This is a genomic window from Bacillus sp. SD127, from assembly GCF_058566445.1.
On the sequence record NZ_CP191226.1, the window covers coordinates 2,756,508 to 2,871,850 of the forward strand.

At 42.0% G+C, this 115,343-nt stretch carries 116 protein-coding genes, 5 pseudogenes and 3 riboswitches (2 of these 124 cut by a window edge); of the genes and pseudogenes, 32 read left to right on the plus strand and 89 right to left on the minus strand.

The genetic code is table 11. The annotated features are described in order from the left end of the window. The 3 genes from ACQVGS_RS14305 to abhA all read right to left on the minus strand — a co-directional run. Window positions 1–558 carry the 5' portion of a gamma-glutamylcyclotransferase family protein gene (locus tag ACQVGS_RS14305; RefSeq protein WP_106020369.1) on the minus strand. It extends 273 nt beyond the left edge of the window, so 558 of the gene's 831 nt are visible here — the first part of the coding sequence; its start codon is at window positions 556–558; its stop codon lies beyond the left edge, outside the window. Window positions 559–573: 15 nt separating this feature from the next. Continuing rightward, the gene (gene kinC, locus ACQVGS_RS14310; RefSeq protein WP_024121254.1) at window positions 574–1,860 is read right to left on the minus strand and encodes a two-component sensor histidine kinase KinC; all 1,287 of its coding nucleotides are present in this window, start codon (window positions 1,858–1,860) and stop codon (window positions 574–576) included. A gap of 190 nt (window positions 1,861–2,050) precedes the next feature. Further along, on the minus strand, window positions 2,051–2,329 hold the full coding sequence (abhA, locus tag ACQVGS_RS14315; protein ID WP_095714714.1) for a transcriptional regulator AbhA: 279 nt from the start codon (window positions 2,327–2,329) through the stop codon (window positions 2,051–2,053). 281 nt (window positions 2,330–2,610) lie between these two features. Between abhA and mreBH the strand changes: the two genes are divergently transcribed. The 3 genes from mreBH to ACQVGS_RS14330 all read left to right on the plus strand — a co-directional run bounded on the left by mreBH (window position 2,611) and on the right by ACQVGS_RS14330 (window position 5,198). Further along, complete coding sequence (mreBH, locus tag ACQVGS_RS14320; RefSeq protein ID WP_024121252.1) at window positions 2,611–3,618, plus strand: cell shape-determining protein MreBH; 1,008 nt, start codon at window positions 2,611–2,613, stop codon at window positions 3,616–3,618. Window positions 3,619–3,720: 102 nt separating this feature from the next. Then, on the plus strand, window positions 3,721–3,852 hold the full coding sequence (locus tag ACQVGS_RS14325; protein ID WP_024121251.1) for a protein YkpC: 132 nt from the start codon (window positions 3,721–3,723) through the stop codon (window positions 3,850–3,852). Window positions 3,853–3,965: 113 nt separating this feature from the next. Next, window positions 3,966–5,198 (plus strand): aminopeptidase, encoded by a 1,233-nt coding sequence (locus ACQVGS_RS14330; protein WP_106020639.1) that lies wholly within the window; start codon window positions 3,966–3,968, stop codon window positions 5,196–5,198. 27 nt (window positions 5,199–5,225) lie between these two features. On the opposite strand, the gene ACQVGS_RS14335 is transcribed toward ACQVGS_RS14330, so the two are convergent. Beyond that, the gene (locus tag ACQVGS_RS14335) at window positions 5,226–6,137 is read right to left on the minus strand and encodes a ketopantoate reductase family protein (protein ID WP_101865186.1); all 912 of its coding nucleotides are present in this window, start codon (window positions 6,135–6,137) and stop codon (window positions 5,226–5,228) included. Between the two features lie 59 nt (window positions 6,138–6,196). Continuing rightward, entirely contained in the window at window positions 6,197–7,816 is a 1,620-nt protein-coding gene (locus ACQVGS_RS14340) for an ABC-F family ATP-binding cassette domain-containing protein (protein ID WP_103671631.1), read from the minus strand. Between the two features lie 184 nt (window positions 7,817–8,000). On the opposite strand from ACQVGS_RS14340, the gene ACQVGS_RS14345 reads away from it, so the two are divergent. Further along, window positions 8,001–8,270 (plus strand): hypothetical protein, encoded by a 270-nt coding sequence (locus ACQVGS_RS14345; protein ID WP_017696821.1) that lies wholly within the window; start codon window positions 8,001–8,003, stop codon window positions 8,268–8,270. A gap of 34 nt (window positions 8,271–8,304) precedes the next feature. Here ACQVGS_RS14345 and sipT read toward each other — a convergent pair whose 3' ends face one another. The 16 genes from sipT to ACQVGS_RS14425 form a co-directional block, all read right to left on the minus strand. After that, a complete protein-coding gene (gene sipT / locus ACQVGS_RS14350) occupies window positions 8,305–8,886 on the minus strand; it encodes a signal peptidase I sipT (RefSeq protein WP_024121247.1) in 582 nt (193 codons plus the stop codon). 142 nt (window positions 8,887–9,028) lie between these two features. After that, window positions 9,029–10,930, minus strand: a complete 1,902-nt coding sequence (locus ACQVGS_RS14355; RefSeq protein WP_400152303.1) for a PTS fructose transporter subunit IIABC — start codon at window positions 10,928–10,930, stop codon at window positions 9,029–9,031. A 14-nt stretch (window positions 10,931–10,944) separates the two neighbouring features. Continuing rightward, window positions 10,945–11,856 (minus strand): 1-phosphofructokinase, encoded by a 912-nt coding sequence (gene pfkB, locus ACQVGS_RS14360; protein WP_101860676.1) that lies wholly within the window; start codon window positions 11,854–11,856, stop codon window positions 10,945–10,947. Further along, window positions 11,853–12,608, minus strand: coding sequence for a DeoR/GlpR family DNA-binding transcription regulator (locus ACQVGS_RS14365; protein ID WP_024121244.1), 756 nt, complete (start codon window positions 12,606–12,608; stop codon window positions 11,853–11,855). The genes pfkB and ACQVGS_RS14365 overlap by 4 nt, the downstream gene beginning before the upstream one ends. A gap of 278 nt (window positions 12,609–12,886) precedes the next feature. Beyond that, window positions 12,887–14,080 (minus strand): sporulation-delaying-protein transporter subunit SkiZ, encoded by a 1,194-nt coding sequence (gene skiZ, locus ACQVGS_RS14370; protein WP_095714711.1) that lies wholly within the window; start codon window positions 14,078–14,080, stop codon window positions 12,887–12,889. Continuing rightward, window positions 14,077–14,769, minus strand: coding sequence for an ABC transporter ATP-binding protein (locus tag ACQVGS_RS14375; protein ID WP_188323706.1), 693 nt, complete (start codon window positions 14,767–14,769; stop codon window positions 14,077–14,079). The genes skiZ and ACQVGS_RS14375 overlap by 4 nt, the downstream gene beginning before the upstream one ends. Next, the gene (locus ACQVGS_RS14380; RefSeq protein ID WP_101860674.1) at window positions 14,770–15,906 is read right to left on the minus strand and encodes an efflux RND transporter periplasmic adaptor subunit; all 1,137 of its coding nucleotides are present in this window, start codon (window positions 15,904–15,906) and stop codon (window positions 14,770–14,772) included. A gap of 4 nt (window positions 15,907–15,910) precedes the next feature. After that, complete coding sequence (yknW, locus tag ACQVGS_RS14385; RefSeq protein ID WP_024121240.1) at window positions 15,911–16,606, minus strand: YknW family membrane protein; 696 nt, start codon at window positions 16,604–16,606, stop codon at window positions 15,911–15,913. A 121-nt stretch (window positions 16,607–16,727) separates the two neighbouring features. After that, complete coding sequence (locus ACQVGS_RS14390; protein WP_106020375.1) at window positions 16,728–18,542, minus strand: ABC transporter ATP-binding protein; 1,815 nt, start codon at window positions 18,540–18,542, stop codon at window positions 16,728–16,730. Window positions 18,543–18,552: 10 nt separating this feature from the next. After that, window positions 18,553–20,310, minus strand: a complete 1,758-nt coding sequence (locus ACQVGS_RS14395) for an ABC transporter ATP-binding protein (protein ID WP_151174988.1) — start codon at window positions 20,308–20,310, stop codon at window positions 18,553–18,555. A 237-nt stretch (window positions 20,311–20,547) separates the two neighbouring features. Then, a complete protein-coding gene (moaD, locus tag ACQVGS_RS14400) occupies window positions 20,548–20,781 on the minus strand; it encodes a molybdopterin converting factor subunit 1 (RefSeq protein ID WP_044156050.1) in 234 nt (77 codons plus the stop codon). After that, window positions 20,774–21,247 (minus strand): molybdenum cofactor biosynthesis protein MoaE, encoded by a 474-nt coding sequence (locus ACQVGS_RS14405; RefSeq protein WP_024121236.1) that lies wholly within the window; start codon window positions 21,245–21,247, stop codon window positions 20,774–20,776. Before ACQVGS_RS14405 ends, moaD begins: the two co-directional genes overlap by 8 nt. Beyond that, window positions 21,247–21,768 (minus strand): molybdopterin-guanine dinucleotide biosynthesis protein B, encoded by a 522-nt coding sequence (gene mobB / locus ACQVGS_RS14410; RefSeq protein ID WP_491830294.1) that lies wholly within the window; start codon window positions 21,766–21,768, stop codon window positions 21,247–21,249. The genes ACQVGS_RS14405 and mobB overlap by 1 nt, the downstream gene beginning before the upstream one ends. Further along, window positions 21,729–23,021: a molybdopterin molybdotransferase MoeA gene (locus ACQVGS_RS14415; protein WP_024121234.1), complete on the minus strand. Its 1,293-nt coding sequence runs from the start codon at window positions 23,019–23,021 to the stop codon at window positions 21,729–21,731. The genes mobB and ACQVGS_RS14415 overlap by 40 nt, the downstream gene beginning before the upstream one ends. 17 nt (window positions 23,022–23,038) lie before the next feature. Beyond that, the gene (locus ACQVGS_RS14420; protein ID WP_103671626.1) at window positions 23,039–24,058 is read right to left on the minus strand and encodes a MoeB/ThiF family adenylyltransferase; all 1,020 of its coding nucleotides are present in this window, start codon (window positions 24,056–24,058) and stop codon (window positions 23,039–23,041) included. A 51-nt stretch (window positions 24,059–24,109) separates the two neighbouring features. Then, window positions 24,110–24,709 (minus strand): molybdenum cofactor guanylyltransferase, encoded by a 600-nt coding sequence (locus tag ACQVGS_RS14425; RefSeq protein WP_263463629.1) that lies wholly within the window; start codon window positions 24,707–24,709, stop codon window positions 24,110–24,112. A gap of 132 nt (window positions 24,710–24,841) precedes the next feature. Here ACQVGS_RS14425 and ACQVGS_RS14430 point away from each other — a divergent pair, with 132 nt between their 5' ends. Beyond that, window positions 24,842–25,807, plus strand: coding sequence for a coiled-coil domain-containing protein (locus ACQVGS_RS14430; protein WP_024121231.1), 966 nt, complete (start codon window positions 24,842–24,844; stop codon window positions 25,805–25,807). 41 nt (window positions 25,808–25,848) lie between these two features. Here ACQVGS_RS14430 and rok read toward each other — a convergent pair whose 3' ends face one another. The 3 genes from rok to ahpA form a co-directional block, all read right to left on the minus strand. Next, window positions 25,849–26,424, minus strand: a complete 576-nt coding sequence (gene rok / locus ACQVGS_RS14435) for a transcriptional regulator Rok (RefSeq protein WP_024121230.1) — start codon at window positions 26,422–26,424, stop codon at window positions 25,849–25,851. A 451-nt stretch (window positions 26,425–26,875) separates the two neighbouring features. Next, on the minus strand, window positions 26,876–27,334 hold the full coding sequence (gene ykuV, locus ACQVGS_RS14440; protein ID WP_103671624.1) for a thiol-disulfide oxidoreductase YkuV: 459 nt from the start codon (window positions 27,332–27,334) through the stop codon (window positions 26,876–26,878). Between the two features lie 81 nt (window positions 27,335–27,415). Beyond that, window positions 27,416–27,958, minus strand: coding sequence for a biofilm-specific peroxidase AhpA (gene ahpA / locus ACQVGS_RS14445; RefSeq protein ID WP_010334066.1), 543 nt, complete (start codon window positions 27,956–27,958; stop codon window positions 27,416–27,418). A gap of 244 nt (window positions 27,959–28,202) precedes the next feature. On the opposite strand from ahpA, the gene ACQVGS_RS14450 reads away from it, so the two are divergent. Beyond that, on the plus strand, window positions 28,203–29,006 hold the full coding sequence (locus ACQVGS_RS14450; RefSeq protein WP_024121228.1) for a mechanosensitive ion channel family protein: 804 nt from the start codon (window positions 28,203–28,205) through the stop codon (window positions 29,004–29,006). Window positions 29,007–29,040: 34 nt separating this feature from the next. Here ACQVGS_RS14450 and ACQVGS_RS14455 read toward each other — a convergent pair whose 3' ends face one another. The 16 genes from ACQVGS_RS14455 to fadH all read right to left on the minus strand — a co-directional run bounded on the left by ACQVGS_RS14455 (window position 29,041) and on the right by fadH (window position 42,870). After that, window positions 29,041–29,286, minus strand: a complete 246-nt coding sequence (locus ACQVGS_RS14455) for a YkuS family protein (RefSeq protein WP_010334064.1) — start codon at window positions 29,284–29,286, stop codon at window positions 29,041–29,043. A gap of 60 nt (window positions 29,287–29,346) precedes the next feature. Beyond that, window positions 29,347–30,471 (minus strand): N-acetyldiaminopimelate deacetylase, encoded by a 1,125-nt coding sequence (locus tag ACQVGS_RS14460; RefSeq protein ID WP_106020381.1) that lies wholly within the window; start codon window positions 30,469–30,471, stop codon window positions 29,347–29,349. 70 nt (window positions 30,472–30,541) lie between these two features. Then, window positions 30,542–31,252 (minus strand): 2,3,4,5-tetrahydropyridine-2,6-dicarboxylate N-acetyltransferase, encoded by a 711-nt coding sequence (gene dapD / locus ACQVGS_RS14465; RefSeq protein ID WP_024121226.1) that lies wholly within the window; start codon window positions 31,250–31,252, stop codon window positions 30,542–30,544. Between the two features lie 105 nt (window positions 31,253–31,357). Further along, the gene (locus tag ACQVGS_RS14470; RefSeq protein ID WP_024121225.1) at window positions 31,358–31,813 is read right to left on the minus strand and encodes a flavodoxin; all 456 of its coding nucleotides are present in this window, start codon (window positions 31,811–31,813) and stop codon (window positions 31,358–31,360) included. Between the two features lie 15 nt (window positions 31,814–31,828). Next, window positions 31,829–32,722, minus strand: a complete 894-nt coding sequence (locus ACQVGS_RS14475; protein ID WP_127695333.1) for a WD40/YVTN/BNR-like repeat-containing protein — start codon at window positions 32,720–32,722, stop codon at window positions 31,829–31,831. Beyond that, window positions 32,712–33,188 (minus strand): flavodoxin, encoded by a 477-nt coding sequence (locus ACQVGS_RS14480; protein WP_127695335.1) that lies wholly within the window; start codon window positions 33,186–33,188, stop codon window positions 32,712–32,714. Before ACQVGS_RS14480 ends, ACQVGS_RS14475 begins: the two co-directional genes overlap by 11 nt. 115 nt (window positions 33,189–33,303) lie before the next feature. After that, entirely contained in the window at window positions 33,304–34,185 is an 882-nt protein-coding gene (ccpC, locus tag ACQVGS_RS14485; protein ID WP_044156069.1) for a transcriptional regulator CcpC, read from the minus strand. Window positions 34,186–34,331: 146 nt separating this feature from the next. Next, entirely contained in the window at window positions 34,332–34,775 is a 444-nt protein-coding gene (gene cbpB, locus ACQVGS_RS14490) for a cyclic-di-AMP-binding protein CbpB (RefSeq protein WP_024121221.1), read from the minus strand. A gap of 138 nt (window positions 34,776–34,913) precedes the next feature. Continuing rightward, entirely contained in the window at window positions 34,914–35,105 is a 192-nt protein-coding gene (gene abbA, locus ACQVGS_RS14495) for an AbrB antirepressor AbbA (RefSeq protein WP_003218673.1), read from the minus strand. A gap of 139 nt (window positions 35,106–35,244) precedes the next feature. Further along, window positions 35,245–35,763, minus strand: a complete 519-nt coding sequence (locus ACQVGS_RS14500; RefSeq protein WP_103671622.1) for a ribonuclease H-like YkuK family protein — start codon at window positions 35,761–35,763, stop codon at window positions 35,245–35,247. Window positions 35,764–35,872: 109 nt separating this feature from the next. Then, complete coding sequence (locus ACQVGS_RS14505) at window positions 35,873–36,112, minus strand: YkuJ family protein (protein WP_003218671.1); 240 nt, start codon at window positions 36,110–36,112, stop codon at window positions 35,873–35,875. 190 nt (window positions 36,113–36,302) lie between these two features. Continuing rightward, window positions 36,303–37,211, minus strand: coding sequence for a manganese catalase family protein (locus ACQVGS_RS14510; RefSeq protein WP_103671621.1), 909 nt, complete (start codon window positions 37,209–37,211; stop codon window positions 36,303–36,305). Window positions 37,212–37,458: 247 nt separating this feature from the next. After that, the gene (locus ACQVGS_RS14515; protein WP_024121218.1) at window positions 37,459–38,682 is read right to left on the minus strand and encodes an EAL domain-containing protein; all 1,224 of its coding nucleotides are present in this window, start codon (window positions 38,680–38,682) and stop codon (window positions 37,459–37,461) included. 152 nt (window positions 38,683–38,834) lie between these two features. Beyond that, the gene (locus ACQVGS_RS14520; RefSeq protein ID WP_024121217.1) at window positions 38,835–39,383 is read right to left on the minus strand and encodes a hypothetical protein; all 549 of its coding nucleotides are present in this window, start codon (window positions 39,381–39,383) and stop codon (window positions 38,835–38,837) included. Window positions 39,384–39,478: 95 nt separating this feature from the next. Beyond that, window positions 39,479–41,794 carry a glycoside hydrolase domain-containing protein gene (locus ACQVGS_RS14525; RefSeq protein WP_151174985.1) on the minus strand — a complete coding sequence of 772 codons (2,316 nt, stop codon included), beginning with the start codon at window positions 41,792–41,794 and terminating at the stop codon, window positions 39,479–39,481. Window positions 41,795–42,105: 311 nt separating this feature from the next. Next, a complete protein-coding gene (gene fadH / locus ACQVGS_RS14530) occupies window positions 42,106–42,870 on the minus strand; it encodes a 2,4-dienoyl-CoA reductase (RefSeq protein WP_151174984.1) in 765 nt (254 codons plus the stop codon). A gap of 144 nt (window positions 42,871–43,014) precedes the next feature. Between fadH and ACQVGS_RS14535 the strand changes: the two genes are divergently transcribed. The 4 genes from ACQVGS_RS14535 to ACQVGS_RS14550 all read left to right on the plus strand — a co-directional run bounded on the left by ACQVGS_RS14535 (window position 43,015) and on the right by ACQVGS_RS14550 (window position 46,385). Continuing rightward, window positions 43,015–43,875 carry a metallophosphoesterase gene (locus ACQVGS_RS14535; protein WP_400152323.1) on the plus strand — a complete coding sequence of 287 codons (861 nt, stop codon included), beginning with the start codon at window positions 43,015–43,017 and terminating at the stop codon, window positions 43,873–43,875. 57 nt (window positions 43,876–43,932) lie between these two features. Then, a complete protein-coding gene (locus ACQVGS_RS14540; protein WP_081638296.1) occupies window positions 43,933–44,427 on the plus strand; it encodes a L,D-transpeptidase family protein in 495 nt (164 codons plus the stop codon). A 75-nt stretch (window positions 44,428–44,502) separates the two neighbouring features. Further along, window positions 44,503–45,795, plus strand: a complete 1,293-nt coding sequence (locus ACQVGS_RS14545) for an MFS transporter (RefSeq protein ID WP_127695343.1) — start codon at window positions 44,503–44,505, stop codon at window positions 45,793–45,795. 125 nt (window positions 45,796–45,920) lie between these two features. Next, the gene (locus tag ACQVGS_RS14550) at window positions 45,921–46,385 is read left to right on the plus strand and encodes a YkyB family protein (RefSeq protein ID WP_044156084.1); all 465 of its coding nucleotides are present in this window, start codon (window positions 45,921–45,923) and stop codon (window positions 46,383–46,385) included. 41 nt (window positions 46,386–46,426) lie between these two features. Here ACQVGS_RS14550 and cheV read toward each other — a convergent pair whose 3' ends face one another. Continuing rightward, window positions 46,427–47,338, minus strand: a complete 912-nt coding sequence (gene cheV, locus ACQVGS_RS14555) for a chemotaxis protein CheV (RefSeq protein WP_024121210.1) — start codon at window positions 47,336–47,338, stop codon at window positions 46,427–46,429. Window positions 47,339–47,545: 207 nt separating this feature from the next. On the opposite strand from cheV, the gene ACQVGS_RS14560 reads away from it, so the two are divergent. Next, window positions 47,546–47,707 (plus strand): hypothetical protein, encoded by a 162-nt coding sequence (locus ACQVGS_RS14560; protein WP_003238943.1) that lies wholly within the window; start codon window positions 47,546–47,548, stop codon window positions 47,705–47,707. 201 nt (window positions 47,708–47,908) lie between these two features. Further along, window positions 47,909–49,092, plus strand: a pseudogene (locus ACQVGS_RS14565) (aminotransferase A). Here the strand turns inward: ACQVGS_RS14565 and kinA are convergent. Together kinA and ACQVGS_RS14575 are read right to left on the minus strand one after the other, a co-directional pair. Beyond that, on the minus strand, window positions 49,089–50,921 hold the full coding sequence (gene kinA, locus ACQVGS_RS14570; RefSeq protein WP_095714840.1) for a sporulation histidine kinase KinA: 1,833 nt from the start codon (window positions 50,919–50,921) through the stop codon (window positions 49,089–49,091). The pseudogene ACQVGS_RS14565 and the gene kinA overlap by 4 nt on opposite strands. Before the next feature lie 162 nt (window positions 50,922–51,083). After that, the gene (locus ACQVGS_RS14575; RefSeq protein WP_400152327.1) at window positions 51,084–53,201 is read right to left on the minus strand and encodes a peptidoglycan D,D-transpeptidase FtsI family protein; all 2,118 of its coding nucleotides are present in this window, start codon (window positions 53,199–53,201) and stop codon (window positions 51,084–51,086) included. Between the two features lie 338 nt (window positions 53,202–53,539). Here ACQVGS_RS14575 and ACQVGS_RS14580 point away from each other — a divergent pair, with 338 nt between their 5' ends. From ACQVGS_RS14580 to ACQVGS_RS14590, 3 genes and pseudogenes are all read left to right on the plus strand, one after another. Next, window positions 53,540–54,316: a CAP domain-containing protein gene (locus tag ACQVGS_RS14580; protein WP_400152329.1), complete on the plus strand. Its 777-nt coding sequence runs from the start codon at window positions 53,540–53,542 to the stop codon at window positions 54,314–54,316. Window positions 54,317–54,521: 205 nt separating this feature from the next. Further along, a pseudogene (locus ACQVGS_RS14585) lies at window positions 54,522–55,106 on the plus strand (transposase); the annotation flags it as partial. Between the two features lie 188 nt (window positions 55,107–55,294). Further along, window positions 55,295–55,690 (plus strand): hypothetical protein, encoded by a 396-nt coding sequence (locus tag ACQVGS_RS14590; protein ID WP_101865211.1) that lies wholly within the window; start codon window positions 55,295–55,297, stop codon window positions 55,688–55,690. Window positions 55,691–56,134: 444 nt separating this feature from the next. Here the strand turns inward: ACQVGS_RS14590 and ACQVGS_RS14595 are convergent. Both ACQVGS_RS14595 and ACQVGS_RS14600 read right to left on the minus strand, forming a co-directional pair. Further along, window positions 56,135–56,697, minus strand: a pseudogene (locus ACQVGS_RS14595) (ATP-dependent Clp protease proteolytic subunit). A gap of 477 nt (window positions 56,698–57,174) precedes the next feature. Continuing rightward, a pseudogene (locus ACQVGS_RS14600) lies at window positions 57,175–58,007 on the minus strand (transposase); the annotation flags it as partial. A 13-nt stretch (window positions 58,008–58,020) separates the two neighbouring features. Between ACQVGS_RS14600 and ACQVGS_RS14605 the strand changes: the two are divergent. Then, window positions 58,021–58,125 carry a hypothetical protein gene (locus ACQVGS_RS14605; RefSeq protein WP_445817418.1) on the plus strand — a complete coding sequence of 35 codons (105 nt, stop codon included), beginning with the start codon at window positions 58,021–58,023 and terminating at the stop codon, window positions 58,123–58,125. 8 nt (window positions 58,126–58,133) lie between these two features. On the opposite strand, the gene ACQVGS_RS14610 is transcribed toward ACQVGS_RS14605, so the two are convergent. From ACQVGS_RS14610 to ACQVGS_RS14620, 3 genes are all read right to left on the minus strand, one after another. Beyond that, window positions 58,134–58,310: a transposase gene (locus ACQVGS_RS14610; RefSeq protein WP_396022359.1), complete on the minus strand. Its 177-nt coding sequence runs from the start codon at window positions 58,308–58,310 to the stop codon at window positions 58,134–58,136. Between the two features lie 205 nt (window positions 58,311–58,515). Continuing rightward, window positions 58,516–59,382, minus strand: coding sequence for an NAD(P)-dependent oxidoreductase (locus tag ACQVGS_RS14615; RefSeq protein ID WP_400152331.1), 867 nt, complete (start codon window positions 59,380–59,382; stop codon window positions 58,516–58,518). A gap of 137 nt (window positions 59,383–59,519) precedes the next feature. Then, window positions 59,520–61,487 carry a methyl-accepting chemotaxis protein gene (locus ACQVGS_RS14620; protein WP_400152333.1) on the minus strand — a complete coding sequence of 656 codons (1,968 nt, stop codon included), beginning with the start codon at window positions 61,485–61,487 and terminating at the stop codon, window positions 59,520–59,522. 157 nt (window positions 61,488–61,644) lie between these two features. On the opposite strand from ACQVGS_RS14620, the pseudogene ACQVGS_RS14625 reads away from it, so the two are divergent. Then, window positions 61,645–62,347 (plus strand): annotated as a pseudogene (locus ACQVGS_RS14625) (GNAT family N-acetyltransferase). On the opposite strand, the gene splB reads toward ACQVGS_RS14625, so the two are convergent. From splB to ACQVGS_RS14660, 7 genes are all read right to left on the minus strand, one after another. Beyond that, window positions 62,340–63,368: a spore photoproduct lyase gene (splB, locus tag ACQVGS_RS14630; protein WP_024121198.1), complete on the minus strand. Its 1,029-nt coding sequence runs from the start codon at window positions 63,366–63,368 to the stop codon at window positions 62,340–62,342. The pseudogene ACQVGS_RS14625 and the gene splB overlap by 8 nt on opposite strands. 77 nt (window positions 63,369–63,445) lie before the next feature. After that, complete coding sequence (splA, locus tag ACQVGS_RS14635) at window positions 63,446–63,685, minus strand: splAB operon transcriptional regulator SplA (protein ID WP_010334035.1); 240 nt, start codon at window positions 63,683–63,685, stop codon at window positions 63,446–63,448. A 90-nt stretch (window positions 63,686–63,775) separates the two neighbouring features. Beyond that, window positions 63,776–65,488, minus strand: coding sequence for a phosphoenolpyruvate--protein phosphotransferase (ptsP, locus tag ACQVGS_RS14640; protein WP_059292877.1), 1,713 nt, complete (start codon window positions 65,486–65,488; stop codon window positions 63,776–63,778). Next, a complete protein-coding gene (locus tag ACQVGS_RS14645; RefSeq protein ID WP_010334034.1) occupies window positions 65,488–65,754 on the minus strand; it encodes a phosphocarrier protein HPr in 267 nt (88 codons plus the stop codon). Before ACQVGS_RS14645 ends, ptsP begins: the two co-directional genes overlap by 1 nt. A 98-nt stretch (window positions 65,755–65,852) precedes the next feature. Then, on the minus strand, window positions 65,853–67,952 hold the full coding sequence (gene ptsG, locus ACQVGS_RS14650; RefSeq protein WP_400152337.1) for a PTS glucose transporter subunit IIABC: 2,100 nt from the start codon (window positions 67,950–67,952) through the stop codon (window positions 65,853–65,855). Between the two features lie 231 nt (window positions 67,953–68,183). Further along, the gene (glcT, locus tag ACQVGS_RS14655) at window positions 68,184–69,029 is read right to left on the minus strand and encodes a glucose PTS transporter transcription antiterminator GlcT (protein ID WP_024121194.1); all 846 of its coding nucleotides are present in this window, start codon (window positions 69,027–69,029) and stop codon (window positions 68,184–68,186) included. 82 nt (window positions 69,030–69,111) lie between these two features. Then, the gene (locus tag ACQVGS_RS14660) at window positions 69,112–70,077 is read right to left on the minus strand and encodes a LacI family DNA-binding transcriptional regulator (protein WP_095714836.1); all 966 of its coding nucleotides are present in this window, start codon (window positions 70,075–70,077) and stop codon (window positions 69,112–69,114) included. 106 nt (window positions 70,078–70,183) lie between these two features. On the opposite strand from ACQVGS_RS14660, the gene ACQVGS_RS14665 reads away from it, so the two are divergent. Beyond that, window positions 70,184–70,309, plus strand: a complete 126-nt coding sequence (locus ACQVGS_RS14665; protein WP_010334030.1) for a hypothetical protein — start codon at window positions 70,184–70,186, stop codon at window positions 70,307–70,309. Window positions 70,310–70,362: 53 nt separating this feature from the next. Here ACQVGS_RS14665 and ACQVGS_RS14670 read toward each other — a convergent pair whose 3' ends face one another. After that, window positions 70,363–71,457 carry a M24 family metallopeptidase gene (locus ACQVGS_RS14670; protein WP_024121192.1) on the minus strand — a complete coding sequence of 365 codons (1,095 nt, stop codon included), beginning with the start codon at window positions 71,455–71,457 and terminating at the stop codon, window positions 70,363–70,365. 163 nt (window positions 71,458–71,620) lie between these two features. On the opposite strand from ACQVGS_RS14670, the gene ACQVGS_RS14675 reads away from it, so the two are divergent. Continuing rightward, a complete protein-coding gene (locus tag ACQVGS_RS14675; RefSeq protein ID WP_263463633.1) occupies window positions 71,621–71,836 on the plus strand; it encodes a hypothetical protein in 216 nt (71 codons plus the stop codon). Between the two features lie 31 nt (window positions 71,837–71,867). Here ACQVGS_RS14675 and ACQVGS_RS14680 read toward each other — a convergent pair whose 3' ends face one another. The 5 genes from ACQVGS_RS14680 to ykzS all read right to left on the minus strand — a co-directional run bounded on the left by ACQVGS_RS14680 (window position 71,868) and on the right by ykzS (window position 77,145). Further along, entirely contained in the window at window positions 71,868–73,781 is a 1,914-nt protein-coding gene (locus ACQVGS_RS14680; protein ID WP_255004345.1) for a heavy metal translocating P-type ATPase, read from the minus strand. Window positions 73,782–74,019: 238 nt separating this feature from the next. Beyond that, complete coding sequence (gene stoA / locus ACQVGS_RS14685; protein ID WP_151174980.1) at window positions 74,020–74,520, minus strand: endospore biogenesis thiol-disulfide oxidoreductase StoA; 501 nt, start codon at window positions 74,518–74,520, stop codon at window positions 74,020–74,022. 49 nt (window positions 74,521–74,569) lie between these two features. After that, window positions 74,570–75,907 (minus strand): sporulation protein YkvU, encoded by a 1,338-nt coding sequence (gene ykvU / locus ACQVGS_RS14690; RefSeq protein ID WP_024121188.1) that lies wholly within the window; start codon window positions 75,905–75,907, stop codon window positions 74,570–74,572. 116 nt (window positions 75,908–76,023) lie between these two features. Then, on the minus strand, window positions 76,024–76,653 hold the full coding sequence (locus tag ACQVGS_RS14695) for a cell wall hydrolase (RefSeq protein ID WP_095713425.1): 630 nt from the start codon (window positions 76,651–76,653) through the stop codon (window positions 76,024–76,026). Window positions 76,654–76,950: 297 nt separating this feature from the next. After that, window positions 76,951–77,145, minus strand: coding sequence for a protein YkzS (gene ykzS, locus ACQVGS_RS14700; RefSeq protein ID WP_010334023.1), 195 nt, complete (start codon window positions 77,143–77,145; stop codon window positions 76,951–76,953). Window positions 77,146–77,309: 164 nt separating this feature from the next. On the opposite strand from ykzS, the gene ACQVGS_RS14705 reads away from it, so the two are divergent. Next, a complete protein-coding gene (locus tag ACQVGS_RS14705; RefSeq protein ID WP_003232446.1) occupies window positions 77,310–77,495 on the plus strand; it encodes a YkvS family protein in 186 nt (61 codons plus the stop codon). A 120-nt stretch (window positions 77,496–77,615) separates the two neighbouring features. On the opposite strand, the gene ACQVGS_RS14710 is transcribed toward ACQVGS_RS14705, so the two are convergent. The 9 genes from ACQVGS_RS14710 to ACQVGS_RS14750 form a co-directional block, all read right to left on the minus strand. Beyond that, window positions 77,616–77,906: a DUF3219 family protein gene (locus tag ACQVGS_RS14710; protein ID WP_127695351.1), complete on the minus strand. Its 291-nt coding sequence runs from the start codon at window positions 77,904–77,906 to the stop codon at window positions 77,616–77,618. A 283-nt stretch (window positions 77,907–78,189) separates the two neighbouring features. Continuing rightward, window positions 78,190–79,125 carry a glycosyl hydrolase family 18 protein gene (locus tag ACQVGS_RS14715; protein ID WP_106020392.1) on the minus strand — a complete coding sequence of 312 codons (936 nt, stop codon included), beginning with the start codon at window positions 79,123–79,125 and terminating at the stop codon, window positions 78,190–78,192. Between the two features lie 85 nt (window positions 79,126–79,210). After that, window positions 79,211–79,426, minus strand: coding sequence for a LysM peptidoglycan-binding domain-containing protein (locus ACQVGS_RS14720; protein WP_106020393.1), 216 nt, complete (start codon window positions 79,424–79,426; stop codon window positions 79,211–79,213). A gap of 11 nt (window positions 79,427–79,437) precedes the next feature. Then, window positions 79,438–80,637 carry a DUF3880 domain-containing protein gene (locus ACQVGS_RS14725; RefSeq protein ID WP_105955534.1) on the minus strand — a complete coding sequence of 400 codons (1,200 nt, stop codon included), beginning with the start codon at window positions 80,635–80,637 and terminating at the stop codon, window positions 79,438–79,440. Between the two features lie 487 nt (window positions 80,638–81,124). Then, window positions 81,125–81,622 (minus strand): preQ(1) synthase, encoded by a 498-nt coding sequence (gene queF / locus ACQVGS_RS14730; RefSeq protein WP_003218613.1) that lies wholly within the window; start codon window positions 81,620–81,622, stop codon window positions 81,125–81,127. A gap of 17 nt (window positions 81,623–81,639) precedes the next feature. Further along, window positions 81,640–82,371, minus strand: coding sequence for a 7-carboxy-7-deazaguanine synthase QueE (queE, locus tag ACQVGS_RS14735; protein WP_106020395.1), 732 nt, complete (start codon window positions 82,369–82,371; stop codon window positions 81,640–81,642). Then, window positions 82,364–82,804, minus strand: coding sequence for a 6-carboxytetrahydropterin synthase QueD (gene queD, locus ACQVGS_RS14740; protein ID WP_400152345.1), 441 nt, complete (start codon window positions 82,802–82,804; stop codon window positions 82,364–82,366). The genes queE and queD overlap by 8 nt, the downstream gene beginning before the upstream one ends. A 1-nt stretch (window position 82,805) precedes the next feature. After that, a complete protein-coding gene (queC, locus tag ACQVGS_RS14745) occupies window positions 82,806–83,465 on the minus strand; it encodes a 7-cyano-7-deazaguanine synthase QueC (RefSeq protein ID WP_106020396.1) in 660 nt (219 codons plus the stop codon). Window positions 83,466–83,593: 128 nt separating this feature from the next. Further along, window positions 83,594–83,638, minus strand: a riboswitch (PreQ1 riboswitch). Window positions 83,639–83,850: 212 nt separating this feature from the next. Further along, a complete protein-coding gene (locus tag ACQVGS_RS14750) occupies window positions 83,851–84,891 on the minus strand; it encodes a YkvI family membrane protein (protein WP_101860648.1) in 1,041 nt (346 codons plus the stop codon). 364 nt (window positions 84,892–85,255) lie between these two features. Between ACQVGS_RS14750 and clpE the strand changes: the two genes are divergently transcribed. The 3 genes from clpE to motB all read left to right on the plus strand — a co-directional run bounded on the left by clpE (window position 85,256) and on the right by motB (window position 89,289). Then, window positions 85,256–87,355 (plus strand): ATP-dependent protease ATP-binding subunit ClpE, encoded by a 2,100-nt coding sequence (clpE, locus tag ACQVGS_RS14755; RefSeq protein WP_400152347.1) that lies wholly within the window; start codon window positions 85,256–85,258, stop codon window positions 87,353–87,355. A gap of 361 nt (window positions 87,356–87,716) precedes the next feature. Beyond that, window positions 87,717–88,532 (plus strand): flagellar motor stator protein MotA, encoded by an 816-nt coding sequence (gene motA / locus ACQVGS_RS14760; protein ID WP_024121174.1) that lies wholly within the window; start codon window positions 87,717–87,719, stop codon window positions 88,530–88,532. Beyond that, the gene (motB, locus tag ACQVGS_RS14765; RefSeq protein ID WP_024121173.1) at window positions 88,504–89,289 is read left to right on the plus strand and encodes a flagellar motor protein MotB; all 786 of its coding nucleotides are present in this window, start codon (window positions 88,504–88,506) and stop codon (window positions 89,287–89,289) included. Before motA ends, motB begins: the two co-directional genes overlap by 29 nt. A 39-nt stretch (window positions 89,290–89,328) precedes the next feature. On the opposite strand, the gene mhqR is transcribed toward motB, so the two are convergent. After that, window positions 89,329–89,766, minus strand: coding sequence for a MarR family transcriptional regulator MhqR (gene mhqR / locus ACQVGS_RS14770; protein ID WP_024121172.1), 438 nt, complete (start codon window positions 89,764–89,766; stop codon window positions 89,329–89,331). 193 nt (window positions 89,767–89,959) lie between these two features. On the opposite strand from mhqR, the gene kinD reads away from it, so the two are divergent. Continuing rightward, complete coding sequence (gene kinD / locus ACQVGS_RS14775) at window positions 89,960–91,480, plus strand: sporulation kinase KinD (protein ID WP_081638293.1); 1,521 nt, start codon at window positions 89,960–89,962, stop codon at window positions 91,478–91,480. Between the two features lie 27 nt (window positions 91,481–91,507). On the opposite strand, the gene ACQVGS_RS14780 is transcribed toward kinD, so the two are convergent. Then, the gene (locus tag ACQVGS_RS14780) at window positions 91,508–91,939 is read right to left on the minus strand and encodes a hypothetical protein (protein ID WP_400152350.1); all 432 of its coding nucleotides are present in this window, start codon (window positions 91,937–91,939) and stop codon (window positions 91,508–91,510) included. 86 nt (window positions 91,940–92,025) lie between these two features. Beyond that, window positions 92,026–92,283 carry an aspartyl-phosphate phosphatase Spo0E gene (spo0E, locus tag ACQVGS_RS14785; RefSeq protein WP_024121169.1) on the minus strand — a complete coding sequence of 86 codons (258 nt, stop codon included), beginning with the start codon at window positions 92,281–92,283 and terminating at the stop codon, window positions 92,026–92,028. A gap of 202 nt (window positions 92,284–92,485) precedes the next feature. Here spo0E and ACQVGS_RS14790 point away from each other — a divergent pair, with 202 nt between their 5' ends. Beyond that, window positions 92,486–92,806, plus strand: a complete 321-nt coding sequence (locus tag ACQVGS_RS14790) for a YkvA family protein (protein ID WP_095713434.1) — start codon at window positions 92,486–92,488, stop codon at window positions 92,804–92,806. A gap of 40 nt (window positions 92,807–92,846) precedes the next feature. On the opposite strand, the gene ACQVGS_RS14795 is transcribed toward ACQVGS_RS14790, so the two are convergent. The 5 genes from ACQVGS_RS14795 to ACQVGS_RS14815 form a co-directional block, all read right to left on the minus strand. Next, window positions 92,847–93,383: a 1,2-dihydroxy-3-keto-5-methylthiopentene dioxygenase gene (locus ACQVGS_RS14795; protein WP_101860644.1), complete on the minus strand. Its 537-nt coding sequence runs from the start codon at window positions 93,381–93,383 to the stop codon at window positions 92,847–92,849. 15 nt (window positions 93,384–93,398) lie between these two features. Beyond that, window positions 93,399–94,028, minus strand: coding sequence for a methylthioribulose 1-phosphate dehydratase (locus tag ACQVGS_RS14800; RefSeq protein ID WP_024121166.1), 630 nt, complete (start codon window positions 94,026–94,028; stop codon window positions 93,399–93,401). After that, entirely contained in the window at window positions 93,986–94,693 is a 708-nt protein-coding gene (mtnX, locus tag ACQVGS_RS14805; protein WP_400152354.1) for a 2-hydroxy-3-keto-5-methylthiopentenyl-1-phosphate phosphatase, read from the minus strand. Before mtnX ends, ACQVGS_RS14800 begins: the two co-directional genes overlap by 43 nt. Further along, a complete protein-coding gene (mtnW, locus tag ACQVGS_RS14810) occupies window positions 94,690–95,907 on the minus strand; it encodes a 2,3-diketo-5-methylthiopentyl-1-phosphate enolase (RefSeq protein ID WP_400152356.1) in 1,218 nt (405 codons plus the stop codon). The genes mtnX and mtnW overlap by 4 nt, the downstream gene beginning before the upstream one ends. 84 nt (window positions 95,908–95,991) lie before the next feature. Then, window positions 95,992–96,092: riboswitch (SAM riboswitch) on the minus strand. 38 nt (window positions 96,093–96,130) lie between these two features. Beyond that, window positions 96,131–97,327: a pyridoxal phosphate-dependent aminotransferase gene (locus ACQVGS_RS14815; protein ID WP_106020404.1), complete on the minus strand. Its 1,197-nt coding sequence runs from the start codon at window positions 97,325–97,327 to the stop codon at window positions 96,131–96,133. 93 nt (window positions 97,328–97,420) lie between these two features. Between ACQVGS_RS14815 and ACQVGS_RS14820 the strand changes: the two genes are divergently transcribed. The 3 genes from ACQVGS_RS14820 to mtnA all read left to right on the plus strand — a co-directional run bounded on the left by ACQVGS_RS14820 (window position 97,421) and on the right by mtnA (window position 100,805). After that, complete coding sequence (locus ACQVGS_RS14820) at window positions 97,421–98,200, plus strand: carbon-nitrogen family hydrolase (RefSeq protein WP_095713439.1); 780 nt, start codon at window positions 97,421–97,423, stop codon at window positions 98,198–98,200. 83 nt (window positions 98,201–98,283) lie between these two features. Continuing rightward, window positions 98,284–98,438: riboswitch (SAM riboswitch) on the plus strand. A gap of 104 nt (window positions 98,439–98,542) precedes the next feature. Continuing rightward, window positions 98,543–99,736, plus strand: a complete 1,194-nt coding sequence (mtnK, locus tag ACQVGS_RS14825; RefSeq protein WP_142396193.1) for an S-methyl-5-thioribose kinase — start codon at window positions 98,543–98,545, stop codon at window positions 99,734–99,736. Window positions 99,737–99,743: 7 nt separating this feature from the next. Continuing rightward, window positions 99,744–100,805 carry an S-methyl-5-thioribose-1-phosphate isomerase gene (mtnA, locus tag ACQVGS_RS14830; RefSeq protein WP_103671600.1) on the plus strand — a complete coding sequence of 354 codons (1,062 nt, stop codon included), beginning with the start codon at window positions 99,744–99,746 and terminating at the stop codon, window positions 100,803–100,805. 35 nt (window positions 100,806–100,840) lie between these two features. On the opposite strand, the gene ACQVGS_RS14835 is transcribed toward mtnA, so the two are convergent. The 3 genes from ACQVGS_RS14835 to ACQVGS_RS14845 all read right to left on the minus strand — a co-directional run bounded on the left by ACQVGS_RS14835 (window position 100,841) and on the right by ACQVGS_RS14845 (window position 103,766). Then, window positions 100,841–100,966 (minus strand): hypothetical protein, encoded by a 126-nt coding sequence (locus tag ACQVGS_RS14835; protein ID WP_024121158.1) that lies wholly within the window; start codon window positions 100,964–100,966, stop codon window positions 100,841–100,843. Window positions 100,967–101,055: 89 nt separating this feature from the next. Continuing rightward, window positions 101,056–101,553 carry a methylated-DNA--[protein]-cysteine S-methyltransferase gene (locus tag ACQVGS_RS14840; protein WP_024121157.1) on the minus strand — a complete coding sequence of 166 codons (498 nt, stop codon included), beginning with the start codon at window positions 101,551–101,553 and terminating at the stop codon, window positions 101,056–101,058. Further along, window positions 101,550–103,766, minus strand: coding sequence for a PAS domain-containing sensor histidine kinase (locus ACQVGS_RS14845; RefSeq protein ID WP_024121156.1), 2,217 nt, complete (start codon window positions 103,764–103,766; stop codon window positions 101,550–101,552). Before ACQVGS_RS14845 ends, ACQVGS_RS14840 begins: the two co-directional genes overlap by 4 nt. A 253-nt stretch (window positions 103,767–104,019) precedes the next feature. Here ACQVGS_RS14845 and ACQVGS_RS14850 point away from each other — a divergent pair, with 253 nt between their 5' ends. Beyond that, window positions 104,020–105,042, plus strand: coding sequence for an acyltransferase family protein (locus ACQVGS_RS14850; protein ID WP_059292898.1), 1,023 nt, complete (start codon window positions 104,020–104,022; stop codon window positions 105,040–105,042). A 41-nt stretch (window positions 105,043–105,083) separates the two neighbouring features. On the opposite strand, the gene ACQVGS_RS14855 is transcribed toward ACQVGS_RS14850, so the two are convergent. The 4 genes from ACQVGS_RS14855 to htpX all read right to left on the minus strand — a co-directional run bounded on the left by ACQVGS_RS14855 (window position 105,084) and on the right by htpX (window position 107,987). After that, window positions 105,084–105,254 carry a protein YkzE gene (locus ACQVGS_RS14855; protein ID WP_024121154.1) on the minus strand — a complete coding sequence of 57 codons (171 nt, stop codon included), beginning with the start codon at window positions 105,252–105,254 and terminating at the stop codon, window positions 105,084–105,086. A gap of 2 nt (window positions 105,255–105,256) precedes the next feature. Then, window positions 105,257–105,412, minus strand: coding sequence for a protein YkzP (gene ykzP / locus ACQVGS_RS14860; protein ID WP_024121153.1), 156 nt, complete (start codon window positions 105,410–105,412; stop codon window positions 105,257–105,259). Window positions 105,413–105,567: 155 nt separating this feature from the next. Next, entirely contained in the window at window positions 105,568–106,917 is a 1,350-nt protein-coding gene (ktrD, locus tag ACQVGS_RS14865) for a Ktr system potassium transporter KtrD (RefSeq protein WP_106020407.1), read from the minus strand. A 173-nt stretch (window positions 106,918–107,090) separates the two neighbouring features. Further along, complete coding sequence (htpX, locus tag ACQVGS_RS14870; protein ID WP_095713445.1) at window positions 107,091–107,987, minus strand: protease HtpX; 897 nt, start codon at window positions 107,985–107,987, stop codon at window positions 107,091–107,093. Window positions 107,988–108,158: 171 nt separating this feature from the next. On the opposite strand from htpX, the gene htpK reads away from it, so the two are divergent. Further along, complete coding sequence (gene htpK, locus ACQVGS_RS14875; RefSeq protein ID WP_024121150.1) at window positions 108,159–108,860, plus strand: transcriptional regulator HtpK; 702 nt, start codon at window positions 108,159–108,161, stop codon at window positions 108,858–108,860. Between the two features lie 133 nt (window positions 108,861–108,993). Beyond that, entirely contained in the window at window positions 108,994–109,188 is a 195-nt protein-coding gene (gene sspD, locus ACQVGS_RS14880) for an acid-soluble spore protein SspD (protein WP_010333988.1), read from the plus strand. A 10-nt stretch (window positions 109,189–109,198) separates the two neighbouring features. On the opposite strand, the gene ACQVGS_RS14885 is transcribed toward sspD, so the two are convergent. The 4 genes from ACQVGS_RS14885 to ACQVGS_RS14900 form a co-directional block, all read right to left on the minus strand. Beyond that, entirely contained in the window at window positions 109,199–110,344 is a 1,146-nt protein-coding gene (locus ACQVGS_RS14885; protein WP_106020410.1) for an anti-sigma-I factor RsgI family protein, read from the minus strand. Beyond that, the gene (gene sigI, locus ACQVGS_RS14890) at window positions 110,341–111,096 is read right to left on the minus strand and encodes an RNA polymerase sigma factor SigI (protein ID WP_044156149.1); all 756 of its coding nucleotides are present in this window, start codon (window positions 111,094–111,096) and stop codon (window positions 110,341–110,343) included. Before sigI ends, ACQVGS_RS14885 begins: the two co-directional genes overlap by 4 nt. Window positions 111,097–111,359: 263 nt before the next feature. Continuing rightward, window positions 111,360–112,154 (minus strand): TerC family protein, encoded by a 795-nt coding sequence (locus ACQVGS_RS14895; RefSeq protein ID WP_101860637.1) that lies wholly within the window; start codon window positions 112,152–112,154, stop codon window positions 111,360–111,362. A gap of 256 nt (window positions 112,155–112,410) precedes the next feature. Then, window positions 112,411–113,079: a DedA family protein gene (locus ACQVGS_RS14900; RefSeq protein WP_049809924.1), complete on the minus strand. Its 669-nt coding sequence runs from the start codon at window positions 113,077–113,079 to the stop codon at window positions 112,411–112,413. Window positions 113,080–113,268: 189 nt separating this feature from the next. On the opposite strand from ACQVGS_RS14900, the gene ACQVGS_RS14905 reads away from it, so the two are divergent. Further along, window positions 113,269–115,343: the 5' portion of a bifunctional diguanylate cyclase/phosphodiesterase gene (locus tag ACQVGS_RS14905; protein ID WP_188323700.1), read on the plus strand. The gene runs 328 nt beyond the window's last position; the window shows 2,075 of its 2,403 coding nt (coding positions 1–2,075); the start codon lies at window positions 113,269–113,271; the stop codon falls past the right edge of the window.

Consider the following 115,343-nt stretch of genomic DNA (forward strand, 5'->3'; position numbering starts at 1 on the left):
TTCTGTCGTGCCTCCGTCTTCAGTGATATCCGCTCTTGAGCCGTCTGGCCTTTTTAACGTAAAGCGGGTTGTATACCCTTTTAAAACAGCTCCTCCCACTGGATCTTGAAAATAATGATCAACCCCTGCTTTTTGAAAACGGGCATTGTCCATACAAGATCCATAGGCAAAATAGTACACGGGATCTTTAGATTTGCTGATCATCTGATGTTCTTTCCAGTCACCGCTGCCTATTTTCACAAAGTCAGCACAATCATCTTTTTCCATATAATATACAAGTGCTTCCTTGATTCCAGCATCAGTTTCGACATGTACAGATTTCTTGTGGTAGCCTTGATAAAAAAGATCAAGCTTATGTATACACGATTCATCTGCTTCATATATCTCACCGCAAATATAGCCATCAGCCCCAAACACGGCCGCGGGTTCCTCGGCTGCCGTATTAAAAAGACTTCCCTTTGTCCGCGCCTGCTCACTGATACAAGCCGACTGTGATAACAAATGATGATTTTTTTCATGCTTCCTTAAGGTCCCATATACAAACAGAAGCGAGTTCATCTTGTTTTTCCCCTCTCAGCTGTCAGATTTCAAAGGCAAAACAACTTGAAAGATGCTGCCTTTTCCAGCTTCACTTTCAATCTTCAATTCCCCGTTATGTTCCTTTAATATTCTCAAACAAATGGCGAGCCCCAGCCCTGTGCCTTTCTCCTTTGTTGAATAAAAAGGTTTTCCGATTTGCTCAAGCTTTTCCTGTGACATGCCGTTCCCTTCATCTTTTACGCTTATTACGGCGTGTGAAGCTGTTTTAGCAGTGGAAATCGTTACGACACCGCCCTTTGGCATTGCTTCAATTCCATTTTTAATAATATTGATAAAAACCTGCTTCAGCTGGTTTTCGTCCCCTTTAATCATACAGGCTTCCGTCTCACCAAAATTCTTTTCAATAGCAATATTGGACAATATGGCATTCGTATCAAGCAATGTCGTGACTTGTTTCAAAATTTCATTGATTGGGTGCGTTTTAAATGTAATTTCCTGCGGCTTCGCCAGCAGCAGCAGCTCGCCGAGCACCAGATCAATTCTTTTAATCTCTGAAAAGATGATATCAAAATAATCTTTTCTATCCGGATATGATGTTTTCATAATTTGAAGGAATCCGCTGACGGACGTTAAAGGATTTCTGACCTCATGTGCAATGCCGGCAGCCAGTTCACTCGTGATTGACAGTTTCTGCGACTCCCTCGCAAGCCGTTCATTAATTTCCAGAAGCTCATCTTCAGCCTCTTTTCGCTCAGTGATGTCTGACATTGTACCCAGGCTTCCGGTAAATTGCTCATCTCGGTCATAGTAAAGTTTATAGTGAACCTCGCCCCAAAAAATCGTCCCGTTCTTTGTCACATATTTTGCCGTAAACATCCCCGAGGACGCTTTGTTTTTGATTTGAGTATTAATGTGATCAGCTACATGCTTTTCTTTTATGAAGTAATCATTATACATTGTCCCCATACATTCACTGATCGAAAAACCTGTGATGGCTGCCCACGCTTGATTTAAGTATGTAATTTCGCCTTTTGCGTTTGTTTGAAAAACGATCTCCTGTAAATTATCCATGATGCGGTTCTTCTCATCAGAAAGCTGTTTATACTTCCATTCATTATCTTTCATTTTCTTGACCAGCTGTTTTTTCTCATCGACATAATACGCCAGCATCCAGACACTGAAAATCGTTACTGCTGTATACACAATGTCAACAGGCCAATTAATCGGGTTTTTGCCTATAAAATAAAATAAATAATCCCAAAACATAATAAAAATCATTGCCAAAATAATGGAAATGATACGTGCTTGATATTTTCTCATATGACCACCTGCCGCTTGTGTTTCTCTGTTTATTGTACCATTCTTCGACAAATAATTGAGTAAAATATGTAAAGTATCCCAAATCATTCATTACCTTTTGTTCATGATGTCATATCTTAGGCGGCGGTAATCAGAAATCGGCACGCAAAAAAAGGCGGAGATTACACCATTCCGCCTTTTTCAACATATATTATTCTTTTAAAGCGGCTTGAATTTCTTCGAGAAGCAGCTGTGCGCCTTCAGGGCTTAACGTAATTTTACCGTTGCCGTACTCTTTATTTTCTGAAGTGATTTCCCCAGTCATTAAACAAACGCCATGAGGTTTGTACTTTTTCAAAATAATTTTATCGCCCTCGACAAAAAACTCAATGCTGTCTTTGATAGCAATATCCAGTGCCCGTCTTAACTCTATCGGCATAACAATACGGCCTAATTCATCTACTTTTCTTACAACACCTATTGATTTCATAAAAACCCTTCTTCCTTAAATGTTTCTTTTTTCATGTAATATTCAAGGTTGTCCCTCAATATATCGTAGACGTACGAAACTTAGAAAAAGTTTCCCGCTTTCTTGAAGAATCGCAAGATATTTTTTCCATAAAACCGAAAAATGTATTACTTCTGTTACACCCTTCCGCAGTTTTTTACAAAAACATTTCTTTCCCGACGCACACCCCCAAAAATCACTTCTTTTCTTAGAAACTTTAAATGTAGAATCATATAAAATCAGGATAAAGATTGGGTGAAAACATGTTTCAATCAACTGAAATTGGAATTGACTTAGGAACAGCTAATATACTTGTTTACAGCAAAAATAAAGGAATCATCTTAAATGAACCTTCTGTTGTCGCAGTAGATACAACGACTAAAGCAGTGCTTGCGATCGGGACTGACGCGAAAAATATGATCGGTAAAACACCGGGAAAAATTGTCGCTGTCAGACCGATGAAGGACGGCGTTATCGCTGACTACGACATGACAACTGATTTGTTAAAGCACATCATGAAAAAAGCCGGAAAGAGCATCGGCATGTCGTTCAGAAAGCCGAATGTCGTTGTGTGCACACCATCAGGCTCAACTGCAGTGGAACGCCGCGCCATCAGTGACGCGGTGAAAAATTGCGGAGCGAAAAACGTCCATTTAATTGAAGAACCGGTGGCAGCTGCAATCGGAGCGGATTTGCCGGTTGACGAGCCGGTTGCTAACGTGGTGGTAGATATCGGCGGAGGGACGACGGAAGTCGCGATTATTTCCTTTGGAGGCGTTGTCTCCTGCCATTCAATCAGAATCGGCGGAGACCAGCTTGATGAGGATATCGTTGCTTTTGTGCGGAAAAAGTACAATTTGCTGATCGGTGAACGTACAGCTGAGCAGGTTAAAATGGAAATTGGCCATGCATTGATTGAGCATGTGCCGGATGCAATGGAAATTCGCGGACGTGACCTTGTGACGGGGCTACCGAAAACCATTATGCTTCAATCAAATGAAATTCAAAACGCGATGCGTGAATCTCTCCTTCATATTCTTGAAGCGATTAGAGCCACACTTGAGGACTGTCCTCCTGAATTAAGCGGAGACATTGTCGATCGCGGCGTTATTTTAACAGGCGGCGGGGCGCTTCTTAACGGGATCAAAGAATGGCTGTCAGAAGAAATCGTTGTACCTGTACACGTGGCGCCAAACCCGCTTGAATCCGTGGCAATCGGCACCGGCCGTTCTTTAGAGGTGATTGATAAGCTCCAAAAAGCGGTTAAATAATCCTTTTCTCGCAAAATCTCAGAAAGTAATTGAAATTCCTGCTTCTTTTTTCCTCTCTCGCTTCATATTGTGGGAAATGGAGAAACGATAAGGAGGAAACAGATGCTTAGAGATTTAGGAAGACGGGTAGCGATTGCAGCCATTTTGAGCGGAATCATTCTTGGAGGCATGAGCATTTCACTGGCAAACATGCCTCATGCGCCTGAAGGTACTGTAAAAATGAATCATCCATAAGTGTTGAAAAGCCCAAAACCATTTTGTTTTGGGTTTTTCTCTTTGCACTCCTTTCTTTTCTTTATAGGAGATTATTTGATATGATGAGAAAAAAGCACGAGGAGGAAAGATTGATGGATACATTTTCAGAGAAACTAAATACATATGCCCAGCTGGCGGTTGAGGTCGGCGTTAATGTCCAAAAAGGCCAGTATGTGGTGGTAAATGCTTCGACGGAGGTACGCGATTTCGTCCGTCTGATTGTAAAACATGCATATGAAAAAGGCGCAAAAAATGTAACAGTGAATTGGCAGGATGACGAATTGGCCAAATTAAAATATGAACTGGCGCCGTTTGAAGCCTTTGAAGAGTATCCTGAATGGGAAGCGAAAGGCAGAGAAGAGCTTGCCAAGAAAGGAGCTGCTTTTATTTCAGTCGTATCCTCAAACCCAGATTTACTGCAAGGTGTAGATTCCAAACGGATTGCCGCCTTCCAAAAAGCTGCAGGCAAAGCGTTACATACATACAGACAATACATTCAATCTGATAAAGTGAGCTGGACTGTCGTCGGTGCTGCATCAGCAGGTTGGGCTCAGAAAGTATTCCCTGGCAAATCAGAAGAGGAAGCGACACAGCTCCTGTGGGAAGAAATTTTTAAAGCCACACGCGTAAACGAAGAAAATCCGGTTCAAGCGTGGATCAATCATGATCAAAACCTTCATGAAAAAGTTGATCACTTGAACCAAAAACATTATGCCGCTTTACATTACCAAGCAGAAGGAACTGATTTAACAATCAAGCTGCCGAAAAAACACGTTTGGGCAGGTGCCGGAAGCGTAAATGAAAGCGGACATGAATTTATGGCCAATATGCCGACAGAAGAAGTATTCACACTGCCGCAAAAAGACGGGGTTGACGGGTTTGTATCGAGCACAAAACCGCTAAGCTACGGCGGGAACATTATCGAAAACTTCACGCTCACATTCAAAAACGGCCGTATTGTTGACATTAAAGCCGAAAAAGGAGAAGACATTTTAAAAGAATTGGTCGAAACAGATGAAGGCTCTCACTATCTTGGTGAGGTAGCTCTTGTCCCGTACGATTCGGCTATTTCACAGTCAAATATTCTTTTTTACAACACTTTATTTGATGAAAATGCGTCAAATCATCTGGCGATCGGCAGTGCCTATGCTTTTAATATTGAGGGCGGAAAACAGATGTCTCGCGAAGAGCTTGTCAAAGAAGGCTTAAATGAAAGCATTACCCACGTAGACTTTATGGTTGGTTCTAAGGATATGAACATTGATGGAATTACTGAAGACGGAAAAAGAGAGCCTATCTTTAGAAATGGAAATTGGGCTTTTTAAATAAAGAAGGAGGCTTTCGCCTCCTTCTTATTTTTTTGCTTCATACATTTGCAGATTGGCATAAACTGTTTCTAATATTGGTGTTGAAAGAGACAAACGCTTTGCTTTATCAAGCAAAAAGCCGTGCAGATGATCTCCTTCAGTCGTTTGGCCATTTTCCATATCACGGAGCATGGATGATTTCATATGATAAGACATGCTTGTCATTGTGCGGAAGCTGTCTTCTTCAAGCTCTGGATCAGCCGGAACTCCTTCCTTGCGCAAGATCATACCGATTTCCCCAATGAGTGTTCGCGCAGTGTGCCGTCCGCTCTCTGTTTCAAGGATTGGTCCAAGCGGTCTTTGAAATAAGGTTGTCATTCCTGCTTGTGCTGCAATAAACAGATATTTTTTCCAGATGTCTTTCTCAATATGCCCGCTAATGATGACCTCTGCCTTCACTCCTGCAAATGCTTCCTCAAGCTCTTTTATCCGTTCCGTGCGCTCACCGTTCCATTCACCGAACACAAAACGATGCGACGCACTTGTATGGTTGATTTCTCCCAGATTGTTTAAAGCACTTTCTATGAAGCACAGCCCGCCCAGCACCTGATCTTTCGAAAATGCCGTAAACAGCTGCTCGTAGTGACGATAACCGTTTAAGAAAGGAATAATGACTGATTCGCTATGGACAAAAGGTTTGACATCGCTAATCACCTGACCGAGTGAATATGCTTTAGAAGCGATGATGATCACATCAAACTGTTCTTTTTCTCCTGCAGTGATAACTGCGGGCTGAAAGGACACGTCACCCTTTTCACTATGAATAACTAGTCCCGTTTGTTTTAACTGTTCAGCTCTTTTTTGGCGGACAAGAAACGTCACCGCATTCCCTTTCTCTGCAAGCCGTCCGCCAATATAACCGCCTACTCCACCTGCTCCGACAATTAAAAATTTCAAGTTAATGTCCCCTTTCTTTTCTATGTACAAAAAAAGCAGAGAATTCTCTGCTTTTTTTATTACGCGTATAGTTCAGCCAGTTTTTTCTGCACATCAGCATTTTCAAGGAACTCGTCATAGCTCATTTGCTTGTCAACAATGCCATTAGGTGTAATCTCTATGATTCTGTTGGCAATCGTCTGTACAAACTGGTGGTCATGTGATGTAAACAGCATAGCGCCTTTAAAGCTGATTAAGCCATTATTGAGCGCTGTAATAGATTCTAGGTCTAAGTGGTTGGTCGGTTCATCCAAAATTAAAATATTGGCGCCAGAAAGCATTGCTTTCGAAAGCATGCAGCGAACCTTTTCTCCCCCGGATAAAACATTTGCTTTTTTGTGTACTTCTTCACCGGAAAACAGCATGCGTCCTAAGAAGCCGCGTAAAAAGCTCTCACTTTGATCATGAGGAGAATATTGGCGAAGCCAGTCTACAAGATTTAAATCACTGCCTTCAAAATATTCGCTGTTGTCTTTAGGGAAGTACGCTTGAGATGTCGTCACGCCCCATTTAAATGTTCCGCTGTCAGCTTCCATCTCCCCGGAAATGATTTTGAACAAAGTAGTAACAGCCAATTCATTACGTCCTGTAAAAGCAATTTTATCTTCTCTATTCATAATAAAGCTGACATTGTCGAGAACTTTTACACCGTCAATTGTTTTCGTTAATCCTTCTACCCGGAGAACATCATTACCGATTTCTCGTTCCGGTGTGAAGTTGACGTAAGGATAACGGCGTGAAGACGGTTTAATATCATCAAGAGAAATTTTATCAAGAAGTTTCTTTCTTGAAGTCGCCTGTTTTGATTTAGACGCATTTGCGCTGAATCTGGCCACAAACTCTTGTAGCTGTTTAATTTGCTCTTCTTTTTTCTTGTTCGCTTCTTGAGAAAGCTTCAAAGCAAGCTGGCTTGATTCATACCAGAAATCATAGTTTCCGACGTAGATTTGGATTTTGTTAAAATCAAGGTCAGCAATATGTGTACACACTTTATTTAAAAAGTGACGGTCATGGGATACAACAATCACAGTGTTTTCAAAGTTAATCAGAAACTCTTCCAGCCACTGAATTGCCTGAAGGTCCAAGTGGTTCGTCGGCTCATCAAGAAGCAGAACATCGGGCTTGCCGAATAATGCCTGAGCCAAGAGAACTTTCACTTTTTCGGAACCGCCAAGGTCTTCCATCTTCTTCGTGTGAAGATCTTCTGAGATGCCGAGACCTTTTAGAAGGATCGCAGCTTCACTTTCTGCTTCCCATCCGTTCAGCTCTGCAAATTCACCTTCGAGCTCTGCCGCACGAATTCCGTCTTCATCCGAGAAATCAGGCTTCATGTAAATTGCGTCTTTCTCCTGCATGACCTCGTATAAACGCTTATGTCCCATAATTACAACTTTTAGCACTTCATACTGTTCGTACTCAAAGTGGTTCTGTTTCAGGATGGCAAGACGCTCGCCAGGACTCATATGAACATCGCCTGTCTGAGGCTCAATTTCTCCTGATAACACTTTCAGAAACGTTGATTTACCAGCACCATTGGCACCAATTAACCCGTAGCAGTTGCCTGGGGTAAATTTAATATTTACATCTTCAAATAACTTGCGATCCGCAAAGCGCAAGCTCACATTATTTACAGCAATCATTTAATATCCTCCATCATGTCTATCATCATTAAAAGTATACCATGAATGGAAGACAAGAGAAATGCTTCCCTGATAAAAGCAGGCAGAAACACTTCTACACTAAAAGGGCGAAGCTGTGATACAATTGAAGGCAAAGAGGATGCATCCAGATGGAAAATCATACATTCTTACTCGGAGGAACACATTGAGGCTTTTAACACTGACTGAATATTGCTTATTGATCTTTTTTACAGGCTTTTACCTTGCCGTAACTGGCTTTACCGCCAAAGATATCGGCTTATATATCGGGATCGCCCTGATTTATATCTTCTCACATATCTTCTCTAAACGGTTATTAGAAAAACGCGGCAAAGAGAACAAGCAAGTGCATCTTTTCTTCAGTGTGCTGGCCATTATCGGTTCAGTATTTGTCACTGTATTATGCATTGCATTAGTCGCTTCTTTTTCCAAATAAAAACGCCTGCTGTCCAAAGGCCAGCAAGGCGTTTTTATTTGGTTTGGCGCATTTCATTAAACGGGAAAAATACAAACTTCGACGTACCCACAATCCGATCTTCCGCAATCAGTCCGAGGCCATTTCTGCTGTCCATGGAGTTTAGCCGGTTATCCCCCATGACGAAATATTTGCCTTTCGGTACTTTAACCGGGCCAAAGTCGCCTGTAAGACTGACACCAAGCTTTTCTGCCTCTTTTTTGTTTTTAGACAAATAAGGCTCGGCAACTTTTTTTCCGTTTATATAAAGCGTGTCATCCTTCATTTCCACGGTTTCTCCAGGCTTACCGATCAATCGTTTGACGTAATGGATTTTTGAAGTCTCACCATTGATAATGACGATATCTCCCCGCTCCAGCTCACCGATATAGTGTACCGTTTTATTGACAAACAGTCTTTCGCCGTCATGTAAAGTGGGGTACATAGATGAACCTTCGACTAAATACGGTTCAAATAGGAAGTGGCGGATAATGAGTGCCAGCAGGACAGCAATGACAATTGCTTTTCCCCATTCCCAATACGTATTGGTTTTTTTCTTCCCCGCTTTTTCAGTTTTTGTTTGATTTTCTTCGGTCAAAGTGTTTCCTCCTAGACGATTGCTATGTCAGTTGTTTCCCTTCTTTTACTTTATCATAATTTATTATAAAATACATAACTTAACCGCGCTGCCGCGAGAAGATAGAGAAAAAGCGTCCTTTAGTAACAGGACGCTTTTTTCCTTATTTTTCAGTTACAGGTTTTTTCACGATACCTAGGATCATCGCCATAACCACAGCACCAATTACAATACTTAATAAGTAAAGGAGCGGATGGTTTGTAATAAAGGCTACGAATATGCCCCCGTGAGGTGCAGGAAGGGTTACACGGAAGAATTCAGTTAATCCGCCGGCAACCGCTGCACCGACCACAGCCGCTGGAATGACGCGAAGCGGATCAGCCGCAGCAAACGGGATTGCGCCTTCTGTTACGAAAGCCGCACCCATGAAGTAGCATGTAATACCTGCTTCACGGTCACGCTGAGAGAACTTGTTTCTGAAAATTGTTGTTGCAAGTGCGATACCTAGCGGAGGAACCATACCGCCGGCCATGATCGCTGCATGAGGCGCATAGTTGCCTGCATCAATCATCGCGATACCGAACGTGAAGGCTGCTTTATTAAGCGGACCGCCCATGTCGATCGCCATCATACCGCCTAAAATAATACCCATTAACACCAAGTTTCCAGTACCAAGGCTTTGAAGCCAGTCTGTTAAGAAATTCATGAATGCTGCTACAGGTGTATTGATTACAAATTGCATTAATACGCCAGTGATAAAAATACCAAACAGCGGATAAATCAATACAGGCTTCAATCCATCAAGTGACTGAGGGATAAACACAAATACTTTTTTCAATAAAATCACGACATAACCAGCAAGGAATCCGGCAATCAAACCGCCTAAGAATCCAGCATTCGCTTGAGTGGCCATAAACCCGCCGACCATACCAGGAGCAAATCCCGGACGATCTGCAATACTCATCGCGATAAAGCCGGCCAGAACTGCAACAATCAGTTTTAATGCATTGTCGCCGCCGATAAAGTTCAATGCTGCAGCAAACGTATTGTAGCTAGGATCATTCGGATCTGAAGAATGGATACCCCAGAAGAATGAAATTGCAACGAGTATACCGCCGCCCACTACGAATGGAAGCATGTTGCTGACACCGCTCATAAGGTGCTTATAAAACGCGTTTCCAATGCCGCCAGATTTGGCTTTTGGTTCATTTTCATCACTTTGAGCAGAAGAACCGCTGCCGCTGCCTTGATAAATCGGTGCGTCTTGATTCACCGCTTTTTCGATAAGCTCTTGCGGACGTCTGATACCTGCCGTTACTGGAACCTGAAGCACGCGTTTGCCTTTAAAGCGCTCCATTTCAACCTGCTTGTCCGCTGCGACAATGATTACAGGTGCATCTTCAATTTCTTGAGCAGTTAACTTGTGCTTAATACCGCTTGAACCATTTGTTTCAACCTTAATCTCAACACCAAGCTCTTTCGCTTTTTCTTTAAGGGCATCCGCTGCCATGAAAGTATGGGCAATACCTGTCGGACAAGCTGTAACCGCTAGGATTTTACCTTTTCCGGCTGGTGCTGGTGCCGTTTCTTCTTCTTCCTCTTCGTCATCATCTTTATCATGCTGATTGATAATGTCAATAATCGCGTCTTCTGATTCAGCTTCAAGCAGCTGTTTGCGAATTTCTTCACGCATTAACAGCGTAGACAGTCTTGACAGTGCTTCAAGGTGAGTGTTGTTTGCACCTTCAGTCGCTGCAATCATGAAGACCAAGTGTGCCGGCTGGCCGTCTAGTGATTCATAATCGACACCGTCTTTTGAACGCCCAAACGCAATCGCCGGGTTGATAACGCTTGCCGTTTTCGCATGCGGAATAGCGATTCCTTCACCGATACCCGTTGAACTTTGGCTTTCACGATTTAAAATGGCTTCTTTGTAGGCTTGTCTGTCATTTAATTTTCCAGCCTTATCAAGAACTGTGACCATTTCGTCAATAACGTTTTCTTTTTCTTTGCTTTCAATATTAAGCTTTATCGTATGCTTCGTTAAAAGCTCAGTTATTTTCACTTTTGTTTCCTCCTCTATAGACGTGTGACCTTAACTTCAGGAAGAAGCTGCTGGACAAATTCTTCTGTACCAAGTTCCTCAGAAAACGCGGTAGCGCTGCCTGATGTAACTCCTAAGCGGAATGCCTCTTCAAGCGGCAGCTGCTTGGAAACACCGGCAAGAAAACCTGCAACGACAGAATCTCCTGCTCCGACTGAGTTTACCAATTTCCCCTTTGGTACGTTTGCAAAGTAAACGGCATCCTTCGTAAACAGAAGCGCTCCGTCACCGGCCATGGATACGATTACATGCTCAGCGCCTTGTTCTACAAGCTTTTTCCCATAAGGAACAGCTTCTTCAACAGATGAAATCGTCGTTCCGAACATTTCACCAAGCTCGTGATGGTTTGGCTTCATCAAAAACGGTTTCATTTCTGTTGCTTTCATAAGCGCTTCGCCAGAGATATCTAACACAACACGCGCGTTCTGCTGTTTGCAAGCCTCTGCGATTTTTTCATAGGTATCTTGAGGCAGTGAAGATGGAATGCTTCCAGCAAGAACGACAATATCCCCCTCTTGCAAAGATGTAAACTGTTCTAAAAAGGCATTGAAATCTTCGTCTGAAATCGTTGGTCCCTGACCGTTAATTTCCGTTTCATCACCAGTTTTCAATTTCACATTGATGCGGGTATCTTCTTTTACTTCAGAAAAAGCTGTTTCCAGGTTTTCTTCGCGCAAAAATGTTTTGATATATTCTCCGGTAAATCCGCCGATAAATCCGAGCGCTTTTGACTGAACATGATGTCTTTTCAGCAGTCTCGATACGTTGATGCCTTTTCCCCCTGGATACTTTGTATCGTATGCGGAACGGTTCAGGCCTCCTACAGTAAAATCTTCAACGTGAACAATATAATCGACAGATGGATTAAGTGTTACAGTATAAATCATGGTTTCACTACCTTTACGACAGTTTTTTCTTGGTAATTATCGAATGTAAGCTCTTCAGCGTCAGTCGTAATGATTGTTGCGTCGCCTATGCCGGCAAATGCCGAAAATGAAATTTCTCCAAATTTCGAAGGGTCCGCTAAGACGTAAGCGTGTTTTGCCTGTTTGACAGCCTTCGTTTTCAAAAGGGCTTCATCAGGGTCAGGCGTTGTGAAGCCGGCCTCTGTATGCACACCGTTTGCCCCCAGAAAACTCTTATCGAATCTGTACTGATCCATGGCAATCAGTGAAGCGCCTCCGATAACCGCACCCGTTCTGTGCTTTACATATCCTCCAAGCAGATAAAAAGATATTTCTTTCCTTATCAATGCGTCGATGTGCATAACCCCGTTCGTGACCACAACAATATCTTTGCTTTTATCCATAAAATCAATCATGTGCAAAGTCGTCGTGCCCGCATCGAGATAAATGCAATCCCCTTCCTCCAAAAGTGAAGCGGCTTTTTCAGCAATCTTCAATTTGTCTTGAAGGTTTTTGGATGATTTTTCAAGCATATCAGGTTCAAGTCTGATATCGGAAAGCTTGGCAGCTCCCCCGTGAACACGCTTTAAAAAACCGCGTTCTTCAAGCGTCGATAAATCTCTTCTGATTGTAGATTCAGAAGCATTTGTAAGATTTATGAGCTCTTGAATCTTTACCACATCACGCTTTTCTATTTGATCAATAATCAACTGATATCTTTCAGGAGTTAGCATGCTTCACCTCCTAATGAAAACGTATTCATTTTGAATACAATTTCATTGTAAACGCTTTTTTTACAATAGGCAACTAAAATCATTCAAATTCATTCAATAACTATCAAAATCTTTCACGTTTCTCCATATTAACGTATGTATATAGGGTTTGTAAACTGTAAATTCGACAAAAATAAGGACAATTGTATGACTTTTTCTTCTTATCTTAATGTAAAAAGTCTTTTATATTCATAGTAAAAAGCACCAAACATAAAAAAACCTCATGCATATGCATGAGGTTACTCGTAACGCAGCGCTTCAATCGGATCGAGCTTGGCAGCTTTATTTGCAGGAAGCATTCCAAAGACAACGCCAATAAGCATACTGAACAGCACGCCTCCGCATACGACCTGCCAGGATACTAATGACGGCCAGCCGGCAATGGCAGAAACCAGCGCGGCCCCTCCGTATCCGATCCCGATCCCAATCAGTCCGCCGATAAGCGTTAATACGACTGATTCGATTAAAAACTGGGTCAGAATTTGTCCTCTCGTCGCTCCGAGAGACTTCCGAATCCCAATTTCCCGCGTTCGTTCTGTCACTGACACGAGCATAATATTCATGACACCGATTCCGCCGACTACAAGCGAAATGCCTGCAATTGAGCCGATAATCGTGGTCATGATTGTTGTGATCTTTCCAATTCCTGCTGCAATCTCTTCCATGTTCATTACTTGATATGAATCCTCAGTGCCATGATGGTCATTCACCAGCTGTGCCGCTTCTTTTCCGATAGATTTTATATCATCAGCCGATTCGACCTGCAATGACACATTACTGAAGTCACTTGTACCGAAAGACGATTTCATCATATTAAACGGCACATACATTTCACTTAGTCCGAAAGACAGCAAACCTGTTTCCTTCTTCAGCACACCGATAATTTCCACAGGCTGTCCGTTTACCCAGACAACTTCACCGAGAGGAGAGGATTTATCAAACAGCTCTTCTGCCATTTTTTGCGATATAATGCCCGCCCTTTTTCCCGCAAGAAAGTCATTATCAGTAAAGGTTCTCCCGCTTTCTATTTCTAAGGAATTGACATTCATATATCCGTCGTTGATTCCGTTAATGGTTACATCGGTTTCTTCCTCATGATAACGCGCCTTCATGCTTTCAGAAGTCGATGCAACCACTTGTTTTATCCCTTCTATATCTTTTAATCCGCTAATATCGTTTTCTGTGAAAGTTGACTCCGTTACGGCGTTCGGATTACTTGCAAGCTCTTCGTCACTCGGCATGTAGTAAAGTTCCACCGTATTCCCCGGACCGCTGATGGACTGCTTAAGCATTTGCTCGCCGCCCTGCCCTACAGCAACGACGACAATAACAGAGCCAACACCAATTATGATTCCGAGCATCGTTAAAATGGAACGCATTTTATGTGCAAGAACAGAGCTCAAAGCCATTCTGACGTTTTCTAACAGACTCATTCCCCCACGCTCCTTTGTCCGGAGCCGGGAGGAACAATTTCTCCGTCTCGCACCATAATGACCCGGTTCGTGCAATCTGCAACTTCCGGCTCGTGGGTGACAAGTACAATCGTTGTTCCCTCGTCGTTTAACGCTGTAAATTGGTCCATAATCGCTGCACTTGTTTTCGTATCCAACGCGCCAGTCGGTTCATCCGCCAAAATTAATTTTGGTTCATTGACGATTGCCCTCGCAATGGCCACACGCTGCTTCTGACCGCCGGATAACTCATTCGGCATATGAAGCATCCGATCGCCTAATCCGACCTTTTCTAAGGCTCTTTCGGCTCTCTCTTGGCGTTCTTTTTTTCCAATGCCGGAATAAATCATCGGCAGCTCGACATTTTTTTTAGCGTTCAGCCGCGGGAGAAGCTGGAATTGCTGAAAGACAAAACCGATGGATTTGTTGCGGACTGCGGCCAGTTCTCTGTCTTTATAAGAAGAGATGTCTTCGCCGTCCAGCTTATATATACCGGAAGTCGGACGGTCTAGACAGCCGATAATATTCATAATCGTTGATTTTCCCGATCCTGACGGCCCCATGATCGAAACGTATTCCCCTTGATTGATGTTCAAATCAATCGAATGAAGAACATCAAACGTTTCTCTGCCGATCTGGTAGCTTTTTCGCACATTTGAAAGCTGAATCATTTATGCTTTCACTTCCGTTCCGTCAGCCAAATCATCAGCAGGATTTAAAATGACCTGATCATCCTTAGAAATTCCTTCTTTTATTTCCGTTACATCATCTGTTACTTCCCCGATTTTGACGTCGACTCGCTTGGCTTTACCGTCCTTTACTGTATACACATAATATTGATCGTCTTCTTTTTTAACTGCCTTAGAAGGAAGCGTATTGGTTTTCCGCTTATCCGTTTCTATATTCATAATGAATTTAAAACCTGGCTTTCCTTCAGGAAGATCACCTTTTATTTTGACTTGAAGCGGGTATTGTACCGCCTGATCTGTGCCAGCTGCTGCCGCGGCGTTATCCTGCTGATCCGGCACTAGTCCGACAGCTGAAACTGTACCTTTCCATGTTTTATCCTGAATGACATCTGAAGTGAGTGTGACCTTTTGGCCTTTTTTGACTTTAAGTGTATCGTATTCAGACAATTTTCCTGCAACGACAAGATCTTTAGGATTGCCGATATGTATAACGGGCTCTTGAATATCTGACTTTTTTGATGCCGCTTCCTGGTTGACAGAAATCACAGTGCCTTCGATCTCGCTTTTCACTTGAAGATCTGACACTTGATTGGCAAGCGACTGCCGCTGAAGCTCAGTTTGCTTTAATTCAATTTGAGCTGTTTTTTCCTGCATTTCAAGCTCTGTGCGCTCAGAGTCAACTTGTTTTTCTGCTTCTTTCTTTCCAAGCTGTTTTGTCAGTTCTTTTTCTTTACTGTCCAACGCTTGTAGCTTTTCTTGAATTTGATCGATTTGCAGCCGGTTCGATTCAGAGGTCAATTGATTCTGTTCTTTTTCCAGACTAAGCTGCTCGTTCGTATAAGTGACTAACGGCGTACCCTTTTTAACTTTGTCGCCTTCCTTCACTTTAATGTCGTTCAAAGTTCCTTTATCGGCTTCATAAAACACATATTGTTCATTTGAAAATTTAAGTGTGCCTGGAACCATAACCGTTGACGATATCTTTTTTTCTTCTAGACTGCCCGTCTCCACCTTCTGGCCGGCGCTGCCGCTTGTCGGAGCGGCAGACCGGTAAATATTAATTCCTATAAAAAGAGCGACTAATGCTGCAATCCCAATTCCAATCCAGACTTTTTTCATCTATTTATGCACCTGCCACAGAGTTTATCGCCCCTGAAACAAACGAAAATGCGACCAAAAGGACGAAAAGAATAATAACGGATATCCACCCTGCTTTTTTGGAGATGCCTCCCGTTTTGTGAAGACCGATCGCTAATAATACATAGCTCCAAATGCTGAAGATTTCAAATGTATTTAATACATTGGCTAAAGGCATGTCTGAAGGAATAATTCCCGCAAGTGACGTCATGCTGTAAAGTGAACTTGTGTCAGTTGTAAAAGCAACAATTCCGTTGATCAATAATCCTAAGCTGCTGATTAAGGAGACAAACAGACCGAGAGAAAGCATTTTCTTATACGTCGTTACGCCTCCTGATATTTTCACACAGAGCCAATAAATGAGAGGTGCAATAAATAAAGCTGCAATTCCGCCGAGAATCGAACCTGCCATTGCTCCAAACTTGGTAATAGTGGCGACAGTTGAAATCTGCTCAGGCGATAAACCTTCAGTATCCGTCGCTTTAAGAAGCTCGCTATAATCCGTTCCGAGACCCTGCAATACAGCACCAACTATGATGATTGCCGCAACAATCAAGAGCGGGCCCCATACAACCGGCCTTTCTCTTATTCTCTCAAATTGAGTTCCAGGACTTGTGATCACTCCAAAAAGGGATGGCTTTTCAGTTGACACTCCGCCGTTTTTTTCTACATTTGCTTCCATATATAAAACCTCCTTGAACATATCTAGCTGATAATACGAAAGGATCTAAAAAAAGTTTCATATTTTTTTAAAAAATATCCAAATCATTCAATAGGCCTTCAGACTTTCAAACTGCAGGCTTTTATTCGGCAGCTATGCTGTATTGCGCTTTCACCAGTCCTGCATAAATACCTCCTTTCGCAAGCAGCTGTTCGTGGCTGCCCTCTTCCATTTTCCTGCCGTGATCAAGAACGATGATATGGTCGGCGTCGCGGATCGTGGACAATCTATGGGCAATCATGACGGCTGTACGGCCTTTCAGCAAAGTTTTTAAAGCCTGCTGGATTTTGACTTCTGTCTCTGTATCAATGCTTGCCGTGGCTTCGTCAAGAATGATAATAGCAGGATCTGCGAGCAGCGCTCTTGCGAAGGAAATGAGCTGGCGCTGACCGGCGGATAGTACGCTGCCCCTTTCTTCCACTTCTGTTTCGTATCCTTCTGCTAAACCAGATATAAACTCATCCGCTCCGACTGCTTGAGCAGCTTTTATCACTTCTTCGTCTGACGCATCCGGCCTTCCGAAACGAATATTTTCCATAATCGTTCCCGAGAAAATAAACGTATCTTGAAGCACAATGCTGATTTGAGAGCGTAAACTGGCAATGGCCAGGTCTTTTATCGGAGTGCCGTCTATTTTAATGGTTCCTCCTGTTGCATCATAAAATCGGCTGATTAAATTGGCAATCGTTGTTTTCCCGCTCCCCGTGTGTCCGACTAGTGCAAGTGTCGAGCCTGCAGGAATAGAAAAGGAAACGGCATGAAGTGCCTTTCGTTTTTCATCATAAGAAAATTCAACCTCTTCAAAGCTGATATGGCCTTTAATATTTTTCTTGTGAATGGCATCCCGCTTTTCCTTGACGTTCGGCTGTTCGTCTAAAAACTCGAAAATCCGCTCTGACGAGGCCATCCCCATTAACAATTGGTTATAAACCTGGCCTAATCTTGAAATAGGCTCCCAAAACATGCCTAAATAGAAGGCGAAAGATACGAAGACACCTATTGTAATAGTTTGGTTCATGATGAGTGTGGCGCCATACCATATTAATACAGCCGTTCCTATCGCATTTGTCATTTCTACCAGCGGACGGAACACAGCATTTTTTCTTGTTGCTTCCCGCCATGATTGATAGTTCTCCTGATTGACTCCGTCAAAATACGCCATGTTTTCTTGTTCCTGCGTGAAAGCCTGCGTTACGCGGATACCTTGTATGCTTTCATTTAAATGGGAGTTCAGCTTTGATTGCTTCAGACGCACCGTTTGCCATGAACGGCGGATTTTTTTTCTGAGACTTGTTGAAATAAAAAACATAATCGGCAGAGTCACCATGATGGCTATGGTCAGTTCAGGACTCAGCGTGAATAAAATGATGACGACTCCCGCCAAAAGCAATAAATCTGTTAATAAGTTAATCACGCCGCTTGTGAAAAGCTCCTGAAGGGAGTTAATGTCATTCATAATTCTGACGAGAATAGACCCTGCCGATCTCTGATCAAAAAATCGGTGGGACAAGCGCTGCACATGGGTAAATAAATGCTGGCGCAAATCGTAAATGACATGCTGGCCAAGCTGGTTCATCCATCTGATCCTTAGCATATTGGCTGCATAATTAACAGCGTATAAAACGCTGATCAAAATAATCAGCTGCATCAGCAATTCCGAATTCTTTGCTGTAATGGCTTGATCGAGAACATAAACACCGATCAGAATAGGAATGACAAGCTTCACAGCAGTCCCAATCAAAACGGTGAGAAAAGAAAGCGGCAGAATTGTTTTTCCGTATGGTTTGACATAGCTTAACAGCCGCCACATTTGAGCCCAGTTAAACGGTTTTTCAATGATTTCATCTGAAGAATAATAGAAACGCTCCAAAATCCCCTGTTTTTTTGCTTGTTTCATATGTTCCTCCCTATCCGACCTGATGCGGCTCATTTATCATATTGACGTCCCGGTATTGCAAATCGTATATCTTTTTGTAATAGCCGTTCTTGGCAAGAAGCTCGTGATGATTGCCTCTTTCACGAATGCTACCTTTATCGAAGACAAGAATTTCATCTGCGTGTTTCAGTGAAGAAATGCGGTGAGCGATGATAAAGGTTGTGCGGTTTTTCATGACTTCTTTTAACGCAAGCTGTATGCTGTGCTCAGTTTGCATATCTACTGCACTTGTGGCGTCATCTAATATTAAAATGCTCGGGTTTAAACAGATGGCTCTGGCAATAGCAATGCGCTGCTTCTGACCTCCAGAAAGCCCCAGCCCCCTTTCTCCAAGCATGGTGTCATATCCGTCAGGCAGTTCCATAATAAAATCGTGGGCCTGAGCTCTTTTTGCCGCATTTATAATGTCGTCCATCGAAGCATCCGGCTTCCCGTATGAAATATTTGATCGAATAGTAGATGAAAATAGGAATGATTCTTGAAGTACAACTCCAATATTTGAGCGAAGGGTTTTTAATGAATAATCTGTGATAGGTTTATGATCAATGGTGATGATTCCGCCTGCAGGACTGTAAAATCTAGTGAGGAGCTGTGTGACTGAGCTTTTTCCAGATCCTGTAGGACCCAAAAGTCCGATCATCTTTCCGCTTTTTGCTTCAAAGCTTACATCGGAAAGCGCGTTCGTTTGTTCATTTCTGTATGTGAGAGTTACATCTTTGAATGAGACATCTCCGGTTAACTTTGGCTGATGTAAAGCATGAACGTGGTCTTTGATGTCTTCCTCTTCATCAAGAATGTCTAACAGACGCTCTCCTGAGGCTTTTGCCTGAGAAAACATATTAATCACAAAACCTAAGTTCATAATCGGCCACATCATATAATTGACAAGACTGAAGAAAGCGACAAGCTCACCCGGATTCAGCTGATTTTGCATGACCAAATAGCCGCCGTATGAAAGAAGAGCCACAATACAAATATTGCCGATAAACTCCATCAGCGGAAAATACGCAGACCAGATGGATGACGTTTGTAAATATTTTGTTCTGTAGGCCGCATTTGCCTTATTAAAGGCGCTGATTTGAAAATCTTCTCTTGATAGTGACTTAACTGTGTTGATGCCGCTGATATTTTCCTGCACCTTTGTATTGAGCTTTGCAAACGATTTTCTGATGCCTCGGAATGCGGGGTGTACTCTTTTGTCAAACTGATATACCGCGACCGCCAGAAAAGGCAAAGCAGCGATTGTTACCAGCGTAAGCGGAACCGAATAGTAAAACATGACCGATAAGCTGATTGCAACCAGCAAGCCGAATCGAATAAACTCAGCAAGCCCGTAGGATAAAAAAAACCTGAGCCCTTCAACATCGGCTGTCAGCCTGGACATCAAATCACCTGTTTTTGCGTTGTCATAGTAAGAAAAAGAAAGCCTCTGCAGTTTTGCATACAGGCCATTTCTCAGCCGATAAACAGATTTGATGCCAAACATATCACCTAAATACTGATGAAAAAAAGTGGCAGTTCCTTTTACAGCCATAACCGCAATAAATCCCAGACTGATCCATGCTGCAAGCTGATACTGCCTCCCCAGTACGATCTCATCAATCGTAATTTGCAGAATGATCGGATAAACGACCGTAATGGCTGTCATCAAAACCATCGCCAGAAGCGACCACATAAACACCTTTCTGTACGGCCAATAAAATGCTTTTAATCTTTTAAATGTCTCCATACCCAGCACCCTTCCAGTTTTTTCACCCTTACTATATCGATTCCAGAAATAAATTTCTATTATTTTTCAAAAATTCAATCTAATGGTGGGGATAGTCTCTTACTTTATATGGTGGGACTTATGTAAAATAAATGCCTACAGAAAATCATTGTATGCAGGATGATGAGCAGGATATGCAAAAAAAGAGGGATATGACTTTTAACGCAAAAACCGGACGGCTTTATCGCCGTCCGGTTTTCATCCCCCGCTGACAGGTGGAATAACAGCCACCGTGTCACCGGAAGATACTGAGGTATTTTCTTTGACGTAGTTTTCATTTACAGCAATCATAGCCGTATCAATTGATTCAAGTCCGTATTGTTCCTTTAATACCGCTTTTATATCATCGGTTGTTGCTTGTTCCATATCAATTTCAAGCGTTGACGTGCCGGCCTTTTCAGCAAGTCCCGCAAACAAAAGAATGTTAATCATGCTGCTCTCCCTCACTTACATCTGGTTTTCCATTCGGATAAGCTGTTGTCTCAAGCTGGTCACCGATCCATTGCTCTCCGTCTTCCCAAATTTCTTTTTTCCAAATAGGCACAATCTGTTTAATGCGTTCGATTGCATACTCATTGGCTTCATAAGCGGCTTTTCGATGGGGAGAAGACACAGCGATGACAACTGCCGCTTCGCCGATATCCAGTACACCGATCCGATGTGTGATAGCAGCCGAAGCACCTTTCCATTTCTCTTCTATTTCAGCCCCGATTTGGGCCAGCATCTGCACAGCCATCGGTTCATAAGCCTCATATTCCAGCCGGATTGTTTTTTTTCCGTTTGTCCACTCCCGAACTGTCCCGATAAACGTGGTAATAGCTCCGGCTTCCCGTTTCTCTACTTTTTTTATGATATCTTCAGTAACGATGGGTGTTTTCGTAATCTCAAACCTTCCCATTACACAGATTCCCCTTTCAGCTGTGAAAGCACAAAATCAACTGCTGCTGGATCATCCGCGTGAAAAACGGGTAATCCTTGGTGTGCAGCCATTTGTTCTTTTTCTCTGTATATAATTGCGATTATATTTACTGCCTGCAGTTCAGCCAGATCATTCTTATCTCGTACTATTACTACTTTAGGATAAGGAACTTTTTTAAAGCCTTCTATGAGCAGGCAATCCATATCGAGAAAGCGATATAACTCGATCAGCTGCGGGAGATCCCATTTACGGCGGGCCGTAAGCTGTAAAACACCCGCTCCTTCTACTGCTGTTACTTCAGCTCCCGCAGCTTGGTAACGGTCAGTGTCTTTTCCTTCAGTGAATGCTTCCGGTTCACCGCCATGACCGTGATGCTTCAGGCAGCCTGCATGCAGTCCCTGTTGTGCGGCTTTTTTAAGAATACGCTCTATCAACGTTGTTTTTCCGCTGTTTTGGAATCCTACAACTTGGACGATCGGGAAAGGACGGACCAAGGCCACTCACTTCCATTCTCTTCTCTGATCAGCAGCACGTGGACCGTTCTGCCTGATTCGTAACCTCTCGTACCGCCCGGCAGGATGATAAACGCATTCGCTTCTGCAAGTGAAGTGACAGAGCTTGACTTATCTAATCCAACGGGAGCCGCTAACAGCTTTCCTTCCTGATGGTGTACATAAGCACGTACAAATCGGGTAAAAGGATTCGGCTTCGGAAAGTCCTTAGTCAAAACAGCTTCTGCGCAAATTGGATGCGGTTTATCATGAAGCAGCCATGACCGGATCATCGGTTTTACAAACAGTTCAAAACCGACATAGCATGCCGACGGGTTTCCTGACAGCCCAAACAGCAGCATATCGTTTGCATGAGCCACAGTCGTTACACTTCCCGGGCGCATAGCAACTTTATTAAAGAGCACATCAGCTCCGAGCCTTTCATAGATTTCAGGCAAAAAGTCAAAGTCACCCACTGACACGCCGCCTGTTGTGATTAGAAAATCAACCTTTTCCATTGCTTTCTCGACCGCAGCAAAGCTTTGATCAAGATCATCGGAGATTTTCCCTAAATAAAGAGGTGAAGCGCCCGCTTCGATAACTTGTGCATATACCATACTGGCGTTGCTGTTACGGATTTTCCCCGGCTCCAGCGGGTCACTGACATTCAGCAATTCAGTGCCGGTAGCGATAATCCCGACAACAGGCTTTCTCACGACAGGCACAGAAGCGTATCCAAAGGTTGCCAGAAGAGCTGTTACCCCCGGGGTAATTCGCGTGCCCTTTCTGACTAAAACGCTCCCTTTTTGAGCATCTTCACCTGTTTTTGAAATATTGTCCCCTGGCTGGAAGCGGCGTTTTAAACACATAAACGGCTGACCATTCTCTTCAAAGGCTTGAGTCAGCTCAATCATGACCACGGCATCCGCGCCTTTTGGAATTTGCGCACCTGTCATGATCCGCACTGCCTGAAACGCAGCAAGTTCTTTCTCTGATACAGCTCCTGCTCCGATATGGTCAATGACCTCAAAGCGGACAGGGTGCTCGCGTGAAGCTTCAGCCGTATCACATGCTCTGACAGCAAAACCGTCATATGGCGAACGGTCAAATGCAGGCACATGGTGATCTGCCGTTACATCTTCAGCTAAAAATCGGTGAAGGCTGTTTTCAAGCGCCACCCATTCTGTTTCCCCTCGTTTTTGAAATCGGCTGACACGCCGAACAGCTTCATCTACCGGTATCGGTGTTCTTTTCTCCAGCATTCTGAACCCTCCTGTTGTTACAATCCGATTACTCTTGCCAACACAGAATTAGCTTCTTTCACATCACTTGTTCCGTGAATCAGAGCTCGTCCGTCATTAAAAATGACGATTCTGAAATTTTCATAATAGATATGAAGCAAAAATGCATTGGCCTCTACCTTGCCGATTGTTTTCAGCCGACTGGCTAGCTCCTGCTTCGGTATTCTTTTTAATGACTCTGATCTGACTTGAACCGTATCACGGCCGCACAGTACAGCAGCTTTTGGCGTGTTCCAGTCTTGAAGATAAGGATAAACTGCGTGTACGCCGCATGACGGACAATCTTCGACTCGTACATTGCTAACGTTGATTTTCATATGTGAATTGTTCCAGACATCAAACGTGACAAAGCCGCGCTGTATCGCCTCTGTGTTTCCCGTTAACAGTTTCAGCGCTTCCGCCTGCTGATAGGCTGAAACCATATGGACCGCAGGCGGAATAATCCCTGCTGTATCGCACGTCGCTCCGCCGACAGGAATTTGCTCAAACAAACAAGACAAACAAGGTGTCTCCCCCGGAATAATTGTCATGAACATCCCTTGGCTGCTTACACAAGCGCCATAAATCCACGGTGTCTTTGTTTTCTGAGCTAGATCGTTGATAAGCATGCGTGTTTCAAAATTATCTGTTGCATCGATGACAACATCCGCTTTTTCAATCAGCGGTTCAAGCGTTTCAGCCGTCCCCTCTGTAACGTATGCCTCAATATGTATGCCGCTGTTAATAGCGGATAAATGTTCTTTGGCAGCCATAGCTTTTGGCATGCGGAGTTCCGCATCGCTTTCTGTATAGAGCTGCTGCCTTTGCAGATTGCTCCATTCTACATAATCACGGTCAATGATGGTGACGGTTCCAACTCCCGCTCTCGATAGCCCTTCAGCTCCGGCTGTTCCGAGCGCTCCTGCTCCTACGATCAGCACGCGGCTGTCTGCCAGTCTTTGCTGTCCCTCTTCTCCAATTTGCTTAAATCTGATTTGCCGTGAATAACGCTCTTCCATCAAACCTGATCTCCTTATCTTTTATGTCAATCATACCATGATTTCCCCCCGTCAGTCCCAGCAGGAGAATGTCTTGAGTTCATTCAAACGCCTATAGTCATGTCGTGTATTAATATTCATAAACTCTTCCGGCACTGCCGCGATTTCCTCTGCCTGTACGTACTGAACTGAAATACGGTCTAAGAAATCTGATAGTTTTAATTTTTTCTCAGATAGCTGTTCATATAGAATAGGCATGATCCTTTTATGATACAGTGCTATCAATGGCTGCACTCGTCCGCCTGATATCGGGATGACTGCGTCCGTATCGGCAGTTACCATGCGCCTGAGCTCCGCCATCATCCTTTTTCGTATCAGCGGTGTGTCACAGGATAGAATCGTATAAAGGTCACCGTCTGTCTTTTCAAAAGCAGTATAGATACCAGCCAATGGGCCCATTCCTTGGAACGGCTCCGCGTCTTGATACACTTCGGTTTCGCCATTCTCTTGAAATCTATCGATAAACTCGGGACGGCTGATGATGACCGCTTGCTCACCCAGCGACTTTTTAGCCCATTCGTAAAACATGCGGCCTCTCCATTTTACAAACGCCTTGGGCTCCCCAAACCGGCGTGAGGCTCCTCCTGCTAAAAGTACATTTATATGTTTCATGCTCTCACCTCTAGTTACCAAAAGCATAGCAAAAGCAAGGCCCCAACGCCAATGCTTGTCTGTTTATTAAAGAGGAATAGCTGTTCAGTATTTGCATATTGTAATGTTAACATCATGAGGGAGATGGTTCGATTGAAAAGAACAGGTCCTTTTTTCCATGACGTGTCACAGGAGAACCTTTATTTAAAATCAGAGCTGTCAAGGTGCCGTAAACTAATTTCCGAGCTTGAGGCAAGCTACTTCCATCAGAAAAATAACAAACTGCTCAAAGAAAATACCAATATGAAAGAAAAACTTCAGCAGCTGTCCGCTGAGCTAAAGCAAATGTCAATGAAAGAACAACACGCCTCCTATACGAGCCATACACTGCATCAAATGAGAGCCGAACTGCTCGATAAAATCGTCACCTTGCAGGAGCTTCTTTCCGCAGAAACCTACAAACGCAAAACCGAAATCGAAGAAAAACATAAGCTTCATATCGAAAAAATCAAAATTGAGGAAGAAAATAAAAATTTGCATAAACAAATTATTCATCTTAATACCTCTATCCAGCGGGAACAGAACGAATTGTTTCAAGCGAAGCAGCAAGCTGAAACGATAAAAGCCGAAAACGGACGCTTGAAAGAGCAAATGATAGAAAAAGAATACCAGCTAAAACATATCAAAATAGAAATAGATCATATGAAAGATCGAATCATAGAAACGAAAGAAAGGCTGCTTGAAATAGAAAAAACGAAAGAAAAACTATTTCAAGAAACTATTATTTCGTACAAACGACAGCTTGATGAAAGTGATGCCTGGATTGCTTCTCATTTTGCCGATATTGATGGCGGTGCGAAACAGAAAGAAAAAACGGCAGAAGAAGCTCAAACCGTTTACGCACCGTCAAGTCATGTAGAGACCATCCTTGAAGATGTCACAAAACAAGTAAATGAGCTTCAAAAACAGCTGACCAGAGCCCAATCATCTGACCAGCTTATCAACCATAAAATTGAAGAGCTGAAGAGCCGTGCCGCCGAAGAAAAACCTTATCAAAAATGGGTGTATAAGCTTAATCTTGAAAAAGAAAACAAACCTTCACCGAAAAAAACCCAATAATAAAAAAACTGCTTGAACTCCCAAGCAGTTTTTCTGTGTGCTTATTCTGTTGCTGATTCAGCTGATTCGATGTCACCCTCTAAAATGTACTGGCCGCGATACGGTTTTTTCACTTCCGGATACATTTTAATTAAACTTTGCATAAACGTTGTCATATTAGGGATTTCAAGACCGCTTTCCTTTTCAATCTCTTTTTGAAGTTCGGAGCTCTTAATTGCCGCGTTGTGGCGTTTTAATGTTTTAATAGCCGCTTCACGCAGTTTAGCTGCTTTAGATCCCGGTCTTGCCGTTCCTCTTCTTCTTCTAGTCGCTCCATCTGGTATACCGGCAGGAAGAGAGGAAATAGATTGAAGCTGAGGCTGGGCGGACTGCTGCTGTGATGGCGGCTGATAGCTTCTGATTTCCTGAGCTGCAAGCTCGGCGAGAACTGGCAGAGAGTCAGTTTTTCTTTCAGAACGGAACTCCTTTTTCGTTTCGGAAGTGCTTCCATTTCTGTCCAGCTCTCTTAATTTTGCGTATATTTTATCGCGTTCAATTTGATATTCACGAATGACTTTTACTTCAGCTTCATTTAATTGTTCTAATCGCAAGCGCAAAGCTTCTCTTTCATTAAACATTCCTCAATGTACCCCCTATCAGAATTAACATCTTTAATTAAGATATTAGATTACAAAAGTAATTTTATCAACTATTATTTTAGCATTTTACTATTATATTTACTCTATGAAAAATTCCTTATTTTCTGAAAATGTTTCATTTTTTAACAGACCTCTTTATTCACAAGGGTTCAAGAGCTTATGTCAGTCATTTGGAATAAAGTTGAAAATATATCTTTTAATTACTTCTTTAATGAAATTTAGTGTAATATCTACAATTTTCGCGTGCAGGGATATGAAAAATATCTAAATATGCAGAAAAACATAAGAAATTAGGTCTCGTTTTTAGAAGATAAATCATTAAAAAGCGTTTTTCTTATACCCAAATATGGAAAAATAAGCTTCTTACTCTTTTCCTTTTTTGCGCAAATAAAAAAACCTGATTAGGATCAGGTTTTTAATTTGCGCACAATTATTCAGCTTCTTGTTCTGTTTCAGCCAGAACGCGGTTCACACGTTTTTCAAGCATTTTCATGCCGCTGCCGCCGGCTTGAAAATGACGAAGCTGTCCGGTTTTATCAAACACATAGTACGCAGGCACATACTCGTTTTCAAATGCGTCGGTTAAGGTATGGTCGCTGTCAACAAAAATAGGCTGAGTAATGTCATGTTCAGCAGCTACTTCTTTGATTTTGTCGAGATCCAGGTCATCTTCGGAACGAGGCATATGAACAGCTACAACGTTCAGCTTGTCTTGATATTTGTCACGGAATTCATTCACCTGCGGCATTGCTTCTTTGCACAGGTGGCAGCTGATGGACCAGAAATGAATAAGTGTCGGTTTTTCTCCAATCAGTTGTTCTTTTGTTACTTCACCATTGAACCAAGCTTTTTCTCCTGTCAATTCAGGCATTGGCTGACGTAATTTCATCGCTTTTCCCTCCTAGTGAGCAGTAAGAGTCAAAAAGGCCTAACGAATTGTTAGACCTTTTTCTTTCGTTCTCAAAAAGAATTAAAGTGTTTTTTGACCTGGTTTCCAGTTAGCCGGGCATAGTCCGCCTGTTTGAAGTGCTTGAAGTACTCGAAGCGTTTCATCAACGTCACGGCCGATGTTGTTATGGAAAACCGTTTGATATTGTAGCTCGCCTTCAGGATTGATAATAAACAATCCGCGAAGTGCAACGCCTTCTTCTTCAATTAAAACGCCATATTCACGGGATACTTCATGGTTAGTATCAGCAGCAAGCGGATATTTCAGCTGACCAAGACCATTTTCTTTGCGGTCTGTGTTGATCCACGCCAAGTGAGTATGGATTGTATCAGTTGAAACGCCGATCACTTCAGCATCAAGATCTTCGAATTCGTCATAACGGTCAGACATCGCTGTAATTTCTGTCGGACAGACAAAAGTAAAGTCCATTGGATAGAAGAAAAGAACCGTCCATTTATCGTTTTTCATGTTTTCTTCAAGACTTACTTTGCCAAATTCCTTATTTGCAAGGACTGCTTCCATTTCAAAACGAGGAGCTTGTTTACCTACCATACGTTCTGCCATATGTATCCCTCCAATTGATAGTTTGGCTTTAAAAGCCAGATGAACAAGAAAATAAAGGAAAATATTCCTTATTTCGTCAATAACCTCGCAATGACTATTATATCGAACCGCATTTTCCCAGTCAATTTTTAACAAAGAATACATGTCTTTGCCTTCGACATTTTACGGTAAAAAGTTTAACATGTTCATGTATAGGGAAACAAACTTTAACATGCTGCAACACATTCAGAAAGGAAGCTCCAACATGGATTTTATTACACAGTATGATTGGACAGGTCTTGTCACCAGTGCGGGTGTTTTACTCATTAAGCTCGTCATTATGATTTGCTTATATTTTATCGTTCGATCTGTAGGCATGAGAATTATTAAACATCTATTTGCAAAATTTGAAGCCCAAAACAGCCTGTCTATCGGACGCGCTCACACGCTCCGAAGCCTGACACTTAACGTATTTGCTTACATATTGATTTTTATTTTTTTCGTTATGGTTCTGGATTTGTTTCATTACGACCCGAGCGCTCTTTTAGCAGGTGCGGGAATCGTAGGTCTGGCGGTCGGTTTTGGCGCCCAAGGCCTTGTCAGCGACATCGTGACAGGTTTTTTTATTCTGCTTGAAAAACAATTGGATGTCGGAGATTATATAACCGTTGCGACCTTTGACGGAATTGTGGAGCAGGTCGGTTTAAGAACGACCCAAATCCGCAGCTTTGACGGCACACTGCATTACATTCCGAACCGGAACATCACAAATGTAAGCAACCATTCCCGCGGAACGATGCAGGCGCTGGTTGATATTAAAGTCCCGGCTGAAAGAAACCTCGATGAAACCATTCACATCTTACAACATGTATGTGACGAAACGGCAGCTGCTCTTCCACAAATAAAAGAGGGTCCTAATGTCATTGGCATTCAAGAGCTGGGAACCTCTGAAATTGTGATCAGAGTCATTGCAAAAACAGAAAATATGGAACAGTGGCGGGTCGAACGAGTGCTGAGAAAAGAAATAAAAACCGCACTCGATCGCGCTTTTCCTAAAGAAACAGAATAACAAAAGAACCGAAGCTTTTGCTTCGGTTTTTACTTTACTGAATTCTGCTTTCAACTTCGCTGCAAATTTCTTCAGCAGTCATCCCGGAAGCTGTAATGACCGGTGCTTGTGTTACTGTATCGGCAATACCTTGCACATTGTTGTCTAGCCCTGTTACGACACAGCAGTCACAGCCTTTTGCATCTGCAGGACTTTTCATCATGACAACGTCATATCCTTTTTCTCTTAATGCAGCTTCTACATCTGATAACGACTGTTCAATTCCTATTTTTTTTGTCATAAAGAACACCTCCGTTAAATAGGGTGCTCATCATATGGCATTTTATTCTTTCCATTGTACTTAATTGGCATAAACAGAAAAATAACCTGTCATCACGTTAACCGCTGTTTCGATCGCATTTTCATCAGGATTCAGCTTCGCGTGATGGAGTCCGTGCGCGGAATCAGCGCCGAGCCAGAACATGAAACCCGGGTATTTTTTCAGCATGTAGCCAAAATCCTCTCCTGTCATCGCTTCTTTTGCTTCGATTACTTGTGCCAATTTTTGCTCAGCAACAAAAGACATAAACTCCTCTGTGAGCCCGCTTGTATTGTAAACTTGGTGATACACAGACGGATACGTCACTTTTCCTTTACACCGGAAGCCGATTTCGATTCCCTTTACTAAATCTTCGATCCGTTCCTTTACCTGCTTCATGGATTCTTCAGAAAGCGTGCGGATTGTGCCTTCCAGGTGAGCTGTTTGCGCAATAATATTTTGCGCGGAGCCGCCCGTAATCGTACCGATAGTAATCACAGCGCTGTCCAGCGGGTCTGTGTTTCTGGAGATGATCGTTTGCAATTGAGTAACGAGTGTGCTTGCCGCTACAACCATATCCTCAGCTAAGTGCGGATAAGCGGCATGCCCCCCTTTGCCTTCCAGGTCAATGACAAGCTCTGATGTATTCGCAAAAAGCAAACCGCTTTTTGTCGCGATGGTGCCGACCGGAAGCTCTGGAGCAATATGAAGCGCAGTGATGAGATCAGGCTGCCACTTTTTTAAGACGTCGCTCTCAAGCATCGGTTCCGCTCCCCCTGGCCCTTCCTCTGCCGGCTGAAATAAAAAGAGCAGATCATGCTTAACAGGGTGATGAACAAAGTGGTCGATGATGCCCAGCGCAATCGTCATATGCAAATCATGTCCGCAGGCGTGCATGTTGCCGTGATGCTCTGATGCGAATGGCAGCCCTGTCTGCTCTTCGATTGAAAGCGCGTCAATGTCCGCTCGGTATCCGAGCATTTTGTCCGGCGCTGTTCCGTTCACTTTCACAAAAAGTCCGGTTCTCCATTTCTCAATTTCAATTCTGTCTTTCGGATATTGCTCCAAGACGTTTAATAAATATTGCTGTGTTTTGAATTCCTGAAATCCAAGCTCGGGAATACGGTGCAGATCTCTGCGAATTGCAATGAGCTCCTCTTTCTTCATTTTCATTTCCTCCTGCCTATACGAATAAGGCGTGGATATATCATCCACGCCTTTTTGATCAAATCATTCCTTACAGCTGGCGTAATTCCTGCTTGATTTCGGTTTTGCCTTTTGTTTTCTCATCGATATCTTTAATTTTCTTAGCAGGTGTTCCCGCAACAACTGTGTATGGCTCAACATCGTTCACTACGATCGCTCCCGCAGCGACAACAGCTCCTTTACCGACTGTTACACCTTCGAGTACGACAGCATTTGCACCGATCACAACGTCGTCTTCAATGACAACCGGTTTAGCGGATGGCGGCTCAATAACGCCCGCAAGCACAGAACCCGCACCGATGTGACAGTTTTTACCGACAGTAGCTCGTCCGCCAAGAACAACGTTCATATCGATCATTGTACCTTCTCCGATAACTGATCCGATATTGATAGAAGCCCCCATCATGATGACTGCGTTATCGCCGATTTCAACTTGGTCGCGGATGATCGCACCCGGCTCGATGCGCGCTTTGACATCTTTAAGATCAAGCATAGGAATCGCAGAGTTGCGGCGGTCATTTTCTACCACGTAATCTTCGATTTTGCTTTGGTTTTCTTCAATTGCTGTTTTGATTTCGCTCCATTCACCGAAAACAACACCAGTGTTTCCGTTTAGAAAAGCTTTCGCAGATTCACCGAAATTGATTCCTTCCAGCTCACCTTTTACATAAACCTTTACAGGTGTAGATTTTGTGCTATTTTGAATAAATGAAATAATTTCATTTGCGTCCATCATTTTCATATGTATAGTCCTCCTCCTGATTTTCTACCTCATTACTGTATCAAAGGAAAGATACAAAGACAAGAAAAAAAGGAAACAGCCGCTCGGCAGTTCCCTTTGCATCTATCAGACAGCACAGCCGCTTTTTCTGGCAAATTGTCTGCCGAATTCCTTTAATACTTCTTCTTCTTCCCCTTCAGGATTCATTTCAACCTTTACGGAAGGAAGCACAATTTCGCCGCCTCGTTCTTTTATTTTCTCTTCAAGCGTATCTACAGCACCGCAGAAATATTCATATGCTGTATCACCGGAACCGAAAACGGCGCATGTTTTTCCGGTAAAGTCAAGGGCTTCCATTTCTTCGGCAAGGTCAAGAAATTCGTCAGGCAGATCACCGTCTCCCCATGTATAGGTTCCTAAGATGATATGTTCATAATCATTAAACAGCTCGGCATCATCAATGTCCATCGCTTCAAATCGATCTACTTCCGCTTCCGCCTCCTGAAGACCCTTTTCAATCAAATCAGCCATGGCTTCTGTGTTGCCTGACATCGTTGCGTAAACCAGCAAAATCTTCCCCAATTCCGTATTCCTCCTCTAATGAATCATTGCTGAAACTTCGTACGGCTGGACAAATTTACATTCATACAAGCCTGCACAAAAGAAATTTTCTTTTTGATTGGCGACTCTCCATCCATGACCTTTAATGGTATCGAACCATTTTAGCTCTCGGGCCTCAAGATCAGCCTGATAAATCCTCGAATAGCCATTTTCGTCTTGAGCCGTTGTGACATAAATAATGCCATCATCCTCTGAAATATCAAGAAACGATTCTTCTTTTTTGATCATGCTGGAATGTATCGTGACTTCTTCAGCCGTTAAAATATGTTGTGCAGTGACGGCTCCGCGCTTTCCTTTTGCAGAGCCCATTGCAGCAACCAGCCATTTTTCATCGAACACAAGCATGGATGCCGTCATACGGCTGTCTTCTTTTTTTACCATTCGGACAGCGCCTCGTTTGAAATCGTAAGCCCAAATCCCTCCGAAACATTCGTGTATTTGTGTACCAATATAAAGATTCCCGCCATGCAGACACAGTGAACGGATAACAGGCGGATGTTCAAATTCCGCAAAGGGTTTGGCAACCCGCCACGAAATACCGAAGTCTTCTGATACATAAATGCAGTGCTTGCCATGGGCGCAAACAAATCCATCATTCCTGCCGGTAATCGACCACACTGTCGCATTTGTCGGGAAGCTCGACATCGTCCAGCTTTTCCCTTCGTCAGATGAACGAATGATCGTTCCCTTTTCACCGACACCGAATAAGTAAGGACCGATGTAACTGATGCAGTGTATTTTCGCTTTTAAACGAAAAAGCTTTTTCCAGCCTTGTTCCAAAGAATAATGAAAAATGCCTTCTCTTTTTACTGCCACAAAATAGCCAGAAAACGCCGATGCCGCAACAGCTGTCGCCCCTTTATGAAACATGGCTTTTTCCCTTGTTCATAAAGTCTGCCCATGCAAGAAAACCTCTTGCAAATTCTCTGCAGCTTTCCACGTCATCATCCGTTTCAGGGGCAAGCTCAATTTTAAGTGTTTCTTGATAGACAGCAGCTCCCGCCTCTTGCAGCATGTCACTGAACAAATTGACAGCTTCGCAAAACTTTGGATAAGAGTAATCCCCCGAGCCGAAGCAAGCTGTTTTCAAACCGTTCAGCTGGAGCTGCTGAACCTCTTCGAAAAAGTCCTCTGCTTCGTAAGGCAAATCGCCATCTCCCCATGTGTAGGTGCCAATGAGCACATAATCATAAGAAGTCAGAGCCGATGCCTCCGCGTCATCCATATCGATGCAATCAATGTCTAGACTATACTCCTGCAGCGTATCTTTTATAATTCCGGCAATGTCTTCGGTATTTCCTGACATGCTGGCATATGTAATCAAGGCTTTTGCCATGTTATCACCTCATAATTGATAATGATTTTCAATATCATATGTATCACTTTAAATGATAATGATTTTCATTGTCAATATATAAATAAAAAAAGACAGCCTTGTGCTGTCTTTTCTCTTAAAATGGATGCTCTTGATCAAGCATCTCCTTTACAACTGAAACAAAAGCTTGAACTTGCTTCAGTTCAAAAGCAGGTTCATAGCCTAATAACCAGGTATCCCGCCCGATAGGATTGCCTTTCACGTCTAACAGAGGCATTTTATTGACTTTGTCTTCGTTCTGAAGGGTAACAGACGGCAAAATCGCATATCCGATCCCATGCAGCGCCATCTGTTTGCACGTTTCAATCTGATCAACCAATATAGTCTGTTTTGGCGACGTTTTAAATTTTTGATGCCACCAATGCTGAATCTCCTGAAAATAAGTGCTGTCGCTTTTAAATTGGATAAACGGCCGTTCTGTATGAGCAATATCTTCTATACAAGAGATTTCAGTGTCGACTAAATACAGATGGTCTGTCATTAAATAGTCTTTGCGGCCTTTCCACTCGGGGTTTCCTCTAATAATGCCAATATGAACCTGATCCTCATAAAGGCTTTTCAGCATTTCGCTGCTCCAGCCGGTAATGAGCGAGACCTTTGCATTCGGATACTTTTCCACATACGTTTTTAGAACTTTTGGAAGCCAATGCTGGCCGATGATGGAGGCGACGGCAAGCTTCAGTGTGCCGTGAATTTCCCCTTCGAGCTCATCGATATTTTCTCTAATTCTGTCCTGCTCTAACGTAACGTCATTCGCAAACTGAATGATTTTCTCTCCGGCCGGCGTTACTGTCAATCCTTTTTGGGATCTTAAAAATATCTTTGTCCCCCACGCCTTTTCAATGGTTTGTAAACGCTGAGATAAAGCCGGCTGGGATACAAAAAGCCGTTCCGCCGCCTTTCTCATATTTAACTCCTCAGCTAAAACTACGAGCATATGAAGCTCTTGAAGCTGCATGTCGTCCTCCTTTTTATTATCAATAAGTTTTTCTTATCTTCTATTCTAATAAAATCTTAGTTTATGATTCAAGTCCTTTTCACCCCAATTTATGTATGCGCTTTCTTTATTGCTCTGCAAATAGAATAAAAAATAGGCTGAGCAGCCTACTTGTTTAATGAGCGAATATGCTTATTCAATTCCTTCAAAACCACTCTTCTTGTGAAAATCCCCTCAAAGACCTGATCATCATTTTCAACGCAAACAAACCCGTTATCAATGACCATGCTGAACCCTTTGATAATCGGATCATTTATATGAAGACGCGGAATATCAGTCAGCATAACTTCCTCAACGGTAATTTGGTCAAGCTTTTCAAATTCAATTCTTTCAAGACCAAAAATGCTGTTCATGATCATATTGGTTCCTATTAAGCCGTGTAAACGATATGACGCATCCAGCACCGGGATGGCTGTGTACCCTGTTTTTGTCAGCACTAATAAAGCGTGCTCCAGGTTGTTCCCAACTTGAACGTGCGCTACTTTGTCCGCCTCAATCATAAATTGTCCGACTGTTGCCTCAAGAAGCTGATCTGATTGCAAGCTTATCATGTTTTCGACCCCTTTTCATTTTCATCAACACATACATTCCCTATACTACAATAATATAAACTTTATCAGTATTTGTCGAAAAGTTTCCCTCAATAAAAAAGATACTCTTTGGAGGAGTATCAATTATAAGGTGTGCCATTAATTTTCAAATCGAAATCGGTCGTATAGCGTTACAAGTTTTTTGTAGGTGGTTCCGTCAACGTTTTTGGTTCCTGTCTCTATATCGTTGATCTCACTGCTTAAAAGCTCGATAGCATACTCATGATTGATCAGGATATTCAGCAGAAGTTTTTGTTCTTCTTCTGTAAATCGTTCACCGATAAGACTCATTCGTAATCAGGCCCCCTGTTTTATACTGAATACCTCTGAAAGCAAGAAAACTTACTTTCAGCTCTACCGCTAGAATAAGTAATCAGAAAACAATCGTCAACCGCATAATTCGACATTTCCCTCGGCTTGCGAGCCGGAATTATTTTGTGAAACGATTTGCATAGCTGAAGGCTGTGTATGAATCCGGTTTGATTTTAGCCTCAATCCCCATTGAAGTAATGCGCCCTGTCATTTCTTGAATCAGTTCTTTTGTAAGCCCTTTTTTCCCAATATCCAAGTGAACCTCAAATGTAAGATCCGCCCCTTCGCCTGTAAAAGGCAGGAGCAGATCGGTAATATCCATCAAGTGTCCATCCAGAATATAGGCGGCTGTTTCTTGACTGTACGCCGTTTCTAACGAAATCTTTTCACGAAGGCTATGTATGGGTCTGTCGACTGCGCGGTTTTTCAAGCAGCCCCAAGCTCCCTTGCCTGTACGATGCAAATGTAATGCAGTAATAAACTTTGTGTAATCACGATAAACCTGTGAATCGGTTCCGATCGATAACACATATGAAGAACGGGGATCCCTTCGAATAAAGGCTTTAAGCCGCTCCATCACATCTTGAAAGGTCATCTGTGCTTCTGAAAGATTATAAAACAGAAAAGAATCGGCCATGACGACACTCCTTTTCAAGGATTTACAACCATGAAACAAGTATGTTCCTTACCGTTTATTTCGATTACATGCTGCAAAGCGAAAGCTTGTTTTCCCTATATCAAGAGTCTTACTGCAGAAGTTCAAAGATTTCGATTGAAACCATGTCGATATTATCAAACGGATATGTGTTCGGCTTTTCACCTTTTTGGAAAACCGTCAGTTCAAATGTTTGATTTTTTTCGAAATATTTAACACTGCATATTTTCTCACCATTTACTTCGAAGTAGCGCTGCATTGGCTCGTTAGCCGCTTCCGCCGTTTCTTGCAGACTTTGCAGCCGTGTGATGATACCCATTAATTGTGACATTCTAAAAAAAGACTCCTTTCAAAAAACAACTTCAAATCAACAAGTATTTATTATAATACAAGTTCTATTGAGCATCATACCATAAAGTCGGACAGGATGGCATTTTCCCTGCTGAATTTAAGAAAAGAAAAAAAGTGAAAAAACTATTTTTACGTAGTTTGAGGCTTTTTTTGGAATGTCATACACACAATTAAGATTTTTTTGATATTCCGGCAGAATCCAACAGCCTTTTTGCAATTTCGTCAAAATCCTCTTTTGAAATCCCGGGAGCAAATTCCTCCGGCACTTCTCTGAAATCAGGAACGGGCGCTCCCTTAGGGCTCCCCTCAATGACATGAAGCTCACTGCCGTCTATCGGATGCTCACCTTTCCAGATTTTATTGATATCCTTGTAATCCGTATCACTGAATGTATACAGCTTCGTATGAATTCCCTGCTCTTCGAATTTTCTGGCTGTATCAAAATGTTTATTATCAAGATTCGGGATCGGAAGCATTTTGCCGATATTTACGCCAGTCGCAATCTCAAGCGCTTTGGCATACGCCACGATATGAACGCCGCCGCGCACGAGCAAATAACCGATCATTTCTCTGGCCACCGGATGATCAGTCATTTCATACACTCTCATTTTGTGAGTTCGGGCGCCGCATTCCAGGAAAAAGTTATGGAGCAAATCCAGCACCAGATTTCCGCTGTTAAACACATTTTCACCGGTCCAGGCTTTCCCCATCGAATCAAACGGATAAGACGTTTGAGCCGTTTCAATAAAATGCTGGGAATTTCGTTTATTTTTTGCATCTCTCATCGGTGTAACGTCGGGATCACCTTTAAATGTCGAACCTGTCAGCATTAAGGATATCGTATTAGACACAAGCTCAACATGGCCGAATTCTTCAGCGGTAATGCTTGATACGAGATCGTAAAACGGTTTTAATTTTTTCTTGCTGCGAAAGTTAAAGGACTGGAACATATAATTATTGAGAGTGGACATTTCACCAAATTTGCCGCCTAACAGCTCTTGAACCGCTGCTGCCGCATTTGGGTCAGGATGTTCTGGGGTTGGAAGGTCAATCAGCAGTCTGTTGCTCCTTTTGAACATGTTTTTACCTCCTAGTGCCGTTGTTTACCACTAATAAGGTTTATTGTTTCTACGGATTGTCTTATGCGTTGACAAATAAAAAACTTGGCGGGGGTAGCGCCAAGCTTTTCGGATCTTGATCTGATAGAGGGGTTGGGGAACAGAGAGTAGCTTCTCTCTATAATTAAATGATAATGATTCTCAGTATCAATGTCAATCGTTTTTTGATATTTTTTTCAATTCATAAAAAAAACGGCTCTTCAGCCGTTTAAATCAATCCATCCTGCTCATATAAATAAGAATACGGCAGGTCTATAAATAAATATATTTGATCATCCATCGGATATGAAAACGTTCTGATCATTTCGCCTGTTTCCAAATCGCTGTACAAATCACTGAAAAACCCTTTTCTGAGGTTTCTCATTCTCATGATGTTCTCCAGAAAATAAGGACGCCAGCTCCAGTTCTTCTCCGTATACTCCGGCTGATAAATCCATTCTCCGTCTTGTTTAAAAACATTTCCAGTCAGCTGATCGCCTTCTCCATCACAGATGTAAATTCTAAAGCTGCAATCCGTCAGCTCTTCCGCCAGCTTTTTAATAAAATCATCATCGGGAGACTGGCTGTTTTTCCGCAATGATGTAACAGCTTGGTGCACCCGTTTGTAAAACTGTTCAGAGTGCTCATAGACGGTTTCTAGTTTCTTTTTCTCATGTGTAATAAATTGGTGAAATTCTGTCTTAAGTCTTCGCTTCAATACATCTCTCTCTAAAAACGTTTCTGACGGGGACACCAAATAATAGCCCTGAAAATAGCGGCCGCCGTTTCTCCATGCGTATTGAAGCTGAAAATTCGCCTCAATATCTTCGTAAAGCAGCGCCGCACCAATTTTTCTTGCTAATAATGAAATGCTGTACAGCACATGCTCATAAGACGGAGATGGCTGTGAGATTTTCAGCGCCTGTAAATCGATTTTTAACAAATCTGGCGATAGCAGCGCAATTCTGTCCAGATTGCTGCTTTCTTTTCCGATATTATCAACTGCTATTTTGATTCCGTATGTACGATAGTAGGCAAGCATATGGTAAAGCTGCTCAATGTCCCCTTCAAAATTGTGTTCCGTAATTTCAAGCACGAAACGATGAAGTTCGATCCCTCTCGCTTCATATTCTTTCAGAAGCTCAAGAAAGCTTTCGCCGTGATCAAGCATTAAAAGATTGGCATCCTGATTCATAAAAATCAGCAGATCAGAATCCGCTTCTAAAAAGCGGTCAAGAGCCTGGCGGATAATTCTGTTATCAACCTCTAATTTATATTCTTCGGGTATCCCCGCATCTAAAAAAAAGGGTCCGAGACTTTGAATTTCTGAATCTGCCAATATACGTCCCAGCACCTCATATCCGACGATTTTCTGCTCCTCGGCACTGAAAATCGCCTGGTAATATGGGAGGACATCATCAATGTTCGTTAAAATATCAAGTGGATCCAACATGTTATCACCTGCTTCTCTATCTTTGTCTGATTATACGCACAATTATAACTACACCACAAATTTCAAAAAAATCATAGTATGGAAAAGAGGGTCGTATGGAGTATGTTAAAAGAAGAGGAAAATTTTTTTGAGATTATCAATCTACAGACTGGTTAATTAAGAATTTTATTCATTTGTTTCACAATAACCAAGACAAATACAAAAATAACAGCATTATAACTAGCAGCTGTCCAAAAGTAAAGATTCCAGTCAGTGCCTTTATACATCCAATCATCATCATGTTTCATATTATAGAAAGTTCCTTTTTTATCGTAAGTGCCAAATGTAAGAGTTGTTAAACCGGCGACACTCTTTGAAACGTCAACTCCATACATTGAACCGACATTGTCAGTATAGTTTATTTTCATATGCGTGTAATCAGATAAAACTTTTTCTACCCGCTTGGTTGGCAGAGACACATATAATACAGCTGACGTATCTCCTCCGGGCCCAGCCAAATACTCTCTAGCTTTAATAAATTTTGTTTCATCAGGAAAATCTATGTGGTATAGTTTTTCAAATCTTATTATTTCATTAGAAGTAAGATTTGTATTTTGATAATACTCTGGGGAAAAAGCACAAATAATAAAGTACCAAATATTAAAGATGATAACTAAACTGCTTAAAAATAATACAACTAACTTTTTTAACAATTTCTTCAATGAATCACTCCTTAATCTTTAAAAATTATATCATAAATTTGAATAGAAAATAAAACAAGCGAACGACCAGTTTTAACGTTCGCTTGTTTTGCAGTTTATTCAGATATCATTTTTTTCTCAATAACATCTCTAAATGCTTGTGCTGTTATTTTTCCAATCTCTTCACTATAATCCTCAACATCAAAAGCACGTTTAAAGGCTAACCTAATTGGAACAACAACTGGGTCAAGGTTTGTATTTAAATAATACTCTGCTTCAGAGAAAATTTTGTCTAACGAACCATCAAATCTATTATTTACAAATTGAGTGAACCTATTCATACAGTCATTATTACTATAATAATCTCTAATTGCGATATTTAGAGGTTGTGCATTAGCACCAACTGATGTTTTATTCGCTAGATTAATTGCATCTACATCACTAAATAAATCATCTAGGCTAAATTGATACATATTACCTATTATTTTCATAGCCGCATCATAAGGCGAATTAAATTCTTGAGCGTGTAATTTCATGTCCTGTATTGTTGTTAATAGATCTCCAGTCCAACCAGCAAAATCTCGTAGTGTTTGAGAGTAACCACCACTATAAATAATGGCATTATAAGTTGCCATAAGATGCTGCGTTCCTATGACAGTTTTTGATATAGGATCAACAATTCCATTTACTAGGTCTTCCCCTAGCGCTTTATCTGCCCATTCACGATAAATAGGATCAATCTGGCCTGCGGTAGGGACCCACTTCCACCCTTTGTAGTCATCCTTTCTTAAATACTGGGCAACCAACTCATTAGCTAATTGTGTTTTTTCTACCCCATTATTTAAATCGCTTTGCATTTGAGCATATTTTTCAGCAGTTTCATATAAAACATCAATTTGATCAAAAAACTTCTTATTCTCTGAAGACACTATATTTATGGTATTAACTCCATTATCCAAACCTGAACAAATATCATTATCAATTTCAATCATTCCAGAACCATTTCCAACAGTAATTGTTGAAATTTGGTCAAACGCCCAATTGTAAGGCAAAGGATATCCTAAGTTTCCGCTAAAGCCAGTAGACATACCACTTACAAAACTTGCAAATGCTAAACCTTTTTTAGAAACTATAGTACATACATTCCTAGGGGCATAAATACCAATTTTGTAAGTTGAACCTAAAAAACCGTTCATTATTTCATTTATACCTTCGAAGTGTGGAATAATATTGTTGTTTAAATCGTTACCATATGCATCATAATCTACTGCAAAGTATATTACAGTGTTATTTTTAAACCCGTATTCTTTTGCTGCTTTATAAGCAGCAAACGCATCTTTCTTTCCTTGTTCTTTATTAAAATAATTTGTTGCTCCCCCATAGGTTTGATAAATCGGAAAAACATTTAAACCTGATTTTAAGATTGTTTCTAATTCACCTGGTTGTATTTTTTTATTTAGTGTACTCCCCGGCGCATTTGTTAGATATCGCCCTACAATCTTATAACCTGCCCTCTTAAGGGACTCCGCCCTGTCCGATGTAATTTGAGTAATTGAGTCACAAGCAACTCCTTTTCGATTAGGGTCTCCAGTACTTACTAGAAGTGAAGCCCATGTTTGAAAGTCGGCAGTACCACTCTGTTGTAATTTTGCAAAAGACTGAAAAGCCTTTACTTTTGATCTTACAGATTCAGAGTATACTCCATCAAAAGGAACATTGTAGCCATTAAAGATTAGAGCAGCTTGAAATAAATGAATAAAACTGTTTTTTTCATCTGTTTCTCCAATTCTTAATACAGGAATCAATCTTTGAGTAGTTGGTCCAAAATTCCCATTAGCTATACTATCACTTAACCCTTCCTCGTACTGTATTGCATAAACAAGAGACTTTTGAGTATCCCTTGAATACAGGCCATCACAGGGCATAAAATAGAAATTCTCTCTATTGTTATATTTATTATTTAGCCATTGCTGTATTGAACGAACTTTCTCTGACGCCCCATTTAAAAGGATATAAGAGTCCATGTTTAATAAAGCTTTAAACACTTTAGGCGTTACTACACCGTCTGTTTTAGAAAGCCCCATATGCAATTGCATTTCTGCTATCGCGCCTTTCGTTCCCTGTCCAAATGTACCCGTTAATCCACCTGGACCATAACCTTTACAATATAGGGCACCTTGAACAATTTTCACAATATTTTTTTTTGAATTAGATGACATAGAAATTGGGCCTAACTCTCCAAGCTTTCTCAAAGTTGTAGGACCAAAGCTGTCGGAAGTCTGTATAATTCCCAATTCTAGTTGTAAGGCTCTAGTTAATGCATACATTGTTTCCCAGCCAGTTTTCCCATTTTCCTCAATGGGATTATAGCCACTTTTCCCCTTGTACGTTTCATTGAGCCATTCCTGAGTTAATAATACCATTTCGTCCATTATTTAACCTTCCTCCCATAATAATATAAACCTAATTAATTCATTCCTATAATTTCTCTTTTTAGTTAAAGAGGTAATTATATGAATGTTTTAATCTAAGTTCTTCATACTTCGCCTCCCCTTTTGAAATATAACTTTCATATATTAGGTGGCTTACGTATGACACCAATTCCTCTTAAACAATTAGAGCTTTATGTGTTATCTTAATAGGTTTAATTGGATAGGAAGAAGGTTAATTTTGGAGGTTAAACTTTTAAACATAAAAATTTCACTTAATAATTTCAATATTTACTGATAAATATTATGTGAAATTAAAACGGATAAGGATTCAGCCATTGCCCCCCATCCAGAGTGACACATTCCCCATTCATATAGGACGCTTCATCAGAAAGCATAAACGCGGCCAAAGCGGCGATTTCCTCGGGTGTGCCAAGCCGGCCGAGCGGCACACTGTTCAGCGTGCGGGCCTTCGCTTTTTCCGATTCAAATAGCTTCTCTGCACCGCCTGTTCGTTCAATTGGACCGGGTGCAATCGCGTTTGTGCGGATTCCGTATTGACTGCCCCACTCTACGGCAAGAGTTCTAGTGAGCGACAATACGCCAGCTTTTGCCGCAGCGGAATGAACAACCCCCGCTCCCGCTCCCCACGCATATGTGGCGGCCATATTTAAAATAACACCCCTCTGCTGATGCTCAATCCAGTGCTTGGCTGCGGCTTGGCTGCAAAAAAACGTACCATTTAATACAATCTCAATTACCGCTTTCCATCCATTGGGCGTGAGCTTTTCTGCCGGACAAATAAAATTGCCGGCCGCATTATTAATAAGTGCATCAAGACGCCCAAACACACGTAACGCTTCTGCAGCCATTTGTGCTGCCCCAGAATCAGAACGGACATCCATTTGAAAACAGGCAACTTGGCCCTCAAAGGTTTCAATTTCTTTTTTTGTTTCTTCAAGTGCTTCATGGTTCCGCCCTGTTATCATGACATTCCAGCCTAATTCGGCCTGTTTTTTTGCCATTGCTTTTCCCATGCCGCTTGACCCGCCGGTAATAATAACAACCTTTTTTTCCATTGTATGATCCCTCCTGTTATGAATGAGTATTCATTCAATATTATTCTATCATTATATGCCAGCTGCTGTCAGCACATGCTGAGATGAGATTTTTTCAAGTTACAGGTGATATAATAGAAAAACTCTACTAAAGGTTGGTTTGAAATGAAAAAGATGTCCAGAAGACAATTTTTAAAAGGAACGCTCGGCGTTTTTGCGGCCGGGGTTTTAACGGCCAGCGGGGGATATGGCTATGCCCGCTATCTGGAACCGCATATGATTGAGACTACTAAACACACGATTAAAAGCTCTCTCATTCCCCATGGATTTGACGGTTTTAAAATCGTGCAGTTCAGTGATACACATTTAAGCGATTATTTTACGCTTGAAGACTTTAGAACTGTCATCCTGACGATCAATGAAACTAAGCCTGATTTAATTGTTTTTACCGGGGATATTATCGATAACCCTGATACGTATCAACATTATCAGACAGTGATTCCTTTTTTGAGAAAGCTGCAAGCACCCTTCGGCAAGTTTTGTGTTTACGGCAATCATGATCACGGCGGCTATGGAACCGATGCTTATAAAAGCCTGATGTCATCAGGAGGTTTTACGGTATTCCGCAATGCCTATCAAAAATTGGCGCTCACAGACGGCAGCGAAATTGAGATCGCTGCGCTCGATGATTTAATGCTCGGCAAGCCCGATTATGAAGGCACCCTATCGAAACTAAGCGAGAGGCTGTTTTCCATTCTGCTCGTCCATGAGCCTGATGCTGCCTTGAATACAAAAACATATCCTGTCAATCTGCAGCTATCCGGACACACACACGGCGGGCAGATCCAGCTGCCCTTCTACGGACCGCTTATTACGCCTCCGTACGGAAAAGTCTATACCGAAGGAATGTACCAAACAGGCGACACTCATATTTATGTGAACCGCGGCCTCGGGATGACGAGACTGCCTTTGCGATTTCTGGCTAAACCTGAAATCACAGTCTTTACATTAAAAAGCACAACTTAATGTAGCAGAATGGGTTCCTCATCAATACTTATAAATAAAAAAGGGAGGATGAGGAAACTGCTTACGTACCAGATTAAACAAGGCGATACACTCACCAGCATCGCGGCCGATTTCAGAATCAGCACCGCTGCTTTGATTCAAGCCAACCCATCGCTGCAATCAGGAGTTATCGCCGGACAGCGCATTGTCATCCCCGGTCTGCCGGACCCAAATACGATCCCATATCATATTGCAGTCTCTATTGGGGCTAAAACCCTTACTTTGTACCAAAATAATCAGGTAATAAAAACTTATCCGATCGCCGTCGGTAAAATATTGACACAAACACCAACTGGCGAGTTCTATATTATTAACCGCCAACGCAATCCCGGCGGCCCATTTGGCGCTTATTGGCTGAGCCTTTCAAGGCAGCACTATGGAATACACGGAACGAATAATCCCGCTTCGATTGGCAAGGCTGTGTCTAAAGGCTGTATCCGCATGCATAACAAAGATGTTCTGGAACTCGCTTCAATTGTGCCAAACGGAACAAGAGTCATGATTAACCGGTAATGTTTTCTTATTTGTTTCAAAAACAGGCGGTTTATAATATGATAAAGTGGGACCTTTAGGGTAAGGAGCGTTTTTATGGATATATTTAAAAATCGTAATTTTGTTCGTCTATTTTTCGCAGCACTCGCTTCTCAAATGGGCACGACAGTAGGCAACATGGCATTTGCTTTTTTCTTGCTGGACCGCTTCAGCAGCCAGCCTTCTTATACAACCTTGGCTGAACTGATGTATTCCCTTCCTACAGTATTTGTGTTTTTGCTTGTGGGAGTCGTTGCGGACCGGTTTGACAGAAAAAAAGTCGCGGAAAACTGTGATTGGATCAGAGCCGCCCTGACTGTCGTACTTTTTTTCACTTTATTTACCGGCAATATTCCTCTTGTTTTCTGTATATTGTTTGTCAGAAGCGCTGTAACCAAGTTTTTCTTTCCTGCAGAAAACAGTTTAGTACAAGCCATCCTGCCGAAGGAGCATTATGCGAAAGCGGCCGGGCTTAATCAGATGCTTTTTAGTATCTTTATGGTATTTGGCGTTGGAATCGGTGCTTTTATGTATAACACAATCGGAATTCATGGAGCGATTATTCTTGATTTTGTCAGCTTTATTATTTCCGGCCTGCTTATCCGCACCTGCCGGATTCCGAAAGAAGCCAGACAGCCGAACGGCACATTTAACTGGAGACAAGCTTCCGTCAAGGATTCGATAAACGATTTTAAGGAAGGCATTGTCTACATTTTAAAAAACAAGCTGCTGGCCTCTCTTATTTTCGGTTTCTTTGTTTTTGGTTTTGTGAACGGAGGATTTGCTGTATTGCCAATGTTTACAATGAAGTATGGACTGGCCCCCGACCGTTATGAATGGCATACATCCGTTTTTACGATCGCAATCGGGTTTGGGCTTTTGGCAGGAAGTGTGATCGGCACGTTAATCTCTAAAAAAGTGAAGCCTCACTTTTTAATGTCGGTGCCGATTTTAATTGCGGGCTTGCTGATTTTTGTCCTTGGCTACACCAAAGTTTTATGGGTGTACTATGCAACTACTTTTGTACTGGGGATGTGCATCGGTCCGGTAAACATCGCCATTGGGGGATGGATGCCTAAGATTGTCAATCCGAAGCTTATGGGACGTGTAAGCGGCTGGCAAGATCCTTTTATGATGTTTGCGCAGTCTTTGACACTTGGCTTAGTGGCGCTGTTATTCCCTAAGTTTGTATCAAACATCGATTATTTGTATTACGGCATGGGCGTTTTCATCTTAGCTGTTTTCATTTTCTATTTTGTCGCACTGCCAAAATACAGTGCGCAGGCTGTAGAAGTGAATGTACAGGAAACATTTCAGGCTCAGCCGAAAAAGAAAGCAAAATCTGTATAATATAAGTTGAAAATGCGCTTTTTTTCCATAGAAAAAGCGCATTTTTGCATTCAATATTTGCATTTCAACCTTAAAAAAGTATAATCTAATCATAAGAAATTTGATAAGAGCAAAGGAGAGAAATAATGGACGACCATGCATACTCGAAAGATCTGCAGCCAACCGTAGAAAATCTTTCAAAAGCAGTTTACACCGTGAACCGCCATGCAAAAACCGCCCCCAACCCTAAATACCTATATCTGCTGAAAAAACGGGCTTTGCAAAAGCTTGTCAAAGAAGGTAAAGGAAAGAAAATAGGGCTTCATTTTTCAAAAAATCCAAGGTTCAGCCAACAGCAATCGGACGTGCTTATCTCAATCGGAGACTACTATTTTCACATGCCTCCAACTAAAGAAGACTTCGAACATCTTCCGCATTTAGGTACACTTAATCAGTCGTACCGAAATCCTAAAGCTCAAATGTCTTTAACAAAAGCAAAACACCTATTGCAAGAATACGTCGGCATGAAAGAAAAGCCGCTTGTGACGAATCGCCAGCAGCCCGCTTATCATAAGCCTGTCTTTAAGAAACTCGGCGAGAGTTATTTTTAATAAAAAAAGCCGATGCCACTTATGGCATCCGGCTTTTTTTATTAATCGATCACATACGTATCCACTTTTTTAATCAGATCGCTGATTTCCGGCTTGCTGATTTGCTCATCGGCGCCGACCACTTCTCCCCGGTGACGCAAATCATCTGTAATTAATGATGAGAAAATCATAATCGGCACATCAGAACTCTTCGGATTGTCTTTAAGCAGCTTTGTCAGCCTGTGTCCGTCCATTTTCGGCATTTCAATATCACTGATGATCATATCGATCTGTTCTGTTAAATCATTGCCGCTTTCGGTAAGGTTCATGATATAGTCATATGCGTCTTTTCCATTCTCAAACGCTGTAATATTGTTGTATCCGGCTTCGGTTAATTCATCTTTTAAAAGACGCATCAGAAGCGGTGAGTCTTCTACAATGATAAGCTTTTTATCAGTTCTTCTTTCATCAAAGCCCTCGGTATGCATATTGTACGTATCAACACCTGAGTCTGATTCGATATCATAGATGATTTTTTCATAATCAGGCAAAAAGATCATCGTTTCTTCCAGTTTGATAATCCCTGTGAGGTGCCGCTCCATTCCTTGATTTAAGGAAGTCGGTTTTTCAATCGCTTCCCATGAAACCCTGTGAATTTGAGAAACAGACCCGACATGGAAAACAATTTTTCGCTTATTAAATTCGGTTACGATATACTTCTCGTCTTTTGATCCCTCAGGCTCAACTCCGAAAAAGGAAAACAGGCTGATGACTGGGAGAATTTCTCCTCTTAGTTTAATCATTCCTTCAACATGCTGGTGGGAGTGAGGCACTGATGTGACCTCGACAGGCTGAATAATCTCTCTTACTTTCATGACGTTAATGCCGAAAGCATTGCCACCAACGCCAAACTTCACAATTTCTAATTCATTTGTACCAGAATCCAATAAAATTTCGTATTGTTGTAACGACAATTCAATCCCTCGCTATTCGCATTCAGTATTGTACTGTATATATCGGCGCAAATTATAAAAAATGAATGGTGAGGCTCTTCAAAATCCTATTCTGGCGACAGTTATGCTGATAACCTTAAAAAAAGAAACTTTTTTCCTAATGACCATTGACTTTCCAACTGACAGTGATAAAATAGTCAAGGATTTTTCCAAAGAAGGGTGTAAATAATGGGTACTTTAGTAATATTTAAAGAAAATGAAATGACTGTTTTAGAGGATATCAGTGAAGAGACTTATCTTCATATGAAGAAAGAATCTGCTGATCTTCAAGAAGAGCATCCCCCGTACATGATTTGGCACGAAGACCTTCATTTTGACTATGGTTATTGATGAAATTGGCACATATAAACAATAATAGAACATGATACAATAAAGACAATCAAATCGCTGGTTGTCTTCTTTTTTTCTGAGAAGGAAGGTATGTTTAGTAAATAGGCGCATACAATCGAAATATATCGGTTAAAAAGGTGACAAATGGCCAGCTAGTGGTAAAATAGGAGAAACTCATTATATATATTAAGGTGATGAATTATGGAACATTTGCTGAATCCGAAAGCCAGAGAAATTGAAATTTCAGGAATACGCAAATTCTCAAATCTTGTATCTCAACACGAAAATGTCATTTCACTTACGATCGGCCAGCCTGATTTTTTCACGCCGCATCATGTGAAAGCTGCCGCAAAAAAAGCCATTGATGACAATGTTACGTCATACACTCCAAATGCCGGCTACCTGGAATTGAGACAAGCTGTTCAGCTTTATATGAAGAAAAAAGCGGACTTCAACTATGAAGCTGAAAGTGAAATAATGATCACAACGGGAGCGAGCCAAGCCATTGATGCAGCTTTCCGCACCATTCTGTCTCCCGGCGATGAAGTCATTATGCCAGGTCCGATATACCCGGGTTATGAACCTATTATCAATTTATGCGGTGCCAAGCCTGTCATTGTTGACACGACGTCTCACGGGTTTAAACTCACAGCCCGGCTGATTGAAGAAGCTCTGACTCCCAATACCAAGTGTGTCGTGCTTCCTTATCCGTCAAACCCTACCGGTGTGACATTATCTGAAGAAGAGCTGAAAAGCATCGCGGCTCTATTAAAAGGCAGAAATGTCTTCGTATTGTCAGACGAAATATACAGCGAATTAACATATGACAGACCGCACCATTCGATTGCAACACATTTGCGGGATCAAACCATTGTCATTAACGGCTTGTCAAAGTCCCACAGCATGACGGGATGGAGAATCGGATTTTTATTCGCTCCGAAAGACATAGCAAAACACATTTTAAAGGTTCATCAATACAATGTGTCATGTGCGTCCTCTATTTCTCAGAAGGCAGCACTTGAAGCTGTGACTAACGGATTTGACGACGCCCTGATCATGAGAGAGCAGTACAAAAAACGGCTCGATTATGTGTATGACCGCCTCGTGTCTATGGGTCTTGATGTCGTAAAACCGTCTGGCGCATTTTATATTTTTCCTTCTATTAAATCCTTTGGGATGTCTTCGTTTGACTTTAGTATGGCTCTTTTGGAGGATGCTGGTGTGGCGCTTGTGCCCGGCAGCTCGTTCTCAGCGTTTGGTGAAGGATATGTAAGGCTGTCTTTTGCATACTCGCTGGACACATTAAGAGAAGGATTAGATCGTTTAGAATTATTTGTACTAAAGAAAAGGGAATCGATGCAGACGATATAAACAACGGCGTTTAAGCCGTTGTTTTATTTTTTGGAAATGAGATTTTAAACGCTGTGCCTTTATCCGGCTGGCTGTCTACATGGATAACGCCTTGATGATTCTCAATGATATTAAATGTTACCATCAGCCCGAGTCCCGTTCCCTTTTCTTTTGTCGTTAAAAATGGTTCTCCAATACGGTTGAGCACCTTTTCAGGTATGCCCTCCCCTTCGTCCTTGACGGTAACATGAACAGAATGCTTATCCTCTGTTACGATAATGTCTACAGTGCCTCCGTCAGGCATAGATTCTACTGCATTTTTTATTAAATTAATGAATACCTGCTTTAGCTGATTTTGGTCCCCGTTTATATAAATGCTGTCTTTCTCATAACGGGTTCTGATGAAAATCCCGTTTAAATTCGCTTGGGTTTCCAGCAGCGCAGAGACTTCACCGATTAGTTTTTTCAAGTTCAAATGCTCTTTAACGGCATTCTGCTGGGGCTTCGCCAGCATCAGCAGTTCACTGAGTATTAATTCAATTCGGCTGAGCTCAGAGAATACAATGTCAAAATAATGTTCATTTCCTTCCATCGTCGGTTTCATCAGCTGTAAAAACCCTTTGATCGCGGTCAGCGGATTGCGGATCTCATGCGCGATTCCCGCTGCGAGCTGTCCTGCGATAGATAACTTTTCTGATTTAAGCATGAGTTCCTCTGTTTGTTTTCTCTCAGAAATATCACGCAGAATGACTTGGACAGCCGCTTCACCGAAAAAGGTCGTCGGAATGCAGACCATCTCCGTGTAGATGACCCTGTTCTGAAAGGTAAACCATGATTGTTTAACGATTTCCGATTCTGTTTTTTGCTCGGCAATGTTTTGGATTCTCTCTTTCACGTCCTCATGATCACAAGGGTGGAGCTGATCGTATATATTTTTGCCGATTAAATCCTCATAGGTCGCCGCTTCAAACAGCGAAATTCCCGACTCATTCATAAACACCCATTTCCCATTATGAATCACAGCAATAGTATCGATTGAATTTTGAATCAGCAGCTGATATCGTTCACGGCTTTTTTGCAGGATGGTTTGGAATTTTTTCCTTGAAGAGATATCGATTAGCAGAAGCAGTTCAGCCTGCTGGTTTTTGTAGACGGTCGGGGACGCTTTCACTTCTAAATGAACAGGTGTGCCATCAAGCCTTTTCCACGTCTGTTCAATCATTCCGACTTCCATTCCTTTTTGCATTCTTATAATTCTGTTTTTCACGATATCATGATACTCTTCCTCAATAAATTCATAGGACCATTTGCCAATAACAGCATCCTTGCTTTTTGCTCCCAGCATGGAAAGCATCGCGCTGTTTACATAGACGATTTTGCCGCTGACACTGATGCATAGCGGGCTTGGAAGATTTTCAACTAGCCGCTCATAATCATCCGTTATATATGTAGTTGATTCCGGGTTCTCAGGCTCAATTTCATGTTTTTCGCAGTTAAGAGGCTGATGCCCGGACTCTTCTTCGAGAATCTTCATTTTCAAAATGATTTCCCGTTCCGTCCGCTCAGCTCTCGTCGTCACAATTTCTACTGCAGCCTCCACCCATACAATCGTATGATCTTTTTTAATGAAACGAAAGGTGCACGGCATCAGATGATGTTCATTATAAAAATAGCTTTCAACTAAAAATTGGTCTTCCTCATGCAGAAATGTCTTGAGGAATGATCCGATCATTTCTCCCTGGAGATAACCCAGATACAGTTTGGAGTTGGCTGATATATAAATGATGCGTCCATTAGAAGCCAAGACTGCATGAATATCGGTTTTCGTTTGAAATGGCTTAACATACTGCGTATCCTGTTCCACAGAATCCCTCCTTTGCATGATCATCATGTTCGACATTTACAGATTGACTTTTACCTAGTATGATTCGCTAGAAAATGAGTATTCTCCTTCTATTCTTATAGTGATCTCTAATTTTTGAGGAAAAGAAAGGGCACACAATCTGTCAGATGTGCACCCTGTTTTTTATTTTTCGCTATTTTTCTTTTCGAGCTCTGCGTAAGCGTGTATGGCTCTTTTGGCGATAATTTTATTGATTTTATCGTCATCATCTACTGACGGCACAACGACACTAAAGGCGACCTTAGGTTTTTTTGACGGATAATAACCGACAAATGTTAAGTTATACGTTTTTTTCCCCCACCAATTCCGATTTGTGCCGTAATAAAATGTTTCTGCTGTTCCAGTTTTTCCCGATACATCTTCTGTAAAAGTATTTTTAGCTGTTCCTGAAGAGGTTACTAATTTCATACCTGTTTGCACTTGCTGCAAATCACTTTGGGAATTATTGATCTTATTCAGCACTTTAGGTTTCCTTTGCTCGATTGCCTTACCGAGTTCATCTTTTTTGCCTGGCTCATGTATGCTTGTGACGATTCTAGGCTGTACACGGTACCCTCCGTTTGCAATCACAGAAATGTACTGCGCCATCTGAAGCGGTGTATATGTATCATATTGACCGATGGCCAAGTCTAAAATTAGTCCCCCTACGGCATCAGGTGTCGTCTGCATACCGGCAGATTCCTGCGGCAGATCAATGCCTGTCTTTACGCCCAAGCCAAACTGGCTGTAGTAATTTCTCATTTTGAGCAGATCCTTCTGATCAGCAGGAAGCGGTCCATGCGGCTTATACGTTACCCCAGCTATATGCATAGCAACATTAAACATATATACGTTTGAACTTTTTTGCAAAGCCGTTAATTCATTGATGGTTCCCATGTTCATATAGGATTTCTTAGGCCTATTATTTCCTGCAAAATACAGAGGTGTATCAACAAAATATTTATAATGCGGGATACCATCTTGATAGCCGGCGAGAACGGTTGCACCCTTTACTGCTGATCCCATTTCATATTGGGTTGTAAAAGCACCGATCGCATAATCTTGAATCTTATTTGTTTCTAAATCTATCTTTTTTCCTGCCATCGACAAAATATCGCCGTTATTCGGATCCATCATCACAACAAAGGCCCGGTCAAGCATATAGTTTCCGCGTGCGCGGCTATTTCTCACTTCTTCTTCCACAATCTTTTCTACCTTTGCCTGCAGCTCCATGTCAAATGAAAGCCGAAGATCATAGCCCCTGCTGCCTTTGTCGATTGTTTTCTGGCTGACGACATTTCCTTTATTGTCTTCCACGTATTCCACTTTTTCTTTATGAGAATTTAAATAGTCCTCATATTGATACTCCAAATAACTTTTGCCGACTCTGTCATTACTCGCATAGCCTCTCGTAACATAAAAGTCTTTCCGGTCGCTGAGCAGCCCTTGATCAGGTGTTGTGACACCTCCAAAAACGGAATAAAGTGTTTTGTCATAAGGGTATTTTCGTGTCCAATCGTTTACGACATCTATCCCCGGCAGCTCTTCTAAATGCTCAGACACAATAGAAATTTCATCATATGTTAAATCATTTTTCGGTCTTTGCGAGGAGTTTTTCTTTTCATCAAGCAATGATCCGTTTTTGCCGTTGCCGTTGCTGTCATTTGGGTCCATCGCTTTTACAATCTGAGGTTCATACGCATTCCCGCTTGAAAATCTTGTGTATATGGCCGCGGTTTGCATAGCTTCGTCATCCCGCTGAATGGCCTTCAATTCTTTAGCCGGGACGCGTTCCACTTGAAGCTTGTAAGCCTGTGTCCCCTTCAGATTGCTTTCAGATTCCTTTAACAGGCGGGCGGCTTTTTTCGGATGAGAAGCGAGCCAGTAATCACGTAAATCTCTATCCTTTAAAAATTCGGTATCAATATCGATCAAAGCGGCAAGCCGTTTAGCTGTTTTGATTTTGTCCTTTGTTTTTGTGCTTGATGTTGAGACATACACAATTTCCGGAACGCTCTGGTTATCAACAGCCACTTTCTCGTTTCTGTCATACATCTTTCCCCGAGGCGCTGGATAATACGCTGTTTTCGCATTAGCTTTCTCAGCGTTTTCTTCATGCTGTTCGCCTTCGACAATTTGAACAACGCCAAGCTTAAAGATTAATGCAGTAAATAGAACAAAGACCGCTAGGAAATACAGATTCATTCTGATTGCTCTGCTTCCTTTTCGCTTTTTCTTTGGTTCACGTCCTATTTCAGTCACTTCTGGTTACCCCTCTCAAATCATTCAATATATTTACATATACTGTTTTTAATTGTAACACCTTTGTAATAGTTGTTACAGCGAAAAGGGATAAAAAAAGTTGTCAATAATGAAATACATTAAAATATAACTAACGATTCAAAAAATAGGAAGCTATGTAACTGTGAGATAAAGTCACTACATACGCATGACTCGCTTGTCATCAGCGGTTCAGTGCGTTTTGATTACAAAAATGACAATCATCATTTGTCAAAGGAAAGTGATGGATTCTTTATGACAAAAAAGCTATGTTATGATTTTTTTGTAGAAAACAAACAACTCTAGGAGGTTACGAACTAATGAAAAAAGCATTTATTTTATCTGCTGCCGCTGCGGTTGGATTATTCACATTCGGAGGCGTACAGCAAGCATCAGCGAAAGAACTCTCCTGCCAGCCTGTGGTAACGGTCAAAACGGGGAACACAGTGCAAAACCTTACGCTTAAGGATGTAGTGAAAAAGCTACATATTAAAACAAATATAAAAACACTAAACGCGGCGAATGAAAAAGAGCTTGAGCAGCTCCTTCAAAAGCATGCGAAACAATCCAACATGAAGATTCAGGATGTTCAAAAACCGGAAGCAGTAAAGCCAGCGCAAAAGGCTCCTGAAAAAGCCGCTGATCAAAGCACTGCTGCTAAAGCACCGGCTACTGCTGAAAAAACAAGCAATAATACAACAACAGCTGCACCTTCATCTGTAAGTGAATATGAGAAAAAAGTTGTTGAGCTGACAAATGCTGAAAGACAAAAACAAGGTTTAAAACCGCTTCAAATTGATGAAACATTAAGCAAATCTGCACGTGCAAAATCACAGGATATGAAAGACAAAAACTATTTTGATCACCAAAGCCCAACTTACGGCTCACCGTTTGATATGATGAAATCTTTCGGAATCAGCTACAAAACAGCTGGTGAAAACATTGCTAAAGGACAAAAAACACCTGAAGAAGTAGTAAAAGCTTGGATGAACAGTGAGGGCCACAGAAAAAACATTCTTAACCCTAACTTTACACACATCGGTGTCGGTTATGTTGAATCCGGCAGCTACTGGACACAGCAATTCATCGGAAAATAATAAAAAAGAGATTGCCTGTTTTGGACAGGCAATCTCTTTTTTATTATTTTCCCTTAAAATATCCATTCTCCTGTAATAAAATAAAAGAAAGACTAAAACGGACAGTGTCTTTCTCATGTTCCACACAAGAAATTCTTCTCAAAACACAGCCGAATTTGTTCTTCTCGACCAACTTTTCGAAGAGGATCATCTGCTTCGAAAAATTGATAAACACATAGACTTCTCTTTCATCATTGAAAAGGTGAAACACTACTACAGCGAAAACAAACCAGAAGGTTTTTTCTATTTAGATCACCGCACAACAGATATGAAATACAACATTATCACAAGATACCTATGTCACACCTGGAAATGTCCATGATTCTGTGCCTTATCTTGACCGATTAGACCACCAAATCGCACGATTTGGGTTTCAAGTAGAAGCCGTCGCCCTTGATTCCGGATATTTAACGACTCCGATCTGTAAAGGATTATCTGACCGTCATATCTTTGGTGTCATCGCACATAGGCGTTACCATCCTGCCAGAGGCTTATTTCCAAAATGGAAATTTCATTACGACAGTGAACAAGACAGATATATTTGTCAGAACCAGCAAACCCTTACATACTTAACAACTGACCGAAAAGGCTACCCATCATATAAATCAAATCCTGAAATATGTTCCTTCTGCCCGCTGCTTGAGAACTGCACAAATCAAAGAACCATCAGAAAGTTATTACTCGGCATGTATGGGAAGACCATAAAGAAAAGGTCAGACAAAATCGCTTGTTTGTTTCAGGAAAAAACCTCCTGTTGAAAAAATGGCTGAGACGGCGCAAAAAGTGCTGAAAACCAGTGAACCCGGAGACGGCAAAATCTTTATTTAATACTTTTTATAATAAAAAAGTAGAATTTACCTATTTTTTCGTTGAATACTTCTTCAAAATTTATTAATATAGTAAATAGGTTTCTAAATAAAGGAAGAAAGGAAGTTTAAATTGAAAAAAATTGTAATGACACTATTCATAGCTGCTCTTTTGACATTAGGGATTTTCTCAAACAGTTCAGAAGCGTTAGCCATGACTTCAAAAGGAGCAATTAAATTTCAAACAGATGCCAATACTTACTCAAAACACGCTACTTCTATTGTCGTAACAGGTACTATGTCCGGAAGGCATGCTGAGCTAAACAACGGTGTTGTAGTTGCTCTTATAAATAAAAAAGGAAAATTAGTAAAAAGAATAGATGTTGATCGCCGTAATATTCGCAGTTTTAGAGTAAGCTTTTCAACAAAAAATATTCCAGCAGGCAAGTATGATGTGCTGGTATCAACGACTTGGGGACATCAAACCTTTACAGGAGAACTGAAGCACTATATTACTGTACAACATTAAAATTCATATTATTACGTTGATTTCATCTGGAATTCTCAAAAACAGCATGTAATGATGAAATCTCTGAATCGAGGATGTTTTCGTAAATCTCTTGGATTTTTACGATACATCCTCTTTTATTTTCAGTTTTGCTAGAAGGCTAATCTGTAGAGTTTCAATTTCGGATCCAAATTATTATTGTTTTAATTGCGGGAATACGAACTCGAATTCATAGTTTAAATCAAACATGATAAATCCTACTGTAGTAAAGTTGTATTAATCCTAATGATTATTCGGCAATCCCCCTTTTGATTTTATAATAGACAGTCTGCATCAAATAAACGAGGGGAATTTTCAAAATTATTCACAGTAGAACATTATAAATGGATACACGTTAATACATTATCCTGCCAAGTTCCTGTCTTCATTAAAGGCCCTAAGAATACAAGGTTTGCAGATCATTGTTTACAAAACACCATCAACAATACCGTAAGCCTTCGCTTCCTCGACATCCATAAAATAGTCGCGTTTCATGTCTTCTTTTAGTTTTTCCAGCGGCTGACCCGTCCGTTCATGGAAAAATTGCTAGATTTTGTCCTTCAGCTTAATGATCCGTCTCGCAAAAATCTCCATGTCCATCGCCTGTCCTTTGACACCGCCAAGCGGCTGGTGAATCATGATTTCGCTGTTTTTAAAGGCAAACCTCTTTCCTTTCGTTCCGCCCGCGAGAATGATCACTCCCATCGAATCCGCCATCCCGACGCAGATTGTGCGAATATCCGGTTTTACATATTCCATCGTATCTAAGATTGCATATCCGGCAGAGGTTGATCCACCCGGACTGTTGATATAGACCGAAATGTCCTTTTCATTGTCTTCTGCTGACAAAAATAGCAATTGGGCGGTTATACGGTTAGCGAGATCGTCCGTAAATTCAGAGCCGATCATTATGATACGGTCTTTCAAAAGCCGTGGAAAAATATCGTAGGATCTTTCTCCTGCCGCTTTTTTTCAATTACATAAGGAATTGGTGTTCATACCTTTTAACCTCCTAATGCTTATGCAGGACGGCTGTGAAGCGCTCGAAAGCGAGGTCCGTTTCGCGTATTCAAACAGGCGGTCCGGATCATGCAGTACAATCGCGTCGATCAAAAGGCTGGCGTGTCCTGAGCCGCTCTCGAGTTGGTCACCTTGAAACAAGAGTTAGCTAAAAACTATCAAATATTTGAAACCCCTGAACAAGAGTCATTTGAGTTTACTTATTTTTTTCCCGAACAAGAAGAACAGCTCAAAAAAGAAGCTCTCTTTTTAACATTGGGTTCCGAAGCTATCATTGAAGCGGTTAGACAAAAATGCGGGAATTTACAAGTGCTAACTCACCAGACAGAAGATTGCCCCGTCGGGCAATCTCAGACCGTTGACAAAACAGGTCGGATCTCTATGATCCGACCTGTTTTTATCCAATTTATTCTATTTTTCCGTCGAATAGGCCGGCGTATTGGTCCTTTCCAAGTCCAATTCGCCAGTTTTTTAGATTCATGGCAGCAAAAACAAGCATCGCCTGCATGGACAATTTTTTCTTTCCCCGCAGGGTTGTCCAGCGCCGACCATGCTTGTGCTTTAAATCCGCAAAAACCCGTTCGATCGTTTCTTTGCGTTTGGCATAGATTTGCCTATTCTCGTCCGTGTGCCGCAAATGATCGACCTCATCTAAATGATCTTGCCAAAGATGCCGATTAATTATTTTTTGGTGATTTCGACTTTCCATACATTGATTCAGTAATGGGCAGTTCACATCGTTTTGGATCTGACGCATATACCCGGTAGCCTTCTCGGTTGGTTGTGCGATAAGTCAGAACGTGGTTTTCAGGACAAATGTAAGCATCGTAGTATTCATCGTAGACATATTCGTGTTTTCTCAGAATCCTTTTTTCGTTTGCGGTCGGGTGTAGGGCATGACAGGGCGAACATTTTCATCACTTAGAAACTTCGCGATAAATGGTGTCTTATATCCAGCATCAACTGCGACTGTATCAGGCTTGGCAACACGTTCTTTTATTTGTTGGAACAAAGGCGCAAACACTTGACTGTCATGAATATTCGTCGGCTCAACAACCGTCCCCAATACAAACCCGTTCCGATCACAAGCTGTATGAAAACCATAAGCAAAAAGGCGTTCCCGTTCACCCTTAACAAAATATCCGCTTTCAGGGTCTGTCGTACTTTCTTTTATTTCTCGTTTCTCTGAGCATGTTCTGGGCTTCAAAGGTTTTTTACCGTTCGCTTCACGATTGGCGTTAATTTCTTGATCTAGCAGCCCCTGATAAGCCCTCGTTTCTTTTCGTTGGTTTATTGGATGTGGATTCTCTGAAAAAATCCCTAATTTTTCAACCTTCAGTAAAAACTATGAACGTCGTTTTCATGACACCGATCTATTTGAAACCATCTTTTATTAAATCTTGCGTCAAGCCACATCGGTTTCAATTTGCTTAATGGTTTCGCGCATGGAGCGATGGCCAAACACGTATTGAATCAGGACTATTTTGATCAATACGACAGGATCAATGCTTGGACGTCCTTTTGAAGAATAAAGAGGGGTAACTTTACCATAAATAAACGAAAAATCCATGGCTTCTTCCATCTTCCTGACCAAATGATCTTCAGGGACAAGTTCACTTAAGGTAACGACTTCGGAGCTGTTCACGCTGATCTTTTGAGTGCTTGGACAACATGGTAAAACCTCCAAAAACTAGATTCATTTACATTTTAACAAAAAAAGCTTGTCGATGAAGCCACTTTTTGTGACTTTGTCGACAAGCTGAGATTGCCCCGTCGGGCAATCTTTTTTATTTCACCCAAAGCTTATAAATGCTTTGAGTCCCGCTGTTTTCTTCCCCTTGTTCCGGAAGCTTGTCGTATAATGATTTGGCCAGCGTCAATCCGGGCATCTCTTCTCCCATGAGCTCTGCTTCTTCAAGAGCAATTCCCATGTCTTTAATAAAGTGTTTAACGTAGAAGCCGGGTGCGAAATCACCTTTCAGCATACGCGGGGCGAGATTTGATAATGACCAGCTTCCTGCCGCTCCAGTTGTAATGCTCTTCAGGACATTTTCCGGCTGAAGGCCTGATTTTTGGGCATAAGCCATCGCTTCGGCTACACCGATCATACCTGCTGCAATCGCGATTTGATTACACATCTTTGTGTGCTGGCCGCTCCCTGCCGGCCCTTGATATTGAATATTCTCTCCCATTAAAGTGAAGATGGGCAGGCAAGCTTCAAACGCTTCTTTTTCCCCTCCGACCATAATCGCCAGTGTTCCGTTTTGCGCGCCGATGTCACCTCCTGAAACAGGTGCGTCTAAGGCAAATAATGATTTTTCTTTGGCTGCCTTCGCAATTTTTTTGGCTAACGACGGTTTGGAAGTCGTCATATCAATGAGATAAGCGCCTTTTTTAGCATTTTCAATAATTCCGCTGCTGCCGAAATACACTTCTTCTACATCACTGGGATAGCCTACCATTGTAATAATGATATCCGCTTCTTTCGATAGTTCTTTTACAGTGTCTTTCCACACCGCGCCTTTTTCCAGTATGCTGTCCGCTTTTGCTTTTGTCCGGGTATACACCAATACGTGATGTCCATCTTTAAGGATATGTGAAGCCATACTGTTTCCCATTACTCCAAGACCGATAAAACCGACTGTTTTTTTCAAGTAAATTCCCCCAGACGTTAGATTTCATTTAGTTAAAATTTATCATTTTCTAGACTACCATATCTAGTAATCATATAGTAGAGTCTAAAAAATAAAAAAACCCAAAACTTGAAAAAGTCTTGGGTATCCAATGATGATTATAATGTAAATTTAGCAATAGCGTTCATAAGCTCTTGGCTTGCATGTTTTAATGTATCAGTTGAGTGTTTGACTTTCTCAAGCGTGATCAGCTGTTCATCGGTTGAGGCGTTGACTTCCTCCGCTGCAGCAGCCGATTCCTGTGATATAGCTGAGATGCTTTGAATCGCTTCAGAAATGGCAAGCTGTTCTTCACTCATTCTTTGTATTTCTTCGTAAATTTGATCAATACCTTGAACAAGTGACTGCATTTCCGCGGTGATGGTGTTTAATACTTCGCCAGTCTCATGAATTGCACTGTTTTGTTCATCATTCATTTTACTTGCTTCGACCATTGCATGGGAAGCCTCTTTTGTTTCAAGCTGAATCAACTTCACTGTCTCACTGATATGCTTGGTGGAAAGCGCTGACTGCTCGGCAAGCTTCCGCACCTCTTCAGCCACGACAGCAAATCCGCGTCCGCTTTCACCGGCTCTGGCTGCTTCAATACTGGCATTTAAGGCAAGTAAATTGGTTTGATCCGAAATATTTGAAATCGCAGTAACCACTTCTTCAATATTCTTCGTTTGACTTTCCAAATCCAACAGCATCGTTTCGACTTTCTTTGTTTCCGTATTGGCTTCGTTTGATTTCATCAGCAGCTGGCCGAGCGCGTCAAGCCCTTTATAGCTTGCATCCTCTGAGGATTTTGAACGTGCTTTTATGCCGCCTGCCTGATCCGCAATTCGTCTGATTTTAGCAGACAGGTTTTCCGATTTTTCGTTAATGGTCTCAACTTCTGAAGCCTGTTCCGTTGCCCCGGCTGCCACTTCTTCGATCGCTTTTGCAATTTGTCCGCTCGTTTCATTGGTTTCAGCGGAGACAGCTGTTAATTGTTCAGAGGTGTCAGACACTTTTCCTGAAGAATGTCTGACTTGCTCCACCATTTCCTTCATGTTTTCAACCATCTGATTAAAGTCTCTTGTTAAAATGCCGACTTCATCCCTCGTCTTTGACTCTGCATGCACTGTCAAATCGCCTGCAGAGACGGCCTTTGTTTTTGCAATCAGCTGCTGGATCGGCCCGGTTATTGTTTTGGCGAGGAAGTAGCTGAGAATAATCGTCACCGCCAGCGCGATGAGTGAGATGAAAAGGTTCGCCCGATTCATTTTATCTGAAATCCACATTAATTGATTTGTGTCAAATTGTGTTCCGACTTTCCATCCCGTTTCTCCAACCGTTTGATACACAATCATTTTTCCCTTTGCATCTTGTATCCCGTTTTTGTCAGATGCAATGGTTTTTAATGTTTGGTCCTTGGAGATATTTGTTCCTTGGTTTGACGGATGTGCTAAAAGATTGCCGCTTGCATCAGCTAAAAAAGCAAAGCCATTGTATGGCACCTTTTGCTTATTTACCATGGTCTGGATGGAAGAAAGTTTCAGATCATAACTGGCAACGCCTATCACCTTCTGCCCGTCAAGAACTGCTTTTGAGGCTGTGACGATCATTTCTCCCGTCACGACATCTTTATAGGGTTCCGTCCAGACGACTTTATCGGGTGTTTCAGCCGCGCGCTTATACCATGGTCTAGAAACCGGATCATAATCTTTTGCAAATTCTGCTTTCGGATATGTAAACATTTCTTTTTTTGCGGTTCCTATATAGGCCATCGCCACATAATCATCGTTTTCTTTAATTTGTTTAATGTCATCATTAAACAGCCTGGCAGCTGCTTTACTTGAGTTTGTCACAAATGCACGTGTTAACTCTCCATTTGCCAATCTTAACAGCGAAATGTCATAACTCTTTAATTGCAGTTCGATATTTTGTTCAAGCGAGTTTGTTACGTTTTGTGTCGTGTTTTTCCCATCCTCTGTAATCATCGGTTTTAACGTCCGGTAAGAAGAAAGCATCAAAAGAACAACTGTGACGACTAACATGATAGAAACGAAAACAGCAATCTTCATGTGAAGTTTTTTAAACAAACCAATCCCCTCCTATTTTCTATATCGGCCTTTTCACCCAAAAAATGAATAAACATAAAATAAATTATAATGAAATCACAAGATATTTACTGAAGATTCAAACAGATTGTTTTTCAGCAGTTAGGATTACGATATAATAAACAGCACAAGGAGAGTGATTGTCATTTTTAAACAGATGTATGTCCATAATGGCATTAAATTTGAGCGGCTGACGATCAGAAATTATTCAAGAACAGACATTGAGGGATTGCTTTCTCTGCAGAAAGAGTGTTTCCCCCCTCCATTTCCGCAGGAATTGCTGTGGTCAGAAGAACAGCTTGACAGCCATATCAACACCTTTCCGGAAGGCGCCTTATGCGCGCTGGTTAATGGTGAAATCGTCGGTTCGATGACTTCCCTTATCGTGCAATTTGATCCTGATGCTCCCGAGCATACATGGGCGGAGACAACAGATAACGGCTATATTACATGTCATGATCCGCAGGCAAATACGTTATATGTAGTTGATATTTCGGTTTCACCGCATTACCGGAAGCTTGGAATAGGAAAATGGCTGATGAATACAATGTATGAATTAGCCGTTGAAAAGCGAATGGAACGGTTACTCGGCGGCGGACGTATTCCTTTTTATCATAAGTACGCACATGAGATCAGTGCTTCACAATATGTAGAGGATGTTATAGAAGGAAAAAAGAAAGATCCTGTACTGTCATTTCTCCTCCATTGCGGCCGTTCACCGCTCTGCATCGTCAGCAATTATTTGGACGATGAAGAATCCTTGAATTACGGGGTTTTGATGGAGTGGAAAAATCCCTTTTTATGAAAAAACGAGCTGTAAAGCTGACAGCCCGTTTACGTGAAATATTCAATTTTTGCATTAGGAAAATACGTATCGATATAAGATTCAAGCGTTTCCCGAAGCACATGCTCTTCATCTTTCTGATAAATATATTTTCCGATCCCGTAGCGTCCCCATTTATAGCGCCGCTTTTCTTCATCTAACTCAAGCTTTGTTTTTGGATAATTCTTCTCAATGACTCGTTTCGCCGGCTTCGTAAATCGATGCTGAATCAATTCAAAGGTAATATCATGTCTGACATCCTGCGGCAAAGCGGCATCAAGTTTTTCAAACAGATGTCTGTATCCTTCCTCCCAGCCTTCATGGATGTAAATCGGCGCAACAATAAAGCCTAGCGGGTAGCCTGCTTTCGCTACTTTTACAGCCGCTTCAATCCGTTTATCGAGAGGAGAGGTTCCCGGCTCAAAATTCTTAATCACATAGTCAGCATTTATGCTGAATCTGAATCTTGTTTTCCCGTTATGTTTCGCATCCAAAAGGTGATCAACATGGTGAAACTTCGTGACAAATCTGAGCTTGCCAAGCTCACTCTGTCCAAAATGTTCAATGGCGTGCTTGAGCGTATGTGTCAAATGGTCGATGCCCACAATATCCGAGGTACATGAAGCTTCAAACCTTGTAAACTCCGGTGCACGTTCTTTCATATACTGATCCGCCTGGTCCAAGATTTCTTCGACATTTACATAGGTTCTGATATAGGGTTTTGTTCCCATTGTGGTTTGTAAATAGCAGTAATGGCAATGCCCCATACAGCCTGTCGCAAACGGGATCGCATATTCAGCTGACGGTTTTGAAGAATCAAACTTTAATGTTTTTCGGACACCGATTACTAAAGTTGATTTTGCATTACGGTATTGCTGAAGATGGTTTTTACCAGGAATATTGCGCACTTGGTTATGGGACGTCGTTTCTCTGATTTCGATGCCCATTTTTTCAAATTTATCATGTAATTCCTGTGCCAATGGATATTCCATTGCTCTCGGTTCAATATAAACGAGCTGCGGAACAAATGGGTTCTGCATGGTGCCACATCCTTTTCCTTTTCTACCGTTACTTTTCTCATAAGGCGGAAAGGATATGAGTTGTAATGTTTTCCTTGTTACTCGTACGGATCGATATCAAATAATTCTTTGTAAAGTGATTTTGCTTCTTCATAGCTTGCAAAAACAGCATCATCCTCAGCAAACGGATGGTAGGTTTCAAATATAAACAGGGAAAGCTCACCCTCATGGTATGGGTGATGCACAATTTCAGCTTCTTTTATATGAGCAACATTGGCGGCGTGCGGATTTCTGTAGATGACGTAGACTGTATCTCCTGCGTTAAATTCGTTTGACATTCTATCCCTCCTAGCCATGTTATTGTGCCCCGCTGCATCCCTGATTATGAAAAAAACCAGACAGGCCGGAGGCCGTCTGGTTTTTGTGAATTACTTGAATGTTTCTTTTACGAACGCGACAACTTCTTCTGTCGTGCTCATAGATAAGATTTTCTCTTTGAATGACTCAGCTTCTTGTTTAGACAATTTGCTGATTTGTGTTCTTGCCGGAAGGATAGAAGTTGCGCTCATTGAGAACTCATCTAAGCCTAAGCCAAGAAGAATCGGAATCGCAATTTCATCTCCTGCCATTTCTCCGCACATGCCGACCCATTTTCCTTCTTTATGTGCCGCTTCAATTACAAGTGTAATTAAGCGAAGGATTGCAGGGTTGTATGGCTGATACAGGTAAGATACACGTTCATTCATACGGTCAGCTGCCATTGTGTATTGGATCAAATCATTTGTTCCGATACTGAAGAAGTCAACTTCTTTAGCAAACTGATCAGCGATAACTGCAGTTGACGGAATCTCAACCATCATACCGACTTCGATGTCGTCAGATACAGTTTGTCCCGCTTTGACAAGCTTTTCTTTCTCTTCAAGAAGGATCGCTTTCGCTTCTTTGAATTCGTTAACTGTCGCAATCATAGGGAACATGATTTTCAAGTTTCCGTATGTACTTGCACGAAGCAGCGCGCGAAGCTGTGTTCTGAAGATTTCTTGCTCTTCAAGGCAAAGACGAATCGCTCTGTAGCCCAAGAACGGGTTCATTTCTTTAGGAAGCTGCAGGTAAGGAAGCTCTTTGTCTCCGCCGATATCAAGTGTCCGAACGACAACTGATTTTCCTTCCATACGCTCAAGAACCGTTTTGTAAGCGTCAAACTGCTCATCTTCTGTAGGCAGCTGATCTCTTCCCATGTAAAGGAATTCTGTACGGTAAAGACCAACTGCTTCTCCGCCGTTTTCAAGAACACCCTTCACATCATCAGGAGTACCGATATTCGCTGCAAGCTCTACATGATGGCCGTCTTTTGATACAGTCGGTTCATTGACCAGCTTCGCCCACTCAGCTTTTTGAGCTAAATAAGCGTTATGTTTTTCTTCATACTCTTTTACAGTTTCCGCAGAAGGATCGATAATGACATCGCCATTAATACCGTCAACGATAACAGTCACGCCGTTTTGGATCGTGCCTGTAGCCGCTTTCGTTCCGACAACTGCAGGAATCTCAAGAGAACGCGCCATGATGGCAGAGTGAGATGTGCGTCCGCCGATATCAGTTGTGAATCCTTTTACGAACTCACGGTTTAATTGAGCCGTGTCAGACGGTGTTAAGTCTTCAGCTACAATAATAACTTCTTCTGAAATCATGCTTGGGTTTGGAATTTCAACGCCAAGCAGGTGGCCCGTTACGCGTTTTGTTACGTCGCGGATATCTGCCGCACGCTCTTTCATGTATTCATTATCCATAGATTCAAACATGGTAACGAACATAGAAGACGTTTCTTTTAAAGCGAATTCAGCGTTTACAGAATCAGAGCTGATTTTTTCTTTCACAGGATTCAGAAGCTCAGGGTCACTGAGAACTAAAAGGTGAGCAGAAAAAATATCAGCTTTATCCTGACCCAGTTCTTTCAAAGCATGCTCTTTGATTTTTTCGAGCTCTTCTTTAGAACGTGCAATCGCTTCATCAAAACGGCTTACTTCCGCTTCAGAATCAGAGATGTTTTTCTTTTCAACCGTTAAATCTGGCTCTTCAAGCCGGTACGCTTTTGCAATCGCGATGCCGGCTGAAGCACCAATCCCTTTTAATTCTTGCATTACTCGCCGAGTCCTTCGCTTTTCATTGTTTCTTCTAAAGCGTTAAGAGCATCGTTTTCGTCAGCGCCAGCAGCAGAAATTGTGATTTCAGCGCCTTTAGCGATTCCAAGAGACATAACACCCATGATTGATTTAAGGTTTACAGTTTTGCCGTTATATTCCAAATTAACGTCAGCGTCGTATTTGCTTGCAGTTTGTACAAGAACTGTTGCAGGACGAGCGTGAATTCCAGAATCTGCAGTTACTTTGAATGTTTTTTGTGCCATTTTTATCATTCTCCTTTTAACTTAAAGCTATATTACTTCACAATATTATATCATACAGCCGTACTTGTCATCTGACAAGCACAGCGTACTATATACCCTTATTTTTCAATCTTCACAATGTCTTCTTGCTCTCTGTTAACTGATCCGCTTGCCTTAATGCTGACTGTTTCTCCTTCAGCAAGGTTCGTAAATACGATCGGTGTCATGAGAGATGGTACATTCGGTTTTACTGCGTCCAAATCAACTTCAAGAAGCTTTTGTCCAGGCTCAACGCGGTCCCCTTCTGATACGAAAGACGTAAACCCTTCGCCCTTGAGGCTGACCGTATCAATGCCGAAGTGGATCAAAATTTCTTTTCCACCGTCGGATTGCAGGCCGATTGCATGTTTTGTCGGGAAAACATTTAATATTTTTCCTCGTACCGGAGAAACGACGATGCCTTCAGAAGGAAGGATCGCAAAGCCGTCACCCATCATTTTTCCTGAGAAGACTTGGTCAGGAACATCAGTAATCGGGTGAATTTCTCCAGCAATCGGAGAAACAAAGACTTCCTCGCCAATTTCATTTTGCAGCGGTTCTGCAATGACTTCCTCAACCTGCTGCCCTACTTCTTCCTCAGCGGATGTTTTCGGTTCAGGTCTTGGTTTGCGTCCCGCGATGATGTCCTGCATTTGTGTTTTTAATCCGTCAGAACGCGGTCCGAAAATCGCCTGAATATTGTTGCCCACTTCCAGAACCCCGGAGGCGCCAAGCTGCTTCAGAAGGTCTTTATCAACCTTTTTCTGATCGTTTACTGTCACACGAAGACGAGTGATACAAGCATCAAGGTGTTTGATGTTTTCCTGGTCACCCATGGCCTGCAGGATCTCGTAAGGAAGGTCGCCTGCTTCTCCTGTTTTCCCGGATGCTGCTGTTTCAGCTGAAGCATCCTCACGGCCTGGTGTTTTCAGATTAAATTTGCGGATCGCAAATCGGAATCCGAAGTAGTAAATAACCGCAATCCCTAAACCAACAGGGATGACAAGCCACCAAGCCGTCCGGTTCGGTAAAATGCCGAAAAGGAAGTAGTCAATTAAACCGCCGGAGAATGTCATACCAATCTTAACATTCAACAGCTGCATGACCATGAATGAAAGCCCTGCAAACAAACAGTGAATCGCAAATAGGACAGGGGCAACGAATAGGAATGAGAATTCCAATGGCTCTGTGATCCCTGTCAGGAAGGATGTCAGTGCTGCTGAACCCATAATACCTGCAACAAGTTTTTTGTTTTGCGGTTTTGCTTCATGATAAATCGCAAGTGCCGCAGCAGGAAGTCCGAACATCATAAATGGATATTTACCTGTCATGAACGTACCTGCTGTTAATTGTACGCCGTCTTTAATCTGCGCCATAAAGATACGCTGATCCCCGCGGATGATCTCTCCGGCTGCACTTTTGTAGCTGAAGAATTCATACCAGAACGGCGAGTAGAAAATATGATGCAGACCAAATGGAATAAGCGAACGTTCAATGACCCCGAAGATAAATGCAGCTAGGGTTGGATTCGCTTCCACTAATCCAGTTGAAAAGGCATTCAATCCATGCTGGATCGGAGGCCAGATCACTAACATAATAAGACCCAGAATCAGTGCGGAAATTGACGTAATAATCGGTACGAAACGTTTACCCGCAAAGAAACCAAGATATTGCGGCAATTCAATTGTATAAAATTTGTTAAACAACAATGCTGCCAGCACACCGACGATAATACCGCCGAATACCCCTGTCGCCAAGGTAGGTATGCCGAGCATGTTTACATATGCCGGGTGGTTTTCCGTGAAGAACTTGGCTCTTTCGATTGAATCGGAAGGTATGGTTCCGTTTGCAAGAAGAACCGCACTCATGGATACGTTCATCACCAGATAACCGATAATTGCTGCTATCCCGGCAACTCCATCTCCGTTGGCAAGCCCGATGGCTACACCTACTGCGAAAAGAAGCGGAAGGTTATCGAAAACAATCTGCCCAGCGCTTTCCATCACACCCGCTACGAGCTGAACATTGTCATTGCTTAGGAAATGCAGGACTTGAATCATGTCCTTGTTTTGCATTGCATTCCCGATCGCAAGCAAAATACCCGCCGCAGGAAGAATCGCAACTGGAAGCATAAGCGCACGCCCGATTTTTTGGAGAACGCCGAATAATGCTTTAAACATAAGAATTGACCTCCTCTTTTTACTAGTCTGACCTTACAGCTAAAAATCATGACAACGAATTCACAGGCGTAAGTCTTCCAGTTTAACCGTTTACATTTGCCCTTTTACACAACAAAAAAGGCATGAGCAAAATAGGGTGCGCAAAAGAACGAGAATGACCTTCCCGTTTTTTCCCCTCAATCACTCATGCCTGATCGGATCAGTAACACGTTTTTAAAGGATAAACTGAATTTATGAAATTTTATTGGTTAATCGGTACAGATGAAGCGTGAGATAAACCGCTTCCGCCTCATGAACTGGTTTCTTCAATGTTTGCTGCAAGATTTTAATCAATTTCCAAGCTGTATTGTAGCATAGCGGATATTCATTTTTCAATAACAACATTAATTTTTCTGGTTCTTTAGTCGGTTCCTCTTTTTTAATTCTTTCTATCGTAAATCTGATGTGCCGGATAAGCCGTAAATAGTTGACGCTTTCCTTATTTACTTTCATTTGAAACGAGTCTTCAATCACCTCTACAAGCTGCGCCATCAGCTGAGAGTGCTTATTGACTTCGGACAGCGGGCGATTCGTCAGGGCTGAATGAATATGCAGGGCGATAAAACCGATCTCCCCTTCCGGAAGGCAGATGCCCGCTTTTTCATTGATCATATCAATGACTTCTTTGGCAATCTGATATTCATCCGGATAAAGTGACTGCGTCTCCATTAAAAAAGGATTTTTCATATCAAAGCCCTGCTGCTGCCTTTTGATTGCAAATGCAATATGGTCAGTCAGTGCAATATGAATATGTTCATTTAGTGAGCGGTTTGTCCGATTGCTGATATGGTATATGACATCGTTTGAAATATCAACGAGCTTTTCATCAACATAGTCGAGGAGCTTTTTAAACTGCTTCTGTTCCTTTTCGTCCTTTAAAATGAACATTTTATCGTACCCTTTATCTTCAATCACATCATCTTGTTTTTTTCCGAAACCAATTCCTTTTCCGATCAAAACTACTTCACTGTATTTATGATGAGAAGCAATTAATACGTTATTATTCAGTACCTTTTTCACTGTAAAGGACCCATTCACGATCCTCAGCTCCTTTGTCATTCAATACCTCATATCGTACATAACGAACGGAATGCGCGTCAAACCTTTTTTCATGCATTCACTAAACAGTCGATCTTTCAATGAGACGGTAATCAAGAACTCTTTTTTCAATCGGCTGACCTTGAATCCTTTTTTCCAGCATGGAAAACGCCTGCTTGCCCATTTCCTTCGCTTGAATATCGATAGTTGATATCCCAAGCAATTGGCTGATTTCATGGTTATCAAAGCTTAAGATCGCAAGTTCATCCGGAACAGACACTTTCTGAGCTTTCGCTTCGAGTAAAAGCCCTGCCGATACCTGGTCATTCGCGACAAAAATAGCCGTCGGCCTTTCTCTCCAGTTGTTCCATTTATGAAAAAGCGCTTTTCCATCGTTCATTGTAATCGCTTTCTCAATCACCCATTCTTCATTGAATGTTTCTCCGATCTCTTCCAATGCTTCTTTATATGCTTTGATGCGAAAATGACTGTTCATGCCTTTTTTTCTCGCTAAGCAAATCGCTATTTTTTTGTGCCCTTTGGCGATTAAATAGTCGAGTCCGTCCCGGAATGCGGCTTGATGAGGAATGCTGATTGTGGAAAACCCGCCCTTGTTTGAATTCTGACAAAGCAATATCGGCCCTTCCCACTCCTTGAGCTTGTCATCAGACAGCGCCTTCGAGCAAAAAATCAAACCGTCAACCTGGCGCTGTTTTAATTGGGACAGCGCAAAGATTTCTTTCTTCACGTCATAATTTGTCTGGAATAAAGAGAGGTGAATGCCTGATTCTGCGGCAGCGTCTGAGATTCCCGCCATCAGTTCCGCAAAATAAGGAAGGCCGATCGTCGGCATCACAACACCGATCATGTTTGAAAACCCCTTCGACAAATGCACAGCGTGGACATTTCTTGTGTACTCCAACACTTCCATTGCTTCAAGCACTCTTTTTCTTTTCTCTTCACTTACATAAGGATGATTGTTTATGACTCTGGAAACCGTCGTAACGGAGACACCGGCTTTGTCTGCAATGTCTTTAATATTAGCCATAAATTCCCTTCTTTCTGATTTCCCTTGATCTGGAATGCGTTTCATACAATACGATAAGAACGTACCGACAGATTAGATGTTTTTTTGCTGAAAGGAGAAGATATAAATGGGTTTCTTCATTTTAATTGGATTATGTCTGGCCGTTCTGGGCGGAAGCTGCCTGGCTGTAAGACCGCTCAATCAAAAACATGAAGTGAAACCATTTCGGACGTTTGATGATTTTTTTATTTAAAACAGATAAAAAAGGACGATGTCGAGAACAAAGTCCTTTTTTATCTCTGCCTGTTACGGCAATATCGTTAATTCCTTCGGATATTGAGTAAGCGCAACCGCCCCGTCTTTTGTTACGTGAACGTCATCTTCAATGCGTACGCCGCCAACATCCGGCACATAAATGCCCGGTTCGATTGTGTAAACCATTCCTTCCTGCAGCAGCGTGTCATTGGCTTTGCTCATTGACGGGTACTCATGCACTGAAATGCCGAGACCATGGCCCAGCCGGTGAGGGAAATATTCTCCGTATCCGGCTTTTTCAATGATTCCGCGGGCAGTTAAGTCCAGATCTCCGATTCTCACGCCTGGTTTGCTTGCTTCTATCGCGGCTTTTTCCGCTTGAAGCACCGTCTCGTACATTTCTTCCTGCTTCGGATTGATTGTTTTGTAAGCAAAGGTTCGCGTGATATCAGAGCAATAGCCGTCCATAATAACACCCAGGTCAAACAAGACAAGATCGCCTTTCTTTAATGTGGCTGTCCCCGGATTTCCGTGAGGCTGACCTGATTTTTTCCCGAATAGCACCATTGTCGAGAAAGACATGCCCTGAATTCCTTTTTTCTTCAACTCATACTCAATCTGAGCGAGAACTTCCACCTCACTGATGCCTTCACGCAAAGCAGCTGTTCCGACTTCAACACCAAAATCGGCAAGCTTCGCCGCCTCTTTCAGCAATTTAATTTCATGCTCGCCTTTAATCAGACGAAACTGGTTAAGTGTTTCTTCTGCTGATACAAATTGAGCCCCTCCAGCTGAATGCTTCAGTTGTTCGGCACGCGAAAGCGAGATTGAATCCTTTTCTACGGCAAGCGTATGTATGCTGACATTTCGTTTTTTGAGTGCTTTTTCAATGAGCTCCCATGGATTTTCGTGATCGGCATAGCCAATAATTTCGTGATTCCATCCGGCATTTCGGGCCTGGTCTGCCTCCATTCCCGGACAAACGAAAAATGGCTCCTCCTCTTGAAAGATAAACAAACCCATTACACGTTCATGCGGCTCTGTATAAAAACCGGTTAAGTAAAATACATTTTCTTTCGTATGAATAAATGCGGCAGTATGCCCCGCTTCCTTCAGCCATGAAGAGACGCGTTGTATTCTATTCATTTCTTGTTCCTCCCTGCCTTTTGCCATGCATTGTTCTTTATATATTGTAACAGGTTTTACGGGTGTTTGCCTTTCACGGCGACTTTCCGTTTTCCATCATTTTATTTCCTGCCGGTCATCTTGTATACTGAGAGGAGAGTTAAATCGCAGGGAGTTGTTCCGTTTGCTGATGAATTTTTTCAGACGTAAGGCAGTTGTTCTATTAACAGTTGCGGGAATTTCCGCTCCTTTTGTCGGTATGAAGCTGGTGGATTTTTATTATTACAGCTCTATCATAGGCTGTGCTGCCGGCTTCCTTTGCTGCATCCTGGCTCTCATCATTGTGATGAAAAGGCCGGATCAAGAGAAAAAGAAAAGGAAGGTAAAACTTGATCCATAAAAAAACAGCAGCCCATTTGGACCGCTGTTTTTTATTTTAAAAGCCTTAAACCGTTTAGAATCACCAAGATCGTACTTCCTTCATGGCCTATAACGCCAAACGGCAATTCCATCACCTGTAAAAAGTTTGCGCAAATAAGCAGGCAAATGACCGCGAGAGAAAATACGATATTCTGCTTTACAATCCTGTTCATTTTCCGTGATAAACGGCACATTTTTACGAGTTTTTTCAAATCGTTTTGCATGAGCACCATATCAGCAGTTTCAAGGGCCACGTCTGTTCCGCCGCCCATTGCAATGCCGACATCCGCCGCTTTTAGTGCCGGCGCATCGTTGATTCCGTCTCCGACCATTGCAATGGTCCCGAATTCTTCTTTTAATCGTTTCACTTCATTTACTTTTTGGTCAGGCAGACATTCTGCTGCAACTGTTGTCATTCCCGCTTCCTTCGCTATCGCTTGAGCCGTGTCCTCGTGATCTCCCGTCAGCATGGCCGTTTTAATCCCCAGACTGCTCAGTTCATCCATGACTTCTTTTGCTTCAGGTCTGATTTGATCTTTCAAAGCGATACAGCCGGCAATTTGATCGTCCTTTTTCACAAACACTATGGTTTGGCCGTTTTGAATGATATCTGATGCAGATTGTTTCAAAAATTGTGCTGACAATTCTTCCCCAATAAATCCTGCCTTTCCGACTTTCCATTTGGCACCCGCCACTTCAGCCATTACACCAAAGCCTGACGTTTCTTCGATTGATATGTAGCCGGACTTGTTGATGCCGCGGCTTTCAGCGTAGCCGGCAATGGCTTGCGCGAGCGGATGGCTGGACTGCTTCTCAATCGCATAGACAGCTTCAAGCACTTCCGTTTCTTCATACCCTTCCGCCAGTCTGACCGTCTCAACCGCGGGCTGGCCTTTTGTTACAGTCCCCGTTTTGTCAAAAGCGATCATTTGCACAGATCCCAGCTGTTCAAGAAATACACTTCCTTTCACTAGCATGCCGTTGCGGGCGCCATTTGAAATCAAGGACAGCGCTGCCGGCATGATGGACGCGACAAGTGCGCAAGGTGACGCCACCACCATAAATACCATCGCGCGATAAAAGGTTTCACTCCAGCTCCAGCCAAGTGCAAAGTGCGGCACAAACAACAGCAGCCCCACCACGATCAGAACGCCTTTTACATATGCATTTTCAAATCGTTCGATAAAAGCTTGCGCAGGTGACACACTGTTTTGCGCAGATTCCACCAATTTGATAATCTTTCGGAATAAAGAATCTTCGCTTGCTTTTGTGACACGGACGGTCAAGGAGCCGTTTCGATTAACAGTTCCCGTATACACAGCGTCGCCGGTGTTTTTTTCTACGGGCATCGATTCGCCCGTTAACGCTGACTCGTCAAGACTTGTAGAACCAGATTCAATGATTCCGTCAGCTGCCACCCGTTCTCCAGGTTTGATAACAATCGTATCACCAGCCTTTATATCTGCAACCGATACTCTTTTGGTTTCACCGTTTACAATCAGCGTTGCTTCTTCAGGCTCAAGCTTCATTAAAGAAGTTAAATCCCTGCTGCTTTTATTCATCGTGTATGTTTCTAAAGCTCCGCTTAAGGAAAAAATAAAGATTAAAACGGCACCCTCTGCCCAGTACCCAATCAATGCGGAACCCACGGCAGCGAAAATCATTAAAAGCTCAACATTCAGCGTTTTGGATTCGAGCGTTTCTTCGATTCCTTCTTTCGCTTTAGCAAATCCGCCGATGACAAAGGCCAGCAAATATAGCGTTACCGATAACAACTGATGTGAGGAAAGGAGCCAGCCTGCTAAAATAAGAGCACCTGACACAAGGGCTGCGATAAGCTCCGCATGCTGGGACCAGCTTTTTTCTGGCTGTTCTGTCTTTAATGGCTGATGCTGATCATGTTGAAGCATCACTTGTTCATTCATATCGAATCCTCCTCCCTAATTGAGAACGCAAATCATCTTCATTTCTCTTATAAAAAACAAAATCGCCGCCCAGAAGGCAGCTTCATCGTTGGTTATTTCATGATGTCTTTCTTAATTATAGCATGCAGAAAAAGAATTTCAATTATAATTATTTTAATTTCTTTTTGATAATAATTATCATTAACATCTGTTCACCTTTCATTATATGACAAAAAAGCTGAAAGGCTACGCTCTCAGCTTATTTTTTCGTCCATTCTTTCAATTGTTCAGCCGTCATCGGCCCCACTTTTGTTTCTTCAATTTCACCCTTTTCATTCAGCAAAAACGAGGTGGGAATCGTTATAATATGATATTCCTTCATTAAATCCCCTTTTGTGTCGAGAACAATCGGAAAGGTCAGATGGTTTGCTTTGATAAAGTCTTCAACGACTTGCTGATTTTGTTCTGAATTCACTAAATTGACCGTTACCAGCTTCACACTGTCAGATCGATGAGCCTCGTAAAATGATTGGAACTGAGGGAGTTCCTTTTTGCAGGGCGGACACCATGAAGTCCAAAAATGCAGGATCGTTTTCTGTCCTTTATTTGGGATGGAGATATCCTCTCCTTCTATCGTTTTCATGAGGAAAACCGCAGGAACAGCAGGCTGTTTATTGGCAGCCTGTGCCGATAGAGGCAGCCATGGAATCATAGCAAATAAGATCAGGCAAATAGCGAGGGGCAAGCGTTTTGTCAACATGGAATCTTCCTTTCATGCTTTTCAAATAGCTTGCCCCGCTAGAGATTTATCATCCTTCAATCCGCGGCGTTCGGTTTCCTCCCGTCAGAAAAACAGATACACGCAGCGCTTTGCAAATCGTTGTATAGTGTAGGCTCGTCAGCAAAATCATACCTGTATTCATCCCAAGGATAATCCCGAGCATTTGCAGGTTTTCCATTGAACCCAGCACATACATCATACTCAGCGCAACGAGATGGCTCCACACGTTGTGATAAAAAGCTTCTTTGACAAAGCCCATCCCGATTAAACATGCCTGCAGGGGCATCACAAATAAATGAAAGAGAAAGTACGGCCACAAAAGCTGCAAATAATACTGCGCTTCAGGAGAGTGAAAAAACAGATGGGTCAGGGGCTCCGCAAACTGAAACATGATCCAGACAGCCGGTATACCGTATCCCAACGTGATAAAGATCGACTGCTTCAGCCTTTTTAATACGATGTCATATTGTGAGAGAGAATAAGCTTCAGAAATACTGGGAATCATGACGACCATTAACGAATGGGCGATAAAAGCAGGAAACGACCCTATCGTCACAGCCACTCCGGCAAGCATGCCGTATTGATCGATGGCAGTTGTCCCGGCAACGCCCGCTGCCAAAAGCGCTCCTTTTACTAAAAAGGGTTCAATGGCGTTGACTACGGCGTGGAAAATGCGCAGTCCGGTTGTCGGAATCGATACGGCAAGCAGTCTTTTTCTAACATCTTTCCCGCGTAAATGGATATGCTGCTGAACCGATACCGCACGTCTTGCCAGGATAAACTGTGAATACAAGTAAACAAGCACGATCACATCGCTCACGACAAGGACAAACAGCGAAATCAGCACAGCCATGTCCAGCTCAAACGAGTACCATTGAAAGAAGATGAACAAGCACAACAGCTGAATGATTTTTTTCAGTACATTAGCGATTGCGATCTTCCCCATTTTTTGCACACCCATAAAGTAGCCTCTGGCAATTGACGTAAAGGCGACAATAGGAATCAAGCCGATGACAATTCCTTTGATAAACGGGTGATATGTATCAAACACCGGAATAAAAGGAAGCGCAATACTGGCGGCGGCGGTGGAAAAGGCCGTGAAAACAGCTGTCATTCTGAAGGCGTGCCTCAGCATGCTTTCATGGAGCTTTGGATTTGATTCAGCGATAAATTTAGAAATTGATATTGGCAGCTCCAAGCTTGCGATGACAATAATTAAAAAGATGGTAGGCAAAATACTCATGTAAAGCCCCATCCCGTGCTCGCCAAGCTCGCGCGCCAAAATCATATTCACGACAAATTCAAGGCATTCGGCGAAAAAGGCGGCAATGGATAAAAGAATAATCCCTTTTACAAATCGATTCATGATGTCTCTCCTTGTCTCTTGTACTACCAACATCATATGAGACAAGTTCAAAAATTATTTTATTTTTACTCTTTCTATAAAAAAAGCACAGCTGAGACGAATGGTCTCTTCTATGCTTATATGGCAAAGACATGCCTGCCGATTTTTTCAATGATTTTCCTTGAGCGAATCCAGTCATCTGACGCCGTTTTCGGGTTATAAAAGAAAAGGGCTTCTGTTTCTCTGTCCTTAGATGACATCGCTTCTTCAACAGCCTCAATTGATTCTTTGTCTGGCTCTTGATTAATGCTTCCGTTTGCGACAGGTTCAAAGGCATTTTTCTGATAAATAACCCCTCTGATTGTATCGGGAAAGCCCTTCTTATCCGTCCTGTTCAGCACAACGCTTGCAACAGCGACCTTGCCTTCATAGGATTCGCCCTTCGCCTCTGCGTGAACGAGTCGGGAAAGCAATTCTTTTTCAGACTCAGAATAAGTTTCTCTCTTCTCATTCGCTTTCTCTGATTGTTCTTTTTCTTTCTTTTCAGTGTTCGCTGATAGCTTGATCGGCTTTATTTTTTTCTTGTCCTCATCAGCAGACAGTGAAGAGAAAGATGTGTCTGTGTCATGATTTATATGGGTAAGCAGCTTAGCTTCTTCATGTTTTGTCTTCTTTGTGTTCAGTAGTGAAGCTTGTGTATGTTCAATTTTCGAAGCAGGCATGAAACAAAGAAGAAAAACAGCTAGCGCAGTAAATTTTGTCGTCATACAGTTTCCTCCTTAAAGTGCTCAAAAAACACTTCATAACCTTAACAAGAGATCAAATCAATTTCACGGAAAAAGATTTTCCAACTCTCCCAAACAGGTATCAGGATGGAATATATCGGGTGACGCACTGATTAATGGCAAAAAAACAGCGTGATTTTCTATAAATCTTGTCATTTAAAGGAATATTTATCCATTTTTGTAATTTTACATTTTATTTACGTCTGTTACATCATTTGTAATAAAAGGCTGGCGTTCTGTCATATATGATAAAAAGGCTTCTCACTTATGAGAAACCTTTTAGCTTCTTGGCTGTTCTAAATATTGAAACACCACATCTCCGCCTTGCTGGGCAATGCCTCGGAAATGCTTAAAATCGTCCTGTTTCGATAAAACGGCCCTGAAATCAAGAAAGTGTTCTTTTTGGACTCTCAATTCTTTTATTTCACCAGTACGAAGCTGTTCAATCTGTTCTGTTATGTCTTCGGGACGCAATCAAAACTCCCCCTTTTCAATCTTTGAACGAAAATCAATATATCATTTTTCCTGCGCCAGGACAATTCCTTAGGACGATAAAACTCCTTATCGCTTTACTTCTCAATAAAAATACTGTTTAATACTTTCAAAAGGAATTATTATGTTTAAAGGAGAGGAAGCTTGTGAAAATCGCTAAGGTCGGAAACGTCATTGAATTTAAAAACGGATTAACCGGTGTTGTTGAAAAAGTTAATGAGAATTCTGTTATCGTAGATGTTACCATTATGGATAACTATCGGGATCTTGAGCTAGATTCACTGACTGTTGTTAATCATAAAAATTACAAGATCATCAGAGACTCCTATTAAATCCTCCTTCATCCACACGCATTCGCAAAAACTGCAAGACGAACAATTAAACACCTTACATATCAAATTAGCTTTCTCAAAAGCTGCCGGCCGGCAGCTTTTTTACATAAAAAACACCGATTATGAATCGGCGTTCGTGTCTGTTTCCGTTATTTCGATATAAAATTCACTCACGGCTCCCGCTTCGTACAGGTTGGTCAATGACGTTGAATAATTTGTGATTTCACCGCGTAAGGCAAGATTTCGTTCCGGAACTTCGACGTTAAATGTCTTTTCATATAACAGCACAGCGATATCATGATAAGTCTCACTGGTAACGTGTAAGGTAAAGGCAATTTTCCGCTTCGGCTCGCTCTCTTCTTGATATGTTGACATTTCTAACGTGACATCGTTTAAACGCAATGTTTTCACTTTGTATCACTCCTTATCAGTTCATGCATCTTAACATAACGCCGTTAACATTTACAATGAATCTGTTCTGAGCATTATTTTAACCATTTCTTTAAAAAAGACGCCTTTACAAACATACGTTCGATATTTTATAATAAAACAGACGAGCTGCCATCCAGCATCCCGTCTTTTCATTAGAAGGTGACGAGTGGCATTCCCCCCCGGATTCACTCGTCTTTTTTATGTATAAAATCCCCTGCATTCCGCAGGAGAAACTATATTAACGATTATTAACCGCCTCCGCTTATATATTTTTAAACACTCTATTCCAGACTGACGAATCTTCTTGTCCAAGACTCCAGCTGCCAAGACCTTTTAGGTTATATTTTTGAACGAGTTTTATTTTTGCTCTGAGTGACTGTTCATTTTCGAACCATAATGTATATGTTCCTGGAGGTAATAGATCCTTCTTATCGTGTTTGATCGTAAAAACAGCTTTTGGAGACTGACTCTTTATGTCAAAAATAATTGTACCGTTATGCCTTTTTACTAATGAGTTAACAAGGTAAAGTGAAATGGCTTGTGAGTTAGATTGGTTTTGCATCCAGCAACGGCCATAGAAAGGCAATCCTAAAACCAGTTTTTTGGGAGAGATTTTTTGGGCTAGAGCATATTGAATGGACTTTTCCACCCATCCTACACTTGCAGTAGGCCCAGCAAGGCGGCTTTCATCATAGGCCATAACCATTAGATAGTCCGCATGTTTAGCTAAATTCTCATAATCATATAATCCGTGCCAGCCCTTCGTCCAGCCAAAAGGATTTGCTGCCACTGCAACTGATACCTCTTTGTGCCTAGGAATACCTTTTCTTACTAATCTAACGAAATCCGTAAATGCCTGCCGATCTTTCTCTGTAAGGTTTTCTATATCGATATTGACCCCGTCTAGATCCAGTTCTTCTATTGCATTAGAAATTTGTTTAGCCAAAACCACTCGTTTCTTTAACGCAACTCGACCCAAATCCTGATTCCAATGATTGCTTAAAAAAGGAACTACTTTTAATTTTCTTCTATGAAGAGCTTTAATCACATCAGGATTAGCTGAACGGAGAAGTAGTGATCCATTTTTTCTGATATAGAAAAAGTCAGGAGACACGACTTTTAATACTCCGTTCGTTTGATCAACGTGATGAATAATACCATAACCTAATCCAGAATAGAAATAGCTCATTTGAAACATCTCATAACCCCTTCATTCTCAGAGATATCAAGTTTTAACAAATAATTGACCATTTCAATTTGTTTCGTTTCCGAAACCTCATAAATTACCTTTCTCTTATCTTTATCATTTGTCCGGGATAAATTCTATCTGAAGAAAGCTTATTAAGATTCATAAGTTGTTGTGCCGGAATATTAAAGGATTTTGAAATCGTCCATAATGTATCGCCGGATTCCACACAATATACTTCATATGTCACGGGAAATTCCATATAACGAGGCGTTCTTTTCACTTCTGTTTTGGTTTTTTCCCCTTCATTCATATTACTCTCCTTTAGAAAAATTTATTTTTAACATCTCTAGACCGTTTCTTTCTAATCTTAATGATTTGTCCCGCATATATCTGATCTGATTTGAAATGATTTAGCTCCATGATTTGCTGAAGGGAAACTTTATACTTTATGGCGATTTTCGTTAATGTTTCACCGGGAGCAACATGATGGATCACGTAATTTTCTTTGAGAACATCAACATAATGAATGGTTTCCTCTAGGTTTCTTAAGATTCCTCTGCTTTTTAGCACCTCAAGCATTCTCTCAGCTCTATGCCGATAGGAATCATTCTTTACAGCCTTTTTACCGTTTATCCGAATCTTCTTTCTCTCGCTATCATGATTCAAATAGTATTTAACCTTTTCAAATGTTTCTTTTGGGGAAGATGAAACGATGAGATCGCGGCCAGGTTTGAATTTACCTCGAACTGCTGGTGTATCCGATGTCAATAAAACCCCTCCGGAACCAAGAATCTCATAGGTGCGCTGCGTAAGCTGGCTTTCACAGTTTTGCAAACCGAGAATGATTTTTGCTGAACTGTAAACTTTATATGCTTCAGTATAATCAAGGTATCCATGAATCCAATTCCGGGGAATTTCTCTTCCTATATGTTTGCTCATTTTCTCCCAATTTTTCCCCCAAAAATCAATGCGAATACCATTTTGTATGAGAGGACGAATAAGCGTTTTTAAAGAGGACGAGCGGAACACTTCCGGATGTTCTTCAAGAAAATTAGGGTAAGCATTAGCCACCACCGCTATATCACAGCTATATTTGTCCAATGGTTTAATCTGATGATGTATACTTTCGTGATATGCAAAGTCTAAATGAGCCGCTTTTATCCCCATCCTTTCATAAGTTTTACATAGAGAAGGTGTAACGGTGAAAACAAAATCCGGTTTCATCTTTTTAATTAACGGGATAGTAAAGTTTTGAGTGTGCAGCGGGTCTTCAGTTGCCCAATAAACGAGGGGGATCTTCACCTTTTTAGTAGCATTGCGGATCCAGGCTTGCTTTTCCCTTGAATGCTCTGGTGTCCAACCCATAGATACGATTAGATCTGGTTTGAATTCTTCTATCATTTCAGTAACATTTTCCCGACTTACAGGGCCCGAAATCATTACGGTATGGCCTGCTTCACTAAACCCATTCGGTAAACCATAGAGCCACATAGGATGACTCTCTAGAAAAAGAATTTTCACACATGTTCGTCCTCTCTTTCACTTTTTAATGTCTACTTATTGGTATGTATTTGTAATATAACTTGTGACGGTACTAGTCTATACAAAACGTTCAGATATGAGATGACGTAATAGCTTCCTGAAAAATTACATTCTAAGAGAACGAAAAATAATCGTTTCTCTCGTCGACACGAAAAAATATAACAGAAGCTGAAAAATACTTTCGGTATTGCCGGATACGCCATCCATATATAATGAGAAATAAAAATTATAATCATCATTTAATAGCTTGTGCGGATGCCCCACAGAAAAGAAAGCGATCTACAAAATACTTTCCTTTGATTTAGCTAGACTTTCTGCCAAAAAACTTACGTTAATATATTGATTTTTGCATAAAAGAAAAAGACGTACACATTTGTACGTCTTAAATTACCTCTGCAATATCAACTTTTCACTGCATAAAAGTCACACTAGGTCACACTTTTATTGGACTTAGTGTGGGTTCTCATTAGCGATTATCAATCGTCTCCGGATACAAGTCATGATTCATCATACGGTACTCGGCCATTTTCTCATACTTCGTGCCAGGTTTTCCGTAGTTTGTGTACGGATCAATGGAAATTCCGCCTCTTGGCGTGAATTTGCCCCATACTTCAATGTAGCGCGGGTCCATTAATTCAATCAAGTCATTCATGATGATGTTCATGCAGTCTTCGTGGAAGTCTCCATGGTTTCTGAAGCTGAACAAGTACAGTTTTAGTGATTTGCTCTCCACCATTTTTTCATCAGGAATATAGCTGATGTAAATTGTTGCAAAGTCAGGCTGCCCTGTTTTCGGACATAAAGATGTAAATTCAGGGCAGTTGAATTTTACAAAGTAATCACGGTTTACATGTTTATTCGGGAAGGATTCGAGCACGTCCGGCGCATATTCGAATAAATAGTTTGTTCCTTGGTTGCCAAGCAGTGTTACACCTTCTAATTCTGATTCTTTTCTTGTCGTCATATTTATCTTCCTTTCTATTAAACTCCTCGTTTGTTGCCCCATAACAGGGTATGCAGCTGCGGAAGCACTCTGACAAGATTCAGCTCCGCATCGGCAGCTACCTGATCAACGAGCGCTTCATATTTTCCAAGCAAATGTGCAATGAGTGGTTTGTCGTCTGCCGTATGCACATCATCATTACCGACTTGCAGATAAAATGGTATCCCCGGGTAGCGTTTGTGTACAGTTTTGGCAAACTCGAGATCTTCATCATTAAAAATGACAACCTTCAAGCTGACAGCATGCTGTCTGTTATTCTCTTTCAGTGATGTCAAAATGTGATCCAGCTTATCAAAGTTCGTCACCATTTTCGAGCTTGGCGGTTTTGGTGAAATCGTCAGATCATCGATCAGTGTAAACCAATCCTGATAGACTGTCCCCTGTGTCTCGAGAGCTGCACGGATATTGTTTTCCTTCAGCAGTTCTATCAAAGCATCCAGCTGTTTTAACAGCGCCGGGTTTCCGCCGGAGATTGTTACGTGGGAAAACGCGTCTCCCCCAATCTCCTTAAGCTCTGAAAAAATCTCCTCGGCTGTCATCCAGCGAATATCTTTTTTAGCAGATCCGTCCCAAGTGAAGGCGGAGTCACACCAGCTGCAGGAGTAATCACAGCCGGCCGTGCGGACAAACATTGTCTTCTGTCCGATCACCATGCCTTCCCCTTGAATCGTCGGGCCGAAAATTTCTAATACAGGAATTCCTTTAGCCATTCAAACCACCCTTTTTCGGACGGTATACACAATAACTGGTCGGTGTTTCACGGACAAACACCTGCACACAGCTTGGTTTATTCTCGAGTGTGTTTAAATAAGCCTGCACTTTGTCATAGATCGTTTTCGCCACGACTTCAGTTGTCGGCAGTGAATACCGGTCGTCCTTAGAAAATTCTTCATGATCATTTAAAAGCGTATGGTCATAGGAGCCGTGAACCAGCTTTTTGAGCACACTGAAATTCACGAGAAAGCCGGAATTGTCAAGCTCATCACCGACAACGGTAATATTTACGGTATACGTATGCCCGTGAACCCTGCTGCACGCTCCCGCACTTTCACGCGGAATAAAATGAGCAGCAGAAATTTGCATGTCCTTATTCAATTCAAATGAATAAGGATGCTGGACCTGTGGATATATTTGAGATAACAATTTATGCCCGCTCTCCTTTCATCGCCATATATTCTTCATAGCCTCTGGAGCGAAGATGACATGCCGGACATTCGCCGCAGCCGTCTGCGATGATGCCGTTATAGCATGTAAGCGTGTTGTTTTTCACAAAATCAAGCGCGTCCAGCTCATCTGCAAGCTTCCACGTTTCCGCCTTATTCAGCCACATGAGCGGTGTATGAATCACAAATGGCTTCTCCATGGCCAGGTTAACCGTCACATTGCAAGATTTAACGAATTCATCACGGCAGTCAGGATAGCCGCTGAAATCAGTTTCGCAAACGCCCGTGATAATATGGCGGGCGCCAATTTGGTACGCCAGGATAGACGCAAAAGATAAGAATACTAAGTTACGGCCTGGAACAAATGTTGATGGCAGCTCGCCGTCTTTTGCTTCAATTTCTATATCATTTCTCGTCAGGGCATTAGGCGCAAGCTGGTTTAAAAGTGACATATCAAGCAAATGATTTTTCACACCAAGCTTATCCGCAATCCCCTTCGCCACTTCAACTTCCTGCGAATGACGCTGATTATAATGAAAAGTTACAGTTTCCACTTCCTCAAATTCCTTTAACGCCCACAGTAAACATGTGGTACTGTCTTGGCCGCCGCTGAATACGACAATTGCTTTTTCCTTTTTCATGATTCCTCTCCTTCTCCGCTATAAAAATCTCGGCGAGAGACATCGCTACAACTGTTAAATATAAAAAAACACCTTTTTGGAAAGGTGCTCTAGAAAAACATAAAAAAGGCCGTATCCAAGGATACAGCACGTCCTTAGTTTTTTATAGAGGGTGTAGCTAGAACCTCTCCCGCATATCGAACGGATTTTCTTCAATTTTTCACTTCTGCTATCTTACCATAATGTTGTTTTTATTGACAATAAAAAAGATAGCCGAAAAGCCTGTCTCATTTTTTCCGCCTTGATCCTTTTACACAGCGAAAATACCTAATTAAGATCCGTTTCGGCTGGCGCAGGGTCTAACATAAACATTTGCTTCATTATTATATATGTTTCAATATTGTGATTACAAACTGCGCCGGGGGAGCTTTTTACAGACCAAAGCGCCTATGAAAGCCAAGCTCACATAGCCAAACAGTGGGTAAATGGTTGAAATGAGCTTGCCGTAGCCGATTTGACTCGTGATATAAGCCGTAATCATTATTGCGGCAAAAATATATTTACTTTTTATAGGAAGAAAGCTCTTCACTTGTTTTTCCAGCCCATAAAGGTTTCCGATCACCGATGTGAACACTTCGCCGAATATAATCAACAAATAAATCAAATGTACAGATCGCGCGAAGAGGTAAACCACTTGAGCCATCGGAATATCGTACAAAAATACATCCGGGAGCATCGACAAAGACAAAAAACTTGCGGAAAGCACAATTGTCAGCATTGTACCGCCGATGAAAGCGCCTTTTTTTATCACCTGTTCCGAAGACATTTCATTCGCCAGCGGCACCAAAACAGCCTGGGCAAGCGATAAATTCAAGGCTCCGTACGACACTGCTGATAATAGCCAGTCCCATCGATGCGGCCACACCCACTGAGCTGTATTTCGCGTCTCACTGAAAATAAATGAATCGGCCACCACAATCATAGAAAAGATAATCAAAAGCGGTACAACAAACACATTCACACCGAAAATGCCTTTTACTCCTCTTGTCATCACAATCAAACTTAATCCAATTGTGATCAGCATTCCAACCTGAGCGGACATCCCAAGCTGTTCCTCAAAAAGCGCTCCTGCCCCCGACAGCATGACAGATGTGACACCGAGAAGAACGAACAGCATAAAGACATTGATAATCCGTCCGGCAGCCGCCCCGAACAAGTATATATTCATTTCCTGATAGGACTTGGCATTGATTCGCTTTGAAATGATCATCAGCTTTGCGCCTAAAAACGTGAACATCCCGCCGCTTATAATAATACCAAGCAATCCGAACCAGCCGAACTTCAGAAAAAACTCAACAATTTCCCTGCCAGTTGCAAATCCCGCTCCGACGACTGTGCCTACATACACAAAAGCGAGCTGATGTGCAGACCCTTTTGATTGTTCCATTTCTCCCCTCCGAACCAACCGCAGTATTGTCCTTTTAGCCTTTTTATAGCCTATGAGACAAGTTCCTTGAAAAGACGAACAAAACATGTTTTACTGTGTAAACAATTCAAAAATATTTTTGAGCAAAAGCCTTGAAAGTCAAAAAAGGTCAGAGTATACTATTCATCAAAGAAGGTCAAACCAGCCGTCTTTTTATATTATTTCATTGGTCAAAGTTAGTCAAAAACAAGACTGCTTTGAGCAAATGGTTTTGAAAGCCAGAGAATCTGGCGTATACTAATAGTCAAAGAAGGTCAAAGGAATCGGCCTTTTTTCTAAACCAATTGGTCAAAGATGATCAAATTTTATAAGGAGGTTTTGGCAAATGCGTTGTCAACACTGTCATCAAAACGAGGCGACGATTCGCCTTAACATGCAAATAAATTCCGTTCATAAACAAATGGTTTTATGTGAAACTTGCTATCACGAACTGACCCGTAAACCTTCAATGAGCATGGGTCCTCAATCTTTCGGTTTTCCGTTTGAACAAGCATTCCAGCCGAAAGAACAAAGCGCAGCTAAGCGAAGCGAGAAAAAAGGATTGCTTGATGAACTGGCGCAAAATATTACAAACGGCGCAAAAGCCGGTCTGATTGATCCCGTCATCGGCCGTGATGAAGAAGTTGCGCGTGTGATCGAGATTCTTAACCGCCGCAACAAAAACAATCCGGTTCTGATTGGAGAGCCTGGTGTAGGGAAAACAGCAATTGCAGAAGGGCTCGCTTTAAAAATCACTGAAGGCGCTGTTCCAAATAAATTGAAAAACAAAGAGCTTTACTTGCTTGATGTCGCATCCCTTGTTGCAAACACTGGCATCAGAGGTCAATTTGAAGAAAGAATGAAACAGCTGATCACTGAGCTGAAAGAGCGCAAAAATGTCATTCTTTTCATTGATGAAATTCACCTTCTCGTTGGGGCAGGCTCTGCCGAAGGCTCAATGGATGCAGGTAACATTCTCAAACCCGCTCTTGCCAGAGGCGAGCTGCAGGTTATCGGAGCGACAACACTGAAAGAATACCGCCAAATTGAAAAAGATGCTGCGCTGGAAAGACGTTTTCAGCCTGTCATGGTGCAGGAGCCTACAATTGAACAAGCGATCAGCATTCTGCAAGGAATTAAAGACAAATACGAAGCATACCATGGCGTGACATTCAGCGATGAAGCACTGAAAGCCTGTGTCACTTTATCATCACGCTACATTCAGGACAGACATCTGCCGGACAAAGCGATTGATTTATTAGACGAAGCTGGATCTAAAGCCAACCTGTTAATTGATGATTTGAATGATGAAGATGCAGCTGAACGGCTGACTGCAATTGAAGCAGAAAAAACAAAAGCGCTGGAAGAAGAGAATTACGAATTGGCAGCAAAACTCCGTGATGAAGAAATCGCACTGGAGAAAAAACTGAACAGCTCTTCTTCACATTCCGCCGTCACAGTGGAAGCTGAGCACATTCAGGATATCGTAGAACAAAAAACAGGCATTCCTGTGGGAAAACTGCAGGCAGATGAGCAAACAAAAATGAAAGAGCTTGAAGCAAAGCTTCACAAACGCGTCATCGGACAAGAAGCGGCTGTTCAAAAAGTGGCAAAAGCGGTCAGACGCAGCCGCGCCGGCTTAAAATCAAAAAACAGACCAGTCGGCTCCTTCCTCTTTGTCGGACCAACCGGCGTAGGGAAAACAGAGCTTTCTAAAACCCTGGCGGATGAATTATTCGGTACGAAAGATGCCATTATCCGTCTCGATATGAGTGAATACATGGAGAAACATGCCGTATCGAAAATTATTGGTTCACCGCCTGGATACGTCGGTCATGAGGAAGCCGGACAATTAACGGAAAAAGTGCGCCGCAATCCATACAGCATCGTGCTGCTTGATGAGATTGAAAAAGCGCACCCAGATGTTCAGCATATGTTCCTGCAAATTATGGAGGACGGCCGCTTAACGGACAGCCAAGGCAGAACCGTAAGCTTTAAAGACACCGTCATCATTATGACAAGCAATGCAGGCACTGGTGAAAAACAAACGAAAGTCGGTTTCCAATCAGAAGACAGCGTGATTGAAGAACAAACATTAATTGATTCACTCAGCATGTTCTTTAAACCTGAGTTTCTCAACCGATTTGACAGCATCATCGAATTCCGTTCCCTTGAAAAAGAGCATCTGGTCAAAATCGTCAGCCTTCTTCTTGGAGAACTGGAAGAAACATTGGCAGAACGCGGCATCAGCTTGAGTGTTTCAGATGAAGCGAAAGAAAAAATCGCTGAGCTGGGTTACCATCCCTCATTCGGTGCGCGCCCGCTCAGAAGAACGATCCAGGAATGGGTTGAGGACGAAATGACTGATCTGCTGCTTGACAATAACGAGATTGCAAGTTTTCACGTCACAGTAGAAAATGATAACATCAAAGTTCAGGCAAAATAAAAATCAGTGGCTTCCTTTTTAGGGAAGCCGCTTTTTATGTGAAATCCTTCTCTCGTCCGAGAACATGTCATTCCATCCCCTGAAGCGCTCATCTCCTTCTTTCTTTACACTTTTCATAAAGAGGGATGGAACATGATGAATATTTATTTCTATTGTTATACGAAAGCACTTTAGAGAATCAGATACGCACGTCAAAACCCGCGGCCTTTCCCCTGCTGAAAAGCCTGCGTTTGTTTATTTCTCCCTTCTATGTATCTTCCTTGAATATTTCATGAACAATTTCACAATGTCCCTAAAGTTCCAGACACTGATACCGATATTAACCATAGACAAGCTAGTAAAAAAGGATTTGGTGAAAATTATGGATAAAACTTCGATTATCGGTATTATTCTTGCTTTTGTTGCATTGAGTGTGGGAATGGTTCTGAAAGGCGTCAGTTTCGCTGCTCTTGCAAATCCCGCTGCCATTTTAATTATCATCGCCGGAACGATATCAGCGGTAGTCATTGCGTTCCCAACGAAAGAAATCAAAAAAGTGCCTGTGCTGTTCCGTGTGCTATTTAAAGAAAACAAACAGCTGACAATAGAAGAACTCATTCCTATGTTCTCTGAATGGGCTCAGCTTGCACGCCGTGAAGGCCTGCTGGCTTTGGAAGCAAGTATTGAAAATGTAGATGACGCGTTTCTGAAAAACGGTCTCAGCATGGCTGTTGACGGGCAAAGCGCAGAATTTATCAGAGATATCATGACTGAAGAAGTTGAAGCGATGGAGGAAAGACACCAGGCCGGAGCCGCTATTTTTACACAGGCGGGAACTTACGCGCCGACACTTGGGGTGCTCGGTGCTGTTATCGGACTGATCGCCGCACTTTCTCATATGGACAATACAGATGAGCTTGGTCACGCCATCAGTGCAGCCTTTGTAGCCACTCTTCTCGGTATCTTTACGGGATATGTATTATGGCATCCTTTTGCAAACAAATTAAAACGCAAGTCAAAACAGGAAGTCAAGCTCCGTGAAATTATGATTGAAGGCGTCCTGTCCGTTTTAGAAGGACAGGCACCGAAAGTGATCGAGCAGAAACTTTTAATGTACCTTCCTGCGAAGGACCGTTTGAAATTTGCAGAACGAGAAGGAGAGGCGCAAAATGGCGAGAAAAAAGAAGAAGAAGCATGAGGACGAGCACGTTGATGAATCATGGCTGGTTCCTTACGCCGATATCCTTACCCTTCTCCTAGCATTGTTTATTGTGCTGTACGCGAGCAGCTCGATTGACGCAGCTAAATTTCAAATGCTTTCAAAATCATTTAATGAAGTCTTTACAGGCGGGACCGGCGTATTGGATTATTCCAGCGTCACCCCTCCTAAAAATGAGTCAGACGGAATCGACGAAGTGGAAAAGGAAAAAGAAGAGAAAAAGGAAAACAAGAAAGAAAAGGAAAAAGCAGCTGATCAAGAAGAACTTAAAAACGTGCAGAGCCAGGTGGAAAAGTTCATTAAAAATAAAAAGCTGGAGCATCAGCTGGAAACAAAGATGACTAAGGAAGGCCTGCTGATCACGATTAAAGACAGCATCTTCTTTGATTCAGGAAAAGCGACCATCCGCCAGGAAGACATTCCGCTTGCAAAAGAGATTTCAAACCTTCTTGTGATTAATCCGCCGAGAAACATCATTATCAGCGGACATACAGACAATATGCCGATTAGAAATTCAGAATTTCAGTCCAACTGGCATTTAAGTGTGATGAGAGCCGTAAACTTCATGGGGCTTCTGATTGAGAACCCTAAGCTCGATGCCAAAGTGTTTAGTGCCAAAGGCTATGGTGAGTATAAACCGGTGGCCTCCAACAAAACTGCGGAAGGCCGAAGCAAAAACAGGCGGGTTGAGGTTCTCATCTTGCCAAGAGGCGCAGCGGAAACAAATGAAAAATAGTAAAAAAGGAAGCCTGATCTATCACAAGGCTTCCTTTTTTTACTTATTATGAAACTGTTTTGCGTTTAATCCTACTCTTTTTAACATTTCAGTGCACATTTCAACTTCTTCTTCGCTTAATACGCTGATCATTTCATCAATTTCAGCTGCATGATCAGGGAAAATATCATCCAAAAGACTGATGCCTTTTTCGGTAATTTGTGCAAATGTTACTCGTCTGTCTGTAGGCGACGCTTTCCGAATAAGGAGCTCTTTTTGCTCAAGCTTATCTACGACGTAGGTGATGCTCCCGCTGGCCAAGAGTATTTTATCCCCTATCTGCTGCAGCGGCTGATCACCTTTATGATATAACAGCTCCAGCACAGCAAATTCAGTAGGATTCAGTCCATGCTTATGAATATGCTTATTCATATGATCATTAATAGACCGATACGCGCGTGACAGCACGATAAATAACTTCAGTGATTTTTCTGTCATGTCTCAATCATCCTTTTAGAAACCGTTACAGAGAAACATTAATAAACAAATACCGAAATGTCAATAAAAATCTTTCCAATATTTCTCTTCTTTTTTATTATTCATGTGAACAACATATTTTTTCTTAATTATTTTGGTTATTTTTTCTTATTAAACAAGAAGAAACAATGATATAATACCTCTAATCAGGTGTATGTTGGAGCGATGCAAATTGAAAATACTAAAAGGCGCCTGCGGGAGAATTAAGCTTTATATTGCACTAGTAGTGATTCCGGCACTCGTCATAAGCTTTTTCGTCTATGAAAAAGAAAAAGAAACAATAGCTGCAGAACATAAGCAAGAAGCCAGTGTTATGCTGAACCTTCACCGCAACAAAATAAATTATTTAATCGGGGAAACAAAAGCGAGAATGACGTCCTTGTCTATCGCTATCGACAGACCGATAGATATGAATAAAATGAAAACTGTTTTGGAAAAAACGTTTGATTCCGAACCAAGGTTTTCCGGTCTTTATTTTCTCAATGCTAAAGGAGATGTCACTGCCAGCGCAACAGAATTAAAAACTAAAGTCAATCTGGCCGACAGATCCTTTTTTACAAAAGCGAAAAAAACAAAAAAGACTGTCATTACAGACAGCTATTCAAGCAGGATCACAGGCCAGCCGATTTTTACAATTTGTGTTCCCGTGCTGGATGAAAAGAAAAATGTCACAGATTATCTTGTGGCAGCTATACAAATTGACTATCTGCAAAACCTGATTAACTTGCTGAGCCCTGATGTCTATATTGAGGTTGTGAACGAAAATAACAAAATGATTTTCTCAAGCGGACAGGCTTCTCACGCAAGAGATCAAAAACCTGTCAGCGGTTATCTTGATGATATCAGCTGGAATATGAAAGTATATCCGAATCCTGTCACAATAGAGGAGCTGAGTAAAAGCCTTGTGCTTCCTCTTTCCTGTATTATAGTCTTGCTGAATATTCTTTTTATTCTAGTACTTTATTATTTGCTGAAGCGGCGGACCCAGCTGGAGCGCACGGAAAATGAGCAGCAAAAATTAGAGCTGATCGGAACGCTTGCTGCCAGCACGGCTCACGAAATCCGCAATCCGCTCACCGGCATAAGCGGTTTTATTCAGCTGCTGCAAAAGAAATATAAAGGTGAAGAAGACCAGCTGTATTTTTCAATTATCGACCAGGAGATTAAACGTATCAATCAAATTGTGAGTGAGTTTTTAGTTCTCGGAAAACCGACAGCTGAGAAATGGGAGCTTAACTCGCTTCAGGATATTATCGGAGAAATTATGCCGATCATCTATTCTGAAGGAAATTTATATAATGTGGAGGTAGAGTTAACATTTTTAACTGATAAACCTCTAAAAGTAAAATGTACAAAAGATCATATTAAACAAGTCATTTTGAATGTTGCGAAAAATGGCCTTGAGTCTATGCCGGAAGGTGGCAAACTCACAATTTCCTTAGGAGCAGTTGATAAAAAGGCCATTATAAAAGTGATGGATAACGGTGAAGGGATATCACAGGAAATGCTGGATCATATCTTTCTTCCATTTGTCACTTCTAAAGAAAAAGGAACCGGCCTCGGGCTAGTCGTATGTAAACGGATCGTGCTGATGTACGGAGGTTCCATTCATATAGAAAGTGAAGTACGAAGAGGAACCGAGGTTACCATTACCCTCCCCGTCTCCTCTTCCTAGCCCCCTGACAGTCTCAGGAGGGCTTATTTATTTTCGTGAACGGGTATTTTCATTCTCCTTGCTTACAGCTCCTCCTGAAAAGAAGAATCGAATCAAACGCAAAAGCATTTTCAAAAGCAAAAAGATGAAAAAGAACACCAAAAAGCCTTTTAACCCTTCCGTCGCATCTAAAAACTCCATATTTCCCCGTCCGGTCACTTTTTGCTGAATCTCAATTGCAAATACGATAACAATGATGATCGTTACGGTATAGATAAAGGACAAAGCCGTCAAGCTCCATTTAGAAAGCCATGTAAATACAGCGTGAGTGACAGCGAAAAAGGAGATGCCAAATATTCCAATTACCCAAAAATGCATTTCTTTGTCGGTTAATTGAATGCCAAGCATCCCGCATATCGAAATAAAAGCATCATGAAATTGGTTTATCATTTCAGTAATGACTACCGCCAGTTCTTTCATCAGTTCCCTCTTTCGTATGAAATTTTCCCAGAAAAAAAGAGCGCTTCTGAAAAGCTCTCTCTTTATATATGCATCAGATAGCGCCGCTATTTATGTGCATCATATGCAGGCATGACGTCTCTTCGGGGCCACAAGCCTAATTTCTTCACAAGGCCTTGAATTCCTTTGGAATGTTCGTTTTCTTGCATGAGCTGGTGGTATTCGTTCATTAAAGAATCCAGCTCCTGACTGTGCCTGATTGTGTCATGCCCTGTAAATCCCTGCTTACTAGCGGCGTCTATCATTAACTTTCTTTTTTCATCAATAGACACCAGCAATCTTTCTTGTTCAGAAGAACAGCCCATTCAATTCACCCCTCGCCGCTAAGAAATAGGAAACAAGTTTGATTGGGTTATTGTGCATTATTACAGATTATACTTTATTTGTAAACATATTTTTATTAAATAACTTAATTTTTCATTTATAATAGATATATTGATAGGATTAGAAGAACAATACCCAGACGAAGACCATCTTAAACACACCGGCAGGCAGGAGGAATGCTAAATGAAGAAAAAAAAAGCGATAATGCTCGGTGCGGCAGGCGGAAAAGCTATTCTGAAAAGGAAAACCCGCAAAAAATTAATCAATCATATCACGATCTTTTGTCAAATGCTTCGCGATTGGCGAAACGGTGACTATCCCCGTTCACAGATTAAAACACTGTTGCTTCTGACAGCTGCTATCTTTTATATCATCATGCCGATTGATATGATTCCGGACTTCGTGCTCGGTTTAGGAATTCTTGACGATGCTGCCGTTCTCGGTTTGATTTGGACGCTGGTCAAAAAAGAAATGTCCCAATACGAAGAATGGCGTTTACGATAAGAAGAAAAAGCCCCGCCTTTATGGACGGGGCTTTTTCTTCTTATTGGTTCACGCTGTCTTTTTCATAAATCGGAACCCAGCCTTCAGATGTTACAAAGATCCGCACCGCCACAACTTTTCGATCCTCTTGAAGCGTGAAATAATGGCGGATATTTTCAGGTACCGAGATTAAATCTCCAGGGTTTAAACGGACATCAAAAAATGTGCCGTCCTTGCCTTGAATGACGAAAATTCCGTGTCCGCTTACAATAAAACGGACTTCATCGTCTGTATGGTGATGTTCTCTTTTAAAGTTTTCAAGCAGTTCATCCAGTTTCGGATTTGCGTCAGACAAAGAAATAACATCTTGGGCTTTGTAGCCGCGGCGGGCTGAGATATCTTTAATTTCAGCGTCGAAGGTGTCAAGAATTTGCTGTTTTTCTTCTTCAGACAGGGCATATTTTTCTGAAAGCTGTTCAGGGAGCTTGGCGATATCCCATTGCTCATAGATCACCTCTTGGCTGTCCAGAAAGCTTGCCACTTCCTCTTGATTTTCAATCGTTGTATTTGCATCATCATGAATTCGAATTGTTGCCATTTGCGGTTCCCCCTTTTATTTAACCAGCTGATGCTGGAGTGTTTTCAGCTTCAAATGATAGCTGAATAAAAATTCATATGCTTCAAGCACTCTTTTCGCTTCAAATGCTGTTCTTCCCCAAGCAGTAATGCCATGGTTCCGGATCAGGACAGCTCCTGAATCTCCAGTAACCTGATCCGCGAAAAGCGCTGCGAGAGTCGGAATATGAGCCGGATTTTCTATAATTGGAATGGACACTTCTGCATTCTCTTCCCACAGGCCAAGCGCTTTTATAATTTCTTGACCTTTAAAAGTGATTTGATTTTGATCTCCATACAGCTCTGAGATGACGTTATTGTTGACCGTATGAACATGAAGACAGCATCCGGCATTTGTTTTATTGTACAGATGCGTATGCAAAAGCGTTTCTGCTGACGGTTTCAGATGATGTCCGCTTTCGGCAGGCTCTCCGTTCTGATCCACCAACAGGAAGTCTTCATCCGTTTCTTTTCGTTTATCTTTTCCGCTCGCCGTTACGAGAAATTGCAATGGCTCATCAGAAACCTTGATGGACAGGTTGCCGCTGGTCGCCGGAAACCAATCTCTTTCTGCCAATTCCCGTTTCACTTCGGCAAGCTCGCGCCAGCGCTCTTGTTTTGCAGCCATTTCTTTACCTCCGTTACGTCTTCAATCGCTTTCTTTATTTCGTGAAAATCATGGTATGGGATATGATTCAGATGATGCTCCTTGCATTCATTTAATAAATAATCCCTTGCAAAGCAAAGATCAGACAGCTTTGCCGCCTCTACATCGGTAACGGAGTCACCGATCATGATGATATATTGATCAGGCTCAGAAAGCTCGTTCATAACAGTCGGCTTGCAGCACCCGCATTGATTTGTGCATGTGCCTTTGCAAGAATGAGGCCAATCAATATGAATGAATTCGTTCTCAAATAACGCACGGTTGCAATAAATATGATCTTTCTCAACAATTCCTTCAAGCAGCGGATAGACAAAAAAGTCCATCCCCCCGCTTACGACATAAAACGGGAGTTCATGCTTGTTAACAAATGCGACAAATTCCCGAAAGCCGTCCCGGATTTTTGCGTCTTCTAATACGAATCTCGTAATCTCCTCTTTTAAGCTGCTCGGCAGAAGGCCGAACATTCGTCCGACGCCTTCTTGGATCGACATCGTTTTGGAGAGCACGCCGTCTTTTAACGCCGTCCACTCCGGCGGAGCGAATGTTTTCATAATGTTTATAATGTTGTCGTTCATCGTGATGGTTCCATCAAAATCACATATCATTAACGGTTTTTGAGTCGTCATACGGCTTCAGCCTTTCCCCATTTATCAAGCGCAAGCTTCAAATCTTCGCATTGACCGGCTTTTTCTTCAATCGGCTGCGCCTCCAAAACCGCATCAATAATAGCTCTGAACGCTTTGCCCCCGCCTTGGGCGCCGTTTGGATGTCCGTGTATGCCTCCGCCGGCGTTAATAATATGATCAATGCCAAAATCACGCATGAGAAGCGGAACCATACCAGGGTGAATACCGGCGGACGGAACGGCAAATGTCTGGTTAAAGGCATCTTCTCTTACGCATTCTTCATGAATCGCCAGCGCGTCTTCTTTCGGAAGCGCAACTGAGCCATATGGAGAAGGAAACAGACTGAAGTCAGCGCCGCAATATCGGTTTAATTTTCCGAGCAAAAGGGCATGGGAAAACCCGTACAACGGTGAGGATGTAAATGCCCCGCTGACTGCTGGGTGCGCCATAATGGGGATTGATACGTCCGGATCTTCCGCAAGGCTTTGCATGACGTCCAAACCGTAAGCGAAGACATTCAATAAAAGCGCATCCGCTCCCAATTCAGCGGCGCGTCTTGCTTTATCTTTAAGCTCAGCCGTTCTTCCAGTCAAATTCACTGCATACAGCGTTTTATGGCCGGTCTGCTCGTATGTTTCTTTCAAAATTTGTTTTCCCTCTGTAATTCTTGTTTCAAAAGGTGCTAAACCCGTCTCAAAGAAAATTTCATCGTCTTTGATTAAGTCAACCCCGCCTAGCGCCTGCTGCCTGAGCTGTTCTTTAATATCACTCAGGTCCCTTCCGATGACCCCTTTAAAAATGCTCATTAACAGCGGTCTTTCAAACTCTCCAAGCATCTTCCGGATGCCGTATACGCCAAACTTCGGGCCCGGAAGTGTTCGCTTAAACGCTACAGAAAATTCGAGATCTATTAACTTGATTTTTCCGTCCAGCGACAGCTTGCCAAACACAGTTGTCAGCAATGCCGGAATATCCTGTGAGAAATTTACCTCGGGATAGGCAATTGTGATAACCGCTTGTTTTCCTGATGCAAGATGTCCCTCTCTCTCCTCGACCTTTACAACCCGTCCCTTATGCTTTTGCATCTGCTCCTGCTTCACCAGAGGCAGATCAGTCCAAGAGCCCACCGTCAATCCTGTTGCGATTTGTTCTGCTTTTTTCTCCGTGTCGGCTCCCGGCTCGGTCAGGAGATATGTTGCTAATAATTCACTCATGCCAGAGCTCCTTTCATTTTTTAACCCATATAAAAAACCTCTTCAAACAGCAATGCGTCTAAAGAGGTTTCGTTTCTCGTCCGAATCTTATCTCTCAGCCGCCAGCTGCAAGAATTAGCACCGTGCTTTACAAGTCGGTTGCCGGGCTTCATCGGGCTCGTCCCTCTGCCTGCTCTTGATAAGAAAATATAGATTTTATAAATTATTTTGAATTATCCCACCGTTAAAGAATCTTGTCAATGCTTTTTTGGGTAAACAGGTTTAGTTTGCCAATTCGATGAGCTGCTTCTTTAAGCCTAGCTTCACTCGTTAAGAGCCCCACTCTGACATACCCCTCGCCATATTTACCAAAGCCGTTTCCTGCTGCAACCGCCACATTCGCTTTTTCAAGCAAGAGATCTGAGAATTGCTCAGAGCTATAGCCTTCAGGCACCGGCAGCCACGCAAAAAATGAACCCGCAGGCGCTGTTACATCCCAGCCAATTTCCCTGCATGCCGCTATCCAAGCGTTGCGCCTGCTTTCATACCGGGCATTTTGCTCCGCTACGCATGTCTGCTCAGATAAAAGTGCCGCCTCGGCAGCCTGCTGGGTTGCTTTGAAAAGACTGACAAACATATGGTCTTGATAAAGATTGATCGCTTCTATGACCGAGGCGTTACCAACTGCAAAACCGACCCGCCAGCCCGCCATATTATATGTTTTGGACAGCGTGTAAATTTCTATTCCGATATCCTTAGCGCCTTCAGTCTGCAAAAAGCTTAAAGACTTGTGTCCGTCAAAGCCCACTGCACCGTAAGCAAAATCATGGACCACACAGATTTCGTTTTCTATCGCAAAACTCACCGTTTCTCTAAAAAATTCTGCGGTAGCGACGGCTCCAGTCGGATTATTCGGATAATTCAAGTACATCAGTTTCGCTTGTTCTCTTACGTCAGGGGAAATGCTTGCGTATTCAGGAAGAAACGCATTTTCCTTAGTGAGCGGCATCATTTCCATATTCGCTTTCGCAAGCGTGACACCGGACCAATAATCTGGATAGCCAGGGTCAGGAACCAAAATCGTATCCCCCGGATTTAGCAGGCATTGCGGCAGCTCGACAAGACCGGCTTTCCCGCCGAATAATACGGCTACTTCAGTTTCCGGATCAAGCTGAACGCCGTATTCTCTTTTATAAAATGCAGCCGCTGCTGATTTAAGACTGTGCGAACCTCGAAATGAGGAGTATTTATGATTTTCAGGCTGAGCAACGGCTCGCTTCATTTCCTCAACAATATGCTCGGGCGTCGGCTGATCCGGATTCCCCTGCCCCAAATTGATGACATCATGTCCTTCCTTCAGCTTTAGGTTCACTTTCTGCACAAGAGAAGCAAAGAATTGTTTAGGCAGTTCCTGCAGCACTTGAGAATGTTCAAATTTCATCTGTTTTCACCTTCTAAAAAAATCTTGAAATGATAGTCCAGTATCATATATGGTTAAATGAAAAAAGTAAAGAAAAATATGGGGTGTTAAAAAATGAAATGGACCATATCTTGTCTTCAATTTGATATTTCATACGGAAAACCTTCAGAAAATATAAAAAAGGCTGAATCTTTAATTGAAAAAGAGAGTAAAAATGCTGACGTTCTTGTTCTCCCTGAATTATGGACGACTGGTTACGACCTTGCCAAACTTGATCAGCTTGCTGATGAAGACGGGCTCACTGCTCAAAGCTGGCTGCAAAAAACCGCAAAAAAACACGGGGTTCATATTGTCGCAGGATCTGTTGCTGTCAGAAAGGGTTCTGATGTTTATAATACAATGTTCATCGCAGATAAGGAAGGACGAATCATTAAAGAGTACAGCAAAGCCCATCTTTTTCAGCTGATGGATGAGCATGAGTATTTATCAGCCGGTTCCGAGGACGGATACTTCGAGCTTGAAGGCGTCAAAAGCTCAGGACTGATCTGTTATGATATCCGTTTTCCGGAATGGATCAGAAAACATACGACTAAAGGCGCTAACGTGCTGTTCATTTCTGCGGAATGGCCTCTGCCCCGTCTTGATCATTGGAAAAGCCTGCTTATTGCGAGGGCTATTGAGAATCAATGCTTTGTCGCTGCCTGCAATTGCACAGGATCTAATCCCGATAATGAATTCGCCGGGCACAGCATGATTATTGACCCTTGGGGACGCATATTGGCCGAGGGCGGCCGTGAAGAAGGCATTGTCAGAGCGGAAATTGACCTTCAAGAAAGCGTTGAGGTGCGGGGAAAAATTCCTGTTTTCGATGATATCAGAAAAGATTTATATTAAAAAATATATTGACAATTCAATCACACACCTGTTACTATGTTCATCAACTGATAAATTAGAATTGTTTAACAAGTGAATATATTCTCTTATCGAGAGTTGGGCGAGGGATTGGCCTTTTGACCCCAACAGCAACCGACCGTAATTCCATTGTGAAATGGGGCGCATCTTCTTGGCGCCGAGACTGAGGTCTCGTAAGGCACGGTGCTAATTCCATCAGATTTGATCTGAGAGATAAGAGAGGCGGGACATGATTGTTAAGCCTCCTTCTCTCTGAGAAGGAGGCTTTTTTACGGCCATTCGCGGCACACATAACAAGATATTACATAACTGGAGGTAATGACGATGGCAGTCACAAAAACACCTTTATACGAAACGTTAAATGAAAGCTCCGCTGTCGCACTGGCAGTGAAACTCGGCTTATTTCAAAGCAAAAGCACACTGACATGCCAGGAGATCGGCGACGGAAATTTAAACTACGTCTTTCATATTTATGACCAAGAAAATGACAGGGCTTTGATCATTAAACAGGCGGTTCCTTATGCAAAAGTTGTCGGGGAAAGCTGGCCGCTGACAATCGATCGGGCAAGAATCGAAAGCAGCGCACTGATCCGTCATGGTGAACACGTCCCTCACCTCGTACCGAGAGTTTACTATTCAGATACTGAATTGGCGGTTACGGTCATGGAGGATCTTTCACATATGAAGATCGCTAGAAAAGGACTTCTTGAAGGTGAAAATTATCCAAATCTGTCACGAGACATTGGCGAATTTTTAGGAAAAACGCTTTTTTACTCTTCTGATTACGCACTTGAGCCTAAGGTAAAAAAACAGCTTGTTAAACAATTTACAAATCCTGAGCTCTGCGATATTACCGAAAGACTCGTATTTACAGATCCTTTCTTTGATCATGATACAAATGAATTTGAGGAAGAGCTTCGTCCATATGTTGAAAAGCTTTGGAAAAATGACAAGGTCAAAGTTGAAGCGGCTAAGCTGAAAAAGTCATTTTTAACATCTGCCGAAACGCTGATTCATGGCGATCTGCATACAGGAAGCATTTTTGCCAGCGAGCTTGAGACAAAGGTGATTGATCCTGAATTCGCTTTTTACGGACCAATCGGTTTTGATGTTGGTCAATTTATCGCCAACTTATTGTTAAATGCACTCAGCCGTGACGGTGCTGATCGAGAGCCATTATATGAACATGTAAAACAAGTGTGGGACACGTTTCAAACAACATTCAGTGAAGCCTGGGAGAAAAACAGTCTCGATGTGTATGCCAAAATCGACGGTTATCTCGCTGATACACTCAGCCATATTTTTGAAGAGACAATTGGGTTTGCCGGCTGCGAACTGATACGCCGCACCGTTGGTCTTGCCCATGTGGCAGATCTGGATACAATCGTACCGTTTGATAAGCGAATCGAAAGAAAACGGCTGGCGCTGGAAACCGGTACTGCCTTCATCGAAAAACGTTCACAATTAAAAACCATAACGGATGTTATTGAATGTTTTAAGTTACTTGTAAAGGAATGATTCACCCATGACCAATTCATTTGCTGTTCCGCGTTCTGTTGAATGGAAAGAAACAGCCATTAAGATTTTAAATCAGCAAAAGCTTCCTGATGTTACGGAATATTTGGAGCTGACAACGAAAGAAGAAGTATTTGACGCGATTGTCTCACTTAAAGTTAGAGGAGCCCCGGCGATCGGCATTACGGCAGCATTTGGGCTCGCGCTGGCGGCAAAAAACATCGAAACTGATAATGTGGCGGAATTCCGCTGCGAATTGGATAACATCAAAAATTATTTGAACAGTTCAAGGCCGACAGCAATCAATTTATCATGGGCGCTCGAGAGACTAAGCCATTCAATTCAAAACGCCATTTCTGTAAATGAAGCAAAAACCAATCTTGTCCATGAAGCGATTCAGATTCAAGTCGAGGATGAAGAAACGTGCCGTATGATCGGCCAAAACGCGCTTCAGCTTTTCAAAAAAGGCGACAAGATTATGACAATCTGCAATGCCGGTTCTATCGCGACAAGCCGCTATGGAACCGCGCTTGCCCCGTTTTATTTGGCGAAACAAAAGGATTTGGGGCTTCATATTTATGCTTGTGAAACCAGACCGGTTCTTCAAGGGTCACGGCTTACTGCTTGGGAACTGATGCAAGGCGGTATTGACGTCACTCTGATTACGGACAGCATGGCAGCCCATACGATGAAAGAAAAACAAATTTCTGCCGTCATCGTTGGCGCGGACCGAATTGCAAAGAACGGAGATACCGCGAATAAAATTGGCACTTACGGACTTGCTATTTTAGCAAACGCCTTCGATATTCCGTTTTTTGTAGCAGCACCTTTATCTACTTTTGACACAAAAGTAAAAAGCGGGGCTGATATCCCGATAGAGGAACGGGACCCCGAAGAAGTCAGGAACATTTCCGGCGTCCGAACCGCTCCGGCTGAAGTGCCTGTCTTTAATCCTGCTTTTGATATTACACCACACCATCTTATTTCTGGGATCATCACTGAAAAAGGGATTATGACCGGTTCCTATGAAGAAGAAATTGAACAGCTGTTTACAGGCGAAAAGGTTCATTAAAAAACCGCTGAAGACTTTGCTCATATTGGGCCGAGTCAGCGGTTTTTTTGTTTGCTCATATTCATATCGATTATTTCATCTTTTTGAGCGCTGGATAAGATATGCAGTTTTACAAGCAGCTCGGCAAAAACGGCAATTTTCTCAGAGCGGCTCGGCTTCAATTGCTTTGTCCTCCTCTTTCATCAGACCAACTTTTTTAACTTAGTAAAATCATATGTCGGCGGCGAAAAAAGGGAACGTGCCATATGTTTTATTTTTCTTTATAGGAGATTTGCTCGATGCTAAGCAAATAAGCTTTGATGTCAGTTTTGCTTCCGGCATACCCTGTTAACGTGCTGTTTTTGCCGATCACTCTGTGGCACGGAACAAATATCGGCAGGTCATTTCGTTTATTTGCCTGTCCGACAGCGCGCACTGCTTTCGGACTTCCGACCGCTACGGCAATGTCAGCATAGCTTCGTGATTCGCCATACGGAATCATGGCAAGCGCCTCCCATACTTTTTGCTGAAAAGGCGTGCCCTTTTGGCTCAATGGCAGTGAGAATATCTTTCTTTCTCCCGCAAAATATTCGTGAAGCTGCTTTTTCGCTTCTGCCAAAAAAGCCGTCTCCAACTGCTCCGTATTCTCAACAGATTCTTTCCACTGCATCAAATCTTCCTTACTGAGGAAGAGACGGGTGATGCTGCCTTCTTCCTCGACAATTGCGAGCTCCCCGAGCGGCGTTTCCGCTGTCGTATAGTAATTCATTCGTCTAACCTTCTTTCTTCAAAATTCTGCCTGACGGGAAGTGTAAGATGAAAAACAGTCCCCTTTCCTTCTTCACTTTCCACCATTATTTTGCCTTGATGTTCTTCAATAATTTTATAGCTTACCATAAGCCCGAGTCCAGTTCCCCGTTCCTTTGTTGTATAAAATGGTTCTCCGAGACGCTTTAATTTATCCTCTGTGATTCCGACTCCTTCGTCTTTCAAAGATATAAGAATATGATCTTGATCAGCTTTTTTGATCGTCACATAAATATTGCCGCCATCAGGCATGACTTCGATGGCGTTCTTTAATATATTGATAAAAACCTGTTTCAGCTGATTCGGTTCACAGTATATCGGCGGAATGTCGCCGACTAAATCCAGATGCATTTGTACGTTGCTGAGATTGGCTTGCGCGTTAAGAAGGTCTAATGTGTCTTTCATAATTTGTGTCACATGTTTTTCCTCATACATGATAGCCTGGGGCTTGGCTAAAATTAAAAACTCTGTGATGATGGATTCGATGCGCTTTAATTCTGAGGTGATGACGTTGAAGTAAAGAGAATAGTCTCCCTCCACACTCCCTTTCAGGAGCTGAATGAAGCCTTTAAGAGCTGTCATTGGATTTCTGATTTCGTGAGCGATGCCGGCGGCGAGTTCTCCAACGACATGGAGAGTATCAGATTTGCGAAGACGCTCTTCCAGTTCTTTTCGCTCTGTGACATCTTTAAAGATAGCCAGGTTCATATTTTGAATAATATTTCGTTTAAACGAAAATTCTAGTTTTCGATTATCATTGCTGCTCAGCAAAAATGGAATCTCATTGTCCATTTCATCGAAATTAATCTGCCTTGCGGGCGATGCCAGATTTTCTATTTCATAAGAAGAAATAATATCAAGCAGGCTGTGTTTTTTCAGTTCTTCATGCGGCAGGCCCAAAATATTGCTCGCTAACGGGTTGGCGTCGATGATTCGGTACTGATTGTCGAATAATACGTTGCCGTCCATTGAGCCGTTGAACACTTTTCTGAATTTGAGCTCGCTTTCCCGAAGCTCCTTTTCCATCCGCTTTCGGTCACTGACATTTCTTAAAATTGTTAAGTGCTGGTTTTCAAGTATTGTCCGCTTTGAAGTGAATTCAAGCTCTTTGAACTGCCCGTTGCCCATTTGAAACAGCATCTCTTCTCTGATCTCACCGTATTTTGCATATTTTCTCTTCGTCAAGCTGTATTTCTGCTGAGAGTCTACGAGAAAATCACACAGCTTTCTTTTTAACAGCAAATTCATCGGCAGCTCAAAAATTTTACAGGCTGACTGATTGGCCTTAACGATTCTTCCGTCATTCGACCAGATGATAATGGCATCCATGGCGTTTTCAAAAATTTCTCTGAAGCGCTCCTCACTTTTAAATAGCTGGAGCTCCATGGACCTCTTCTCTGTGATATCCCGCATAATCGACATATAAAAACCGCTGATGATATTAGACGTAATAGTAAATTCAAACAGCTTCTGATCTCCTGAACGAAGCCTGACAGGCAGCTCGCCTTTTGCTTTTCCCTTTCGATAAAGCGTGTGCCAAATATTATCGAAATCTTTTCGCGATCCGCTGTCTATGAATTGATACAGCGACAAATGTGACAGCTCATTCTGGTCGATTTCAAAGCTTTTGCAAAAGGACAGATTGGCATCAATAAAACCGCCGTCTTTATCAAATAAAACGATTCCGTCGACAGCTCTGTCAAACAAGTCCTTAAAAAGCTGTTCATTCATGGAAAACTCCCGCTCCAAAATTTTCTTTGAAGAAATGTCTCTCATAACGACAAAAAAGAAATCCTCGCCAATCCCTCTTTTGGCAAGAAACTCAATATATTTTGTCGCTCCGCTGTCCAGCCTGATCGGAACCTCCTTCCACAGAAAACCTTTCTTAAAAAACTTCTTCACGGAAAGGTCCAGCTCATCCTTTGGAATAGAAAACAAAAAATCAAAAACGGAACGCTTTTTCAAACCTTCCGCATCTACTTGAAGCATCCTCGCTGTTGCTTCATTTGCCTGCACGATTTTCATTTCATTATCACATATAAAAATAGCATCGAGCGTATTGTTCACAATCACTTGATGCTGATGTAATTCCTTTTTCAGCCGATCATTTTCTTGTTTGAGGCGCTTCAGTTCCTCTTTCAGATCTGAATTTGTCTCGACATCGAGAGTTTCCATGCGTAAACACTCCTTCTTCAAAACCTATCCCTCAATATTTCTACATATTGCATGAACTTCCTTCATTCGCCCTATACATTTCAGAAAATTTCAGCGTGATTACATAAAGAAGACATTTTCAACGATCCTTACCGTCACTTTACATCGTCCTAACAATCAGACGTTTTTTCAAATCCTTTTTGATCTTTTATTTTAAAATAAATACCAACAGGGAATAATCTTTTAGTGACTGATTTAAAGAGAAGGTGATGCTATGAGTAAATCGCGAGACAGTTATTTTGACAATGCAAAATTCTTATTGATATTCCTTGTTGTATTCGGTCATATTCTTCGATCTTTTATTCATGATAACAATTTTATGCTCTACCTCTACAAGTTCATTTACACGTTCCACATGCCTGCCTTTATTCTTGTATCCGGTTATTTCGCCAAAGGTTTTAAACGCGCCGGATATGTGAAAAAGCTGGCGGTCAAGCTGATTATTCCATATTTGATTTTCCAAAGCATCTATTCCGTCTTTTATTACATCATTCAAGACGAAAGCATGACAAATGTGAATCCGATTGATCCGCAATGGTCGTTATGGTTTCTGGTAAGCTTATTTTTCTGGAATATCCTGCTCTATCCTTTTTCAAAGCTTTCTAAGCATTGGGCGCTGTTTGTCAGCTGCGGCATCGCCGTGCTGATCGGCTATCTCGACTTTGTCAGCAGCACACTGAGCCTGTCCCGGACATTTGTATTCTTGCCGATGTTCCTTGTCGGATTTTACTCGAATAAACATCACTTTGATTTACTGAGATCAAAACGAGGCAAACAGATTGCGCTCGGTGTGCTCGCCGCCGTATTTGTCATCTGCTGGGGCATCGATTTTGACTATTCATGGCTGTTCGGCTCTAAGCCGTACTCATCATTTGGCGATGTCACCTTGGCAAGCGGCCTCTCCCGAATCGGCTGGTATGTACTTGCCTTTGCGGCAACCTTTAGCTTTTTAGCGCTTGTTCCGCAAAAACGCTATTTCTTTACTAAGTGGGGAACAAGGACATTTTACGTATACCTGCTCCACGGATTTATCATTAAAACACTCAGGCAGGTCGGGCTTGAGGATGGACTCACTGACTATCAAAACTTAGTCATCCTGCTGCTCTTAACTGCAGCTCTTACCTCCATTCTCTCAAGCAATTTCGTCAAAACGGTTGCTCAGCCGTTCATTGAACTGAGAATGACAGGCTTGCTGCAGCTAGTCAGAGGAAGCAGCAAAAATGCCTATTTAAAATAGCATAACACCTCTTAAGCGGCATGCCGCCTAAGAGGTGTTTTTTATTTTTGTTTTTTCTCTTTTTTCTTTTTCGGCTTTGTTACTTCAAGGGTTTCAATGATTTTCCCGGCGTTGTAATCCCCAAGCTCACTTGAGAATTCTTCCTCAAGCACCTTCTTATTCATCGGCTTTTTATGATTCTGCATGTCTTTGCTGTGCTGGTTCTTTTTCATGATCACGCGCCTCCTTGCTGACCTTGTTTGGAATTGCGATTGGCCCCTCGGAAATTCGGGTCGTCGTGATATTGAGTCTTATATGCATTTCTGTCCATACTCTCAGTCGGTGTATTGTTATTTTTTATGGCTTCATCGACCTCAGCCTTACGTTTCATAGAAATCCTCCTCGCCAGTATTTTCTAATTTTTATTTCGCTTGAAAATGCAGGCCAGCTGATTAACTGCAGCTGTTTATGTTAGGTTCTCCAACTGGTGCCAGGTCACACATCTTTTTTTTGGCAATAAAAAAACACCGCAGATGCGGTGTTTAATTATCCGATAATCACTCTTTCCTTCGGATAATGGTAATTTGCTTCAATTTCTTTTCTTCCGATCAGATAAAGGAAAGTCAATATTCCGATCCGCCCGATAAACATTACGATCATAATGACACATTTTCCTACGTTGCTCAAATCAGCGGTAATGCCAAGGGACAGACCAGTCGTTCCAAAGGCCGAACATACCTCAAACAAAAGCTCCAGTAGAGAATGCTTTTCTGTCACTGTAAGGATCAGTGTCGCTCCAAAAACGAGCAAAATCGCCATCATTGTGACCACAAGAGACTTCATCAGATCTGCTGGGTGCAGCTCCCGTTTGAATACTTTTACTGCTTTATTGCCGCGGGCAAAATGAAACAGCGCAAGCAGATTCAAGGCAAAAGTTGTTGTCCTTATGCCTCCTCCGACTGAGCTTGGTGACGCACCGATAAACATCAGCGCGCACATAAAAAACAACGTGGGATCCGACAGCTGACTGATATCAATTGTTGCAAGCCCGCCGCTTCGGGTAGCTGTTGATTGAAACAAGGATAGAAACAAAATATCATGCCATGCCTTTCCTGCAAACGAGTGGCTTGCTTCCAGCGCATAGATGCCGATGGCGCCAAACACTACGAGTGAGCCAAACATAATGGTCGTGATTTTTGTAAAAAGCGTAAACGGATATCGCCGATGCTTTGAAAACAAGAAGTCCTTTACTTCGACAAGCACCGGAAAGCCGATCGCTCCGAATATGATCAAAAGCATCGTAATAAACTGCACAAAATAATCATGGCGGAATGGAACCATGGAATTTCCTGTTATATCAAACCCGCCATTTGTGGTTGCGCTGACACTTGCAAAAAACCCGTGTAAATAAGCTTCCTGAAAGGAATCATAGTAGGTTAAAAAATAAGTGCCAAGTATTACTCCTCCAAAAAATTCAATCCACAATATAAGAAAAAGAACCTGCTTCATTAAATTGACAATTCCTGAAAACTGGGATTGGTTTTGGTCTACCATAATCAATTTCCGTTCTTTAAGGCCGATTCTTTTTCCCATGATCAGCCAAATAAACGTTCCGAGCGTCATAATCCCGATTCCGCCAAATTGCAGAACAAATGCCAAAATAAAAATGCCTGTAGTGCTGAATGTATCAGCTGTATCCACAACCGTCAGCCCCGTGACGCTGACTGAACTGACAGCCGTAAAAAGCGCGTCAATAAAAGTCCAATCCGCTCCCTGCTTATGGGCAGACGGCAGGCTCAGCAATATCAGGGCCACAGTTACTGCGAGAAAGTAATATAATGCAATCAGCTGGGCCGGAGATAATGCCTGTATCAATTTTCCAAGCTTTAATCTCATGTGAAATCCTTCTGCCTCTCTTTTAAAGTACGGTAATTATTCTAAAGATATTAGATCCATTTTTAAAGGCTTTTGCGAAACATTTTCTTAACTTGCATATTTTTTTATTATTTTAGTCAAAGTGAAACAGAAAAAAAACCTCTGAGGGTTCTCAGAGGAAGGATGTTTTTATTTTATTTTGCTTCTAATCGTCTGATTCTTTCATCTAAATCAGGATGAGTAGAGAAAAGCGATGACCGCTTCTTGCCATTAATCTTTAGTGTTTGGACAGCTGTCTGATCTTCTTCCATGATGCGGGAAGAATAGCTCTTAAGCGTTCGAAGAGCATGAATCATCTTATCCTTGCCGGCAAGATCCGCTCCTCCCCGGTCAGCATGGAATTCACGGTGGCGTGAATACGCAAAAACAACGAGGCTTCCGAGAATTGAAAAGACAATCTGAAACACAATCATTGCGATAAAATGAACAATCGGAGCAAGATCTTCCTTAACAAAGCGGCTCGCGATCCATGCAGCAATACGTGATAAAAAGACGACAAAGGTATTCACAATACCTTGTAAAAGCGTCATTGTCACCATATCACCATTTGCAATATGAGCGACCTCATGGGCAAGCACGCCTTCAACCGCAGCATCATCCATTTGATCAAGCAGGCCTGACGACACAGCGACAAGAGAGCGGCGTTTTGAAGGGCCAGTCGCAAACGCATTCACTTCGGATGAGCGGTAAATTCCGACCTCCGGCATCTTCGTTAAGCCGGCAGAGCGGCTTAATCTATAAACACGGTCAACCAATTGCTGCTCTTCATGGCTAAGTGTATGTTTCTCCGGATTCAGCACTCTGACGCCCATCATTGTCTTTGCCATCCATCTGGACATCGCAAGAGACGTAAAGGAACCGACAAAACCGACGACTAAACTGAATACAAGAAGCGCAATAGGATCTATACCGCCATCAGCTGTAAAGTACGTCCCAACTCCAGTGACAGAGCTTATGACAGATAAAACAATTCCGATCGTTGTAAGCACCAAAATATTCGTTAAAATAAACAGAAAAATTCTTTTCGCCATAATAACCTCCGTTATTTTTAAGATCAAATGAACCTGTATATTTAAATTATAAAACATCTGTTTGAAAATGCAAGGATTTAGACGTATGATGTTAATGTATTACTGACGCTTTAATAGTGCATTTATACATAGAGATTATATCCGCGTCAAATTGTCTTGAAGAGGTGAACAATGAATATTTTTAAACTCACTCGAATTGAGATGGTACGGCTACTCTATTCCCTTAAAGGCCTGGGAGACATTAGCCCGCTCGACATCCTCGTTAAATCGGCGAATATGTCAGCGGAAGAAGCGGCAAGCCATCTTCAAATTCCAGAATTTCTTACAAGATATGAACGAAAAAAACAGAAAAAAGAATACGGCCTGTCAACCAACGAAATCGTTGAGCTTGGCAATTTATGCGAGCTGACTTCGTTAAAGTCAACCGCGATTCAAAATTGGGTGAAACGCGATATCAAAGACCTCATTGGCCATCCTGAGCTGGGTAAAAAGTATTCAGTTGAACAGGCAGTGATTCTTTTAATTGTACGTGACCTAAAATCCATTTATGACTTTGAACACATACGAGCTATCTTAAAAGTTGCTTTTAACACCATCTCAGACAGATCTGATGATGTCATCAGCCCGTTAGCGTACTATGAAAGCTGCGCGCATGTGTTGCATGCCATTTATCACCAAGATACTCCTTCCATGAAGGAATCAAACCTCCAGCAGATTGTCGAACAGGAAACAGACCTTCTTCGTCACCATTTTGAAGAGCTGAGTGACGCCCAATGGGTCAAAATCAGGCAGATTATTGCCATTACAGTTCTCTCCATTTTGACGTTCCATATTCAGGCGACCGCGAACAAAATGACCGCTGACATACTGTAATCAGGAGGTACCCCCGGCAAATTGCCGGGGGTTTCTTATTCCCCCACAACAATTGCCAGCATAAATAAACCCCGTACATTTCAAACTAAATACGCGTTAAGAATTTCTTAATAGAAAAAGGAGATGAAAAAAGATGGCGAGCAGAAATAAACTCGTTGTTCCAGGGGTGGAGCAGGCACTAGACCAATTTAAACTTGAAGTGGCTCAAGAATTCGGTGTGAACCTTGGTTCTGATACAGTTTCACGCGCTAACGGCTCTGTAGGCGGGGAAATGACAAAGCGTCTGGTTCAGCAGGCACAATCACAGCTAAATGGCACAAATAAATAAACTCAGGACTCTATTCGCCGGGGGCACTCGGCGAATCTTCTGTTTGAGCTGATTCATTATTGCTGCTGTAGCCATTTGGGTTACGGTGGTAAGAAGCATTATCCCGATTAGATGAGGAATGATCCTTTCCTTTTTCACCGTTATTCCAATTTTTGCGATTTTTGCTATTCTTGCTATTCTGTTCACCATTGTCTTCTTCTTCATTTCCGTTATCTTGAGGAACTTGTGTAGGGGTTTGCTCAGTATCCCCATCTTTTTCAACTTTCTTGTTTTCATCTGATTCCTTTACATCTTTATTCTGTTCACTATCATCATTCTGCGTGTCAGTTGTATCTTCTTTCTGTGAATCCGTATCATCCAGCTGTTCATTTTCTCCTTGTTTGCTGTCCTGATCGTCTGTCTGATTCGTGTTTTCTTCCTCGTTGCCGGTATTTTTTTGATCCTCTTCCCCGGATTTTTGAGAATCTTCATTTGGATCTTTCATGTTATTCTTTTCATTCGATTTTATGTAGCTGCCTGTTGATACGCCTTCCTTTTTTGCTTTTTCTCTCGTTTTCATATCTGTTTCGAGAGATTCCATGCGGTATGTCGTTTTATATTTTTCCGTTACATCATTCAGCTGTTTTTTTACTCCTGATTTATATGTATCGTCATCCGTATTTTCATAAACAGTGGAAATCAATATTTCTTTCGATTCCTTTACATATCCATGCTCGCTGCAATCCGTAATAATATCGTCTATCACCTTTTTAAAATCAGTCTCCTCCCAATCATCGATGTCACTGATAACCTTCTTGCCGTCATCATTTAAGGGCGTCAGTTCGATCACTTCGTAATCGCTGTTTAACGCCATTTCGAAGCTTGGATTGATATCTATTGTCATATACGCATAGGCCTTGTCATTAGAGAAAACGGGGAGGATAATAAAAATAAAAAGCATAATAGCAGTCATCGAAAAAATCCCCATTTTGAAAGGGCGCAGTCTTAAAACATCAAAAAAGCTGGCCCTTCTGCCCATGCGTGTCTCACTCGGAAGCATGATTTCTTCTCCGATTTCATATGTTTGGCGATCATTTTTTGCTTTTAAAAATTGTCCGTCAGGGGTCAGCAACGTGACGAATTTTTTATTTTTCTCTACTATGATCCCTCTTCTCATGAGTGCAGCACCCCTTTAAGATAATCTTTTAAATAAATATAATCACCGGTAATGATAATGCACATTGCAATGATATATTTTCTGTTTCGCTCAATCGTTTTTCTGCTTACTGAAACGAGCTGTTCGAGCTGTTTAACAGGAAGCTGTTTCTTCGTATAAAGAATCGCAGCTAATTCTTCATGCTCGACAAGAGTGAGCGCCACCTTTATGGCGTTTTGCCTTGCGTCCGCATGCTTTGGAGAATGTTCAAGCAGCTCTTGAAATGAAAGTCCGTAGTCTTTGAGCTGCTTTTGAAAATACAGAATTTCCTCCCGCCTCTGTTCCTGTTCTATCTGGCGGCGGTATTCATCAATAGAAAGCTCGGCTTCAATCAGGCTTTGTGAGGATTCCTGATCGTCACCCTCCTGTAAATCCATATTAATATTTTGTGCGGTTCTTGCTTCTTTTCTAATGTAATCAATGACTTTTCTTTTTATAATAAGCTCTGCGAATGCGAGCAGCGAATTTCCTTTTTCAGGTGAGTACTTTTCAATAGCTTCGTTAAATGCAATCAGTCCGATGCTGAACTCATCGTCTTTTTCATCTATATATCGTTTACAAACGGATGAAACCGTCTTTGCGATAAATGGCTTATATTGCTGTATCAACTCGTTTTGCAGATCTTTATTGCCTTTTTGTATGCTTTCAACAGATTTTTCAAGCGTTTGCTTCTTTTTTCCCAATTTAAACAAAAGGCTAAGCACTGGTTTCACCTCAGTTCCTCCCTATAACTATTCATTAATGATAGCTAATTTGATAGGGAATCGCAAAGGAGAAAAAGAAATATTGATTTCCAATGTCTCAATTATGACAATCCATTCTCACGTACTATACAGGATTTCGTGCCTTTAAAGAGAATTTTGGGGGTTTTAAAAGAGGTTTTTGTAACAAAGCTGTTATAAAAATGTTATTTTATTTCGTCTTTGAAAACGCTTCAAACATGAAAAGACTCTGCTTTTCAGCAGAGTCTTTATGATTAAGCCCTTTCTTGGCTTCTGTTATTTTGTTCGTTTTGTGCGTCTTCCGCCTGTTTTTTTGAGCCTGACATAAACCAGCCGCAAACTGCGATCGCCGCTAAGACACCCCAGAAAATCACCTTCCATGTCCCTGAGTGGATAAAGTGCGAGGACACTATGGCGATGTCATCATGTGCGAGTGTATATAAAGCAAGCTTTACCCCGACCCATCCGACAATAACAAATGCTGCTGTTTCTAGGCTTGGACGTTCCTTTAAAAGCTTAACAAACATCGATGCCGCAAACCGCATAATCACCAGTCCGATAATGCCTCCGGCCAAAATAACGAAGAATTGTCCTCCATCAAGTCCGCCGATCTTTGGAAGTGAAGTTCCCGGCAGCGTAACGGCCAGAGCGACGGCCGCTAAGATGGAGTCAACAGCAAAAGCGATATCTGCCAGTTCAACCTTTAATACAGTCGGCCAAAATCCGCTTTGCTTCGTCACCTTATGATTGTCTTCTTTCTTAAATACATATCTTTTGAGCAAGTGGCTTGCTGCAATATACAGCAAGTAGATCGCGCCAATGGCTTGAACCTGCCATACGTTCACCAAAAAAGAAATAGCGAATAAAGAGCCAAATCGCAGAACAAAGGCGCCTGCCAGCCCATAAAACAATGCCTTCTTTCTTTGCTCCTCCGGCAAATGTTTTACCATAACCGCCATCACTAAAGCGTTATCGGCGGCTAAAATACCTTCCAGCCCGATCAAGACGAGAAGAACCCAACCATACTCCAATAATAATGCTGCATCCATAAATGATACCCTCCCAAAAAAGTTGTTTTCTTTCTCTTCATCCGATCTTATGCCGGCCGGACATGCAAAAAAGACCTTTGCCGACATAAGGCAAAGGTCTTGCTAGACATGAATTCAGGCATGCCAACAAAGCCGATGGATATCACTATCCATGAAATGACGACTTTGTTTCCGGAACATTCCGGACGCTACTCCCCTTTGGGATTTCAAGAAATATCATATTATATGTCAATGATATGCGGAGCGAGTTTATTTGTCAACGCTTATTTTTTAAAAAAACTGAAAAATGTTCAGACTGCATTCGTTTTTTCCTCTTTTTTATCACTAAATAGAGAACAAACAAGATCAAAATGGCGATCCCGATCGGAAGCATATATTGGTCTAGAATAGAGCCAACGTCTTTCCAATTTTCTCCGAGCTTCACACCGAGATATACATAAACAAATGTGATCGGAAGCATGGCGATAAACGTGTAAAGAGAAAACACCCAGACATTCATTTTTGCGATGCCGCATGGTATGGAAATCAGTGTGCGGATCCCTGGCAGGAAGCGGCCGCTGAAAGCGACAAAACCGCCATGCTTTTTAAAAAATTCATCCGATTTGTCAAGAGCCTCAGGCTTTATAAAGAGGTACTTTCCGAAACGTTCAAGGAACGGCCTGCCTCCATAACGCCCGATCCAATACAGGGTGAGCGGACCGGCGACTCCTCCTAATGATCCTGCCAGAACAGCGCCGGCAAGCGTCATGTCACCTTTCGATACCCAATAACCTGCAAGCGGAAGGACAATTTCGGCCGGAATAAATTCAATACAGAGCGCCAGAAAAATTCCGAAATAAGATAAGCTTTTAAATGCTTCTATCCAGGACATAACCAATTCTTCGATCATCTTCACTTCCCTTTTCCCTGATCTATGTATACACATTTTTGTTTTTCACTCAAAACATCAAAATGATTTTAACATATTTTTGACGGTCAGCAGAACTAAAAACAGAGAATCTTCATTTCAAGCGTTTTTCTGACAATTTCTCCAGGCATATAGACTGAAATTCTTTAGCTGACAGCCGATATTAAGGAGAGTCAACAAGACTGGAACACACGGGGGAATCTCCATATGGAATTACACGCAACGTATAATACAACACTCATATGTTTATCTATTCTTATTGCTTGTGCAGCATCGTTCACCTCCCTTGAACTTTCAAGAAAAGTCACCATTCATACAGGATTAAAAAGCAAGGTATGGCTGATTGCAGGCTCTATCATTATGGGCTTTGGGATTTGGTCCATGCATTTTATCGGCATGATGGCTGTTCATACGGAGATGCCGATGCATTATGAACTGGCGCCTTTAGTTGCCTCGATTGCAGCTGCTGTTTCTGGATCATTTGTTTCTTTATATATCGTCAGCCGTTATATCCTAACCTTTTACAGGCTGCTTACAGGATCGGTGGTGCTGGGTGCATCGATTTCGTCTATGCATTATATCGGAATGTCTTCCATTTCCCGGGTAATGATGATGTATGAACCGCTGCTTTTTACATTATCCATTGTCATTGCCATTGGAGCTTCTTTCGTCTCACTAAAGATTTTCTTTGACTTGTCCATAAAAAAACCTGCAGACCATTTGCTGATTTATAAAATAATCAGTGCCTTAATAATGGGAATTGGCATATCGGGAATGCATTATACAGGAATGATGGCCGCTACATTTTATGAGGATGTTGCACCTCCCGACCATCATATGGAAGTCCATACATTCGATTGGTCTATTCTGATTGCCTTAATCGTCTTCTGTATTCAAACGTTATTATTATTCAGTTCTCATGCTGATCGAAAATTCATGAAACAAAATGAACGCATGAAGGATAACGAACAGCGGTTTCAATCTTTAATCATTCATAATATTGATGCGATCTTTATCCTGTCATTAAAAGGAGATATTATTTCTTCTAATCATGCTGGTGAGGATATGATGAATAATTTCGGCCTAAACCATCAAAATTGGAATCATTATATGTCGCCAAAAATCAATGCGCTTTTTAAGCAGGTCAAAAGCGAAAAACAAGCCATTAACAGCGATACCAATCTTATGACGGACAAAGGCCAGTTTCATTTGAATATTACGTTTATTCCTGTTGAGGTGAACCAAGAACTGGACAGCATATATGTCATCTGTAAAGATGTGACAAAACAGTACAGGGCCGAAAAAAAAATCCATAGAATGGCTCATTACGACTCACTTACAGATTTACCCAACAGAAGACATGCGATCTCCCATTTAACAAAGGTCTTGAATCGCGAGCATGCCTTGGATTATAACACCGTGGTATTTTTCTTAGATTTGAACCGGTTTAAGGTGATAAATGACGCATTAGGCCATAATGTGGGCGATCAGCTGCTCCAGCTCGCGGCTAAACGGCTTTCATCCGTTATACCGGATAATGGATTTATCGCACGGCTTGGGGGTGACGAATTCATTATTATTATGACTGACGCCAATACCGGAACGGGAGAAGCCGATGTTTTGGCTAAAAAAATCATTCAGCAATTCAAAAAGCCATTTAAAATTCAGGAACACACCCTTATTACATCCGTCAGCATCGGAATTGCGATTTCTCCTAAAGACGGAACAGACGGCCCTGAATTGATGAAAAAAGCAGATATGGCAATGTATGCGGCCAAAGAGCGAAACAAAAGCAAATACAGATACTACTCTTTCTCAATCGGCAATAAAGAAACCGTCAAGCTTAATCAAGAAATGGAGCTGAGGGAAGCGATTGATAACAAAAGATTTGTCTTGCATTATCAGCCGCAATTCAGTACAAGAGATCAAAAAATGACAGGTGCTGAAGCGCTCATACGCCTTGTCACTTCCGACGGCAATCTGCGTCCGCCTGGAGAATTCATCGGTGTTGCCGAAGAAACCGGCCTTATTATTGATATTGGAAAGTGGATTATTGATGAGGCGTGCAGGCAGGCAAAAGTATGGCACGACAAAGGATTTGATCTTTCTGTCGCCATTAATATTTCCGCCAGACAGTTTCAATCGGAGGAACTGATTCCGCTCATCAAGAATACACTTTCTAAATACATGCTTCCCCCTCGCCTTCTTGAAGTTGAAGTAACAGAAAGCATGACTATGGATAATCTTGACCACTCCAAAAAGGTTCTATCTTCTTTAACCAA

Excerpts from the sequence above, each read along its gene's own strand:
- kinC (WP_024121254.1), bottom strand. The coding sequence starts at position 1,860 with ATGAGAAAATATCAAGCACGTATCATTTCCATTATTTTGGCAATGATT.
- abhA (WP_095714714.1), bottom strand. The coding sequence starts at position 2,329 with ATGAAATCAATAGGTGTTGTAAGAAAAGTAGATGAATTAGGCCGTATT.
- mreBH (WP_024121252.1), top strand. The coding sequence starts at position 2,611 with ATGTTTCAATCAACTGAAATTGGAATTGACTTAGGAACAGCTAATATA.
- ACQVGS_RS14325 (WP_024121251.1), top strand. The coding sequence starts at position 3,721 with ATGCTTAGAGATTTAGGAAGACGGGTAGCGATTGCAGCCATTTTGAGC.
- ACQVGS_RS14330 (WP_106020639.1), top strand. The coding sequence starts at position 3,966 with ATGGATACATTTTCAGAGAAACTAAATACATATGCCCAGCTGGCGGTT.
- ACQVGS_RS14340 (WP_103671631.1), bottom strand. The coding sequence starts at position 7,816 with ATGATTGCTGTAAATAATGTGAGCTTGCGCTTTGCGGATCGCAAGTTA.
- pfkB (WP_101860676.1), bottom strand. The coding sequence starts at position 11,856 with ATGATTTATACTGTAACACTTAATCCATCTGTCGATTATATTGTTCAC.
- ACQVGS_RS14365 (WP_024121244.1), bottom strand. The coding sequence starts at position 12,608 with ATGCTAACTCCTGAAAGATATCAGTTGATTATTGATCAAATAGAAAAG.
- skiZ (WP_095714711.1), bottom strand. The coding sequence starts at position 14,080 with ATGAGTCTGTTAGAAAACGTCAGAATGGCTTTGAGCTCTGTTCTTGCA.
- ACQVGS_RS14375 (WP_188323706.1), bottom strand. The coding sequence starts at position 14,769 with ATGATTCAGCTTTCAAATGTGCGAAAAAGCTACCAGATCGGCAGAGAA.
- ACQVGS_RS14380 (WP_101860674.1), bottom strand. The coding sequence starts at position 15,906 with ATGAAAAAAGTCTGGATTGGAATTGGGATTGCAGCATTAGTCGCTCTT.
- yknW (WP_024121240.1), bottom strand. The coding sequence starts at position 16,606 with ATGGAAGCAAATGTAGAAAAAAACGGCGGAGTGTCAACTGAAAAGCCA.
- ACQVGS_RS14390 (WP_106020375.1), bottom strand. The coding sequence starts at position 18,542 with ATGAAACAAGCAAAAAAACAGGGGATTTTGGAGCGTTTCTATTATTCT.
- ACQVGS_RS14395 (WP_151174988.1), bottom strand. The coding sequence starts at position 20,310 with ATGGAGACATTTAAAAGATTAAAAGCATTTTATTGGCCGTACAGAAAG.
- moaD (WP_044156050.1), bottom strand. The coding sequence starts at position 20,781 with ATGATTAACATTCTTTTGTTTGCGGGACTTGCTGAAAAGGCCGGCACG.
- ACQVGS_RS14405 (WP_024121236.1), bottom strand. The coding sequence starts at position 21,247 with ATGGGAAGGTTTGAGATTACGAAAACACCCATCGTTACTGAAGATATC.
- ACQVGS_RS14415 (WP_024121234.1), bottom strand. The coding sequence starts at position 23,021 with ATGCTGGAGAAAAGAACACCGATACCGGTAGATGAAGCTGTTCGGCGT.
- ACQVGS_RS14420 (WP_103671626.1), bottom strand. The coding sequence starts at position 24,058 with ATGGAAGAGCGTTATTCACGGCAAATCAGATTTAAGCAAATTGGAGAA.
- ACQVGS_RS14425 (WP_263463629.1), bottom strand. The coding sequence starts at position 24,709 with ATGAAACATATAAATGTACTTTTAGCAGGAGGAGCCTCACGCCGGTTT.
- rok (WP_024121230.1), bottom strand. The coding sequence starts at position 26,424 with ATGTTTAATGAAAGAGAAGCTTTGCGCTTGCGATTAGAACAATTAAAT.
- ykuV (WP_103671624.1), bottom strand. The coding sequence starts at position 27,334 with ATGAAATTACGTCAGCCAATGCCTGAATTGACAGGAGAAAAAGCTTGG.
- ahpA (WP_010334066.1), bottom strand. The coding sequence starts at position 27,958 with ATGGCAGAACGTATGGTAGGTAAACAAGCTCCTCGTTTTGAAATGGAA.
- ACQVGS_RS14450 (WP_024121228.1), top strand. The coding sequence starts at position 28,203 with ATGGATTTTATTACACAGTATGATTGGACAGGTCTTGTCACCAGTGCG.
- ACQVGS_RS14455 (WP_010334064.1), bottom strand. The coding sequence starts at position 29,286 with ATGACAAAAAAAATAGGAATTGAACAGTCGTTATCAGATGTAGAAGCT.
- ACQVGS_RS14460 (WP_106020381.1), bottom strand. The coding sequence starts at position 30,471 with ATGAAGAAAGAGGAGCTCATTGCAATTCGCAGAGATCTGCACCGTATT.
- dapD (WP_024121226.1), bottom strand. The coding sequence starts at position 31,252 with ATGAAAATGATGGACGCAAATGAAATTATTTCATTTATTCAAAATAGC.
- ACQVGS_RS14475 (WP_127695333.1), bottom strand. The coding sequence starts at position 32,722 with ATGTTTCATAAAGGGGCGACAGCTGTTGCGGCATCGGCGTTTTCTGGC.
- ACQVGS_RS14480 (WP_127695335.1), bottom strand. The coding sequence starts at position 33,188 with ATGGCAAAAGCCTTGATTACATATGCCAGCATGTCAGGAAATACCGAA.
- ccpC (WP_044156069.1), bottom strand. The coding sequence starts at position 34,185 with ATGCAGCTTCAAGAGCTTCATATGCTCGTAGTTTTAGCTGAGGAGTTA.
- cbpB (WP_024121221.1), bottom strand. The coding sequence starts at position 34,775 with ATGATAAGCTTGCAATCAGATCAGCTTCTTGAGGCAACAGTCGGACAA.
- abbA (WP_003218673.1), bottom strand. The coding sequence starts at position 35,105 with ATGAGTCTTATCGGTGAACGATTTACAGAAGAAGAACAAAAACTTCTG.
- ACQVGS_RS14500 (WP_103671622.1), bottom strand. The coding sequence starts at position 35,763 with ATGGCCGATTCTTTTCTGTTTTATAATCTTTCAGAAGCACAGATGACC.
- ACQVGS_RS14505 (WP_003218671.1), bottom strand. The coding sequence starts at position 36,112 with ATGTCACAATTAATGGGTATCATCACACGGCTGCAAAGTCTGCAAGAA.
- ACQVGS_RS14510 (WP_103671621.1), bottom strand. The coding sequence starts at position 37,211 with ATGTTCAAAAGGAGCAACAGACTGCTGATTGACCTTCCAACCCCAGAA.
- ACQVGS_RS14515 (WP_024121218.1), bottom strand. The coding sequence starts at position 38,682 with ATGTTGGATCCACTTGATATTTTAACGAACATTGATGATGTCCTCCCA.
- ACQVGS_RS14525 (WP_151174985.1), bottom strand. The coding sequence starts at position 41,794 with ATGGACGAAATGGTATTATTAACTCAGGAATGGCTCAATGAAACGTAC.
- fadH (WP_151174984.1), bottom strand. The coding sequence starts at position 42,870 with ATGGAAAAAAAGGTTGTTATTATTACCGGCGGGTCAAGCGGCATGGGA.
- ACQVGS_RS14535 (WP_400152323.1), top strand. The coding sequence starts at position 43,015 with ATGAAAAAGATGTCCAGAAGACAATTTTTAAAAGGAACGCTCGGCGTT.
- ACQVGS_RS14545 (WP_127695343.1), top strand. The coding sequence starts at position 44,503 with ATGGATATATTTAAAAATCGTAATTTTGTTCGTCTATTTTTCGCAGCA.
- ACQVGS_RS14550 (WP_044156084.1), top strand. The coding sequence starts at position 45,921 with ATGGACGACCATGCATACTCGAAAGATCTGCAGCCAACCGTAGAAAAT.
- ACQVGS_RS14560 (WP_003238943.1), top strand. The coding sequence starts at position 47,546 with ATGGGTACTTTAGTAATATTTAAAGAAAATGAAATGACTGTTTTAGAG.
- ACQVGS_RS14580 (WP_400152329.1), top strand. The coding sequence starts at position 53,540 with ATGAAAAAAGCATTTATTTTATCTGCTGCCGCTGCGGTTGGATTATTC.
- ACQVGS_RS14610 (WP_396022359.1), bottom strand. The coding sequence starts at position 58,310 with ATGGAAGAAGCCATGGATTTTTCGTTTATTTATGGTAAAGTTACCCCT.
- splB (WP_024121198.1), bottom strand. The coding sequence starts at position 63,368 with ATGCAGAACCCATTTGTTCCGCAGCTCGTTTATATTGAACCGAGAGCA.
- splA (WP_010334035.1), bottom strand. The coding sequence starts at position 63,685 with ATGTCAAACGAATTTAACGCAGGAGATACAGTCTACGTCATCTACAGA.
- ptsP (WP_059292877.1), bottom strand. The coding sequence starts at position 65,488 with ATGCAAGAATTAAAAGGGATTGGTGCTTCAGCCGGCATCGCGATTGCA.
- ACQVGS_RS14645 (WP_010334034.1), bottom strand. The coding sequence starts at position 65,754 with ATGGCACAAAAAACATTCAAAGTAACTGCAGATTCTGGAATTCACGCT.
- ptsG (WP_400152337.1), bottom strand. The coding sequence starts at position 67,952 with ATGTTTAAAGCATTATTCGGCGTTCTCCAAAAAATCGGGCGTGCGCTT.
- ACQVGS_RS14660 (WP_095714836.1), bottom strand. The coding sequence starts at position 70,077 with ATGGCTAATATTAAAGACATTGCAGACAAAGCCGGTGTCTCCGTTACG.
- ACQVGS_RS14665 (WP_010334030.1), top strand. The coding sequence starts at position 70,184 with ATGGGTTTCTTCATTTTAATTGGATTATGTCTGGCCGTTCTGGGCGGA.
- ACQVGS_RS14670 (WP_024121192.1), bottom strand. The coding sequence starts at position 71,457 with ATGAATAGAATACAACGCGTCTCTTCATGGCTGAAGGAAGCGGGGCAT.
- ACQVGS_RS14680 (WP_255004345.1), bottom strand. The coding sequence starts at position 73,781 with ATGAATGAACAAGTGATGCTTCAACATGATCAGCATCAGCCATTAAAG.
- stoA (WP_151174980.1), bottom strand. The coding sequence starts at position 74,520 with ATGTTGACAAAACGCTTGCCCCTCGCTATTTGCCTGATCTTATTTGCT.
- ykvU (WP_024121188.1), bottom strand. The coding sequence starts at position 75,907 with ATGAATCGATTTGTAAAAGGGATTATTCTTTTATCCATTGCCGCCTTT.
- ACQVGS_RS14695 (WP_095713425.1), bottom strand. The coding sequence starts at position 76,653 with ATGACGACAAAATTTACTGCGCTAGCTGTTTTTCTTCTTTGTTTCATG.
- ACQVGS_RS14715 (WP_106020392.1), bottom strand. The coding sequence starts at position 79,125 with ATGTTTCAAATGAGCTATTTCTATTCTGGATTAGGTTATGGTATTATT.
- ACQVGS_RS14720 (WP_106020393.1), bottom strand. The coding sequence starts at position 79,426 with ATGAATGAAGGGGAAAAAACCAAAACAGAAGTGAAAAGAACGCCTCGT.
- queF (WP_003218613.1), bottom strand. The coding sequence starts at position 81,622 with ATGACGACAAGAAAAGAATCAGAATTAGAAGGTGTAACACTGCTTGGC.
- queE (WP_106020395.1), bottom strand. The coding sequence starts at position 82,371 with ATGGCTAAAGGAATTCCTGTATTAGAAATTTTCGGCCCGACGATTCAA.
- queC (WP_106020396.1), bottom strand. The coding sequence starts at position 83,465 with ATGAAAAAGGAAAAAGCAATTGTCGTATTCAGCGGCGGCCAAGACAGT.
- ACQVGS_RS14750 (WP_101860648.1), bottom strand. The coding sequence starts at position 84,891 with ATGGAACAATCAAAAGGGTCTGCACATCAGCTCGCTTTTGTGTATGTA.
- clpE (WP_400152347.1), top strand. The coding sequence starts at position 85,256 with ATGCGTTGTCAACACTGTCATCAAAACGAGGCGACGATTCGCCTTAAC.
- motA (WP_024121174.1), top strand. The coding sequence starts at position 87,717 with ATGGATAAAACTTCGATTATCGGTATTATTCTTGCTTTTGTTGCATTG.
- motB (WP_024121173.1), top strand. The coding sequence starts at position 88,504 with ATGGCGAGAAAAAAGAAGAAGAAGCATGAGGACGAGCACGTTGATGAA.
- mhqR (WP_024121172.1), bottom strand. The coding sequence starts at position 89,766 with ATGACAGAAAAATCACTGAAGTTATTTATCGTGCTGTCACGCGCGTAT.
- kinD (WP_081638293.1), top strand. The coding sequence starts at position 89,960 with ATGTTGGAGCGATGCAAATTGAAAATACTAAAAGGCGCCTGCGGGAGA.
- ACQVGS_RS14780 (WP_400152350.1), bottom strand. The coding sequence starts at position 91,939 with ATGAAAGAACTGGCGGTAGTCATTACTGAAATGATAAACCAATTTCAT.
- spo0E (WP_024121169.1), bottom strand. The coding sequence starts at position 92,283 with ATGGGCTGTTCTTCTGAACAAGAAAGATTGCTGGTGTCTATTGATGAA.
- ACQVGS_RS14790 (WP_095713434.1), top strand. The coding sequence starts at position 92,486 with ATGAAGAAAAAAAAAGCGATAATGCTCGGTGCGGCAGGCGGAAAAGCT.
- ACQVGS_RS14795 (WP_101860644.1), bottom strand. The coding sequence starts at position 93,383 with ATGGCAACAATTCGAATTCATGATGATGCAAATACAACGATTGAAAAT.
- ACQVGS_RS14800 (WP_024121166.1), bottom strand. The coding sequence starts at position 94,028 with ATGGCTGCAAAACAAGAGCGCTGGCGCGAGCTTGCCGAAGTGAAACGG.
- mtnX (WP_400152354.1), bottom strand. The coding sequence starts at position 94,693 with ATGACGACTCAAAAACCGTTAATGATATGTGATTTTGATGGAACCATC.
- mtnW (WP_400152356.1), bottom strand. The coding sequence starts at position 95,907 with ATGAGTGAATTATTAGCAACATATCTCCTGACCGAGCCGGGAGCCGAC.
- ACQVGS_RS14815 (WP_106020404.1), bottom strand. The coding sequence starts at position 97,327 with ATGAAATTTGAACATTCTCAAGTGCTGCAGGAACTGCCTAAACAATTC.
- ACQVGS_RS14820 (WP_095713439.1), top strand. The coding sequence starts at position 97,421 with ATGAAATGGACCATATCTTGTCTTCAATTTGATATTTCATACGGAAAA.
- mtnK (WP_142396193.1), top strand. The coding sequence starts at position 98,543 with ATGGCAGTCACAAAAACACCTTTATACGAAACGTTAAATGAAAGCTCC.
- mtnA (WP_103671600.1), top strand. The coding sequence starts at position 99,744 with ATGACCAATTCATTTGCTGTTCCGCGTTCTGTTGAATGGAAAGAAACA.
- ACQVGS_RS14840 (WP_024121157.1), bottom strand. The coding sequence starts at position 101,553 with ATGAATTACTATACGACAGCGGAAACGCCGCTCGGGGAGCTCGCAATT.
- ACQVGS_RS14845 (WP_024121156.1), bottom strand. The coding sequence starts at position 103,766 with ATGGAAACTCTCGATGTCGAGACAAATTCAGATCTGAAAGAGGAACTG.
- ACQVGS_RS14850 (WP_059292898.1), top strand. The coding sequence starts at position 104,020 with ATGAGTAAATCGCGAGACAGTTATTTTGACAATGCAAAATTCTTATTG.
- ACQVGS_RS14855 (WP_024121154.1), bottom strand. The coding sequence starts at position 105,254 with ATGAAAAAGAACCAGCACAGCAAAGACATGCAGAATCATAAAAAGCCG.
- ykzP (WP_024121153.1), bottom strand. The coding sequence starts at position 105,412 with ATGAAACGTAAGGCTGAGGTCGATGAAGCCATAAAAAATAACAATACA.
- ktrD (WP_106020407.1), bottom strand. The coding sequence starts at position 106,917 with ATGAGATTAAAGCTTGGAAAATTGATACAGGCATTATCTCCGGCCCAG.
- htpX (WP_095713445.1), bottom strand. The coding sequence starts at position 107,987 with ATGGCGAAAAGAATTTTTCTGTTTATTTTAACGAATATTTTGGTGCTT.
- htpK (WP_024121150.1), top strand. The coding sequence starts at position 108,159 with ATGAATATTTTTAAACTCACTCGAATTGAGATGGTACGGCTACTCTAT.
- sspD (WP_010333988.1), top strand. The coding sequence starts at position 108,994 with ATGGCGAGCAGAAATAAACTCGTTGTTCCAGGGGTGGAGCAGGCACTA.
- ACQVGS_RS14885 (WP_106020410.1), bottom strand. The coding sequence starts at position 110,344 with ATGAGAAGAGGGATCATAGTAGAGAAAAATAAAAAATTCGTCACGTTG.
- ACQVGS_RS14895 (WP_101860637.1), bottom strand. The coding sequence starts at position 112,154 with ATGGATGCAGCATTATTATTGGAGTATGGTTGGGTTCTTCTCGTCTTG.
- ACQVGS_RS14900 (WP_049809924.1), bottom strand. The coding sequence starts at position 113,079 with ATGTGTATACATAGATCAGGGAAAAGGGAAGTGAAGATGATCGAAGAA.